The organism is Pseudobdellovibrio exovorus JSS (genome assembly GCF_000348725.1).
GTDB classification, from domain to species: Bacteria; Bdellovibrionota; Bdellovibrionia; order Bdellovibrionales; family Bdellovibrionaceae; genus Pseudobdellovibrio; species Pseudobdellovibrio exovorus.
The window spans coordinates 1897025-2012367 of the sequence record NC_020813.1 but is presented as its reverse complement, the minus strand read 5'-3'; the positions used below and the strand labels follow the sequence as shown (position 1 = coordinate 2012367).

The window sequence follows — 115343 nt, the reverse complement described above, 5'->3', positions numbered from 1 at the left end:
GAGTGAGTAGTTTAAAACACCATCTGTTGCCAGACGCATATCTGTGTCAGTCACACGCAATGATGAAGTGGCCGCAAAGCAACTGCCACCCGCATAGAAAGCCAGCGGAGACGTCGAATCCGGTACTGTATTGCGAGTCCAATCAATGACGGCGTATTCAGCCTGTTCTTTTGTGGTCTCTTGAGGTTTCGGAATCGTGAGAGTGGCCCCGCGTGCATCCGTATTACTCATGCGAATATATTTCACTGGGAATGACATCAGCTCTTCACGGTCTTTTGCACCTTGCCCTGTGTACTTGATAAGGGATTGTTGGTTGCGAACCACAATGCGATTGTCTTCTAACTCAAAGCGCACAATCGCCATATCGCCGGATGTTCCTGTGCGTCCTAGGAACATATTAGATGCCGACTCGAATGTACGGCGGTAGAAAAACTCACCTTGAATGTCCGCTAATTTAATAGTGCTGTTGGGATCTAATGCTCCCGAAATATCAACTTGTGCTGCAGCTATATTTTCTTGAATTTCAACAAGCCCAATAGAGCGTGAGCGGTCGACATTTTCAAACTCGATGGCACTGCCTGAAATACCCGATTCGATTTCAGCAAGACGAGCTGTTTTATAAGAGACAGGGATATTGGCTTTTAAGATCAAAACACAGTCGGCATCAGCAGAGGTCATATGAGCCCGTACAGCAGGATCTTGGCAAGAGAGGATCTCTTGATTCCCTGCGTGATTGCGTAAAAGACGTAGTTGGTTTTCGTTCAATTGAGATGTCTGAGTGACTTCGTAAATACGCATGTATTCAGCATCAAGACGCGTGAAGACCTTTTTATCTGGTTCGATAAAGCGCATGCCTATAGAAAGACGGCTTTGAAGCTCTTCAGCAGTGAGTAACTGGTTGTCAATTTCACTCTCGGAATAAATCTGGCGAAGTTGCTTCGTCTGGTTGATGTTTTGTCCAATCACCTGACGACTATCAGTGCGAGGGGAAATTTGAATATGCGTAGCTTCTTTCCACTCTGTACGTTGAAGTTCAAGACGAGACGTCTCTTCTTTTAAATCATTTTTTGTACGCGTTAAAGTTCCGTAGGTCTCAATTTTATATTTGAAAAGAGGGACTAGAAGTGTACCGGCGATACGTCCTTTTTTAATGCTTTCTTTTTCCTGAACCGCAGAGCGTCTGTCATTGTCAAAGGCTTGTGCTTGCACGCCTGAGTGACGAGAGCTACGCAAAGCCAGTTGGAGTTCCCGCGCCGTGAAAGCGATGGATTTTTCTACAACACTAAGCTCTGCTGGATTTTTCGAGATTTTATAAGCTGTGATGTATTCCTTATCCACCGAGAACGTCACTTCAAATTGAGCTGCGGATTGGCGGCTTAAAGGAAGATCTTGAAACATAAATTTCAAACGAGCTGGTACTAAGACATCCTGTGAGCTTAAAAGGTTTTGATCCTCAAGATCAACAGCATGAATACTGTTGCCGCGAGCTGTATCCGTAGAGCGCGCCGCCACTTTATACTGAGAGCTTTCTAACGTTTCACCAAATTCACTAATAGCAAAGACACTGGCCTGTTGTGATTCCGGCAGTTCTGCTTTACGCGTCTTCGTACAAGAGCTCATGACAGTAGCGGTCACCATCAGACTTGTTATAAAAAGCATTTGTTTTCTCATACATACTCCTTTGCTATGCAGTAGCTTAGTAGGCTACCCCTAGCGTCGCGTAAACTATGGAACTGTTTTCGTTAAAAAGACTAATATTTGTGTCCACACCATTTGGTTTCAAATTCGAACCGCTATTCGTGTGTCCAACCGCTAAAGAAAAATTCTTATTAAATGAATACGTCAGTTCTTCTGACAAGTCGAAAGAACTACGAACATTACCCTGATATGACCAACGGGCCATATTTGTAAAAGATAAGGAAAGGTCCCAATTCCCGTAGGTGTATCCCGCATTGAGGCTTTGATTTGATGAGTACTGATTTAGAACAGAGCCATTAATATTTTCGGAATAAGCATGAAAGTTTCTGCCAAATGAAACGCGGGCACCATAGGAAAAGCCATCATCTACAGGAGAAACACCAAACCCTAAGCTTCCACTAACGGATGTTTGCAATTGATCGCGGATACGAGAATTTTTTGAAACGGGAATGATTGCGCTTAACGAGTACGTTAGACGTGCATTTTGTTCTTTGTTAGACCATTTGAGTTTTGTAGGATTTAGAGCCCACGCAATAGAAGCATCTGACCAATCTGCGGCTCTTTCCGTATCGTCTCGTAAATCCTGCGAGTAACCAATAGAAAGAGAAACTGTTCCAAAAGAAAAACGCCCTGAAGGACGGAAAAGATAATCGACACTATCGCTTTTAGAGCCATCTTGAAAATCCACTAAACTTGTACTGCGAGTGGCTGTCGCTAATAAACCAAAAGTAGTAGGAGTCGCCGCTGCTGGAGCACTGACTTTTGTTTTTGATTGAGTTTTTGCACTAGCTGTTGTTGACGGCGCTTTTGAAGCCGCAGTTGAAACTACGGATGGAACCACGGACGAAGCCATAGCCGTGCTGGCTAACAATAAGACAGTGCAACAAAATAGGGAAATTGTAGCTTTCATCTTCATTTAAAGCGCTTTTCATCCTTCAGTTTTGGGTTCTGAAGTACTGTAAGCGAAGACCATACCAAGTTTTTACTCCGATTGAAGTTTGGGATAATGAGTGCCTCATCTGTATTTCTGTGGCAGGCTAACTTTATGAAAACTAATTCAATTGTGATTTACTGTGACGGCGCTTGTTCAGGAAATCCTGGCCCGGGTGGCTGGGGCAGTATTGTGATTTTAGAACAGTCAGTAGTAAAAGAGTTAGGTGGCGGCCATCCTGCAACGACTAATAACCGCATGGAGATGTCTGCCGTTATTGCCGCTTTGAACTATTCGCGTATTTTGGCGACTCAACAGAAAATTGAAAGCATTCAAGTTTTTACAGACTCGGTCTATGTCATTCGTGGGATCACACAGTGGATTCACGGATGGAAAAAGCGGGGCTGGAAAAATGCTGCGAATGAAGAGGTCTCAAATCGTGATCTGTGGATCGAGCTAGATCAAGCGGTGGCTTCTGTTAAACCCACAATTAGCGGACAGATAGAATGGAACTTTGTAAAAGGACATTCTGGTATTGCCGGTAATGAACGCTGCGATGAAATTGCCGTGGCCTTTTCGAAAAACAACTACATCGAGCTTTATGAAGGTAACGCTGCCGCCTACCTATTTGATGTCACTCAGTTACCTGAAAAAAAACCATTACCAGAAATGAAAAAGAATTCTTCAAGTGGTTCATCTACCTCTGCGTGGTACTTAAGCTATGTCAATGGGGTTTTCAGACGTCACGCCACTTGGGGAGAATGTGAAGCCGTCGTCAAAGGTCGTCCAGCTAAATTTAAAAAAGTGACGAGTGAAGCAGAAGAAGATGCGATCAAAAAATCTTGGGGTCTTTCCTAATCGACCAAAATAAAAAAGGCTAACCCATTTCGGGTTAGCCCACCGGCCTCAGTATTCAATATCTAGGGATCGAAGGAGATCAGAACTACTTAATCGTAATCGTTTTTGCCGGTTGTTTTGCAAGTAGCGGGATTTCAACGTTTAAGATGCCATCTTCAAATGCAGCCTCGACTTTATCAAGATTTACATTCTCAGGAAGATGGTAGCGACCCTCGAATTTACCTTGCGTTAAACCTTTAGTTTTTTCGCCAGAGATTTGCAGGTAGCCATCAAGTGTATCAATTTTTAGATTCTCTTTCGTTACGCCTGCTAACTCGACAGTCAACATCCATGCGGCCTTTTCCTCGTTATAAGTCATCTGAGATGACAAATGAGATGGTAATGAGTTATGAGTTGGAACCGCGTCGAAATCGCGCAGCCAATTGTTGCGAAAAAAAGGATGAGCGAATTCTCGTTCAAAATTATTTAATAGTGTAAGTGCGTTCATAATACCTCCTAAAGCAGCCCGTAAGCTGATGTTTTTGTTTTAAACATTTAATTTTTAGAAGGAAACCGGCTTCCCTTATGTTCTTAAGGTGAGGCCGGTCTAAGATATGTCAAGTTGGTCAGATTATTTTCCGAAATGAAGCTGAGTCGAAGCGTACGCACCTGTAAAGGTTAAAGTGGCAGCTTTGTTTTCAACCAAAGCTGTGGCAATTGGAAATGTGATGATATACGGAGTCGACCAGCGATTGTGGAATGGGTACATCACTTGAATCTCAGACAACGATTGTTTTACACGAACAGCTTTTCCTTCATAGCGTTGTCCATTAACCTCAAGAAAGACTTTCCAAAGGCTTTTTAAACGGGCTAAATCAGAATACTTTTTTTCCGGAGTAAAAAAGCTAACAAAGAAACGTGTACTTTCCGCATTTTCATTGATGCGTTTTTCGCGCTCATCTTTGTAGGTTTGTTCATTCCATTGAGCTAAACGCGCCGTATGTGAAAGAGCTCCATCCGTTACTTGAGAATCTAACCACGTGGCTTGAATCGTCAAAATGTTAGAGATCCCTTCATAAACTTCAGTTCTTTGTGTTTTTTCATTAATTAAAGATTGATAGCCTGCAAGTGATATTTCGGGAATTCCCTGTTGCGGCGTCAGGCGGCTAGCGCATGAAAATAAAGAAAATAGGGTGAGGGCTGTCAGTGTTGTTTTCAGTATAGTCGGCATATGGACCTCTAAGCTTTCTCGAATTGTTTCAGGAAATCGATGACGACTCTATAGACATCGACGCGAATCGTGTCGTTATAAAGTTCATGCTTTCCGCCTTCAAATATTTTAAGAGTTTTGTTTTCACAGGCAATCGCATCAAAAAACTTCAATGCACTTTCGCTGGAAACAACTGGATCATTGTCTGATATGTGCATCAATGTTGGGATACGGATATCAGTTGCACGGCTTAAGATGCGATTAAATTCGCGTTTAAAACCAAGATAGACCCCAGCTGAAATACGATTGTGTCTGTACGTGTCCTGTTCATATTCGCGCATAATATCTATATCGCGGGTCAGCTGTTCAGTTTTGATCTCATTACCTAAGGTGAGTTTAGGAACTAGAGCTTTTACGAAACCAGCGCCTTTGTCTTTCCATTCAGGAACTTCGACGGCTACGCCGAAAAGTGGAGAACTCAAAATCTGCGCGTCGGCGCTATAGCTGGTTTTTTCTGTCAAAGCACAGGTTTGAATCAGGCCACCCATCGAGTGGGCCAAAAGAACTACAGGTTTTCCCTGAACTTCCGGCAGTTTTAAGCCGTGTTCTAGGAAAATATTGAAATCCAGAACATATTCATCGAAGTCTTTTGCGTAACCGCGAATGCCTTCAGATTTACCGTGGCCGCGAAGGTCCCATCCGATGAAATTCCAACCCTGTCCCTCAAGAGCATTGATTAAGCGTTGGTAGCAATCTGAGTGTTCCGCTTGTCCATGTGTAATAAACACAGTGCCTTTTGCGTTGTCGGTGATCCACTTTTGCAAAAAAAGCTTACAGCCATCATAGCCATTAAAAAATGATTCAGAACGTTTATACATACGCCTTATGGTCTGGTTAAATCAAAATGAAGTCAAATAAGCTTACAGAATGGTATCTCGACTCTGGTCTTCGGTCTTTGGATAATCTAAAGAAAAGTGGATGCCTCTTGACTCGTGTCTGCGCAGAGCGCACTCGACTGTCAAATCTGCAACAATAGCGATATTGCGAAGCTCGATAATGTCGGCGTGAACCTTCATGTTGGAGTAATACTCTTTTACTTCAGTTTTGATATTTTTTAAGCGATGTTGGGCGCGTTGCAGACGCTTTGTAGAGCGCACGATACCGACATAGTTCCACATCAAGCGGCGAATTTCTTCCCACATGTGCGAGATCACGATCATTTCATCAGAGTCAGTTTCTTCTGGCCGCTCCCATGGTTGAGGCTCGGGAACCAGTTGCGTGGCCGCTTCTAATTCTGCCCAGTTTTCTTGTAAATGAAGAGCGCAGTTATGGGCCATGGTAAGGCATTCTAGCAGTGAATTCGAGGCAAGACGATTGGCTCCATGAAACCCTGTACACGCGGTTTCACCGATAGCAAAAAGTCCTTGAAGATCAGTTTTTCCATAGATGTCCGTGACAACTCCGCCGCAGAGATAGTGGGCGGCGGGAACTACAGGTATAGGTTGCGTGGCCATATCAATGCCATACTCAAGGCATTTGTTGTAGATATGAGGGAAGTGAGATTTTAAAAACTCTACCGGTTTATGAGTCATATCAAGGTAAACGCAGGCCTCACCTGATTTTTTCATTTCAGCATCTATACCGCGAGCGACAATGTCCCTTGGTGCCAGTGAGCCCATGTGGTGATGCTTTTTCATAAAGGCTTCACCTTGAGAGTTAATCAGCTCGCCGCCTTCGCCGCGCAGAGCTTCACTGATCAAAAAGTTACGTGAGTCCTTATGGTAAAGACATGTGGGATGAAACTGCATGAATTCTAAATTAGAAACGCGGGCTCCCGCGCGATAAGCCATTGCGATTCCGTCCCCAGTGGCGCCGCTCCAATTGGACGTGTAAAGATAGACTTTACCCGCGCCTCCGGTGGCAAGGATTGTGGCCGTGGATTTGATAATTTTAACTTCGCCGCTCGTTTTATCTAGAACGTAGGCTCCCACAATGCCGGTAGGGCCAACTAAGGATTGTTCAATTTTTTTGTTCACAAGCAAATCAATGGCAAAGTGATTTTCTAAAATACTGATATTCGAACGCTGTTTAACCTGCTGCCAAAGTTTAGAGTGGATTTCGGCTCCGGTTTGATCTTCGTGATGTAAAATGCGGCGAACTGAGTGGCCGCCTTCACGTGTAAGTTCCGTGTCGAAGTTAACTCCCCAGTCCAGAAGCTCTTGGATGCGGTCGGGAGCTTGTTCTACGAAATTGCGCACCGCTTCAGCGCGGCAGAGTCCAGCTCCGGCGGTTAAGGTGTCATCAATATGGCTAGAAAAACTATCGCCTTTGTCTACAACGGCAGCGATTCCACCCTGAGCCATAGAGCTATTTGTCGATGGAACTTTGTCTTTTGTTAAAATAAGAACGCGTTTGTCTGAAGAGATCTTCAGAGCCTGAGCCAGCGCCGCGATGCCAGAGCCTATAATGACAACATCAGTTTCTTTTTTCATATTCTATCGCTTGTTCTATGGCCTCTTAAAAAGAACTTCTAAAATAGGGCGAAAAAGTCAGTTTGTCCAAAATTAAATTAGCTGAAAAGGTTGATTCATGGGTAAAAAAAACCCTAGAATATAAGAGTGAATAAAGCACGGACGCAACTATCGAATAAGACAGGACTTGTCTTAAAAATTTCAATTGTTCTTTTTATCTTGTTGGCCACAGTGGTTTACAAGCTCAACGACTATTTTCGGGATGAAAAAGCTTTTTCGATGCAGACCAATTTAAGAAGCTCGGTAGGACTTCTTAAAACAGGTGTGGCCACTCAGCTTTCACAGTTGCGAAACACGCTTTCGTCGTATGAGCTACAGATGGATGAAGCCAATATCAATTGGGTTCAATTAGATCCTTTCTTCGCTATCGCAAGAGTGGACATGGTTTCTGGAAAGCCACATGTGCAGCAAATGATCGCGCGCTCGGGAACGATAGCTGAGCGTTGGAATACATCCTACTTAGATAAAGCTCTGACAATCAATCGCGCTCAGGCTGATCGACCGATATTGGTACAGCTCTTTCAAGATCGTGGTGGTTCTAAGTTTTTGATTTTACGTTTTAAAACCTCAGGCGCTCAGGAACTGGCAGTGGTCGGCGCAGCTGATTACTTCCAAAAGTTTTTCGATTTAGGTAGCGGAATTCGCAGTACCTCTTTACTGGCGACAACTGAGAATATGTTAGCCGCGCATACAGAGCCTGACTATATCGCCACGTTAACAGATGAAACACGTCTATCTTCGGGTCAGCAATACATCGTGGCTAAAGAGGAAGTGGCGGGAACTAACCTCGTTTCCATTTCCTATGCCTTGAAAAGTAAAGTGATCGGTGGCTTTGCGGTTCCGTGGTCGGTTGTCGGAGTTATCGCAGGTTTCGGTTGTATCTTGTTGGCTGTCCTGTTCTACAGCTTAGATCCATTAGAAAGACGTATCGAGCGCTACAAAAAACAAGAGCGCGAACAAATCTACAAAGACACATTGGGGCGGATGACAGGCAAAGCGGCCATGATGAATCCGCTGACTTTAGACAGATCTCCTGTGCAGTTAGCAGAAACTCCCATGCCAGAAAAAGCATCAGTAAAGAAAATTCTGGATGAAGATGCAGCAGCAACTCCCGTGCCTCTAGTAAAAGAAGATTCTGTCACTTACAAAAAACCACCGACAGGTTTTTATTCGATTGAAAGTCAGGCCGACGAGGCAGAAGAAGAGGTCACCATGTCTTCAACAGTGTCTTCATACGAACTAGAAGCCAATCCCGCAGACGTGCAAGATATTTTGGATGAAGAACCTACGATCAAACGCGACTTGGCTGAAGATCAATTTCTAGCTCTTCAGGACGAAAAGATTGATCTATCTGATATTGAAAGAGCTTTGGCCTTGGATGAATTTGATAATGAACCCTTATCCGAACCGGCACAAGAATCAGTTGTGGCTGATCAAGATGATTTTATTGCGAAAAACCTGACTCCACAAAAGATCAGCTTGTCTTCAATGGGTGCCCCTGTGGATAAGCCTAATTTTAAATTAGAAAAAAAGAATTTTCAGGTAGATGAATTTAAAGTGAATGTACGGCGGCCAGAAAAATCATGAATATCCGTGAAGTAGCACCTGAATTTGGCGTTTTCGTTTTTTCTCAAGATGCAGATTTGGGAAGTCGTCTTAAGTTTGCTCTTGGAATGGCGAAATACGATGTGCATTTTTTCTCGGACTTTGAAGAGATGTTTCAACGTGTACAAAGTGCAGCTCCCCATGTGATTGTTTTGGATCAAGCGGCCTTGGTGACTCCTCTTTCTGAGGTTTTCCAAAAAGTACTCGAGTCGTCTTCTGAAATACGAATGCTTTGTTTAGCTGAGTCAGAAGTGCTATCGCAATTGAATGACTATCGCGATTACAACATGGTTCAGTATTTTAACCGCGCCGAAGGTGTCGTCGTAGATCAAGTTTGTATGTCTGTAGATCAGACCTGTGAAACGCTCTATCGTCTTTACCAAAATGAACAACTGTTCAATACCTATAAAGGCACAGCCGGAGAGCTGGCATACCTGCAAGAAGAAAATGAAAAGCAGAAGATGGGTCCACAGGCTCGACCTTTTCAAACACGCATAGCCGAATATCGTGCTGCTGAAAGCAAAGAAGAACTGGTTCAAATGTTCTTTAGGCAGACAGCTAGTCAGTCATGGGCTTTCTTAAAGTACGTCAGCTCTATTCAGACTTACATTTCTGTTTCAAGTCAGAATATGCCAGACGAGTGGGTTGAAGGCCTGTCTTATAAAATTCCATCCTCTCAATCAGATTTTAACGACAAAATTTTATTGGGTGAATATCCTGAAAGCTTTTTGCAATATATAAAAGCCAAATGGGGTGTGGATACACTGAAAGTTATGCCATTACTTTTAAAGAATGAAATTGAAGGCCTGCTGATCACGCCTCAAGATATTTCTGCAGAGGTAGCGGAAGATTTTTCACTTATGAGTTTGGTGTACAATTTGATCACCCTAGAAGCTCAGCCGCAAAATCTAGATGTGGAAGATCCTTTGACTGGATTTTACAATCAGCTTTTTTATAAAAGAATTTTAGATAAAGAAATCGATAGATCGAAAAGAACATTTGCTCCTATTTCTGTAGTTAAAGTCGCGATTGATATCTTTCGCGAAATTGAAGTCAGTCATGGCAAAGCTTTCTGTGACGAGATCATCAAAAAGGTGGCTGATGTCATTAAACAAACCAGCCGTTTACCAGATTACATTTGTCGAACAGCCGAAAATGAATTTTCTTTGGTGCTGATCAACTGTAATAGAAAAGGCGCAGCTTTGCGTGCAGATCGATTACGTCAGCGCCTAAAAGGCGAAAGTTTTTCTAAGGCGGGTTTTGTTGTAACTGTCAGCCAAGGTATTAGCGAATATCCTTCGTTAACTAAGACAGCAGAAAGTCTAAATGATTCAGCTCGCAAAGCTTTAGATTTTATTATAACTAAAGGCGGAGACAAGATTTGCATTTATAAAGCTCCTAAAGATCACCAACCTGACTTTCAGGTCAATACGTGAGCTAGCTATGGAGATGTTCAGACGGACCTATGCCGACATTAATCTTGAGAATCTGATCTTTAATTGGAACCAGATTAAAAAGATTGCGGCAGATGATCGATTTATATGTCCTATGATTAAGGCCAATGCCTATGGCCATGGGGACGTTCAAATCGGTAAAACCCTTGAAAAAGAAGGGGCTAATGTCTTAGGTGTTTGTCTGATTGAAGAAGGCCTTTTATTAAGAGCTTCTGGTATTAAAACAGATATTTTAGTTTTTCGTGGCTTTGATAAGCGTGGTGCTGAAAAAATTATGGAGTATCAACTGACTCCTGTCGTGAGTTCGTGGCAACAAATTCAACATCTAGAAGCGGTAGCCGACGAGCCTATGAAAATTCATCTGAAGTTCAATACGGGGATGAGTCGTTTAGGGTTTGCTCCAAGCGAGGCCGAAAAGCTTCGTCAGTATTTTTCAAATTCTAAAAAGTTGAAACTTAAAGCGGTACTAACTCATTTTACCTCTGGTGAAGATGCGGCGTCCGCTTTAGGACAGTCTGCTCGTCAAACTCAAGTTTTTTCACAGGTGTTTGATTACTTCAAAGATATGGATGTGTACGCACATCTTTTGAATACGGGTGGTATAGTCGGCCTTGCACAGTTGCAAAGTGGTCCTCAGATTGAAAATCCTAATAAGTTATTACTGCAACAGAAGTGGGGATTTCGCCCGGGTCTTATGTTGTATGGCTACACAGGAAATGAATTACAGGGGCCAGCAGAGTTTCGGGCTGTGATGTCTTTGAAAAGCGTTGTGAATAATATGCGACGTCTTGAAGTAGGTGATTCGGTATCCTATGGCTCTACATGGGTAGCTCAGCGGCCATCGTATATAGCTGTTGTTCCCATTGGTTATGCGGATGGGATTCATCGTTTAGTTTCAAATCGGGGATATGCCCTATTGAACGGAGAACGCGTTCCTATCGTGGGACGTGTTTGTATGGATTTTTTAATGTTAGATGCGACGGATGTTGTGGAAAAAACAACTCCGGAACAATGGGTTGAAGAGGAAGTTATTCTTTTTGGTTACGATGATAAGAACAACTTTTTGTCGGCAACGGAACAGGCGCTGCATACAAATACCATTGTGTGGGAAACGCTGACGTCTGTCGGAGAGCGCGTGCCAAGACACTTTAGAGGATTGAAAAAAACATGAGTGAAGAAAACGTTAAAACCACTTGGATACAAAGATGGGCTGCAAAAATTGATACAACTATTTCTGTTGTTGTAGATAGTTTTGTTTCGAGTGTGCGTGAAGTTGGACTGATTACGATTTTTGCATGGCAAAGTCTGCGATTGCTATTTGTAAAACCATATCGCTATGGCGAAGTTTTAAAGCACATGGAATTCATCGGAAATCAATCCGTAGGAATTATCACATTAACAAGTATCTTTACCGGTTTGGCGTTATCATTTCAGGTTTACTTAGGATTTAAACTTGTCAATGCGGTGGATCTTGTTGGTCCGACAGTGGCTTTGGGGATTTCACGCGAGTTAGGTCCGGTATTAACGGGTTTGATCGTAGCCGCCCGTGCGGGTGGAGCTATGGCGGCACGTTTGGGAACGATGCGTGTGAATGAACAAATGGATGCGTTAGATGTGATGGGTGTGAATACGAAACAGTATTTGATTGCTCCACGTTTGATAGCGGCGATTATCTGTATGCCGCTGCTCACTGCATTGTTCGATTTCATGGCGATGTTTGGGTCGTGGATTTTGTGTACTAAATTGGTTGGTTTAGATCACGCGGTTTTCATGTCTAAAATCGCAGCGACAGTTGAAGTTCGTCATATTAATGAAGGTTTGATTAAAGCTGCGATCTTCGGATTGGTTTTCGCCGTTATTTGTACCTACAAAGGATTTAATACCTCAGGCGGAGCAAAAGGTGTGGGTGAAGCCACTAACCGCGGAGTCGTGATCAGTATGGTGAGCATCATTATCCTAGATTACTTCTTGATGAATTTAATTCGTATTTTCTACGTGATGACAGGGATTGGTTAATGAGCACAGCAAAAGAATACGCCGTAGTTCTAGATGATGTAAAAAAGAGTTTCGATGGACATGAGTTCATCCTAAAAGGTATTGATTTAAAAATTCCTAAAGGGAGTTTGACTTCTATTATTGGTTTCTCTGGTACGGGTAAAAGTGTGATGTTGAAGCACATGTTAGGATTGTATCGCCCGACCTCTGGTCATGTGTCGATTCTAGGGACTGATTTGAACTCTTTAGATAATGATGCCTTGACTGCATTTCGTTGTAACTATGGAGTGCTTTTCCAAAGTGCCGCACTTTTCGATGATATGACTGTATTAGAAAACGTATGCTTCCCCTTAGAAGAGCATCGTCGCCATCTTTCAAAAGAGCAGGTTTTAAAGATAGCCCAAGAAAAATTAACGATGGTGGGGTTAGATCCGAAACATAATCATAAACTACCAAGTCAGATCTCGGGTGGTATGCAGAAGCGTACTGGTCTAGCTCGTGCGCTCGCCCTTGATCCAGAAATCCTGATCTATGATGAACCGACGACAGGATTAGATCCCATTCTGACGGAAATGGTAGATAATTTAATCCTAGAAACGCACCAGGCTCGTCCTGGAACTACATCTATAATGGTATCCCACGATTTGAAAGCTGCCTTTCGAATCGCGGACTATATTGTGATGTTGGATGCGGGGAAGGTTCTTTTATCAGGAACGGCAGATGATTTTTATAAATCGGATAACGAGTTGGTTAGAAGATTTGTTGATAAAGGAATAAAACACTGAGAACTGACAACATGATGGAGATTCCCGAGTGAGTTTTTTAAAATCGCCAGAGTTTAAAGTTGGACTATTAGTAGTTCTGATCGGCGGCTTGATCGCCTTTATGTCTATGCAAGTAAGCGATGATCCAAGTTATTTGGGTCGCTCTAAAAAAGCATGGTTTCTTTTACCAAGTGCCCAAGGATTAGTTAAAGGCTCTGCCATTAAATCCGCTGGTATTCCAGTAGGTGTCATTAAAGATATTCGTTTGCAGGATGGTCAGGCTCGTATCGATGTCACTGTTAAATCCGATGTCAGCTTAACTCGTTCTGCTGCGGTGGCGATGAAGGCGAACGGGATCTTGGGTGATAAAAGTGTCGAAATTTTCCCCGGTAATGTGGGTGATCCGGAACTGGAAGATGGCGGTCAAATCCTGAATGTTAAATCAGGCGGTGGCCTTGATGATGTCATGGGGCAAATCACTGAATTGGCCGGATCATTAAAAGAAGTCTCTAAGAATCTACAAGAGGCCGTTTCTGAAAATGGTACGGATAAACATGTCTTAGGCCGTATCGTCTTGAATATTGAAAAGTTAACGGCTGATTTATCTCAGATGACTGGTGAAAATAAAGAACAAATCAGTCAGATCATCGCCGAGGTGGGTAGCATCACCTCTACATTAGATGAATTGATCAATGATGAAAGCGAACAGGGCTTTAAATCTACGTGGAAGCACACGATGTCCCGCTTAGATAATTCGATGAAAAACATCGAAGAAATCACAACTAAAATTAATAATGGTCAAGGTACGATTGGTAAGTTGATTTCAGACGAACAAACAGCTGAAGATGTATCTTCAGCGATTGAAGGTTTAAGTGGTCTGGTGGGAGCGGCTGAGCGTATCGAAACTGGCGTAGACTTTAACGGATACTATTTAAGTGAAGCTAAAGGAACTCGTACAAGCGTAGGTATCACGATTCAACCAGGTCTGGATCGCTACTACTATGTTGGTGTAGTAACGGATCCTGCGGGAGTTGTGGAAACAACAGAGTACAATATCACTCCGGGTGGTGGCGGTGGGAACTCGTACACCGAAACTAAAACATTTAAAAGCAAATCGACATTCACGGTTTATTTTGCCAAAAACTTTTTCGATTGGACTCTTAGAGCAGGTCTTTTTGAAAATACAGGTGGATTTGGTATCGATTATCACATGCTAGGTCGCAACTTAAAAGCGGGCATGGATTTCTATGATTTTGAAAAATTACAAATGCGTGCCACTTTGAACTATCGTCTGTTTTATGGGCTTTATCTGACAGCGGGATACAACGATATCTTGGATAAAAAAGGTGCTCAGTCGAACTTCTTCGGAGCGGGTATTTACTTAACGAATGATGATTTGAAACTCTTGTTAACCCGAGCGCCTTTTTAGATGTTTTATTGATGGGATAGAATATGTATCTTGAAAAAAACTCAGAGAAAAAATGGCTGATTAAATCCGAGAGCAAAATTCTAGGGCCCTATACGTTTGATCAAGTAACTGATCTTATCCGTAAAAAACAATTGTCTTTAATTGACGAAATTCGTGATCCAGAGACACGTTGGCTTTACGTACGCGAAAACCCTGAGTTTAAGGGCATTGTTGAAGAAATGCGTAAAGAGATCGATGCTAGACAAGAAAGTACCAAGACCTATCAAAGTGTTTCTAAAACAATCGATGAATCCTTGTTGGTTCCAGAAAAAGAAGAAAACAAGTTCACCGATATTTCATTCGACAATAAAGATTATTCCAATACACAAGACATCGATATCGTTAAAGAAATCCTAAATAATGCGGCTGAATACCAACCTGTTAGAAGTGAAAAAACACGGGTTTATGGGGTTAAAACAGATGCCGCGGTACAAAAGAAAGTCAGTGTATTTTCGGGCAAAGTGATTGGCTTAACGATTGTGGCCGTCGTCTTAGTACTCGGTGGCTTCTTTGGGTATGGCTTTATTCAAAAACGTAATCTACAAAAGCAAGAAGAAGAGTTAGCCATCAATGTGCGCAAGTTGAAATATCAAGGGCTATATCAAAAAGCAGCAGAGGCCTTTGCGCGTTTACCTGTGGCGGTTCAACGCCGTATTCTTCCTGACTTACTCGAGATGTATCCACTGCTGTCTAAAATGAATTTGGTTACTCGCGAAGATATCAGTTACTTACAAGAGCAGTCCTTATCCCACACACAACGTGCAAGTATGGAGCTGGTTAACTTTCTTAGAGCTTTTGATGAAAAAAATTATTCGTTAGCGCAAGAGGCTCTAGTTAAATCGACCTCTTCAGATGCGACGTCACTAGTAACACGTGAAAATCAAGCTCTACTTTACTTGGTGAGTGGTCGTTTTACAGAGGCTTACAATCAATTTAAAAATCTTTTTAATCAAGAAAAGTCAGGTCGCTATTTAGTCGGGATGACACAGTCTTATCATGCGATGGCACCGATAGACCGCGCGCAATTCAGTGCTGAGTTAGTGAGCTTATTAGAAAAGTACACAACAGTTTATTACGATTATAAAAAAGAACTCCTTTTGTCTCAGATCGTGTTGGCCCATGAAGCTGCTAATGATGTGTTATTTAAAGTTTCTGTACGTCAGTTCTTGAATACACCTTGCCAATTGGCGGCTCAGTTTATTAAGCCGCCTTTAGTGCCGCAGAATTCGTATCTGTGGAAAGATCTTCAGGTCGCGCGTGAAGAAGCTAAAAAGCTTCTTACAGGGGATGAGCTGATCTTGTTCCAATTACATGATTACTTAGAAGTATCTCAAAAAAGCGCTGCTACTGAGTTTGTGGCTAATAACGTGGCTAAAATTTCAAACCCGCAAAATCGTGATCAGTTGAATTTATTGCTATTCGATTCTCAAGAGCGCAGTAAAGAGGCTGTGACGTTAGAAAAATCTTCAAATTTAGATCTGAACTCAGAGCTAAATCATCTACTGATTGGCCAAAATAAACTGAAGGTCAACGCAGATAGCGATATTTCACAACAGATCCAGTTATTAGACTCTAGACAACAGATATTTTATCGTGATTGGTTGAAGCTGGATAAATTGATTCGTCAAAATTCTCAGGCGGATATTCGTGCTTTCCTCAAAGATCACTTTATTACGATTCAGAATTTTAACCCTGTTTTCGAGGCTAAAAGTTTGGTTAATTGATGCTTAACTATCGATTAATATTTTTGATCTGTATTCTATCACTTACGGGCTGTCTTAAAGAAAAAAAGACTGTGGATGTAACTACGATTCAGGTAAAAGATTTAGCTCGTGAGGTTCAGATTCCCAAGCAAGTGATGGTTGAAATCGAAGATAAGCTGATGGCTGAAGTGGCCACCAGTTTTTCACCGCAGTATATTCTTGTTCCTCTGCAAATTCAGTTCACAAGTATTAGTGAAAATGTTTTAGCTGAACCGATCATTCGATATGAATTGCCTAAAGGTGGTGGTGATATCGATTTGAAAAATGTTGTAACGGGTGATGGAAGTTTTTTTATGAACTTTCCGAAAGAGCAGTTTGAATCACTTCCAGAAATACAGCATCTCTACTTTATCAGTAATAGCCCTTTGCGTACTATTGACGATGAGAACTTCGGTATGGGGTGTGGTAAGTTCGTTGATATCAAAAAAAGTTTCACGAGCCTGCAAAAAGAAGATTTCTTAAAGCTGAACACGACAGATCTGCGTTACTTACCTGTCATTGCAGGTCGCTATCTATTGGTGTTCCGTCAGGGGAATCAAATTAACTTAACACAACTGACAATTACAGACTCTAGATACACTCAAGAATTATGCGTAGGTGATTTTTGATGCAACAACACACTTCAATTAAACTTCTAAACGATAAAGAGCCCATTACGGATCGTGTTTTTCTTGTGAAAGACAAAGTCAAAGGCACTGGCAAAAATGGCCGCGCTTTTTTAAGTTTACTGATAGGTGATAAAAGTGGCCATATCGATGCGCGTGTATGGGATCGTGTCGACGAAATTTCGGACTTATTTGATATAGGTGATTTAATTTCTGTAAAAGGTTTGGTGCAAGTATATCAAGGGCGTAAGCAGATTATTGTACACAAACTTGAAAAAGCAGATCAGAACCAATTCAAAAAAGAAGATTTCCTTTTAGAAGATGTTAAAATTGATGTCCACGCGCTATTTGCCGAGATGATGTCGATTGTTTCCACTGTACAATCTCCACCTATACGTCAAATTCTGACGGATAGCTTACAAGATGATGAAATCAAAGAGTTGTTATTAAAGGCTCCCGCTGCGAAATCTATTCACCACGCTAAACGCGGTGGTTTATTAGAGCATATCGTTTCGATCTGTAAGATGATGAAACTAGTCGCCTCGCACTACAACTATCTGAACGAAGATCTATTGATTTTCGGAGCTATTTTTCATGATATTGGTAAAGTTTGGGAGCTCGAAATCAATCGCGAGCAAATTCAGTATTCGCATAAGGGAAGATTACTTGGGCACATGCAACTTGCGTGTGAGTTAATTGATCGTAAATCTCAACGCATTTTGGGCTTTCCAGAAGATCTGCGAGAGATCTTAAAGCACATTGTCTTGTCACATCATGGTAAACTTGAATATGGGTCTCCGGTGCGTCCCTATATTATGGAGGCCTTTGTGGTGGCGTCTATTGATGAGTTGGACTCTAAAATGGACACTATGTTCGGTTTTATTAAGGATGAACGTGAAACGGGTGACTCATGGTCACGTTACAGCGAACACTTTGAGAGGTATTTTTATCTACAAGATCTCAAAGGACGTTGGACGTAATAGATGTTTGAATTATTAAAAGCTTACAAAAAGTATGACCCCGCAGCTAAATCCTACCTCGAAATTTTTTTTCTATATCCCGGCCCTCGCGCTATTTTTTTTCATCAGATAGCTCATGGCCTTTACAATATTGGTTTATACTTCATTGCACGTTTAGTTGCGGATATTTCTAGAACATTAACAGGTATTGAGGTTCATCCAGGGGCGCGGATTGGCAAACGCCTTGTGATCGATCATGGGGTTGGATGTGTTATTGGGGAAACGGCTATCATTGGTGATGACTGCGTAATTTTTCATGGTGTGACTTTAGGGGGAGTGAAATTCGATCCTGTTAAACGTCATCCTACTGTGGGCAATCGAGTTTTAATTGGGGCTGGAGCTAAAGTGCTAGGGCCGATCACAATTGGTGATGATGCCCGCATAGGAGCTAATGCGGTGGTTTTAAAACCTGTGGCTGCAGGGGCTATTATCGTAGCTCCACAAAGTGTTGAGTTACCAGCTAAAAAAAATAGTTAAATACAAATCAAACATCGGAGGCTTATATGATCCGTAATTTGCTTCTTTTTGCCTTTATAGGCAGTGTATTCAGTTCTTCACTCACATTCGCACGTGAGTTTGTACCCGAAAAACAAAAAGTTCGTTATGAAGTTTTGACTGAACGAAAAGATGTTATCTGGGGATTTGATTTTTTAAAAGATGGGCGGATTATCTTTACCGAACGCGGTGGAAAAATTTTTATTTTTGATCCAAAAACAAAAAGATCGACGCAAGTGAAGGGTGCTCCTCAGGTGCATGCTCGCGGGCAAGGTGGTCTGTTAGATATTCGTGTCCATCCTGCTAACGGAAAAATATTTCTGACATATTCAGAACCGGCGAATGGTAAAAGTGCAACTGCACTTGCTGTCGCTTTTCTAGTAGGTGATGAGTTGAAGAGCTTTAAGAAAATTTACACGGCTCACGAAGCTTCCACTAGTGACATTCATTATGGTTCCCGTATCGAATTTGATGGAAAAGGACATGTGTTTTTTACTGTGGGTGACCGCAACGATCGCAAAAGAGTGCAAGACTTAGCTTACAGTAATGGGAAGGTGATTCGTCTGAAAGAGGACGGCTCTATACCTGAAGACAATCCTTTTAAAAAGAAAGGCCAACGTCCCGAGATATTTGCTTATGGTATTCGTAGTCCACAGGGATTGGCATTTCGTCCTCAAACTAACGAGCTGTGGTTAGCTGACATGGGACCAAGAGGTGGAGATGAAATTAATATCATCGAAGCAGGAAAAAATTATGGCTGGCCTGATATCACTCATGGGCGTGAGTACTATGGACCGAAGATAGGTGAAGGCACAGAAAAAGTAGGAGTTGTTCCTTCGGTTGTTTATTGGGTTCCATCGATTTCACCTTCTGCCATTGCTTTTTACGATGCTGATGTATTCCCTGCATGGAAAGGTAACGTCTTTGTGGCGTGTTTGTCAGGTCAACAGCTACGTCGTCTTAAGCTCGATGGTTCACGTGTTGTTTCGCAAGAAGTGTTGCTAGAAAATGTCGATCGTTTTCGCAACGTTCGTTCCGGCCCCGATGGGTATCTGTATTTGTCTACTGACTCTGGAAAACTAGGTCGCTTGCTCAAGTAAATTCACTAGAGCAAACAGTCAGCTGGTTGTTTAAATTTTTCACTCTATGTTTTTAACTCTATCTCTGAATAGAAGTTCTCTATCTCTGTATCTATTTTTCAAAAAGAGTGAGTAAATAAGTTGTACAGCAAATGATAAAAATAACTACACACAAAGTATTTACTGATCCCAGTAACTCTATACTGCAAGTGAGCATAGAAAGTTCGAGTATGTGAATTGCAAACGAAAGTATAAAAAGAAATTTTTGAATTAATAAACAAAAGATTAGTTTTAAAGAATAACAAATTTAAGAAGGAGAATTTTATGAAAACATTTTTAACAGCATTCGTGATGTTAGCTACCACATCTGCAATGGCAGCAACAACGGGCACTTTGCAATTACAAGGTGTTGTTGGTGTAACTAACGAGATCATCATCAACGCTAAAGCTGAAGCTACAGCATTGAATATCATCGGTGGTGAAACTAACAGAAACGTGGCTGAAGTAACTGAAAAATCAAACAGCCCAACAGGTTATAAAATCAATATGAAATCAGCTAATGCTGGTCGTTTGATTCACACTACAGATAACGGTAAACAAACTCCGTACACTGTAAGTTACAATGGTCAGTCTGCGATTTCATTACATCAGACAGATCAAACAGTGAAAACTGTAAGTAACTTGAACAACATGACAACTCAGACATCACAAGTAATCGTAAACGTAACACCATTGAGCAATGCGATGGCCGGTACGTACCAAGATACTGTTACAATTTCAATTGTTGCGAACTAATTTCGATTACCTCGATTGCTATTCTAAAATAGAAATAAAAGGGAGCTAACAAGCTCCCTTTTATTTTTTTGGATTGAATTGAGACAGATTTAAAAAACCTTCTTCGTGTCCTCATTTCTGTGGCTAGACCTTCCGATAGGTATCTAGACTAAAGACGGGAGTAATATGAAGGGTGTAGTGGCGTTAGTTATCTTGTTTGTTGCAGCAGTTTCTTATGCGCAATCAACTTTGAAAATTTCAGGGGTTGTTCGTCACGCTCCTTATCATCTTAAGAAAAACGATGTAGGTCGCACTCTTTTAATTCCTAAACCGGAGTCAGGATACAAAGTCTATGTGGCTAAAGTGTCACAGGTCGGACGTCAGCCAGCCTCTGTTGGAGCACCTGTTGGCAAGAATACATTTACTTTGGACTCTAGACGTTGGGAAGTGGTGACAAGTGCACAGGAACTCGATGACTATCGTCATATTCGCATTGAAGCGCCTTAATAGACACGTGCTATATCTAATTGATTTCCCTATCACGACATAAGAAATTGTTTTAAAATGAGAGTATGTACAAACATATTCTTGCCGTTATTAGTTTAGTATCTGTATTAAGCCCTGTGACCACGTGGGCGTTTAGATTAGATCCAATGGTCGTAGATTTTCAACCGACAGGAACACATGCGGCGAAGACTATCCGTGTAGATAATGAAGCCCAAGAAAAAATTGCAGTTAAAATTCAAATGTATCGTCGTATTGTGGATGATAAAGGAATTGAAACACGCGAACCGACTCAGGACTTTAAAGTCTTTCCAACGCAATTTTCGTTGAATTCAAAAGACTCTCGTGTGATTCGCGTTGTTTATAGTGGCCCCAAAGAAATTGATCGTGAGCAGTCATATAGATTAGTAGCAACGCAATTGCCAGTGGACTTTAAAGAAGAAACACGTCAATCAGGGGTTAAATTTCTATTCGAGTTTGTTGCTTCAGTTTATGTAAATCAGTCTAAATTTTTTCCTCAAATTGAAGTTGAATCCATTACGGCTCCTGCAAATGGTCAAGTACAAATGACGATTGCGAATACAGGTACACGTCACAGACTGTTGCGCGGAGTCTCTATCAAGTTACAAGATACACAGGGGCGTCACATCGTCGTAGATGAAAATCTTGTTAAAGATTGGAACGGAGAGAATCTTTTATCGGGTGGACGTCGTACATATACTTTTAAAAGCGCATCCCAATTTGATCTTAAAGCACGTCCTGCACAGATTGAAATGAAAGATGCAGATTAGACTGCTAACAGTTGTTTCCATTTTAACTTTTTCTATATTTGCGAACGCAGAGTGGATTCCTGTTGAAGTGACTCTTGATGAGGTTGTCATCGGGCAAGCTCCTATGGATGTTGCTTTAGATACAGGCTTAGCCAACTCAGTGCGGGCATCATCTTTAGCTGAAGTATTGGCCCCGTACCTTGAGCGCAATAAAATTCGTCATTTACAGAGCCTAGTGCGTGATGCCAGCGATACCTTAATGGTCTCTGAACTGGAACGGGTTGGTATCCAAGCTAATTTTGATGAAAAAGAACTCCGATTGAAACTGGATATCCCCTTGAATCAGCGTTTGATCAAGGATTTTCCGTTGAATGGGTATCGTGAAAAAACAGGCTTAGCGATTGAAGGAAAACCTTATTCAGGTTACTTGAACTACTCAGTACAAACTTCGTATAGCACACAAAACACGACAGGGGCTGGAAGTCGTGAGCAGTATGGACCGATTCAAGGACAATTAGAACTGATACAGAACCTGAATTTTCTTACTCTAGAAAGTACGGCGACCTATCGTGAACAAGAGCCACAGTCTTTTCAAAGGCAGAATAGCTCTTTAGTTTACAATCAAGAGGCAAGACAAATCCGCTATCGCTTTGGTGATTTTGATACGGGGGCTCAGGGGTTTCAAGCGGCTTTGCCCGCTGCAGGCGTTCAGATACAGAAGCAATTTAATATCCGCCCAGATTTAGGCTCTTTAACAAAGCGCTCGGCACTGATACAGGTCAAACAGAGTTCCATCATGGAAGTCTATGTGAATGGAAGTTTGATCTCTAGAATTCGAGTCAACCCAGGACCGTACAATTTACGAGAGCTACCTGTACTCTATGGGCGTAACCTTGTGCAAGTTGTGATGTTAGACGACTTCGGCGGTCGCGAAGAGTTTATGGTTGATCTGATGTTTGATGATCAAATTTTATCTGAAGGCGTACATGATTTTTCATATCAAGCCGGAATCCCTTCTTATTATAACAATTTCGACAAGCGCTATGATGACCATGTTTTTTCATCAATTTATCATCGCTATGGTGTAACCAATGCTTTTACTTTTCAGGCGGGTTTCCAAAACTATCAAGATGCTCAGCAATATCAAATTGGTGGGGGGCTGATCACAAGTCTTGGTACTCACTTCTTGGATGTAGCGTACTACCGCGATGACTCGGCTGATGCGGGCCGAGCGTGGCGCTGGCGTTATAGCTCTCCTGATATACATAACAATGTTGTCAGCCACATGCGTGTATTTGGTGGAATAGAAAATCGTTCTTCTAATTTCAAAAGTATTCAGTATCCTACGACCATCTTGCCGTATTACTCAGATAAGTATGATTTCGTAGCGCAAAAACAATTGGGCAGTACGAGTTCATTGAGTTTTGCTTTAACGGAGCTTAAAGGACAGAACACAGGGGTCGATGAATCGACCAGACGCTTAGGATTTCAAACTTACTTCTCTCGCGAGTGGATGGGGGATGTGTCGTATGAATGGTCGAATCAAAGACGGGATCAAATTTTACTGACACTGACGTGGAATGAAATTTTAGGATATTCGTCAGCGGCTGTTGCCTATAACTCGGCTGTGCGAGAAAGCTCTTTAAGATACAATCATAACAACTCGCGGCAGTATCAGGATACAAGACTTGGATTGTTGGCGGCACAAAGAAATCCTACAGATGGAGTGTCTAGTGAAAGCTTTGATTTGGATGCAGAGTATTTTGGCCGTGTGGTCGAACCGAATGTTCGCTTGAATCAGACACGTTTAGGTGATGATCGTTCATTTACAGGGCAAGTGGGATTAAGATCAGCGGTGGCATGGACACAGGAAAGTGTAGGGCTATCGCGTCCGATTTCGGATTCTTTCGCTATTGTTGCGGCAAGAGGTTTGGGAAAAAGTCAATTGACGGTACCAGATACACAGGGGGATGAAGGTATTCCTCTGAAAGATGGTCAGAAAATTGTCTACACGAATTTGACGTCTTATATTGAGAGCCAACTTCAAATTGACTCCACAGAGCTGCCAATGGGTTTCTATTTAGAGCGCGAGGCTTACGTTATGAAGCCGAGTTATCGCAGTGGAATCTTTGTCCCTTTACAAGTCGTGCGCTCTGTAGTCGTCAAAGGACGCTTAAAATCGGATAATCCTGAACTTGTTAACTACGCTTACGGAAAAATTTGGACCTCAGATGGACGAGTATTTTCGGATAGTTTCTTTACGGACGAGTCTGGAAATTTTATTTTGGATGGGATATCCTATGGAAGTTATGAAGTCGAGTTATCAGACCCTCGATTAGAGAGAATCCCACTGATAATTCAAATGCCTGACTCCAGTGAAGTTGAATCAGAAATTGAATCCGCAAGTGATTTAGACCTCGGTGATATCAAAGTCGAAAAAAAGGCAGGAACATGATACTGAGCCCACAAAATATCAGAAAGACATCGATACAGCTTCTGTTCTTATCATTTTTATTTGTAACAGAAGTTGCTTCCGCTTGTGCCAACAATTTACAAATGATGACGACGTCTTCTGTGAGCTTAAGCTCTGATAACTTTCCCAGTATTCAAATTCGTATTCGTCGTGATGATAACAACACAAATTGCAATTTTTTTGTTGTCTTTGAAAATGGAGGCGCCTCTTCTTATGTTAATCGCTCCTTAAGTTCGGGAGGGGATGAGTATCCTGTACAGATTTATAAAGATGCCGGACGCACTCAAATTATAAAATCTTTGAATGAGGCTTCATCGCTATCTGATACTTTATCCGGAACTTTCAGTGGATCCAACGACACGACTGAAGTTTACTATCGACCTTATATTGATCCCAACACCTATTTGCGTTTCGGGCAGTACAGTCAAAACTTTGTTATTAAACTCTATCAAGGTGATTTAAGTAGTCCGAATTTACAAAATACAAGCTCGGTGACCTTGAGTTTTAATCAAAGTCGCAAAGTTGATCTGTCTTTAGTGGGCACAGGTGCTGCTTTTAATCCCTTTTCAGTTTCACAGTCATTGAATTTTGGAAACTTAGAGGAAGGTGCCACTCGAAGCGTGGATTTAGTACTGGGCTATAATGCTGGTTATAAAATTTCAGTGAGTTCAACGAATGCAGGACGAATTCACAATGACCAAAAATCCACAACTATTCCTTACACATTAACACTGAATGGTTCATCAGTTTCGTTACAGCCATCGCCGTCGATGGTACTTTCGGCCTCAGGAGTCTCGCCAACGGGCGGACAAAGAATTCCTATCGCTGTGACTATCGGGAATATGACTGGAGCAGCGGCAGGGACCTATACCGATACGATCACGTTTACTGTCTCTTCTGCTGACTAAGACTTCGATAAATATCAAAAAGAAAAAGGCCTATCAGGTATTTCTGATAGGCCTTTTTTATTGAGCGTTGAACTACAGGTGCTTATAGAGGTAAGCAGCTAGAGGCGCCAGTTGTCGGTGCGCAGCCTGCATCACTTAATGAAGAGCAACTAGCTACTTCTGGAGTTTTCCAATTTCCGCTAGCAACACATTGCTGCCACATAGCACTGTTTTGATCACGTTGTTGAAGTTGGTACTCACGTACAAAGTCATTCAAGATTGCTAACGCATTGTCTTCTGTCGTTTGTAATTGGCGTGATACTTTTTCTAGGTTATCTGCGCTCACTTGTTTTTTCTGTAACAAAGTGTTGAGGTCACGTAAGTTTAATCCAATGCCAGAAAATGCTTTTAAGTCTCCACCTTTTGCATTTTCGATTACAAGAGACAACTTAGAAGCAGCCGCTGGCTTTAGTTTCCAACGATCTTCGATTTGTAAGGCTTTTAAATCTGTTATTACAGTGGCTGTATTTGCAGATCCAACTTCCGCACTAAAGTGACGACGTGGGTAGCCTGGGCGTGGTGGCGGTGGACGATGTGGCGGATAGTGAGGAGCTGGGTATGGCGGATTATAAGTATGACGGCGGTGTGTACGGCGCCAGTTACCAGAATACCATTCACAAACCCATTCACGATTGTATCCTTCACAATCAGATAGGAATGTGTAACCAGGACGGCCTGTATCCACTGTTAGATCCGCACCGGCAGCGATACCACCGATGATTCCACCGATAATAATACCATTCACAACATCTTTTTCATCGCAGCCTGTGAAGCTGACAGCCACAACTGCTAATAGAGCTAATTGACTCACTTTTTTCATAACTGGTTTCATAAAATTCATTTCCCCCATTTTTATTGATGAAAATCAGAGTTAGCAAAGTGTAGGCCAAAACAAAACGACACCACTTATTTCTGTCATGATCTTAAATTGCTTAGAATAAAAGCGCTTGCTGTAAGTAACAGACTTATTTTTTGTTTTGTATCGGAGCTATATAACTAGAGGGATCTTCTGGCCATGCATGTTTAGGGTAGCGTGCTTTCAGTTCTTTGCGAATTTCAAGGTAACTTGTTTTCCAAAAGTTTTCGAGCTGGCTTGTAACCTGTGCTGGGCGGTAGTTTGGAGCCAAAAGCTCGATGGTCATACGAAGGCGATCCTTTAATAAGGTAGGATTTTTTTGCAAGCCAAAGAACTCTTGAATACGAGCAGAAACTTTTGGTGCCTGTTCTGATAGGTAATCAATCGGAACTGTTTTGCTATTAGGAAGTTTAAAGTAGTCGGGCAATTGCAGTAGATCTGATTTTATTTTATCTGGTGTCAGAAACAATAAAAGCTCATAGATATTTAATTGATAAAAATCTTCAAGGCTTCCCACTGTATCAATCACGCTGGATTTTAACTGCTCGTTCAGGTCTTCTAAAAAGCTAAAGTCGTTCGAGTTGTATCCTAAATCAGATGATCTTTTCTTCAAGAAATTCATTTTGTTATGATACTTCTGAAAAGATTCATTCTTTTCCAAAAGTTCAAAGAAACGTTGATTTAGAAAATCAGCAAAATGTTCTTTTAACTCCGTAGGTTTAAGGAATGTTTTGACCCCTTCAGAAAGCACGAAGTTACCAGCAGTTTTTCGCTCTATTTTATAAAGCTGCTGTCGTTCCTCATCTAAAAGAATTTCTGTTTGAGTCAGAACATTTTGTTGGCTGTGTCTTGTAAATTCCTCAGGTGTTACTCCTATGGCAAAGTCACACTTGGTGATCGCCTGCGTGTAGTCGCGTCCTGACAATAATAAGAAATAGCGCACTTGCGGTGTCACAAGATAAGACGACAGTTCAATTCCGCGTCCCAAGCTGGATACTGCTTGTACGCCATCTTTAAGCTGTGCAATACGGTGCGGGAAGTATCTGAAGAAGGTATGAATCAACTGCTCTTTAAAGGTCTTAAATTCACTTTCCTTTAACGTAATAAAAAGACGGCTCAGTTGGTTGGCAATTCGTAAACCAGCATCATTAAGGTGCAAGGACGCTAAATCGATGGCTTCAGTTTGTTTATCAAAGTTAGTACTTTCAATAAAGCCCAAGAAAGTCGCGGCTTCGGGCTGAAAGCCGGCTACAGCCAGTTCAACAAAAAGCAAGGCGCGTTCGATGTCTAAAGGGCAACTTTGCACAAGACGCCCTTTAGAGGTGATATCGAGGTTTTGATCTAACAGTTCCCAACTTTGAAGCTGTTCAAGGGCCTTTTTAAAGGGTTTCTTCGGGCGATCAAGCCAGCTAAAGCTATCTGGATCTTTAATGCCGATAGAGGCCAAAGTCAGACTCTCTGTTAAAAGATCACTACTTAGAATTTCCGGTTCAATCTGTTCATCCATGGAACGCTCATCCAGTTCATGCCACAGACGATAACAAACTCCAGCTCCTGTACGTGCGGCTCGCCCTGCGCGCTGTTTGGCTGAAAATAAAGAAATGCGGGTCAGCTCTAGCTTTTTAAAGCCGATTTTACTTTCAGTAACCGCTTTTTTTTCTAAACCCGAGTCAATCACGCCATCTATCGAAGGTAATGTCAGCGACGACTCCGCCACATTCGTCGATAGAATAATCCGGCGTTGAGCGGTAGGAGCCAAAATTCTTTTTTGTTCAGCCAACGGCGTCGACCCATGTAAAATAGCCACTTCAAGAGAACTAAATTTATTTTCTATGGCTCGTGCAATAAAACGTATTTCAGCTAAGCCCGGTAAAAAGATCAGGATATCTTTTTTGCAGGTGTTAACGGCGCTTTGTAGAGTCTCGATAAGCTGATCCGCAAATTGGTAATCGCACATCAATCTTTGGGACTTCTTCGAGTATACAATTTGTAAGGGATAAGGTGAGCTTTCCACTTCGACCAAAGTGCTTTCAGGTAAATAACTTTGAAGTTTTTCGGTATTTAAGGTCGCCGACATCACCAGCATCTTAATCGATTGCTCTAAAATTTGCTTTTCTAAACACACTCCTAAAGCTAAATCCAATTGCGATGAGCGCTCATGAAATTCGTCAAAAATAATCAACTCAAGATCTTGCCATAGCTTCGGATCGTTGAGTTTTTTTACAAACACACCCTCAGTCATAAAGATTAAACGTGTATTAGCTTGTGTCTTGTTTTCAAAACGCACCTGATAGCCAACGTCTTCACCTAGATTCCAATTATTTTCATCACAGATACGGGCCGCAGAAGACAGGGCAGCAATACGGCGAGGCACTAAGACGATAATTTTTTTGAAGTGTTTTAAAAGATAAGCTGGAGTGCGGGACGTTTTTCCAGAGCCGGGAGGCGCTGTTAAAATAACATTCGCACTTTTTATAAAAGCGAGTGCAGCGGTCTCAAGGTACGAATCAATAGGAAGCGCATCAAGTTTTGGCATACACTAAAATCATGAATTCAGCTTTATCGGCTTTTAACTGAGAGCGTACGGCTGTAGGACGTCCCTCTAAAATACACTCTTCTGGCTGAGAAAGATTTAAGGCCAAAAGAATTTTGCGATCATCAAGATGTTGGCAGCACTCGTCTAACATTTTTTTTAGACGATAGGGCGTATCCATCAGCACAATTGGCTCTTTGGTCTTTTTCAGACTTTGCCATTCGCGTTCGCGTGCCACGGTTTCCGCAGGGATAAATCCACGGAAGTGGAATTGATAAATACGCTCAGAACTTAAAGAGAGTAGGCCCATCAGGCTCGACGCACCCAATGATGATTCAACCTTTAAGCCCTCTTTGCGACAAGCGGCTACTAATTGAAATCCAGGATCGCAGAAGCTTGGGGTACCGCAGTCCGAAACCAACACGACATTTTGATCACGGCAAAGGGCGAGTAGTTCTTTTACATCTTCAGGCGTTGAATGTTCATCCAGAATTTCGTAGCGCTTGGCTTTGATTTCATAGGACTTTAATAGTTTTGACGTTTCCTTAGTTGATTCGCACACGACGACATCCGCAGCCTTTAGAAGCTCTAAAGAGCGCAAAGTGATTTCGTCATTTCGTCCAATAGGAGTTGCGATCAGCGTTAACATATTAAGACCTACTGAAGTTTTTAATACGGGGAATGTGCTGACCTACTTCTTGCTTACGTGCATGGGTCGTATCTAAAAAGATAATTTCGACTTCAGGGCAAGAGTCGACAATGGCATTCACATTGATGGGTTCGTTTTCAAAAAAATAAATTTTATGATAATCAGCGTGGTTCAAACGTGCGAACCAGTCATATTTGTACAACTCATCTTCTTGAGTGCGCTCTGGTTTCAGAAAAAGCCCATTTTCTGAAAGTGGGAAGCCCCACTTTTTTAAAACCTCAACAGTGCCTTTATACATACGTTTGTGATCTCGGCCTGTGAGGTAATTGATCTCGCAACCTGTATCGGCAAGCTCTTGCACAAAGCTAATTGCTCCAGCATAAGGCACATCGTAGTGTAAATATTCGTTAGAAAAGAAGCGCTCGCTCCAAAAATCACGCAAAGGCTGTAAAAGTTGCAAGTCGTTTTCTAAACTGTATCCTGCACGCAACAATGCTTCTTTTATGCCCCAATCTTCTGGATAGACGCGGACCGATTTTAGTTTTTCGATCTGGTGCAGCTCTGCATATTCAGAGAGGATTTTCTGTGTGCGTGTGCTGACATTAAACAGGGTCGAATCGAGATCGAAAACAGCCAATGTGCGCAGATTTTGAGCAGCATATTCACGAGAGATTTTAAGGATTTCGTTAAGATTTGTAGGAATTGCACTCATTTTGACCCGAGTATGTAATGAACCATAAAAAAAGAAAAGTGTTTTCTAAAAGAGGCTTGGAATCAGAGCGCTCTTTTGTTAACTTCGGGCAAAATTTTGTAATTTAAGCAAAAGGAAGAATTATGAGCTCTATTCTGAAGAGAACTTTGGTCGCTGTCCTTGTGTCTGTTGCCGTGCTTTTTACCGGTTGTACGCGTAATAAAGCAGAACTAGGAACTGCTGAAAACCCTGTTAAGCTTCACTTTGTCCCTTCAGTTGATGCTAAAGTGATCGAAGACAATTCAAAAATCTTCAAAGATTACCTCGAAAAGAATACTCCCTATAAATACGAAATCACTATTCCTCAGTCGTTTATTGCAGTTGTAGAGGCTTTCGGTACGAAAAGAGCCGATGTCGCAGCCTTCAATACATTCGGTTATATCTTAGCTCACGAAAAATATGGTGCAGAGGCTCGCTTGACGGTTATCCGCCATGGGTTATCAACGTACCAGTCTCAGTTCATCGTTCGCGCCGATAGCGGCATCAAAAAAGTAGAAGACTTAGCTGGAAAGAAAATCGCGTTTGTTGAACCCGCTTCAACATCTGGCTACTTGTTGCCGATCAAAACTCTGAAAGACAAAGGCATTACTGTAAAAGAAACTGTTTTTGCGGGTAAACACGACAACGTGGTTTCAATGGTTTACCAAGGTCAAGTGGATGCCGGCGCTACATTTTACTCTCCGCCAAGCAAAGATGATAAAGGCGTAGAAGTGATTGAAGATGCTCGTCGCCTTGTGATGACTCAGTACCCAGATGTCGAGAAAAAAGTAACAATTCTTTCATTATCTGAACACTTGATGAACGATCCAATCGTATTCAGAAAAGAGATGTCGGAAGAAATGAAAAACCAAATCGTAGATGCGATGTTGGCTTTCGTACAAACTCCAGAAGGAGTTGAGGCTTTTAAAGCTATCTATGGAATTACTGCGATTAAAAAAGCTACTGACGCTGATTATGATTCTGCACGCGCGATGATTAAAGAAGTTGGTGCTAACGCTGAAGATTTAGTTCGTAAAAAATAACTGCAGATAATGAGGGGGAACTTCCGTGTCTGAACCTATTTTACAAATCAAAAACTTGCAAAAGACCTACCCAAATGGAGTTCAGGCCCTTAAAGGCGTGAGCTTCGATGTTAAGAAAGGTGAATTCCTTGTTATCATCGGTCTGAGCGGTTCTGGAAAATCAACCTTATTAAGATGTTTGAATCGTCTACATGATCCGACTGGCGGCGAAGTTATCTTTCACAAGGAAGATACAACAAAGCTTTCAACATCATCAGAAATCCGTGGGTTGCGTAAAAAGATCGGCATGATCTTCCAACACTTCAACTTAATACCTCGTCACACAGTTTTAAATAACGTGTTGATGGGTAAGCTAGCTTACACTTCTACATGGAAAAGCATCCTAGGGTTATTCTCTGACAGTGATAAAGCAGAAGCTTTGAAATACTTAAAGCTGGTGGGTATTGCTGAGAAAGCTCATATCCGTGCTGATCAGCTTTCAGGTGGACAACAGCAACGTGTGGCAATTGCTCGTGCTTTAACTCAAAACCCACAAGTTTTATTGGCCGATGAGCCGGTAGCTTCATTAGATCCAGCTACATGTCATACAGTTATGGATTATCTTAAAAAGGTAAATCAAGAACTAGGCATCACCGTTATTTGTAATCTTCACTTCCTTTCATTAGTACGTATTTACGCAACTCGCGTAATCGCATTAAAAGGTGGTGAGTTGGTTTATGAAGGCGATCCTAAAAATATCGATCAGGCATGGTTCGAAAAAATCTACGGCGAAGGCGCTAAAGAAGTTCACATCAACTAAGGAGCTGCAGAATGAAATCGAAATCACATATTTTTCGTAGATCTATTTTAGATGGCGTCAGCTTCGCATTATTTGTAGCGGTCGTTTTATCCCTTATTTTCAATCCATCAGATGAAGACTTAATGAATTTACCGCTTGTAGCCTCTATCTTTGTAGGTGCTATTTTTGTTGGTGGTATCATCAGTCACTTCTTGAACAAAGCAGGGTATAAGACATTCGGTGAAAACCTATTCGAGCCAGCTTATATCAAAGCACGTGCGGAAGCTAAGCCGTGGTACAAAGCTTTCTGGGGTTGGCATTTATTCCTAACAATCGTCGTTCTATTTGTCGTGAGTATCTTTAAGACGAAGTTCTCGATGTATGAACTTTTAGATCAAGATGGCTTCGAGGGTGCAAAACGTCTTTTCAAAGGTATTTTCTCTCCGAACTGGAATGTATTACCAACAGCTATTCTGAATATCATTGAAACGATTTTCATGGCGTTCCTAGCGACGTTCTTAGCGATTCCTTTCGCATTTGTTCTTAGCTTCATGGCGGCAAAGAATATTATGAAGGGGCCATTTTCTTACTCTGTCTATATCGTATTACGTACAGTGATGAATGTGACTCGTTCAATTGAAGCACTTGTTTGGGCGATTATCTTTTCGGTTTGGGTGGGTATCGGTCCATTCGCAGGTATGTTGGCCTTAATGATTCACTCGATCTCATCACTAACGAAGCAGTACTCCGAAATGGTTGAAACTGTCTATGAAGGCCCGATTGAGGGTGTTCAGTCATGTGGTGCGAATAAACTGCAAACCATCTGGTTTGCGATCGTTCCTCAGGTGATTTTACCTTATATCTCGTTCACTGTATATCGTTGGGATATCAACGTGCGTATGGCCACGATCATCGGTCTTGTCGGCGGTGGTGGTATCGGTACGATGTTAATCAAGTACCAAGGGCAGGCGATGTGGCCAGAAGTGGGCACAATTATCGTGGTGATTGCGGCTGTTGTTTGGTTAATGGATCAGGCATCTGCTTACATTCGTGAGGCGCTTAAATAGATGTCCTTTAAATACGAAGTTGTCATTAAAGAGCACCATCTTGATTCTTACGGCCACGTGAACAACGCGAACTACATGTCTTTGTATGAAGAGGCACGTTGGGAAGCGATCACATCGGGCGGTTATGGCTACAAGAAGGTGCAACAGACAGGCTTCGGACCTGTGGTTTTAGGCGCAGAAATTAAATTCTTGAAAGAACTTAAGCTGCGCGAAACGATCACAATCACGGTCGAAATGCTTTCTGCCGAAGGCAAGATATTTAAGATTAAACAACAGATGTTGAAAGCAGACCAAGAAGTAGCCAGTGAGGCCATTTTCACTGCTGGATTCTTCGATTTGAAAAATCGTAAATTAGTATTACCGACAGAAGAGTGGCTTAAGGCCATTGAGCTCACGAAGTAATTTCACGCCAGCTATCTGAATTCTAAAGTTCATCCCAGTTTCTGGCGCTCTCGATCAATCCTGACATAATCGAATGGAAGAAATTCTTAGATTGAAGTTTCTCTTCTCCGAAAAGACGTCGGAATTCATTCTGTATAAAGGGAACATGGGCGGTACCACCGGTAAGAAAGACCAAATCAATCTGATGGGGTTCGACCTGTGCTTGCTTCAAGCAGCGATCTAAAGCGGAAAAGATGCCCTCTTTAAACTGTTCAGACCATGTGATGAATTCGTCCGAGGAAAACACATCGGACGTTTCAATGTCAGGATAGTCGAATTGAAATTTGGCTGTCGGTTTAGACGATAGGGCTTTCTTTGTTTTTTCAATTTCTTCAAAGAATGAAAATATCTGCTGATCTTCGATCAAAACAAACAGGCGATCGATATTACTTTTGTCGTCATCACGCAAAGCACAGCGCTGAACCTCTTTGATAAATTCGTAGGTCTCTTTTTCTTTGAGATGCACGATATGGGCGGGTTTATTGAGACGCTCTATGACGGCCTGAGGCATTTGCAAAAGATTACTCGACATAGGCATGCGATATTGAACACCTGCACCGAAGCTTCTATTGAGGCGGTTCTGCATGAAAAGACTATCTAAGGCGTCTCCGGCCATAGGGCAGCCTTCTACAGCAAGCACGTCTGACTTTTTAAAATCAGACTGCGTGATCTTCATAATGGTAAAGTCTGAGGTTCCTCCACCGAAATCTCCAATGAGCGCTAACTTTTCCTCTGAAATTTGTCGTTTAAAATCCAGAGCTGCTGCCAGAGGTTCCGGTACAAATTTGACTTCTTTAAAACCAGCATATTCCGCAGCTTTTTGCATGCGGTGTAGGGCAAAGCCATCAGCCACATCGTCCATAGAATAACGAGCAGGACGACCAATGACCGCTTTGGTTACCGAGGTTTTTAAGTGGGCCTCCGCGCGCTTTTTCAACTCCAGAAGGAAAAGACCGATCATGGTTTCGAGTGAAAGGATACGATTGTCGATCACTGTTCCGATGTAATTTTTGTTGGGAAGATGTGATTTGAATGAACGGAATAGGCGTCCTTCCATCTCCATTTCGGTGTACTTGGAAATCGCTTCTGAGCCGTAGAAGCACTGATTGGCCGTTGGAAAGTACAGTAGACTGCGCATCAAGCTGCGATCGTCAGGATGGTGGGGGTCAATAGGGATGGTGTCGATACGTTTTTGTTGATGGAGGGCTCCCACCAAAGAATGACTGGTGCCAAAATCTATGGCGAGAATGCTGTCTGACATCGTCTGAATATAGTCTCAATATGAGATTAATTAAAGTCCAGCTAGATTAAAGCCGAAGTCTTAACTAGAGACAAACGTGTTAGGACATCATATGCATAAATATTTGATTGAAGTTCGTGGTGAGCAAAAAGGGCCGTGGAGTTTGCAAGAGATTTTGCAAAACATCCAAAGTCATACTTTGAGTTGGAATGATCATATTTATGATGAAAAAAAAGAGTCGTGGATCTTCCTATTTGAGTTCCCGTTACTGACAGAGCATTTTAATTCGAGCTTTAAAAAGCCTGTGCAGAAAAATCATAAACTAGAAAACGTAGACCTCTACCATGACCGTATTTGGTATATCCTAAAAGTGAATGACAACTATGGTCCTTTTACAGCTGCAGACATGATTCAAATGTTGCAGAGCAAAGCTCTTTTTGAATTCGATTTTATTTGGAATCAGACGCAGGCTTCATGGAAGCGTTTAGCCGAAGTACCACAGTTTAAGCCAGAGAATGTGAAAGCATTTTGTGAAAGCAAAGGACAAGTGGTCGAAAATATCGCCGACGTATTTTTCCGTCGTAAATACCCGCGCGCTGATTATGCGTGTGAGCTATTTGTTCATAATAATAAAAAAGTATTTTCAGCAACTAGCATCGAAATCAGCAATGGTGGAGCGAGCTTCAAGATAGAAAATGCGGACTTTAAAGTAGGGGATCAATTACATCTTCATTTTAAACCGGGCCCAGAGGTTCCGGCCTTCAATGCCACTTGTAAGATCGTTCGCCGTGCAGGTGGACGTTACGGTGTCAAATTCGAGCAGATCTCAGAATCTGCCCGTGACTTCATTGATAAATTCACAAAAAAAGCAGCTTAATTAATGAAGCAGTTTCTACTGCTTCATTAAATTTTCAACGTTCAGTTTTCCTCCGGTAACCAATTTACCTGCGGCAGCTGGAATAGGAATCGCTGAACTTAAAATAGCTTCCTTAACTTCTTGATATGTTTTGTGCGGGTGACGTGACCAGTAAAGTGCTGCGGCTCCAGCAACATGAGGGCACGCCATTGACGTTCCATCCCAGTTTGCATTCAGTAGCGGAATAACTGTGTCTGAATACTTTTGACCAACAGTTGTTGAAAACACTTTAACACCTGGTGCTCCGATATCTACAGAGACGGATCCCCAGTTAGAAAAACTTCCGAAATTATTGTTCACATCAAGAGCGGCGACCGAGATAATATTATCGTGGCTGTAGCTTGCCGGATAAGCGGGGTGAGGGTCGTTATCGTTGTCGTAACCTTTGCCTTGATGGCCATTTCCTGCGGCAGCAATGAAAAGAACATCCCGTTCAGCCGCATAGGTGATGATGTCACGCAGGGCTTGATTGTTGATCGCGTCGTCGGGATCTTCGCCTTCAGAACCCCAAGAGTTTGAAAGCACTTTCGCGCCATTATCTACAGCGTATTTGATAGACTTGATGGCATCAGCTGTGGTTCCACCTTTGTCACCTAAGAAGCGAATAGACATGATCTTGGCGTTGGGTGCGACTCCTGCAATTCCTAATCCATTGTCTGCACGTGCGGCTACATTTCCTGCACAGTGAGTTCCATGGCCTGGATTTCCGCCGTTAAGTAATTCACCTAAGCTGGAGGCGGCTAGATCATAAGGAAGATTGTCATTCGAGAAAAAATCCCAACCGATGATGTCATCTACGTATCCATTATTATCGTCATCAATTTGGTTGTCTGGAATTTCAAAAGGATTGCGCCATAAGTTTGGTAATAGATCTTCGTGAGTGTAATCAACGCCTGTGTCGATCACAGCTACGATGACTTTATCATCACCTTTGAAAATATCCCATGCTTGAGCCACACCGATATCTTTCATTCCCCATTGACGATTGAAAAGTGGGTCAGCACCAGTTGTTGTTGATGGAGCAGCGGGAATTGCTGGATTATCTTTAGCAGCAGAAAAAGCTGCATTTTTCATTTGTGGATACTTTGCTAAATAATCAGCCAAAGCTTGTTTAAGCGAAGGATTTTCGCGCAATTGAATCTTGTAATTTTTTTGCACATGTAAAACTGCAGAGCTTTCTAGAACTCCACCATTTCTGAAGCTTTGCAAGGCGGAAGAGCTGCCCTGCAGGCGGACCCAGTTTTCAGTCAAAGCTTCAGATTGAAGGCCTTTAGATTGAAAATACTGTGACATGCGGTCAGCAGAGACAGGTTTTGCTAATTTAACCAGCAAATCGTCAGCGTGAACGTTTAAAGAAAAGGCGAAACTCGCTAAAAATAGCGTCAGAATGGTCTTCATGACTCCCCCTCGAGTGAAAACTGTTTAAGCTGCCAAGAAGTCTAGTACACCGGTTCCGAACGCCAAGTGAAAACCCGAAATTGAGCCATCGCGTTGAAAGATTTTTACAGAGGGGGCGCAATGACTTATCTCGTTGTCTTCACAGAGGGTTTTTGTCATTATGTCTAGTTGAAAACATAATGAAAATTATTTGTTTCATTTCGCTATTTATCGAAATGCAGCAAATGCTTGAAGTGAGGTTGTTGAATGTCTGATTCAAAAAACTTAGACGACATGTCGCGGTCTTTTGCCTTGACCACTAAGCTAGACGCAATCGTTGCGTGGGGGCGAAGAAATTCTATGTGGCCACTGCCATACGGTACAGCTTGTTGCGGTATCGAATTGATGTCGGTGATGGGACCTAAATACGACTTAGCCCGTTTTGGTGCTGAGGTTGTACGATTCTCTCCTCGTCAAGCGGACTTACTTATTGTTGCGGGAACGATTACAGAAAAAATGGCGCCGATCTTAGTTCGTATCTATGAACAAATGCTTGAGCCAAAGTACGTTCTTTCGATGGGAGCCTGTGCCAGCTCTGGTGGTTTCTATCGCGCGTATCACGTTTTGCAAGGTTGTGACAAAGTCATTCCAGTTGATGTGTATGTACCAGGTTGCCCTCCGACACCAGAAGCTGTGTTGGATGGAATTATGACTTTACAAAAAATGATCAAAGACGGCACGCCTCGTCCATGGAAAGACAATTGGACTTCTCCGTACACATTGTCGAATCCAACAAGTGAGTTGGGCCAAGTCGAGCAATTGGGAGTAGTGAAGTAATGGCTACAACAGTAAATTTTCCAGAATTGTTAAGAAGTGACTTGATCGCAAAATTCGGCGGAGACCAATTTAAGTTTTTAACTACGCCTGTCGGAGATCAAGTTATTGAAACTCCTAAAGCCGCATCTCATGCCCTTTTACAATACCTAAAAGAGTATGCGGGCTTTGATTTCTTGATGGATGTTTGCGGTGTGGATTTTCCAAATCGCGCTAAACGTTTTGATGTGGTTTATCACTTATTCAACTCAAAAGATTTCAGTCGTGTTCGTGTAAAAACACAAGTGGCTGAAGACGAAACAATCGGTACAGCTACGAATATCTGGGTGGGTGCGGACTGGTTTGAACGTGAAGCTTATGACATGTTCGGAATCGTTTTTGAGGGGCATCCCAACTTAAGAAAAATTTTAACGCATCACCAGTTCGTAGGACATCCACTTCGTAAAGATTACGAAGCTGATGCTCAACAACATTGCGATAGCGTGATGCAAATCCACTTCAACAATACACCAGAACAACGCGGTGATTTGTTAGACAGTCGTTTTGTTCCTATCAACATTGGTCCTTCGCATCCCGCGATGCACGGAACTTTACGTGTGATGGCTGAACTGGATGGTGAAACTGTGGTGCGCGCTAACTGCGAAATCGGTTACTTACATCGCTGCTTTGAAAAAATGGCCGAGACTCATCCGTACAATCAAGTGATCCCTTATACAGATCGTCTGAACTACTGTTCGGCACCGATGAATAACGTGGGTTACTGTAAAGCTGTTGAGCGTCTTTTGGGCGTCGACATTCCACCACGCGCACAAGCTATGCGTGTGTTACTGTGTGAACTTTCTCGTGTGATCGACCATATCATTGCGGTCGGTACTGGTGGAGTTGACTTAGGGGCTTTAACTGCGTTCTTCCATTTATTTACGTATCGTGAAAAAGTTTATAGCTTGTTTGAAAAGCTATGCGGGGCTCGTTTGACAGTGTCGATGACTCGCGTAGGTGGTATGGCTCAAGATGCTCCTGAAGGTTGGTTCGATGATGTTCTAGCTTTCTGTGACGAGATGAGCGAAGGTATCGATCAAATTTCTAAAATGTTGTTAGACAACAAGATCTTTATCAAACGTACACAAGGTGTCTGTCCGATTTCACAAGAGGACGCGATTGCTTGGGGTTACACAGGTCCTCTTTTAAGAGCGACTGGTTTAGCTCAAGATTTACGTAAAACAAATCCTTACTATGGATATGAAAACTACGACTTTGACGTTCCAGTTGGAACAAATGGTGACATTTACGATCGTTACTGTGTTCGTATTGAAGAAATGCGCCAAAGTATTCGTATTATCCGTCAAGTTTGTAAAAACATGCCAGGCGGCGACTATACAATCCGTGATAAGGGCATTGTATTGCCAGAGAAAAAAGATGTTTACGGTAACATTGAAGGTTTGATGAATCACTTCATGTTGATCATCAAAGGCTTAAGACCTCCAGCAGGTGAAGTCTATGATGCGACCGAAGCAGCTAATGGTGAATTGGGTTTTTACTTAATCAGCGATGGTTCTGCGAATCCATATCGTTTGAAAGTTCGTCCACCATGCTTTGCCATTTATCAGTCGTTCCCGACTGTAGTTCGCGGAGCAATGTTAGCCGATGCAATTGCAACTGTAGCCAGCATGAACGTTATTGCTGGAGAACTGGATAGATAATGTTTCAACTATCATCTGAAGGAAAAGAAAAAGTTCTAAGCGAACTAAAGCGATACGAATCAAAGCAGTCAGCAGTATTGCCGGCGCTTTACATTGGACAGAAAGAAAACAATGGTCACATCAATGCCGAAGTGATCAAAGAGCTTTCACGTGTGATGGATATTCCAGAATCACAAATTAATGAAGTGTTCACATTCTATACGATGTACAACAAACAAAAGATCGGCAAACACCACGTTCAAGTTTGTCGTACTTTATCATGTATGTTGAATGGTGCTGAAGAGTTAACGGCTCATCTGTGCAAAGAATTAAATGTGAAATTGAATGAAGTGACTGCTGACGGACGATTTACTGTTTCTGAAGTGGAATGCTTGGGTTCATGTGGTACGGCTCCTATGATGCAAATCGGGGATCAGTACTACGAAAATTTAACTCCTGAATCTGCAATGAATCTTTTAAGAGGTATGAAGTAATGCAAACTACTCAACAAGTTACAGAGACTAAATACTTAACTGAGTTCTATCATCTGCCAGAATTTCAAGGTATTGAAGGCTACAAAAAGCATGGTGGCTATAAAGAGTTAGAAAAAGCTCTTAAGATGCAACCACAAGCTATCATTGATGAAGTGAAAGCTTCAGGTCTTCGTGGCCGTGGTGGTGCTGGTTTCTCGACTGGTATGAAATGGGGTTTCTTACCTAAAAATGACGAACCAAGATATTTACTTTGCAACGCCGATGAGGGCGAGCCAGGTACATTTAAAGATCGTATGATGATGGAGCGCGCTCCACATCAATTGATCGAAGGTATGATCATTTCTGGTTTTGCGATCAATTCAAAAAAATCTTATATCTACGTTCGTGGTGAGTACGATAAATCTATCAACTCGCTATTGAATGCTATCCAAGAGGCATACAAAGCCGGCTATTTAGGTAAAAACATTTTAGGTTCGGGCTTCGATCACGATATGGATGTATATCGTGGTGCTGGTGCTTATATCTGCGGTGAAGAAACAGGAATGATTTCGTCACTTGAAGGTCTTAAAGGACAACCAAAATTAAAGCCTCCGTTCCCAGCTGTTCAAGGCTACTTGAAAAAACCGACTATCGTGAATAACGTCGAAACCTTAGCTGTTGTGAAGTATGTTATCCGTGATGGGGCTGCTCACTATCGTACTTTCGGTACAGAAAAATCTGCAGGAACAAAACTGTTTTCGCTATCAGGAAACGTTGTAAAGCCAGGTAACTACGAAGTTCCTTTAGCATATCCTCTGAAAGATATGATTTTCGGTCTTGGTGGCGGTATGAAAGCTGGTAAAAATCTAAAAGCAGTGATCCCTGGTGGTTCATCAGCTCCGGTTTTGACAGCAGAAGAAGCTGGGCGAGCAACATTAGACTATGAATGCCTAGCTCAGATGGGCACGATGTTAGGTTCTGGTGCGATTATCGTGATCGACGATTCTAACTGCATGGTTCAGTGTTTAGCGAACTTAACACACTTCTATCACCATGAATCTTGTGGTCAGTGTACTCCATGCCGTGAAGGTACAGGATGGTTAGATAAAATCGTACATTCGATCTTGGCTGGTAAAGGCCGTATGCAAGACATCGAGCTGTTATTGAAAGTTGCTGACAATATGAAAGGTAAAACGATCTGTGCATTATCAGATGCAGCCGCGTTACCTGTTCTAAGTTTTGTGACGAAATTCAGAGACGAATTTGAATACTTTGTTCGCGAAGGCAAATCTAAAGTAAAAGGTACTGCTTTTAAAGGAGCTCCGTATGCTGAAATGCACCATTAATGGCGTTGAACTCGAAGTAAAACCGGGAACAACTATCATTCAGGCAATGAATGATAATGCGCAAAGAATTGCACATTACTGCTGGCATCCAGGTTTGAGCGTAGCAGGTGTTTGTCGTTTATGTATGGTGGAAATCGAAGGAAATCCACGTGTACAAATCGCATGTAACACGACGATCACTGAAGGCATGAAAATTAATAACACGTCAGAAAAAGTAAAAGACGCTGTTAAGTGGGGATTAGATTTCCATTTGATCAACCATCCATTGGATTGTCCGATCTGTGACCAAGCCGGTGAGTGCGGTCTGCAAGATCAGTATATGGAATACGGTAAATACAACCCTGAAATGGCCGAGAAAAAACAAAAGAAACACAAAGTGGTGGATTTAGGACCGACTGTAGTTCTAGATTCTGAGCGTTGTATTCTTTGTTCTCGCTGTGTTCGTTTTACTGATGAAGTTTCTAAAACAAATGAATTGGGAATCTTCAATCGTGGTGACCATGCTGAAATTGGGACCCACGATGGAAAACAGTTAGATAATAAATACTCTTTGAATACAGTGGATATCTGTCCGGTGGGAGCTTTGACATCTAAGGATTTCCGTTTCAAACAAAGAGTTTGGTATCTAAAAGATTCTGAAACTGTATGTAACGGCTGTTCAACTGGTTGTAATGTAAAAGTTTACTTCAATAAGGAAGGACTTTTCCGCGTTAAACCAAAATACAATGCAGAAGTGAACGGACACTGGATGTGCGATGAAGGTCGCAACACCTACAAATTCGTGAACAAAGAGCATCGCTTGCAAAAAAGTAAAAAGTTTGTAAATGGTTCATGGCAGGCTGAGGTTCATGCAGGTCAAGCTTCGATGGAAGCGGCTCAAGTGTTGAAAGCCTCTCCGGCTGGTGAAATCGCGTTAGTCTTAACAGGTCAACAGACTGTTGAAGAGTACGAAGCTATTTTGAATACATTTGTTAATACATATCAAACTAAGAACGTATTCCACTGGTGGCCACAAGAGGCGCAAGCAGAAGAGTTTGATGGTCTGTTAATTCGCGGTGATAAAAATCCAAATACTTCAGGTTTAAAACAAGCTTTAGCGAAGTATGGTATTACGGCGAAATGGACTGATTTAGAACAAGGAATTAAATCAGGACAATTGAAACATGTTGTCGTGTTTGGTCCAGAAAATACGGCTGTGTATCCTGACCTAAATCAAAAACTTGACTTGTTTGCTCAGGCGCAAAACTTAACTTATTTCAGTACAGCGAAGGTTCCAGCTTTGGAAAATGCAGCCGCATTGAAATCCGTTACTTTGATTCCATTGAAGTCTTACATCGAAAAAGATGGCACTTTTGTGAATTATCAAGGACGTGCACAACAGTTTAAGAAAGCGACCATCGTAGTTAGCGAAGCTTTAACAGGCGTTGAAGCGGCTCAGTTACTAGCGGGACAAAGCTTACAAATTCAAGTGATAAACGAAAAAAATCTTTTCACGGCTGTATCGAATACACGTAAAGACCAAGTGACATTGGATCATCGTAAGAAGAATGAATTTGTATTTAACCGTGGACGGCTTTAATAGCGAACGACTTTAATAAAAGAGGCGAACATGTCAGTTGTTAGTAAAGAAAATAAAAATGTTTGGTACTTGCCGGGTATTTTGACGGGTTTAAGAATTACATTTAAACATCTTGTGAAAAATATTTTTAACAAGAAGCAGATGTTGACCCTAAATTATCCAGAAGAAAAGTACGAATATTCTCCGCGTTTTAAAGGGAATCATATTCTTACTGTAAAAAAAGATGGCGCTATCCGTTGTACGGCTTGTATGTTGTGTGCAACAAATTGCCCAGCAGAATGCATTAAGATCACAGCGAGCGAGCATGAAGATGCTCAGGTTGAAAAGTTTCCAATCAGCTACGAGATTGATATGTTACGTTGCGTATTCTGTGGCTTTTGTGAAGAGGCGTGTCCTGTGGATGCTATTCGCTTGGGACCTGAGTGGCAAACACCAGGTAAAAATGGTTCAAACTTTATTTATGACATCAATCACTTAGCATACCGCCCACAATTAAAAGGTGGCGTGCAGTCTGCAGTTGATGATCAAGACAGACACAAAGCGGGGATCTAATCCCGCTTTGTCTTTTTAGTAATCCTGACCTTTTTCAAAATAATTTTTTAATATCGTTTTGATTTCTTGGAGCTGTTTTTTCTGCTCCTTGGATTTACTCTTTGAAACTTCGTTGATAGCTTTATCGTACATCTGTTTGTTTTGATTATAGCTGTAAGACAGCAACATCACACCAGAGCGCGAAGGGTCGCGATCATCCATCACTAATAGTAGTTCCACTATGCGTTTGACTGCAGGGTAATCGGTTTTTTTATTAAGAGTCTTGTTTGAAAACTCTTCGATTTCATCCATAGCGCTCGTGTCGAGATGGGCCGCCTCATGTGTAGCTGTTGTTGCAGGCGGCGTTGTTGGAGCCGGAGTAGCAGCAGGAGGCGTTGGTGTGGCTGATTGATTACCATACGAGGTATTCATTAAAAGAAGTGATAAGATAATTAAAAACGATTTTTTCATATCTAACATCCTTAAGGGTTTCTTTTTACCATCACACCAATAAGACGATAAAGTGGTCCGCGACGAGTATAAGATGCAGAGGTTTCACTAATGGCTGTTGCTGAGCGATAGTCACTGATATATCCAGGTCTTCCGGGGCCATCCATTTTGATTTCTATATGACCACAGCTTTTACTACGACGTCTGCAGGCCGCATTGCTAGCGGGGATGTTTTCATAGACAAGGATGGCACCTTTAGGAGCATCACTGGCTTTTTTAATTTCACTTTTGTAGGGCTCGTAATCTAAAAGATTAATAAAGCCACGTCCTTTTAAAGTGTGGACGGCATTTTTAGCGGCCTGATCTGAGTACCAATTTGGAATTAAGTTTCCAGCAACAAGTGAGTCTTTAACACGACGATAACAGCGACCACCACCACGTCTATTATGTCCGAAGTTTCGTTGAGCATAATTGATCATACGGGTCACTTTACTGGAGCTACTGTAGTTGGCGATTTCGGCACGTGTCGGAGCTCCGGCACTTGGGCGTCTGTTTGTATCAGCTGTGGGTGTGGCCTCTTCTGCGCGGCGAGTAGCCTCGCGTGAAACCGCGGCAAAATCATCCTGTGTACGTCGTGGAATCGGCTGCCTTGTGCTGCTGCCACTGCAATCAGAACCTGTACATGTACGGCTTTGATCACGACCCGCAGTCGTTGTTGTATCGGTTCGTCCATCAGCACGAACGTAATCTTGATCGTTAGATTGAAAGATCCAATATTGGCGGGTAGGTGACGAATTCAAATTACCATTGCGTCCTAAGTCTTCCCGCTTCACTTCAATACGTACGGCCCACGAGCCATCTGGCCTTTGTTGACGCTCTAATACCTTGAAACGACTATCTTTTGTTAAGACACCTACGAGGTTGTTGCGGTGAGACCCGAAGTCAGGAGAGCTTCGAATAAAGTAACTTGTTGCGCGCATCACATAGGTCGTGTTGTTGGCCCAAGCTGTAGTCCATGATGCGAATATCGCCAAAAAAGTAATTACTCTAGTGAAGCACATAAAGCGCTATCGGACAGAGTTTCAATTAACTTGATTTAAACCTGCCCGAAACAGACTGAAGTCTAGGTTTGGCCAAAAAGAGCCAACTGAAAAGAACTAACAAGAGAGGTAAGATGGGTCTAAATATCTAAACCGAGGAATACTTTTAAGTAGTAGCCACTTAAATTGATATCTTTTTGTGTTCCATCTACAGAGTTTGTCATTTTACCCCAGTCGTACATCATATAACCAGCCTCGGCGCCGATCTTAATCGGTACAACGATTAAAGGCTTCGCTCCTACTTCTAAACCTAAAGAGTAAGAGGAAACAGAGCCTGAGGAAAGATTGATGCGCTCGGTGCCGCCCTCTTTAAGGTTCATACTGCCGGAATGCGAGATTCCAATTGAGGCAATAGGGCCGATATGTAAGATCGTATCAATAAGGCGATAATTTATAAGTAAAGCCGTACGTTTGTATTTCAAATCGGCTTCGATATTCGCACTAGAAGTCGATAGTTTCATGTCTTCGTAACGAAGACCAATTCCCACTGGAACAAATGGCAGTGTTACGATGGCATCAGCGCCTAATCCAAAAGTAGGAACGATAGAAGGTGCATCCGATGGAGCTGTACAAGATCCTTGGCAGATATCAGTTAAACTTTGCTGTGAAACTAAACTTCCATAAGTCAGGCGAGCCTCAAACAGAGCCCAAGCACTTGCAGGAACTGACGTTAGCGCAGCAAAAAAGACAAACTTAATTAAATGATTTTTCATATAACACCTCTTGCTCTTTATCATTCTATGTTGGCTGATATAAGTCAGGCAAGGTGACCCTTAAGAGCATCAAAATAAGACAATCGTCGTGTATTGTTGGCCACACTTTATTCAGAGTAAGACATTATTAAATTTTTTTAATCTGAGGTCTAAAAAAGAGTTTCAACTGACTGCGTTCACCTTGGCTTTCGGTAATGATTGTGGTTACATTTTTCAGAGGATAAATCTGTGAGTGAAAAGCAAGGCCGCTTTATTATTTTGAAAAAAATTAAATACGGCGAGGCGGACCTCATTATACAGGCCATCAGTGTGGATGGATCTCGACATTCCTTTATTGCTAAAAGTGCCTTAAAAAGTAAAAAGAGATTTGGTGGGGGTATTTTAGAACCGCTACACTATGTGGGTTTTACTTATAAAGAAGGATCAGCAGCTCATCAGATGAAGACTCTGAATGAAGCAACTCTGATAGAAGACTTTAAAGATATTCGTGAAGACTATGATAAATTAGAACTAGGTCTTTTTGTTCTTAACTGTGTTTCCCACGTCAGCCTTGAAGGGGATCAGAGTTCAGACTTTTTATTTAATTTAACAGGTCATACATTGCGTGCGGTCTCACAAAGTAAAAACTACGATGTTCTGAAGCTTCATTTTTGTCTTAAGTTTTTGTACCAGCAAGGTGTGATCTCACTTGAAACATGGATGACTCCATTTTTGAAAACAAATATCAGCGACTCGATTCAGTTGGCTGAAGATGAAAATATCAAAATTATAACAGAAAACTATTTGGGCTCGATTGAGTCTTTGGTCGCCCAATATATTAAAACAGCGGATGCGGGGTTTGCATGAATTTAATTGAAATAGCGTTGAAACGATCTGTCTTCGGATGGGTTTTGATGTCAGGGCTTATTATCTTTGGAGCGATCAGCTTAAATAAAATGGGTATCAGCCAAATGCCGGATGTTAACTTTCCGGTTTTGAATATCACCATTAATTATCCGGGGGCTGCGCCGGAAGTTATTGAAAATGAAATACTAGATGAAACTGAACAGCGTCTGTTGATTGTTGAAGGCATTAAAGAAATGCGTTCATCAGCGACTCAGGGCACGGGACGTATTACACTTGAATTCGATATCAATCGTAATGTCGATGTGGCTTTACAAGAGGTTCAAACGGCGATCAGTCAGATCCGCTATCCATTGAATGTGGATCCACCCATTGTAAGAAAGACCAATCCTGAAGAAGATCCGATTATCATTATCTCGGTCTATGGTGATCGTAAACTCGAAGATATGATGCGCTGGACGGATAATACCTTTATGGATCAGATTCAATTCATTCCAGGGGTGGGTGAAATTGATATCGGGGGATTTCCTGACCGAAACTTACGTGTCTGGTTAGATTTAAATAAACTACGTCGTCTTGAGTTCACTGTAAATGACATCGTTGAAGCGCTTCGTTCGCAGCACTTAGAAAGCGCTGCGGGTCAGTACTCAGATGGGAAGCAAGAGGTTCGCGTTCGTTACTTAGGTGAGGCCAGAACTGTACAAGAGATCGAAAATTTTCCTATCCAGCGTCGTGGTGGGCAGCTTATTCAAGATCGCGTGTTTCATATTAAAGACGTGGCAAAAGTTGAGGATGGACTTGATGATATACGCCGTATTGCACGTGTAGATGGAAAAACAGCGATCTCATTTAGGATTTTCAAACAACGCGGTACGAATGAGGTTGAAGTCGCAGACAGTGTCATTAAAAAATTGAATGAAGTCGAGTTTCCAGAAGGTTTGCAATATCGCGTAAACGTGAACTTTACACAGTCGACTAAAAGTACTGTGGATTTAACTGTTGAAAAGCTATGGGCCGCATCGATTATTACGATTTTGGTGTGTTTCTTATTCTTAGGAAACTTTCAATCATCTTTGAATATTCTATTTTCGATTCCTACCTCTATTCTAGGAACATTTGTAATTTTATATTTCTCGGGATTTACACTTAATATCTTCACTCTTCTGGCTTTAACACTTTCAATTTCTATTGTCGTCGATGATGCGATTATGATTCTAGAAAACATTGTGCGGCACTCGAGGATGGGGAAAACCTCGTTTCAAGCGGCCTATGATGGTGCCGTTGAGGTTTTACCTGCGGCTACGGCGGCTACCTTAGCTGTATTGGCTGTGTTTTTGCCAGTTATTTTTATGGATGGAGTTATCGGGAAATTCCTTTTCCAATTCGGTATCACCATGTCAGCGGCTGTTATCCTGTCGCTATTGGAAGCGGTGACTATCACTCCAATGCGTGCGGCGACGTTCTTGGGTAAGAAACCTAAAATGAGCAAGCTGGAAATTAAATTAGATCACATGTTTGAAAAATGGGGCGAGTACTATGGCTCTATTTTGGCGGTGTGTTTGGATCACAAATGGAAAATTTTATTTGTATCATTCCTGATGTTTGGCGGTTCGATGTTCTTGTTGACGAAAATCAAACAAGAGTTCGTGCCATCACAAGATCAGAACTTAATCATTCTAACGGCGCAAGCTCGTCCAGGTACAGCGCTGGATGAAACGATTAAAATGGCTGAACCATTACAAAAAATCCTCAACGAAACTAAAGAGATTTCGGGTTACATGATCTCTATTGGACCAGGTCAGTTATTTGTACCGATTGCGTTAGTGGATCAAACACAGCGTGATCTTAAGCATACAGAGGTAATGGATCGTATTCGTGCTCGCAGTAAAGAAGCTGAAGGGCTACGTATTTCTATGCGTGATATCTCGGCTCGGAATTTAACGACAGGACGTTTAAATCCTATCGCGTTCAATATCCGTGGACCTGATTTACAAATCTTAAATGATAAAGCGCAAGAGATGATCAAGATCTTGGAAGATGAAAAGCTAGGCGTCGATGTCGACACGGATTATCGTTTGGGACAAAAAGAACTTAGCGTGACTCCACTGCGTGATCAGTTGATTCGTAAAGGTGTAAGTGCCGATGCCCTATCACAGGTTCTACAGGTCAGTATTGCCGGCTTACGTGTAGGTCAGTATATGGCTGATGGTAAACGACATGATATTCGCTTTAAGGTCATTGAAGAGCAAATCAAAGAAAAGCAGGATATCAATAAGCTGTATGTTCGCAATAATTTCGGGAACGTGATTTCACTTTCAGAGCTTGTTGAGACCGAACACAAGCAAGCGCTGCAATCGATCAATCGTATTAATCGTCAAAGAGCTATTTCGGTGTACGGAAACTTAGCTCCAGGGCAATCGCAAAGTACGGTGCTTGCGCAGGCGAATCAAATTGCGGCCAAGGTTTTACCTGAAGGTTATACATTTAATCTAGAAGGTGCGGCGGCAGGCTTTAGCTCGAGTTTCCAAAATATGTACTTAGTCTTATTAATCGGTATCGTTGTGGCTTATATGATTCTAGCGGTACAGTTCAATTCTTTCCGTGATCCGATTGCGGTCTTGATGGCCTTACCATTTTCGGTGACCGGAGCGATTATTATTCTTTGGATGTTTAATTCCTCATTAAACTTATTCAGTTTCATTGGATTAATTGTGTTGATGGGTATTGCGAAGAAGAACTCTATTATGTTGGTAGAGTTCACCACCCAAATTCGTGAACATGACAAGTTAGACTATCGCGAAGCTTTATTAAAAGCGTGTCCAGTGCGTTTACGTCCGATCCTCATGACCTCTGTGGCGACAGTTGCTGCTGCATTCCCACTGGTTGTCGGTGGTGGTATGGGGCATGAAACGCGCCAACCGATGGGTTTGGTGATTATCGGGGGAACGATCGTATCGACGATTTTCACACTGTTTGTTGTTCCGCAGTTTTATCTGGTTCTAAATCACATGAGATTCAAGAAAAGCGAAGATTAAAAAATAAACGACTAGCTGGTGAGCTTAAGCTTCACCAGCGGGTGGGTTTGATCTACTAAACGGGCTAAATGATCGATACTTAAATGCGTGTACTTCTCTGTCGCCTGTAGACTTTCATGTCCTAAGAGCTTTTGCAGTGTTCTTAAATTAGTTCCACTGGATAAGAGGTGTGTGGCAAAACTATGTCTTAAGGCATGGGGATGCAGTGGAGTCAGTAGCCCTGCGGCGACACCGAGTTCCTGTATGAGTTTATAACCAATTCGCGGGTTTAAGGGTTTATCTCCAAAAACATAGCTCGAATTTGTAGAACTGAGTTTCTTGAACTCTGAAAGCTGCGCGATAGCGGATTCAGGTAAAACGGCAAAACGTTCTTTATTACCTTTTCCCCGAATCAAAATTCGTCTTTCCGTTGTGTGTATATCTTTCCACTTTACATTGCAGGCTTCACTGATACGAAGGCCTCCTCCATATAGAAGTAAAAACAATGTCTTTTGTTTCTGTCTGTAATAAAGGGCATTTGTGTCTTGAGGTGTGGGACCATTTAAGTAACCCATCACACTGAGGACCTCATCTACAGATAGAAAGTGGGGGAGCTTGCGTGAAACCTTAGGGCAGACCAGTTGGTGGGAGTGGTTGGATTCGGTGAGGCTTTGATTGAACATCCATGCAAAGAAGCTTTTTAAAGTGGCAATTTTGCGATTTCGACTGCTGAGGCACAGGTGCCCCCAAATCCCGAGGTTTTCTTTGGCTAGGGGATAAATTTGAGCATACTCATAAACATTATTTAGTTTTTTATCAAAGATCTGCTTAAGATCTAACCTGTAGGCCTTCAGGGTTAAAGGTGAGCAAGATTCAATATTTTCTTGATATTTCAAATAGTTATCTATTGTTTCCTGTAGCTTTTGGCCCATCCTCTATATTATGCCTGCGGCTGTGAGCCCTTAAAAGGCCAGAAAAAAATATATCATAATGAAATTTTTTTCTTGCAATTAATACAGGACTTTAGTTATAGTGCCCTTATGACGCGTTGTATCAAAATGAGATTGATGCAAAAAGTCGCAAAATAGGAACATCTGAAAGGTGGATTAAATGTCAGAATCAAACGCAACTTCACTACCGCACTTACCAAGTTCACTTCTACAGTCTCAAACACAATCTAGTTGGGTGGCTCAACAAAAAGTTACTGAAACTAAACAGATTATCTATAAGTCCGATGTGATGATGCAGTTAATGAAAATGATCGAGCGTGTGGCTCCATCTCAAGCCAGTGTATTGGTTATGGGTGAGTCTGGAACGGGTAAAGAGTTAATCGCTCGCGCTATCCACGACAAATCTAACCGCCGCAACAAACCTTTCGTAGCGATCAACTGCGGCGCTTTAAGAGAAACACTATTAGAGTCTGAGTTATTCGGTCACGAAAAAGGTTCTTTCACTGGTGCATACAACAGAAAAATCGGTTTAGCTGAAGCAGCTAACGGCGGAACTTTATTCTTAGATGAAATCGGAGAGTTGCCATTAGCGATCCAAGCGAAGCTTTTAAGATTTATCCAAGAAGGTGAGATCTATCGTGTTGGTGGTAAAGATCCAATCAAAGTAGATATTCGCCTTGTTTGTGCAACAAACCGCGAGTTAGATCAAGAAGTGATGCGTGGAAATTTCCGTGAAGACTTATTCTATCGTATTAATACAATCGTAGTGAGCGCTCCACCATTAAGAAGACGTAAAGAAGATATTCCAGTATTAGTGAACTACTTCTTAAGCTCTGGTAACTCATTTATGAATCGTGGCAAAAGCATCGATGAAGAAGCGATGAAAATCATGGTGAAGTATGAATGGCCAGGAAATATCCGTGAATTACAAAATGCTTGCGAGCGTTTACAGATTCTTTCTGAAGGTCACATGATTATGGTGAACGATTTGCCAGAAGGCATTCGCAATCCAGAGGTTATGGAAGACAGCATGGAATTTGATCCATCAGTACCTTTATATGATTTAGAGAAAAAGTACATCCTAAAAGCTCTTGCTCATTACGGTGGAAATAAAACACAGGCAGCTCAAGGTTTGGGTATCACGATTAAAACGTTGTACAACAAATTACATGAGTATGGTGAGTTTGAAAAATACGCGGTTCATTCAAAACCGATGAAAGATTAATTTATATTCGATTTAAACCATCAATCAGGACACGTTGACGGAAGGTGGACAAGCTATTTTGAATAAGGAAACGTCGACGGATCAAGGTAGCAAATTTTAGAATAAATAAAAAAGGAGTCGTAAGACTCCTTTTTTATTTTGTTTTATCTAAAAACAGAATTCTGAATTAGAAGTAACCTTCGTCATCATCTTCATCGTCTTCTTCATCTGAACGAGTCAACGACATATCATCTTCCATGTCATCTTCCATATCGTCAGAAGAGTCTTCATCTTCTAGGCTTTCGAAGCCCGCTTCTTTTTCTTCATCGTCGTCTTCGTCATCGTCATCTAGATCGTCTTCATCAAGAGGCTCAGCGTCGGCTAGGGCATCTTCACTTTCGATATCGACTAGTGTATCTAGTTCTGCTTCGTCATCAAACTCAGAGGAAATGTCCTCAATCATAGAAGTTTGAGTCATTGTTGCTGTATTAACTTCATCAGCTTCTTTGCGATTTACTTTTTTAGCTTTTGCTGGAGCTTTTTTCGGTTTAGCAGCCTTTTTCGGAGCGGCTTTTTTTACCGGCTTTTTCGTAGCTTTTTTTACTATTTTCTTTGCAACCGCTTTTTTGGGAGCAGCTTTTTTAGCTTTTGTAGCAGTTTTCTTTTTCGGTTTAGAGGCTTTTTTAGGAGCTGCCTTTTTTACCGGTTTTTTCGCAGTTTTTTTAGCTGCGGCTTTTGGTTTTTTAACAGTCTTTTTCTTTGCTGGAGCTTTCTTTTTTTTAGCCATTTTTACCTCTTTAGTTGATAACCTGAACAGAGTAGCGAGCTTTAAAATTGTCGGCAAGTCTAGTCCAAGACTTTACAGATAATTTCAAAAAAGATGAGGACTGTTTTGTTCGATTTCTATTGGCATTATGCGAAAAAAAGCCCCGAACTGAGTTCGGGGCCTATCTTTAACTGAATCTTGACTTGTTATTAGCTATTAGCCGATCAATTTCAGAGCTAACTGAGTTGATTGGTTGGCCTGAGCTAGAGTTGCTGTACCAGCTTGTAACAACACATTGTTGCGGGCCATTTCAGATGAAGCGGCAGCGATATCTGTGTCGCGGATACGTGAGTTAGCAGCAGCTAAGTTCTCTTCAGTTACAGCTAGTGTATCTACTGTAGACGTCAGACGATTTTGCAATGCTCCAAGATTAGCTCTCATTCCGCTTACGTTGTTTTGAGCTGTATCTAGGGCAGTTAAACCATTACGAGCCCCATCTTTAGATGCGAAATCTAAATCTGTTAGACCCAAAGACGCTAAAGTCGCGATATTGTGGCTAGCATCAAACGAAATGACGTCGTTTTCTGTTGATCCTAAACCTACTTGGAAATCAAATACTGGTGATGAACCATCTAAAAGTTTATTGTCATTCCAGTTAGCTGTTTGAGAGATACGTTGGATTTCATTTTTCAACTGTTGAACTTCCAGATTAATGAATCCTCTTTCTCTGTCACCAATAGTATCAGAAGCGGCTTGGATACCTAGTTCACGTAAACGAGTCGTGATGTTAGATAACTCTTGTAATGAACCTTCAGCGGTTTGAACTAAAGAGATACCATCGTTAGCATTACGTCTTGCTTGTACTGCTGATCTAATTTGTGATTTCATGTTTTCAGAGATAGCCAATCCTGCTGCGTCATCAGATGAACGATTGATACGTGATCCACTCGCAAGTTGAGCCATTGAATTTTGTATAGCGCGATTGCTGTTAACTAGTTGTCTTTGTGAATTTAAAGCTGCTACGTTAGTTGTAATTCTCATTCCCATTGTAAAACTCCATTTTATTAAATTATGTAATTAATTGTTTCATTTCATATCCTCCTTGAGTTATCCACGGCATCCTAGCCGATCCTGTTTTTTTAAACCTTAAAAATTCTTCCGTAATAATTTTTAATCTTCCTTAAAATCTTCCTTGAGGTCTCCTTTCAATGAGTTTGGGCACCTTGGCCCATGAGACTTCCTGCCTCGAGTTATTCTTATGCTGACTATTCGGGATTTCCTTGAATAGCTTGACAGGACACAAGGATAGAAAATGGGTGTTTTCAGAGGGAAAATGCAGTTCTAGATCATGCTTCAGTCGTGGTTTTCAAGACGCAGGTCACGTCTTAATTCGTCCGTCGAGTCGGGGTTATCAGAAGAGCTAGTAAGATTTAATCAATCTCTTGCAGACGGCAAAGAGCGACTTTTCCCGAGAGTTCGTAAGATCTTTTTTGATTTCTGCGAAGGTGTTGCTCAGTGGGCATTCCCAGAGTGCAACTTTCATTTTCAGACTTAAAATGCGAACAGTCCTCACAGGCATAAGGAAGCTTGTAGCGGTTGTAGTCCGCTGGATGAATAGCATCTTTTCGTATAGATGAACCTATTCGTTTTGAAGCTTTTGTTCTTTTTTCTGCCCGAGATTGCATTGACAAATCATACACATAACTCATCTTTAGTTGTAGGAGAAACTACCGCATGAGTCAGGATATGCAGAAAATGACCCGTAAAAGCCAAGAGGCGATGCAGGCCGCGGCACAGGCAGCTGAAACAGCTCGCAATAGTGTTGTGGAGCCAGAGCATTTACTGGTGGAGATCGTCGAACAAGACGGTGGGTTAGTGCCTCGCTTATTAGAAGAAATTGAAATCAAACCGAAGGCTGTACTGCCTTTGTTAGAGCGTTATGTAGCGAAGCTGCCTAAGTTAGGGCAGGCTCCGCAACAAGTCTATGCCAGTAATAGACTTCAAAAAATATTTCAAGCGGCCGAGCAAGAAGCCCGTGAAAATCAAGATGAGTTGATTTCCACAGAGCATTTTTTCTTAGCGATGCTGAAGTCGAGTGACTCGGATCTTAAGTCAATTTTTCGTGAAGCTAAGATTGATTTAAAAGGTATCCAAGAAGCTCTTAAAAAAATTAAAGGAAATAAAAAAGTGACAGACGATACACCAGAAAATCAATACGAAGTTCTTAAAAAGTATGCGCGAGATCTAACTGAACTAGCTCAGACAGGAAAGCTGGACCCCGTTGTGGGACGCGATGAAGAGATTCGTCGTGTGGTTCAGGTGTTGTCTCGTCGTACAAAAAATAATCCAGTTCTTATCGGGGAACCGGGTGTTGGTAAGACAGCCATCGCTGAGGGCCTTGCTTTACGTATTATAAAAAAAGACGTGCCAGAAAATCTTTTAGGAAAAAAATTGATGTCGCTAGATATGGGTTCTTTGATCGCAGGCGCAAAATATCGCGGTGAGTTCGAAGATCGTTTGAAAGCGGTTATTAAAGAAGTGGTTGAAAGTTCAGGACAAATTATTTTGTTCATTGATGAATTGCACACACTGGTTGGTGCCGGCAAAGGCGAAGGCGCCATGGATGCTGGGCAGTTACTTAAGCCAGCTTTGGCGCGCGGCGAACTGCGCTGTATCGGTGCGACGACCTTAGATGAGTACCGTCAGCATATCGAAAAAGATGCGGCCTTAGAACGTCGATTCCAAACAGTGTTGGTGGAAGAGCCAAGTGTGGACGAAACGATTACCATTCTACGCGGTCTTAAGGAAAAATATGAAGTGCATCATGGTGTACAGATCACGGACCCCGCGCTGGTGGCCGCTGCGAAGTTATCGCATCGCTATATCACAAACAGATTCTTGCCGGATAAAGCGATCGACTTAATTGACGAAGCAGCAAGTAAGTTAGCGATTGAAAATCGCAGTGTACCAGAAGCTGTAGACGAGATCGAACGTAAGATTCTAAGTTTGAAAATTGAATTGGAAGCTTTGAAAAAAGAAACAGACGCTCAGTCAAATGATCGTCGTTCTAAAATTGAGGCTGAATTGTCTGAACTGACAAAAGAGTTGCAGGTTCAAAAAGAACAGTGGCAGCTCGAACGCTCACAAATCGACAATGTTAAAAAAACAAAGGCAGATATCGAGTCAGTCCGTTCGGCGATTGAAAAAGCAGAGCGCGAGGCGCAATTTGAAAAAGCAGCACAATTAAAATACGGAGAGCTTCCAGAGCTAGAAAAGAAATTGAAATCTCTAGAAGAAAAAATCAAAGGCAATCAATCAGCTATTCTGAAAGAAAAAGTAGATGCCGAAGATATTGCGGAAGTGATTTCTAAATGGACTAAGATTCCGATTTCAAAAATGTTAGAAAGCGAATCGCAAAAGCTTCTGCGCATGGAAGAGGAACTTAAAAAACGTGTCATTGGGCAGGATCGTGCGTTGGAAGTGATTTCTGATGCTATTCGACGCTCACGTGCTGAAATCTCGGACCCTAATCGTCCGATGGGTAGCTTTATATTTGTAGGCCCAACGGGCGTAGGTAAAACAGAAACTGTAAAAGCTTTGGCGGACTTTCTGTTTGATGACCCTCAATCCATTGTGCGTATTGATATGAGTGAGTACATGGAAAAACACTCTGTATCACGTTTGATCGGAGCGCCTCCGGGCTATGTGGGCTTTGAAGATGGTGGACAGTTGACGGAAGCGGTCCGACGTAAGCCATACTCAGTTGTTCTTTTTGATGAAATTGAAAAAGCACACTCAGATGTGTTCAATGTACTGTTGCAGCTTTTAGATGAAGGACGTCTGACGGATAGCCAAGGGCGTACTGTGGATTTTAAAAACTGTATCATCGTGATGACATCTAATTTAGGAGCTGGCCAAGGCCACGATGCGATCCAAGCGGCGCTTAGACAGTTTTTCAGACCTGAGTTTTTAAATCGTGTGGATGACATCATCGAGTTCAACTCGTTAGAAAAAGATAATATGATTCACATCGTGAAAATTCAGTTGGAAGATGTGGTGAAACGTCTGAAAGAAAAACAGATCGAGTTAAGTTTTTCTGATGAGGTTTTAAATTGGTTGGCAGCAAAAGGATTTGATCCACAGTTTGGTGCAAGACCTTTGAAGCGTTTGATTCAATCTGAGATTTTAAATCCACTGGCGAAAAAATTAATCGCTCAAGAATTTAAGGCCCAGTCTAAAATTCTAGTGGACTATAAAAATAATGAGCTAGTTTTCAAATAACTAGACTCTAGTGGGAGTGCAATTCCGCTGACATCGGCTAGAATGGTTTTATGAAAAAAGCCATTCTAGCTTTCTTGTTTATGTCTGCTATCACCACTCAGTTGGTGTATGCTCAAACTTCAAGTACTAAAGTTCCTTTCTTCGATCTGGATATTTCAGGTTCGTCAGGTAATTACAACGGACGCACCTACAGCGAGGTTCATTTAGGTGTGAATATGAATTTCACAGAGTGGTTAACATGGAGAAATGCGGCGTTTAAACGCTTTGGCTCGGGTGGTACGGAAGACGATATCACAGGGTTAGATTCCAGTTTACGCTTGGTGCTCAGTAAACCTTTCTCGGGCGGAGCTTTCCGCTTTTTCCTAGGCCCCGGTTATCGCTGGGCTGATCCTTCAGAAAAAAATGCGGGATTTGCCGAGGGGGGATTGGGACTGTCATTTGGTCGTTTTTCAGTCAGTGCCGGTGCTAAATACCTCAAATATGACAAGATCCAATACAACTCTGCTGGAGCCGAAACGAAGAGGGATGACCTCAGTTATTTCTTAACTCTATCTGGGGGCGCGGGCTTGAGTTTTTAATCTAGCCCAGTCCTCGAGTTACCCTTATAAAGTCGCTTCATCTGCCATAAATAATGCTTCGCAACATTCACCTGTTTGCTGACTGGGACAGATTGGTTCAGTCGGTCGCTTGTGATAAACATGTTGGGATGCAGATCAGTCCAATTGAAGAGATTCTTGTAGATTTTAAAGCCGGTCGTTTCGTCATCCTTGTCGATGATAAAAATCGTGAAAACGAAGGCGACCTGATGTTAGCAGCACAGTTCGCTGAATCTACCCATATCAATTTTTTAATGAAAGAAGCTCGCGGTCTGATTTGTTTAGCTATGAGTTCAGAACAAGTGAAGCGGCTGCAATTGCCGATGTTGAAATCAGAGCTTCATGCCTCTAACTGCAATCACGCTGCGTTTACTTTTTCTATTGAAGCGAGCCAAGGCATTAAAACGGGCATTTCGGCTCGTGAAAGAGCTCACACCATTCAAACAGCTATTAACCCTCAAGCTCAGGTCAGTGATATTGTCTGCCCAGGGCATGTGTTCCCTTTAAGAGCTGTTGATGGTGGTGTGCTTGAGCGCGCAGGGCATACAGAAGCCAGTGTCGACTTAGCACGTCTGTCGGGTTTGAACCCAGCGGCTGTATTATGTGAAGTTTTAGATGATGAGGGATCTGCCGCTCGTACTGATTATCTCAATGCCTTTTCTGAAAAGTACGGCATTCGCATTGGCACGGTTCAGGATTTAATTTCATATCGTAAAGCTACCGAGTCGAAGTTATAAATCGAAATTGTAAAGGGATTGTTCGAATGAAGGATATCAACACAGAAAGAAAGCTCGAGCTGAAGAAGCGTAAGCGGGAAATTCTGTCGATTTTTTCCTTGTCGATTCTTTTAGCTGTATTGATTGGGATTGAAGTCTATATCTTCCGCTCGGGACAAAATCTACCTTCTTCGTATGTGCTCTTCTTTATTGGTTTAGTAAACGTCAATTTGATATTAGTCCTTCTGTTATTGTTTTTGATCTTCCGTAACATAGTTAAAGTTTTTATCGAACGACGAGGGAAGATATTCGGATCGAGTCTGAAGTCCAAACTCATGATATCTTTCGTATCGTTTTCTGTGATCCCAACACTCATGGTTTTCACAATTTCGGTGTTTTATCTAAATAGTAGTTTTGAAAAATGGTTTTCGCAAAGAATGCTATCGGTTCTAAGAAATGCTTCCGAAGTTATCGATACATTCATTATGAATGAGAAGAAGCGTGGGTATGAATACTCGCGTCTTTCAGCAGAGCAGTTGGTTCGAACAGCCGGACGTCCTCGTCAATTTCAGTTAGATCAATTGCGCAAGCAGTACAAGTTAGATGCGATTGAGTACTACAGTGGTATTGTGGACCCACGCCTGATTTCACAAGACGCGGAATTGAACTCGAATTTGATTCCACCGCTGAATTTAGAATTCTTAGAAAAGGGAATCGCGAATCGCGACGAGGCCAGCACAATCCAAATTTTCGGAGACTACAATTTACTGCGTGTCATGGTGCCTGTAGAAAAAGGCAGCCTGCATGGGGTTGTCGTGGTCACTAAGTTTTTGAACTTAGCCCCAGGCTCTCGGTTTGATGATATCGTTGGAGCTTACCAAGAGTTTCATAATAACTCGCTTGTGGAATATCCACTGCGTTCGATTTATTTTATTATGTTGATTGTGATGACACTGGTCATTCTATTCGCCGCAGTTTGGTTTGGGTTCTATCTCGCCCGCCAGTTGTCTATTCCTCTGGTTCAATTAGGTCGGGCTACAAAAAGAGTTGCCGCCGGAGACTACTCACAGCTCGAGATCGAATCTGGCAGTGAGGAAATCAATAGCTTGATTGGCAGTTTTAACCAAATGATCAGTAATCTTTCGACATCGGAATTAGAACTGCAACAGACACTTCGAAACCTAAATCAGTACACACGTTATGTAGAGATTGTTCTGAAAAACGTCAGCGCCGGAGTGATCTCAGTCGATATGACGGGTAATGTGACGACAGTGAATCGCCGTGCCGTAGAGCTATTGCAAATTGATTCAGCCAGCAGCGTTGGTAAACATGTGAAGACTTTGTTGAGCGAAGAAAATTACCGCTTATTTTCTAGCATCATCCGTTCAATGCAAGAAAATGCATTACTGTCTTTGCAAAAAGAAATCCGCATGACTGTGGGGGACGAGGCGATTCCGCTACTCGTGCACATCTCGATCTTAAAAAATGAAGAGGGTCATGAAATCGGGCGCATTATGGTATTTGATGATATGACACCAATAGTGAATGCCCAAAGAGCCGCGGCATGGACAGAGGTCGCCCGTCGTATTGCCCATGAAATTAAAAATCCACTGACACCTATTCGCTTGTCTGCAGAGCGATTGGCGAAAAAGTTTGGTCACCAAATTCAAGATCCAGCCTTTCAGGATTCAATTCGTATGATCGTTTCACAGGTGGATGATATGCGAATTTTAGTGAACGAGTTCAGTCAGTTTGCGCGTCTACCTCAAATCAAAACAATGCAAGGGCAGTTGAATAGTGTGTTACAGAAGTCAGCCCAGATTTATGTGGACGCTCATGCCAGTGTTAACTTTGAAATAGATTTGGATGCCTCACTTCCTGAGTTTAAATTTGATCCAGACCAACTGAAACGTGTTTTTGTGAACTTAATTGATAATGCTGTGGCGGCGGTACAAGGGGAACCTCAACCTTGGATTGGGATTAAAACAGAATATAATCGGGCTCAGCAGATTCTGAAGATTTCTATAGCAGATAATGGTGTGGGGATTGCGCCACGGGACAGAGCCCGAGTTTTCGAGCCTTACTTTTCGACTAAAGAAAAGGGGACCGGCTTAGGACTTCCCATTGTTAAAAGTATCGTAGAGGACCATGGTGGGGTCATTCGAGTTTTAGAGAATGAAAATAAAGGGACGAAGATGTATATTGAAATACCGGTTGTGCCGGTTGAGGGAGTTTAGATGGAACTTCATGCGCAAAAGAATAAATTAAAAATTCTAATTATTGATGACGAATCACCTATTCGTGAAGTTTTGTCTGAAAGCTTACGTGATGATGGTTATGAAGTTATGGCGGCAGCCGATGGACCTTCTGGTTTAGAAGTTCTAAAAAGCTTTCAGCCGGATATCTGTTTCTTAGATATTTGGATGCCGAAAATGGATGGACTTGAGGTTCTGACTCAGGCTGTTCCTCTGCACCCGAATACCTCGTTTGTGATGATATCAGGGCACGGCACTATCGAAACAGCCGTGAAATCGACAAAGATCGGTGCTTGGGACTTTATCGAAAAGCCACTTTCATTAGATAAGATCTCTATTGCGATTGATCACATTGTGCGCCTCAAAGGCGAACGCGAAGAAAAAAATGCACTTCTAAATAAGCTTAGAAAAACTATTGCTCTTGTGGGTGAATCAGCAGGAATGCAAAAGACGCGCGAAAGTGTAACTGTATTTGCGAAAAACAATGTGCCTGTGTTGATCGAAGGCGAAGTGGGCTCTGGACGCGAATTAGCGGCTCAGAATATTCACTTTATGAGCCCTCGCGCCAGTGGTCCATTCGCAGAAATTAACTGTTGCACCTTACCCCAAGACTTAATCGAGATTGAACTTTTCGGTATCGAAAAAGGGACTCTTCCTGGAATTGATAAAACCCGTCGTGGAAAAATCGAATTGATGAATGGTGGGACACTTTTGATTGAAGAAGTGGACGAGATGCCTCTAGTGTTACAAGAAAAATTAGTGGCCTTTATTCGCCAAGGTAAGTTTAAGCGTTTTGGCAGTTCAGATGAGCTGACAAGTGATGTGCGTCTTGTATTGACCACGACGGCGTCAGCAGCAAAGCTCAAAGCTGACGGAAAATTGACCGCTGATTTGGCGCAGATTTTAGGGCAGTCAAGCATGACAGTTCCTCCTCTGCGTGAGCGTCCGGAAGATATTTACTCGTTAGTTGTACACTTCAGCGATATTGCAGCTAAGCAAATGGCTTCCCTTAGAAAGACTATTTCTGAGCAAGGCATGAAGTTGATGTTAAAGCACTCATGGCCGGGAAATGTGCGTGAGTTGAAAAATTTTATTGAGCGCGTTTACATTCTGACACCATCAGATTTTGTTGATGTGCACGATTTACGTTTTGCGGGATTGGTTGATAAAAAATCGACAGCGGTTTCATCTTCTGCTGAAAATAGCGAGTTTTCTACTTTTCGTGAAGCTCGTGCGGAATTTGAAAAAGAGTTTCTAATTAAAAAAATTCAAGAAAATGGTGGGAACATTTCAAAAACGGCTGAGGCTATTGGCCTTGAAAGAAGTTACCTGCATAGAAAAATTAAAGCTTATGGAATTGAGGTTAGTTTATGAAGTGGACAAAAACCCATCTTTACACATTGAAAGAAGCTCCTTCGGATGCAGAGATTCCATCTCATAAATTGTTAGTGAGATCTGGTTTTATGAAGAAGTTAGCTCCGGGTTTGTATACGTATGGAGCCATGGCTTTAAGAGCTATTCGCAAATTTGAAAATATCATCCGTGAAGAACTCGATAAAGATGGTGCTATTGAAATTCTGATGCCAGTGGTGCACCCAAAAGAACTTTGGATGGAAACTAATCGTTGGAATGAAATGGGTGCGGGACTTTTAAAATTTAAAAATCGCAATAATCACGAGTTCTGTTTGGGAGCAACCCATGAAGAGGCCGTTGTCGATTATGTTCGCCACGATTTAAAATCTTATCGTGATTTACCTAAGAATATCTACCAGATCCAAACGAAGTATCGTGATGAAATTAGACCGCGTTTTGGTTTGATGCGTGGTCGCGAATTTTCGATGAAAGATGCCTACAGCTTTGATTTAGATCAAGAGGGAGCTCTTAAAACTTACGATTCTATGTACAAAGCTTACCAACGTATTTTTGATCGCTTAGGCTTACAGTATCGTATTGTTCAAGCGGACGCAGGAAATATCGGGGGAAGTCAAACTCACGAGTTTCAATTGCTAGCAGACGCAGGGGAAGATGCATTACTTGTCAGTGATAAAACGCAATTTGCAGCCAACATAGAAGTTTGCCCTGCAATTGATGTCGAAGTTTATCAGCCAGCCAGTCAGGCTGAGTTGCCAATCGAAAAATTCGCAACTCCTCATCAAAAAACAATCGCAGATCTGGAAAAGTTCACAGGTATACGCGCTTTTGAATTAGTGAAGACACTGTACTTTTCAGCCAATGAAGACGTGTCAGCTAAAGATTCGTCGTTAAAAGCATTTGCGGTGCTTTTACGTGGAAGCGATGAAGTGAACCCAATCAAAGTAAAAAATCTATTGGGTATGACAAATCCTCCGCAGATGTTAACAGATGAAGAGGTTCGTCAAGTGACTGGAGCAAATCCTGGTTCATGCGGACCTGTAGGGTTAAAAATACCGATCTATGCGGATAATGGTATCCAAAATTTCAAAAACTACATTGTGGGAGCCAACGAAGATGGTTTCCATTTGAAAAATGTGAATCATGGACGTGACTATCAAGTGACTCAGTTTGCTGATTTACGTATGGCGAAAGAAGGCGATAAGTGTCCTGAGTCCGATGGTCGACTTAAATCTTATCGCGGTATTGAAGTTGGTCACGTGTTCTATCTGGGACAAAAATATGCACGTAAAATGAATGGTGTATTTCTAGATAAAAATGGAAAATCCCAATTCTATGAAATGGGCTGTTATGGTATTGGCGTGACTCGTACAGTTCAAGCCAGTATTGAGCAGAGCCATGATCAAGATGGGATTATTTGGCCAATGGCTATTGCTCCTTACCATGTTCATATCTGTCATTTAGATCCTAAGGATGCAGCGGTGAATGGCTTTGTGGAGGCGGTTGCAAAAGAGCTAGAGTCTAAAGGTGTAGAAGTCTTTATCGATGATCGTGATGAGCGTCCAGGTGTAAAATTCAAGGATGCGGACTTATTGGGTTTCCCAGTTAGAATCGTTGTTGGTAAAAAAGGCCTAGAGGGAAATCAAATTGAAGTGGTTTTAAGACGCACGAAAGAAGTTTCTAAACTAGCTCAAGACCAAGTTGTGCAAAAGGCATTAGACTTGTTGGAGCAAGCGAAGTGAGATTTTTAAAGAACCCCTTAATTCTAGCTTTAGATGTTGATTCTAAAGGTGATGCGTTCAAGATCATCGATCATGTCGGTGATCTTTTAGGCGGTATTAAGTTGGGGCCGCGTTTGGTTTATCGCTATGGGGCCGAGCTGATTTCTGAAATGTCTGAAGTGGCGCCGGTATTTGTCGATAATAAATATTTTGATATTTCTTCAACCATGATTTCAGCTGTCCGCGCCAGTTTTGAAGCGGGTGCGACTTTAGTTACAGTTCATGCTTTGGCGGGAAGTCCGGCATTAAAAGAGTTGTATAAATTAGAGCTGGAATTAAATCGCATACGTCCATTTAAAATTTTGGCCGTGACGATTTTGACCAGTTGGGATCGTCAAATGATGCCAGCGAATTTTCATTCATGGTCTGTGGAAAACCATGTGCGAAGCTTGACTCAAGAGGTTTACAACTCTGGCTTGCGTGGATTGGTGTGCTCGGGACATGAATTAGAGTATTTGAATTATCCAGATCTTTTTAAGGTTACTCCAGGTATACGTCTTTCGACAGAACAAGCCCTGAATGCTTCTGAAGATCAAAAACGAGTGATGACTCCGAAACAGGCGATTAAGGCAGGGGCTTCTGCTTTAGTTATCGGTCGTCCCATTCTACAAGCCCACAAACCACGCGAGACTATTTTCGATATTTTAGAGAGTTGCACGTAATGAGAAGAAATAATAATACACGATCACAAGGTAAACCATCATCAGGGCGTTCACACAATTCTGGGGGACGAGCGGGTACTCCCGATAGAAAACCAGAAAAATTAGCTTATCCTAAGTCATGGCGTCAGGTAGCAGGAACGCATGCGATCATGGAGTTACTGAGTGTGCGTCCGAAGACCATTCAAACGGTTTTGTTGCAAAATAATTGGCATTCTTCATCCGAGCTGCGCGACTTAGCTGAAAAGCTCGAGGCGAAAAAAATTAAAATTGAAATGAAGTCAGAGCAACAACTTCAGGATATTTGCCGCTCACATCAAGGTGCTGTGGCTTTTTCTGATGAGTATCTTGATTTTGATTATGAAAATTCAGCTTGGGAAAATAACGGATTAATTCTGGCTTTAGATGGAGTGGAAGATACACAAAATCTAGGAGCTATTTTGCGTACAAGCTGGTTGATGGGAGTCAATGGTGTGATTATCCCTGAAGATCGCGCGGTGGGATTAACGGCTACAGTACACAAAGTGGCCTGTGGGGGAGTCGAGCATGTTCCCGTCCATCGTACGAACCAATTTGCAGCACCATTTGAAACTTTGAAGCAATCTGGATTTTGGGTTTTTGGACTTTCCCATAAAGCCAAGAAGACGATTTATGATTTGCAGATTCCTGAAAAAGTCATTTGGGTTTTAGGTGCAGAAGATAAGGGAATGCGAGCTCCCACAGAAAAAGCATGTGACGAGTTAGTCAGTATTCCGCAAATGTCACCACATGCCAGCTACAATGTTTCTGTTTCCGCGGCGCTAGCTTTAGCTGAAACGAAACGTCAGTGGTCTGCTAAAAGATAAATTTTGAAGAAAATTTTGAAGATAAATTTAAAAGGAGTTTCTATGAAATTAAATGTAGGTGTAAAAATGGTGGGAATCGCTCTATTGATGGTTTCAAGCCTTGCGATGGCCCATGAGCATAAAGGTCACGATCACGGCCATGGAGCTAAACGTCGTCAACACGGGGCCCATCAACATGGAGCCGCTAATTTGGCGATTGCATTTGAGGGAGCTAAAGGAAAGATCGAATTTAAGTCTCCAAGTGATGGCGTGATTGGTTTCGAACACGAAGCTAAATCAGATAAAGACAAAGCCACTCAACAAACACAATTGGCGAAATTAGAAACAGCGATGCCCGAGATGGTTGCCTTTGACGCATCATTGGGATGTAAGCTGACAAAAGTTAAAGTAGACGTGGTTGTTGAATCTCACGACGAAGAAAAAACTACGGACAGCAAGAAAAAATCAAAACACAATCATGCAGCTCACAGCGACACTGTGGCGGAATTCGATGTGGCTTGTGATAAAAATCCAGAGGGCACAGAGGTTGTTTTCAATGTTCAACAGCACTTTCCAAAAGTGAAAAACGTAAGTGTTCAAGTGATTACGGACAATTTACAAAAAGCGATTTCGGTTAAGAAAAACGCGACTAAATTGGTATTAAAGTAATTCAGTGAAAATTGCCGTTATTGGTAATTCCTGCTCTGGAAAAACCACTCTGAGTCGTCAGCTAGCAAAGCACTACAAGATGACTCAGAGTTTGATTCATGTCGATAGCATTCAATTTCTATCTGGAATGCAATTAAGAGATCCTAAAGAAACCTGTGAAGTACTGAATAAAATCGCAGAACATGACGAGTGGATAATAGATGGCTTGGGCCCTCTTAGAACTATTGAAAATCGTCTTGAAAGAGCAGATCAAATTATCTGTATTCGTATTCCTCTGTGGCAAAACTATTGGTGGTGTGTGAAAAGACAAATAAAAGGTTTGTTTTTCAGACGTCCCGAATTGCCAAGTGGCTGTTTTGAATCGACGCCTCGTCAGACATTTAGACTGATGAAAACGATATGGAATGTTCACCATGGCCTATGGGTGCAGTTGGATCGGATATTTTTACGAGATATCTATCGTGGCAAAGTGATCTATGTCCGCAGCTCTAAAGAATTTAGTGCTTTGTTGAAACGCTATAAGTGATTGTTTTCTGTGCACATTTCATGGTTTTTAAGTAAAAAAACCTTATTTTTGAGCATAAAGGCCTAGATGAGCAGGCTAAGTTCTGGGTCTTGTAAAATGAGTTTGACCTCGGCCTTTTCATCCAGTAAAAATTCCAAGTTACGGCGTAACTGGATCGATTTCTACTTTGGCCCCGTTGTGTCTTATGTGCTGGTTTAGCTCAATTGGTAGAGCAGCTGATTTGTAATCAGCAGGTTGCGGGTTCGAGTCCCATAACCAGCTCCAAATTTTTGCGAGTACGCATTTTTTTGGATAGGTGCCCGAGTGGCTAAAGGGGGCAGACTGTAAATCTGCTGGCTTCGGTCTACGAAGGTTCGAATCCTTCCCTATCCACCATTTATCTCTAGCCGGATATAAAAAAATGCGTAGTCTCAAGAGTTTGAGGTTGCGGGAGTAGCTCAATTGGCTAGAGTATCTGCCTTCCAAGCAGAGGGTTGCGGGTTCGAGACCCGTCTCCCGCTCCAATTAACTTTTGGCTAATAAGGGTGATTTTATCGCCCGTGTAGCTCAGTGGTAGAGCACACCCTTGGTAAGGGTGAGGTCGTCGGTTCGGCTCCGATCACGGGCTCCATTATTTAGAGTTGATTTTTGCTTATTTAAAAATTAGTTTTGGTAACAAAGTTTATTAACAAATCTCTGCAGGAGGACAAATGTCTAAAGAGAAATTTAACCGCGCGAAACCGCATGTGAACATCGGTACTATCGGTCACGTTGACCATGGTAAAACAACTTTAACTGCTGCTATTACGACAACTCTTGCAGCTCAAGGTAAAGCACAAGCAATGGCTTACGACCAAATCGATAAGTCTCCAGAAGAAAAAGCTCGTGGTATTACTATCTCTACAACTCACGTTGAGTACGAAACTGACAATCGTCACTACGCTCACGTTGATTGCCCAGGCCATGCTGACTACGTTAAAAATATGATCACTGGTGCTGCTCAAATGGACGGCGCGATCCTAGTTGTTTCTGCTGCTGACGGTCCTATGCCACAAACTCGTGAACACATCCTTTTGGCTCGCCAAGTTGGTGTTCCAGCACTTGTTGTTTTCATGAACAAATGTGACATGGTTGACGATAAAGAATTACTTGAGCTTGTTGAAATGGAAGTTCGTGAATTGTTATCAAAATACGAATTCCCTGGTGACGAGATTCCAATAGTAAAAGGTTCTGCTAAACTTGGTTTAGAAGGTGACCAATCTGAATTGGGTCGTCCATCTATCTTGAAATTAATGGAAGCTTGTGATGCTTACATCCCACAACCTGCTCGTGCAGTTGATAAAACTTTCTTGATGCCAGTTGAGGACGTGTTCTCAATCTCTGGTCGTGGTACAGTTGTTACTGGCCGTGTTGAGCGTGGTATCGTTAAAGTGAATGACGAAGTTGAAATCATCGGTATTCGTCCAACTCAAAAAACAACAGTTACTGGTATCGAAATGTTCCGTAAGTTGTTAGATGAAGGTCAAGCTGGCGATAACTGCGGTGTTCTTTTACGTGGTACTAAAAAAGAAGAAGTTGAACGTGGTCAAGTTTTAGCTAAACCAGGTTCTGTTAAACCTCACAAAAAATTCAAAGGTGAAGCTTACATCCTGACTAAAGATGAAGGCGGACGCCACACTCCATTCTTCACTAACTACCGTCCACAGTTCTACTTCCGTACAACTGACGTGACTGGTGTTGTAACTCTTAAAGAGGGTGTTGAAATGGTTATGCCTGGTGATAAAGTTGAGATCAATGTTGAGTTGATCACTCCAATCGCTATGGAACAGTCTCTACGTTTCGCTATCCGTGAGGGTGGTCGTACTGTAGGTGCTGGTGTTGTTGTTGAAATTATCGAGTAGTAATTACACAGCGCATTAAACAGACATTCAAAAAATACGCCAAGGGGCAACTTAGCAGTTGTCCCTTTTGGCTTTTTAGAGTTATATTTTGCATCTTGTGTTTTAACCATAGGGCAATAGCTCCAGCGGTAGAGCGAACGACTCCAAATCGTTAGGTCGTGGGTTCGAATCCCTCTTGCCCTGCCATTTAGCGCGATTTCACGAAGTGATTTTATCAAGTGAAGCGTTGGATGAGCGTTGAAAAACACAAAGAAAAATAATGAGGTTGAGTACGATGGATAATACAAATTCGAAAATTGTAACTCTTAGTTTCCTTACATTTTCTGCGATCGTAGGTTTTACATTAGCTACATTGTTGAAAGTTTTCTCTGGCGCGTTCAGTGTGGTAGCAAGAGCGATGAATTATGATCTTGTTAGACATGGATTACCGATTGCGGTTGCCTTTGGTCTTTTTATTTATCTTCAGTTCAATAAAGGTATTTTGAAGTGGGCGGATGAAGTGATCGCAGAAGTGCGTAAGGTAGTTTGGCCACCAGCAAAAGACACTCGTGGGATGACTATCGTAGTTGTTATCATGGTTTTGATTTCAAGTGTGATCGTTAGCGTATTTGATATGTTCTCGGGTTTTGTTCTGAACCAGTTGATCAAGTAATTAAGGGGTTAGCATGGAAAAAAAATGGTACATCATTAACGTGCAAACTGGTTGTGAATCGACTGCAAAAACTGCAATCGAAGAAAGAATCAAATCTAACAAAATGGAAGCGCAGTTTGGTGATATTCTTATTCCGGCTGAAAGCGTTGTTGAGTTAGTTAAAGGGCAAAAAACAACGAAGTCTCGTAAGTTTTTCCCTGGTTATATTTTTGTAAACATGGTTCTGAGCGATCAGACATGGCACTTAGTTAAGAACTCTTCTAAAGTGAGTGGCTTCGTAGGAGCAGGTACTGGTGGCGCTAAAACTCGTCCTCCAGAGGTTCCAGAAGCTGAAGTTATGCGTGTGACTCAGCAGATGGCTGGTTTAGCTGAAAAACCAAAAGCAAAAGCGAACTTCTCTGTGGGTGAGCAAGTAACTGTAGTTGATGGCCCATTCAGTAACTTCAATGGAACTGTAGAAGACATCAATGAAGAAAAAGCTAAAGTTAAAGTTTTAGTAAGTATCTTTGGACGTCCAACTCCTGTTGAGTTGGATTTCATTCAGGTAGAAAAAAATTAGTTTTCAAACGAACTGAGCATGGGGCTCAGTTTGATAATTAAACCCTTGCTTGCGGCAACGTAAGCAAATGCAAAGTGGGATCACAAAATGGCAAAAAAAGTTACAGGTATGATCAAATTGCAAATACCGGCAGGGAAAGCGAATCCAGCTCCACCCGTTGGACCGGCACTTGGACAGCATGGGGTAAACATTATGGAGTTCTGTAAGCAGTTCAACGCTAAAACACAAGCGTTGGGTGATAGCATCGTGCCTATCATCATCACTGTTTACCAAGACCGTTCGTTTACATTCATCACTAAGACGCCTCCGGTATCTTCTTTGATCAAAAAGGCATTGAAATTAGAGTCTGGTTCAAAACAGCCTCAAAAAGACAAAGTCGGAAAAATCAAACAGGACCAAATCAAAACTATCGCAACTACTAAGTTGCCTGATTTAAACTGCGTTAAAGTAGAATCAGCTATGTCTCAAGTAGCCGGCACGGCGAAGAGCATGGGTATTGACGTAGAGTAGGTGCAAGATGGGTAAAAAATTCGTAGAGGCTTCTAAAAAAGTCGATTCAACAAAAAAATACTCTTTCGAAGATGGTATCAAACTAGCTGTAGACACTGCTCCAGCTAAATTTGACGAGTCTATCGACGTAGCTGTTCGCTTGGGTATTGACCCTAAGCAATCAGATCAACAAGTTCGTGGTGCTATCGCATTACCTCACGGTTTAGGTAAAACTGTACGTGTAGTTGTATTTGCTAAGGGCCCTAAAGAAAATGAAGCAAAAGCTGCTGGTGCTGATTATGTCGGAGCTGAAGACCTAGTTGAGAAAATCAATGGCGGTTGGTTAGATTTCGATAAATGTATCGCATCTCCAGATATGATGGCGACAGTTTCTAAAGTAGCTAAGGTTCTTGGACCTCGTGGTTTGATGCCAAACCCTAAGGTTGGAACTGTAACTATGAACGTTGGCGAAGCTGTTACAGCTGAGAAAAAAGGTAAGTTAGATTTCCGCGTTGATAAAGCAGGTATCGTACATGTTTCTATCGGACGTAAATCAATGGGCGCTGATAAATTGAAAGACAACTTCAATGCTTTCATTCAAGCGATCGTTAAAGCTAAGCCTGCTACATCTAAAGGTACTTACTTAAGATCTTTAAGCGTAGCTTCAACTATGGGTCCTGGTATCAAACTTGATGCAAATCAAGCGATGGCTGGATCTGCAGATTAGTAGATAAAACTAACAGAACGTCGCTGACGATTGGTGTTCGTAAGAACCTAAATTGAGCCGCAAAAATAGGTTTTGCAGCTTGAGCCACCCGAGACGGACGTTCTTAATTCTAACGAAGGGAGGTTCCGGTATGTTAAAAGCTGATAAAGATGCAGACATTAAATTGATCTCTGAAAAATTAGCACAAGCTAAAGGGGCCTTTGTCGTAGACTTTAAGGGCATTAAAGTGGAGCAAGTTACGAACTTACGTAAAAAGCTACACGCTGTAGAGTCTGAGATGAAGGTTGTGCGCAACACATTAGCGAAGCGCGCGTTCAAAGATCATCCGAAAGTAGAAGGTGCTTTTGACTCAACAATGGTTGGAACGAATGCAATCGTATTCGCATTCAACGAAGTTGTTGGCGTTGCAAAAACACTAGCTGATTTCGCGAAAGATGTTGAGGCTCTTAAGATCAAAACAGGTATTATGGACGGAGAAGCTCTTGATCAAAATAAGATCAAGTTCTTGGCTACATTACCAGGTAAAGATCAATTACGCGCTCAATTCCTGTGCTTGTTAAAAGAACCAAGTGCAAGATTGGCACGTGTATTAAACGAATATGCTACAAAGAATGGCGCACCAGCGGCTGAAGCTGCTCCTGCACCAGAAGCATAGTTGATAACTTAGTTTTAAATTAATTTTGGAAGGAAAAATTTTATGTCATTAACAAACGAACAATTAGTTGAAGCGCTTTCGAACAAAACAGTTCTTGAAATCGCTGAATTAGTAAAAACATTAGAAGAAAAATGGGGCGTATCTGCTGCTGCACCTGTAATGGTTGCTGGTGCAGGCGCTGGTGCTGGTGCAGCTGCTGAAGAAAAAACATCTTTCGATGTTATCTTAGCAGACGCTGGTGCTAACAAAATCAACGTGATCAAAGAAGTACGTGCGATCACTGGTTTAGGTTTAGCTGAAGCAAAAGCTTTAGTTGAAGCTGGCGGAAAAGCAGTTAAAGAAGGCGCTACTAAAGAAGAAGCTGAAAAAATCAAAAAGGCTTTGGAAACAGCAGGCGCGAAAGTTACTGTTAAGTAATTTTGTTTCTAATTTAATCTGGATGAGGGGCTCTGTTTTCTCATCCGGATTTTTGTGTTTTTAAGATATATACGAAATTCTATTTAATGTGGGCCTTGAAGATTTCCCCCCGAAGCGAAACTTCGATTTTAAAAGCTAAAAACAGCTTAATATTCTGGGAGACGGAATGAACCAAACTCCGATTACTGCATCTAATCTGAGAATTAGAAAATCGTTCGCAAAAAATAAACAAGTTATTGAAATTCCAAATCTGATCGAATTGCAAAAAAGATCATACGAAGCTTTCTTGCAAAGAGAAACTGATCCAGATCGTCGTGGTGATGAAGGTCTGAATGGTGTTTTTAAATCAGTATTTCCAATCTCTGATTTCAATAACACTTCGTCTTTAGAGTTCGTAAGTTACACTCTTGAGCCAGCTAAGTACGACGTAGACGAGTGCCGTCAACGTGGTATGACTTTCGCTGCTCCGATCAAAGTAACTCTACGTCTTATCGTTTTTGATATTGATGAAGAAACAGAAGCTCGCAGCATCCGCGATGTAAAAGAACAAGAAGTTTATCTGGGTGAAATCCCATTGATGACAGCTAACGGTTCTTTCATCATCAACGGAACTGAGCGTGTTGTTGTTTCTCAATTACACAGATCTCCGGGTGTTTTCTTTGACCACGATGGTGGTAAGAACAACGCTTCTGGTAAATTAATCTACTCTGCACGCGTGATTCCATACCGTGGTTCTTGGTTAGACGTTGAGTTCGACCAAAAAGACGTTATCCACGTTCGTATCGATCGTCGTCGTAAATTCCCTGTAACAATCTTGTTAAAAGCATTGGGTTACAATGTTGAGCAATTACTTGAGTACTTCTACGATCTAGATGAAATCGTAGTTAAAGGTAAATCTTTATATCGTAAGCTAGATATCGAAAGAATGTCTGGTCAAAGAGCGATTGCTGATATCGTGGATCCAAAATCAGGCGAGGTTCTGGTTAAAGCGGGTCGTCGTATCACACGTGCTATCGTTAAAAAAGTAAAAGACTTGAACTTAACTGAAGTTGAAGTTCAACCTCAAGATTTAGAAGGCAAAGTATTAGCTAAGCCTTTAATCGATGAGTCAACAGGTGAAATCATTGCAGATGCAAACAATGAATTAACTGTTTCAATTATTAAAAAAGCAGTTTCTGCTGGTATTGAAAACTTCTACTTAATTTTCTTCGATGGTCTAACTGTTGGTCCATTCTTAAGAAATACTTTGTTAGTTGATAAAGTTAACAACAAAGAAGAAGCTTTAATAGAAATCTACAAACGTCTACGTCCTGGTGAGCCTCCAGTAATGGAAGCGGCTGAAGCTTATTTCAATCGTCTATTCTTCGATGCAGAAGCGTATGACTTATCAGAAGTTGGTCGTATTAAAATCAATCACAAATTCGGTATCTCGATGGAAGAATGTCCTCCGAGCTTCCGCGTTTTAACTCATAAAGATATCTTGTCGACTGTAAGACACTTGATCGATCTGAAAAATGGTCGTGGTGTTGTTGATGATATCGATCACTTAGGTAATCGCCGTGTTCGTTCTGTGGGTGAGCTTTTAGAAAACCAATACCGCGTAGGTTTGGTTCGTATGGAAAGAGCCATCAAAGAGCGTATGTCATTGCAAGACGTAGAAACGATGATGCCACATGACTTAGTTAACGCTAAGCCAGTGAATGCCGTAGTGAAAGAGTTCTTCGGTTCTTCTCAATTATCTCAGTTCATGGATCAAACAAATCCATTATCTGAGATCACTCACAAACGTCGTCTATCTGCACTTGGACCCGGAGGTCTGACTCGTGACCGCGCTGGTTTCGAAGTACGTGACGTACATCCGACGCATTACGGACGTATTTGCCCGATCGAGACTCCAGAGGGACCAAACATCGGTCTTATCGCGTCTTTGTCGACTTATGCTCGTATCAACAGCTATGGTTTCATCGAGACTCCGTACCGCAAAGTTGAAGGTGGACGTGTTTCATCTGAAATTCACTACATGTCAGCTCTTGAAGAGGGTGGACACTTTATCGCTCAAGCTCCGACTGATGAAAAATACAGTAAGGAATTGGGACAAGGTAACTTAACTGTACGCCGTGATGGTGAGTACGAGTTAGTTGACCGTGAAAAAGTATCTTTGATGGACGTTTCTCCGTCACAGTTGGTTTCTATCGCAGCTTCTTTGATCCCATTCTTAGAGCATGATGATGCCAACCGTGCCTTGATGGGATCGAACATGCAACGTCAAGCGGTGCCTCTGTTGAAATCTCGCGCTCCATTGGTTGGTACTGGCGTTGAGCGCTTAGTGGCGCGTGACTCTGGAACTTCAGTTGTTTCTTCTAACGATGGTATCGTGGAAGAAGTGGATGCTTCTCGTATCGTGGTTCGTCGTCTTGCTAAAGGCGGTGAATTGGGAGCGAACGTTGATATCTACAACTTAACGAAGTACCAACGTACAAACCAAAATACATGTTTCAATCAAAAACCAATCGTTAAAAAAGGTGATAAAGTCTTCAAAGGCGACATCATCGCGGATGGTCCATCTACAGAGTTAGGTGAATTGGCACTTGGACAAAACATCCTTGTCGCGTTCACTCCTTGGATGGGTTACAACTTCGAGGATTCTATCTTGATTTCAGAAAGACTTCTGAAAGAAGACACGTACACTTCAGTTCACATTGAAGAGTTCGAATGTATCGCTCGTGACACTAAATTAGGTAAAGAAGAGATCACACGTGATATCGCTAACGTTGGTGAAGAAGCGTTAAAAGATCTTGATACTTCAGGTATCATCCGTATCGGTGCAGAAGTTAAACCGGGTTACATCTTAGTTGGTAAAGTAACTCCTAAAGGTGAAACTCAGTTATCACCTGAGGAGAAATTATTACGCGCGATCTTCGGTGAAAAAGCCGGTGACGTTCGTGATACATCTTTACGTGTTCCATCTGGTGTTTACGGAACTGTTATCGATGCGCAAGTTTACTCTCGTGAAGGTGCTGACCGCGACGAGCGTTTAGCTTCTATCATCGAAGAAAAACGTATCAAATTAGAAAAAGATCTTGTTATCGAACAAAACGTTATCCGCAATAACGCTATCGAAAAATTGCGTGAAATCGTGATCGGTAAGAAAACAACTGGTATTCTTCTAAATGAAGATGGAAGTGTTAAGCTTTTAAATAAAGGCCAAGACATCACATCTGCAGACTTAGAAACAATTCCATTTGAGCTTTTGAGCTACTTACCTCTTGAGCAAGATTTAGAATTCCAAGTTAGCAAAATCATCGATGGCGCTCGTAACCAATTAGATGCTGTTAAGTTAGTATTTAATGAAAAAATCGACCGCTTGAAAAAAGGTGACGAGTTACCTCCAGGCGTAATCAAAATGGTTAAAGTTTACGTTGCTATTAAACGTAAATTGCAAGTCGGTGATAAATTCGCCGGACGTCATGGTAATAAGGGTGTTGTTTCAAAAGTATTACCTCAAGAAGACATGCCTTACTTAGCTGACGGAACTCCGGTTGACATGGTTCTGAACCCGCTGGGCGTACCTTCGCGTATGAATATCGGTCAGATCCTTGAAGTTCACTTGGGTTGGGCCGCTCATAACTTGGGTAAACAAATCCAAGAACAATTAGAAAAATTCGATGCAGACTCTATGAGAGCTAAAATGAAAGAGATCTACCAAGATACTGACATTTCAGCAAAAGTAGATAAAGCAGACGAGACTTCATTGAAGAAGATGGCAGTTGCAATCAAAGATGGTATCCACGTTGGAACACCGGTATTTGATGGTGCGCATGAATCTGATATGCGTGATCTGTTGAAGAAAGCTGAGTTAGCGACAACTCAATCTATCTTGATTGATGGTCGTACGGGCGAGCCGTTCAGCAACGCGGTTACAGTCGGTATCATGTACATGTTGAAACTTCATCACTTGGTTGAAGAGAAGATCCATGCTCGTTCAATTGGACCTTACTCTCTAGTTTCTCAGCAGCCACTTGGCGGTAAAGCGCAATTCGGTGGTCAGCGTTTAGGGGAAATGGAAGTTTGGGCGATCGAAGCTTACGGTGCTGCTTACTCACTACAAGAGTTCCTGACTGTTAAGTCGGATGACGTAGCGGGTAGAACTCGTATGTACGAAAGTATCGTACGCGGCGAGAACATCCTTGAGCCGGGATTGCCAGAGTCATTTAACGTATTAATCAAAGAACTTCAGTCGTTAGCGATGAACGTGGAATTGGTTGAGTCAGACATCTTAACAGATGACGAGCCTTTAACTGATGATCCAGAGTCAAACGCAAATGAACCGGTTCAACACTAACGAGTAGAAGTAGGAGATTACTGTGAGAGATTTATTAAATTTTTTCGACAAACCAAAAGATCCACTTTCGTTTGATGCCGTTAGAATTTCATTGGCTTCGCCTGAAATGATCCGTGAATGGTCATTCGGTGAAGTTAAAAAACCAGAAACAATCAATTACCGTACGTTCAAACCTGAGCGTGACGGTTTGTTCTGTGCTAAAATTTTCGGTCCAATCAAAGATTATGAATGCCTATGCGGTAAATACAAACGTATGAAATACCGCGGTGTTATCTGTGAAAAGTGTGGCGTTGAAGTTACACAAACTAAAGTTCGTCGTGAGCGCTTAGGTCACATCGAGCTTTCGTCTCCGGTAGCGCACATCTGGTTCTTAAGATCATTGCCTTCACGTATCGGTAACTTACTTAACCTTTCATTGAAAGATGTTGAGAAGGTTCTTTACTGTGAATCATACATCGTGATTGATCCGATGGAGACAACACTTGAAGAAGGTGCTGTTCTTTCTGAAGAAGCGTACCAAGCAGCTCTTAATGAGTTCGGTCCAAGCTTCAAAGCGGGTATGGGCGGCGAGTCTGTACGTGAGATGTTGCGTAAAATTGACTGCGAGTACTTGTCTCGTAAGTTAAGAATGGAATTGAAAGAAACAAAATCAGAAGCGGGTATTAAAAAATTATCTAAGCGTCTGAAAGTAGTTGAAGCGTTCAAAGGTTCTTCTAATAAGCCCGAATGGATGATGTTAGAAGCGCTTCCTGTATTGCCACCTGATTTACGTCCATTGGTTCCATTGGATGGCGGTCGTTTCGCGACTTCAGATCTAAATGATCTTTATCGCCGCGTAATCAATCGTAATAATCGTTTGAAACGTCTTCAAGAGCTGAACGCTCCGGATATCATCATCCGCAATGAAAAACGTATGTTACAAGAAGCGGTTGATGCATTATTGGATAATGGTCGTCGTGGTAAAACATTTACTGGTCCGAATAAACGTCCTCTTAAATCTTTAAGTGACATGCTTAAAGGTAAACAAGGTCGTTTCCGTCAAAACTTATTGGGTAAACGTGTGGACTACTCTGGTCGTTCGGTTATTACCGTTGGACCAACACTGAAATTACATCAGTGCGGTTTACCTAAGAAAATGGCGTTAGAACTTTTCAAACCATTTGTTTACAACAAATTGGAAGAAAAAGGTTTGGCGACTACAATCAAGCAAGCAAAACGCTTAGTAGATCAAGAAACTGTAGAAGTATGGGATATCTTGGCTGAAGTGGTAAAAGAGCATCCAGTATTACTGAATCGTGCTCCTACTCTTCACAGACTAGGTATCCAAGCTTTCGAACCTGTATTACATGAAGGTAAAGCAATCCAATTGCATCCGTTAGTGTGTACTGCGTTCAATGCCGACTTCGATGGTGACCAAATGGCCGTTCACGTTCCGTTGTCAGTAGAAGCGCAAGTGGAAGCTCGCGTGTTGATGATGTCGACGAACAACATCTTGTCTCCAGCCAATGGTAAACCAATCATCAATCCATCTCAGGACGTTGTCTTGGGATTGTACTGGATGACTCGTATCCGCCCAGGTGCTAAAGGCACGGGTAAAGTATTCGCATCTGTTCAAGAGGCGACATACGCATACGAAGCAGGTTTGGTTGATATTCAAGCGGCTTGTAAAGTTAAAATTAAAGGTAAAATCGAAGAGACTTCTGTAGGTCGCGCTATTCTTTCTGACGCTGTTCCTAAAGAGGTGCCATTCGCGTCTATCAATACAGTGATGAGTAAAAAAGCGATTGCTGCATTGATCGATACAACTTTCCGTCACGCAGGTGCGAAAGCAACTTGTATCTTAGCTGACCAGATCATGCAGTTGGGTTTCAAATACTCAACATTAGCAGGTCTTTCGATTTCATTGGATGACATGATCATCCCTGAATCAAAAGCGGGTATGATTGCCGATGCTGAAAAGCATGTTGAAGAAATTCAACAGCAATACGATGAAGGTTTGATTACAGATGGTGAGCGCTACAATAAGGTAGTGGATATCTGGGCACAAACTTCAGACAAAGTTGCTAAAGAGATGATGAGTCAGATCGAAAAGCAAAAATTCGTTGTTGATGGCAAAGAAATCGTAGGCCCTTCATTCAATCCTATCTATGTCATGGCTGACTCGGGAGCCCGTGGTTCCTTCAATCAGTTGCGTCAGTTGGGTGGTATGCGTGGTCTAATGGCGAAACCTTCTGGTGAGATCATCGAGACTCCGATCACGGCGAATTTCCGTGAAGGTTTAACGGTTCTTCAGTACTTCATTTCAACTCACGGTGCGCGTAAAGGTTTGGCCGATACCGCTCTTAAAACTGCGAACTCAGGTTACCTGACTCGTCGTTTAGTTGACGTAGCTCAAGACGTAGTTGTTTCTGAAATCGACTGCGGAACGACTGAAGGCTTAGATATCATTCCTGTATACGAAGCTGGTGAAATCATTCAAGGTATCGGCGAGCGTATTTTAGGTCGTACGCCGTTACATGATATCGTTGATCCAACTAACAACACTATCTTGGTTAAAGCGAATAGCGAAATCGATGAAACTGCTGTTAAGAAAATCGATGATTTAGGTATCGAAAAAGTAACCATCCGTTCAGCTTTAACTTGTGAAGCTAAACGTGGTGTTTGTGTGAAATGTTATGGCCGTGATTTAGCTCGTGGTGCGACTGTTAACTTAGGTGAAACAGTTGGTATTATTGCGGCTCAATCTATCGGTGAGCCGGGTACTCAGTTAACGATGAGAACGTTCCACTTAGGTGGTGCGGCATCTCGTTCAGTTGAGCAATCAGTTCATACATCTCGTTACGAAGGTACTTTAAAACTTGTTAACGTTCAGTCTGTTAGAAACCGCAACGGTAAATTGACAGTGATGAATCGTAACGGACAGGCTTTAGTTATCGACGAAACAGGTCGTGAGCGTGAGAACTTTAAATTAGTTTACGGTACTGTATTAAGCTACAACGAAGGCGACAAAGTGGCTAAAGGCGCAACTGTTGCTGAGTGGGATCCATATTCTAATCCGATTATCTCTGAGGTAACGGCTAAGATTCAATTCCAAGATATCGTTGAAGGTGTGACGATGTCAGAGCAGGTTGACCCTGTTACTGGTTTCGCTACTAAAGTTATTACAGAGTCAAAATCTTCTGATAACAAACCGACAGTATTGTTGGTTGATGAGAGTGGAAAAGTATTGAACTTGCCAGGTCGTGAGATCCCAGCTCGTTATATGATTCCAGTTGGAGCTCAGTTGTTAGTGACTGACGCACAAGATGTACATGCCGGTGACGTTATTGCGAAAATGCATCGTGAAACATCTAAAACAAAAGATATCACGGGTGGTCTTCCGCGTGTTGCTGAGTTATTCGAAGCACGTAAACCTAAAGAAGCTGCTATCATCTCTGAAATCGATGGTTATGTAACTTTCGGTAAAGACGTAAAAGGTAAACAACGTGTAATCGTTACTCCTGAAATCGGTGAGCAACGTGAATACTTGATTCCTAAAGGTAAACACGTAGCGGTACGTGAGGGTGAGTTTGTAAGAGCCGGTGAGGCGCTTATGGATGGACCAACGAATCCGCATGACGTATTAGCGGTATTGGGTGCTAACGCATTGTCAGCGTACTTAGTGAACGAAGTTCAAGAAGTTTACCGCTTGCAAGGTGTGGGTATCAATGACAAGCACGTTGAAGTCATCGTTCGTCAAATGTTACGTAAAGTTGAAGTTATTGACGCTGGAGACACTCGCTTCTTATCTGGTGAACAGGTAGAGCGCACAACTTTCAATGCTGAAAATGAACGTGTATTAAGAGAAGGCGGACAAATCGCAACAGCGAAATCGCTACTACTTGGTATCACAAAAGTTTCATTGAGCACTGAAAGCTGGATTTCAGCGGCATCTTTCCAAGAAACGACAAAAGTTTTAACGGAAGCTGCAATCAACTCAAAAACTGACCACTTACGTGGCCTAAAAGAAAACATCATCATGGGTCGCTTAATCCCTGCGGGAACAGGTCTAACGTCTTATAAACGTTGGAAAGTTGTTGTGACTGAGGATGAAGAGATGGAATCAGCAGCATTGCCAATGGGTGGCTAGTTGCTTAAAAATTAAACAACAGTGGCTTTATAACCTGAAGCCACTGAGGTCAAGAAAATGACTTGACGATGACTTCGGTTGTCGTTAATTTGTCGAACTTGGTTAAATATTTAACTAGATAATAAAGGGGATCGAAGTGCCTACAATTAACCAGCTGATCAAGAAAGAGCGTAGCGTTCAAAAGAACCAAACTAAATCGCCAGCTCTAGCGAAATGCCCGCAAAAACGTGGCGTTTGCACTCGTGTTTACACGACAACACCAAAAAAACCGAATTCAGCTTTAAGAAAAGTTGCAAAAGTTCGTTTGTCTAACGGTTTTGAAGTGATTTCATACATTCCGGGTATCGGACATAACCTTCAAGAGCATAGCGTTGTTATGATTCGTGGTGGTCGTGTGAAAGATTTACCAGGTGTTCGTTACCATATCATCCGTGGAACTCTTGACTTACAAGGTGTTAACGGTCGTTTGAGAAGCCGCTCTAAGTATGGCGCTAAGAAACCTAAGAAATAGTTTGAGGTAGAGTATGTCACGTCGTAATCGCAAATTTAAAAGAGAAATCATTCCAGATCCAGTTTACAAAGACATCGTCGTTGCTAAATTTATCAATAAAATTATGGAACGCGGTCAAAAATCAACTGCTCAAAAGCTTTTTTACGGAGCTTTAGAAGAGTTGAAAGGTAAAGTTCCTGGTGAAGAATCAATCGCAGTTATGAAGAAAGCGTTGGAAAACGTTAAGCCTTCTATCGAAGTACGTTCACGCCGTGTTGGTGGTGCAACTTACCAAGTACCTGTTGATGTTCGTCCAACTCGTCGTTTGACTTTAGCTATGCGTTGGTTAGTTGAGTACTCTCGCGCTCGTGGCGAAAAAGACTTCACTAAAAAATTAGCAGGTGAGTTATTAGACGCTTACAACAATCGCGGTAACTCTATTAAGAAAAAAGAAGATGTGCATAAAATGGCTGAATCAAATAAAGCTTTTGCACACTACAACTGGTAATCAAAAATCTAGATGTCAGCGAATTCTGTTAAAACTGAAGCTGATCTTAAGTTCACTCGAAATATCGGCATCATGGCTCACATTGATGCCGGTAAAACTACCACCACCGAACGCATTCTTTTCTACACAGGTAAAAATCATAAAATAGGTGAAGTTCACGACGGTGCAGCCACTATGGACTGGATGCCGCAGGAACAAGAGCGTGGTATTACTATTACCTCTGCGGCCACCACTGCCTTTTGGAAAAACTCTCGATTCAATATCATCGATACTCCGGGCCACGTTGACTTCACAATTGAAGTTGAAAGATCTCTTCGCGTGTTGGATGGAGCTATTGCGGTATTCGATGCAGTTAATGGTGTAGAGCCACAATCTGAAACTGTCTGGAGACAGGCGAACAAATATAAAGTTCCGCGCATTTGTTTCGTCAATAAAATGGATCGCGTTGGTGCTGACTTCGAAATGAGTGTTGGCACTATCAAAGATAAATTAGATGCGTATCCGATTAAATTACAAATTCCAATTGGTGCAGAAGATCAGTTCCAAGGTGTAATCGATCTTCTGACAAAAAAAGCTTACGTTTGGAAAAGTTCAACAGATCATACATTTGAAGAGACTGCGATCCCTGCGGATTTGATGTCACTAGTTGAAACCGAAAATGCCAACACAGTCGAAAAGATATGTGAGTTGGATGATGCCTTAACTGAAAAATTTCTGAATGGCGAGACGCCTTCTTTAGAAGAGCTCAAAGCCGCATTAAGAAAAGCGACTATTGAATTGAAAACATTCCCAGTCTTCTGCGGAGCCGCTTTCAAAAACAAAGGTATTCAGCAATTGCTCGATGCAGTTATTGATTACTTGCCGAGTCCACTTGATATTCCATCTGCAGTTGGTATGAACCCTGTGAAGGAAGAGTTGAGTGTGGAATGTCATACTCGCTTTGATGAGCCAGCTGCTGCGATTGCATTTAAGTTGGCGAACGATGCCTTTGCCGGTTCGTTAACCTACATCCGTGTTTACTCGGGAATTGTAAAAGTGGGTGAACAACTTTTCAATCCACGTACCGAGAAAAAAGAGCGCGTGCAAAAAATCGTGAAGATGCATGCAAACGCGCGCGAAGAAGTGAGCGAGTTAAAAGCTGGTGATATCGGAGCGATCATCGGTTTAAAATTTACGTCTACAGGTGATACGTTGTGTGATTCGCATCGCTTAGTTGTATTTGAATCAATGGTATTCCCAGAGCCAGTTATCTCTGTTGTTGTAGAGGCGAAGTCTTCTGCTGACCAAGATAAAATGTTAGAAGGTTTGCAACGTTTAGAAAAAGAAGATCCATCATGCCGTTTGCGTACAGATGTCGAGACAGGACAAATTCTGTTGTCGGGTATGGGCGAACTTCACTTGGATATTCTAGTTGATCGTCTTCTGCGTGAACATAAAGTACAGGCGAATGTAGGACGTCCTCAAGTGGCTTATCGTGAGTCTATTGCTGCAGCCACATCGACAGAATATACTTTTGAACGTCAGTTGGGATCGGAAGAAAAATTTGCTCAGGTGACTGTTGAGATTGAACCTATAGCGGCAGCAGAAGGTGTAAAAATCACTTCGAGTGTGCAGCCGAGCAAAGAGATCCAGCCAAATTGGATCAGAGCTTGTGAGAATGGCTTAAAAGAAGCTTCTGAAGTGGGGCCGATTGCCAGCTATTCTATGACGGGCTTAAAAATAAACATAAAATCAATTATTGGAAAACCTCAGATTACAGACGAGATCGCCTGTAAGGCGGCAGGCTCTTTGGCTTTCCGTGAAGCTGTCAAAAAAGTAGACGCTTTATTGTTAGAACCTATTTTCCGTTTAGAAGTGACTTGCCCTGATGAATTTGTAGGCAATGTTGTCGGAGATTTGAATTCGCGCCGAGGAAAAGTTCTTAACATGACGGTTAAACCAATGCAGGGACAGGTTATACAGGCCGAGGTGCCACTGGCGCAGCTTTTCGGGTATGCGACCGATGTGCGCAGCTTATCGCAGGGTAGAGCCTTTTTTAGCATGGAATTCCAAGAATACGCTCCTGTTCCGCCGAAAGTCCGTGCCGAAATCCTTCAAAAACTAGGTCGCTAAACTGAGGTCTTTACCTCGGCTTTTACCCTCGTAAATACCAGTTAGATACCCCTAAAAAATATTATTAAATAGCCATTGACTTTAGGTCTGGCTTCTTTCATATTCTCCTTTCTTGTTAACGCTACGGAAACCTCCATATTCAAAGCAGTCATGCTCTGTGGGTAAAAGGTTTTGGCGGGCAGAACTAGGAAAAGAGAGTTATGCAAAGTCAAAAAATACGTATCAGGCTGAAAGCCTTTGATCATAAATTACTTGATCAATCGACAAAAGAAATCGTTGAGACAGCAAAACGCACTGGCGCTAAAATCGCTGGTCCGATTCCGCTTCCAACTCGTATCAACCGTTTCACGGTATTGAGATCTCCTCACGTAGATAAAAAATCTCGTGAGCAATTCGAAGTCCGTACTCACAAAAGAATGCTCGATATTTTAGAGCCGACACAACAGACAATTGATCAATTGATGAAATTAGATCTATCTGCTGGTGTTGATGTTGAAATCAAACTTTCTGCTAACTAAGAAGGGGTAGGAAATGAGCGAAGTACAAAACTCAGAAACTCAAGCTCCTTCTGCTGAAGGTATCAAACTTAATGGTTTGTTTGCTTTCAAAGAAGGTATGGCAACAGTTTATAACGAAAAAGGCGAGTCAATTCCTGTGACTGTTTTACGTTATGAAACTTGGAAAGTTTCTCAAATTAAAACTCAAGAAAAAGATGGATACACTGCTGTTCAGTTAGCTGCTGTTCCTAAAAAATCTAAAAATGCTTCAGGTGCTGAAACAGCTCACTTGAAAGCTGCAGGTTTCGAAGCTGGTGCAAAATACGTTAAAGAATTACGTACAGATGCATTACCAGATGGTTTGAAACTTGGTGACGCTTTATCGATCGACACTTTAGCAAAAGGTGACGTTGTTAAAATCACTTCGACTTCTAAAGGTCGCGGTTTCCAAGGTTCAGTTCGTCGTTGGAACTTTGCGGGCGGTCCTGCAACTCACGGATCTAAATTCCACAGAAAACCGGGTTCTTCTGGTAACAGAACATGGCCAGGTCGTGTAATGCCAGGTAAGAAATTTCCAGGTCACTGGGGTGATGAAACAATCACAGTTAAAAACGTAGTGGTTGTGGATGTTATTGCAAGCGAAGGCGTAGTTTTGGTTAAGGGACCAGTTCCTGGTAGCAAAAATACTCTTGTTAAGCTGGTGAAGGGGTAATCATGGCTACAGTTAATGTTATAAATTGGAAAAAAGAAAAAGTTGGCCAAGTTGATTTAGCTGCTAATGTTTTTGAAGTAGAAGTTAAAAATGAAGTTTTACACTCTGTTGTAAGATGGCAATTGGCTTCTCGTCGTCAAGGTACGCACATGACTAAAACTAAAGGTTTAGTCAGCGGTGGTGGTAAAAAGCCATTCAAACAAAAAGGAACAGGTAATGCCCGTCAAGGTTCTACTCGTTCTCCGTTGATGCCAGGCGGTGGTACTATGTTCGGTCCAGTACCTCGTAACTACGCTTATGTATTACCTAAGAAAATGAGAAAAGTAGGTCTTTCAATGGCTCTTTCTCACTTATTCAAAGAAGGCAAATTGTTCGTAGTGGACAGCATGGCTTCTGAAGGTAAGACAGCGGAATTGAACAAAAGATTAAAAAGCTTTGGTATTAAAAAAGCAGTTTTAGTTGATGAAGTTTCTGATGAGAAATTTCAACTAGCAGCGCGCAACTTACAAAATTTCAAATACGCGCCAGTTGCTGGTATCAACGTATTCGACTTATTGAAGTTCGATGCGGCTGTAATCACTAAAAATTCTATTAACAAAATCGTCGAGCGCTGCTCGTTAGAAAAGTAATTGGAGAAATAAGATGAAACAAATTATCAAATCTCCACTGATCACTGAGAAAAACACGAATCTGTCTGAAGCAGGTGTTTATGTATTCGAAGTACACAGAGAAGCTACGAAGCCTGAAATCAAAAAGGCTATCGAAACTGGTTTTTCTGTAAAAGTACAAGGAATCAGAACTGCAGTTTGCCGCAGTGATATGAAGTACAACAAGTTTGGTCTTTCTAAAATCCGCAGATGGAAGAAGGCTTACGTTAAACTTGCTGCTGGACAAAAAATTTCATTGTTTGAGGGAGCTTAATCATGGGTTTAAAAGTTTACAGCCCGAGATCACATGGTAGCAGAGGCAGAATCGGTTTTGACTTCGCTGAGATCACTAAAACGACTCCAGAGAAATCATTAACAGTTCCTCTTAAAAAGAAATCTGCACGTAACAATCACGGTCAAATTACAATGAGACACGTGGGTGGCGCTCATAAAAGACGTTACCGTTTAGTGGATTTCAAAAGAACTAAGTTAGAAGTTCCAGGTACAGTTGCTGCGATCGAATACGATCCAAATCGTACTTGCCGTATCGCTTTAGTTAACTATAAAGACGGTGAAAAAGCTTACATCTTGGCTCCTGTGGGTCTGAATGTTGGTGACACTGTTGTTTCTAGTAACAAAGCGGATATTAAACCGGGTAACTGCTTAACATTATCTGCAATCCCTGTAGGTACTGTTATTCATAATGTTGAGTTAAGACCTGGTAAAGGTGGTCAAATCTGTCGCGGTGCCGGTGCATCTGCAACTTTGGCTGGTAAAGGTGAAATGTACTGTCAGGTTCGTCTTCCTTCTGGTGAATTGAAGCAAGTTCTTTCTACTTGTAAAGCTTCAATCGGCCAAGTTGGTAACACTGATAACGAAAACATCAAGTTGGGTAAAGCCGGTGCATCTCGTTGGAGAGGTATCCGTCCGGGCGTTCGTGGTATGGCCATGAATCCGGTTGACCATCCACTCGGTGGTGGTGAGGGTGTAGGTAAAGGACACCATCCTGTAACTCCTTGGGGTAAACCATCTAAAGGTTACAAAACTCGCCATAATAAGAGAACTAACTCTTCAATCATTAAACGTCGTAAATAGGAGACACTGTGGCACGTTCGATTAAAAAAGGACCTTTTGTTGATTTGCACCTTGGTAAAAAAATTGAGAATGCAATTCAAAAAAATGACAAAAAAGTAATTAAGACATGGTCACGTCGTTCTACAATCCTTCCTGAATGCATCGGCTTGACTTTTGCGGTGCATAATGGAAGAAAGTTCGTACCTGTTTACATAACTGAAAACATGGTTGGGCATAAGTTGGGCGAATTTGCACCAACTCGTACTTTCCAAGGCCATGCCGAGAAAAAAGCTACGAGCTCAGCTCCTGGCAAGAAGTAGTGGTGGTAGATAATGGAATCTAAAGCATCTTTAAAATATACAATGGTCGGAGCTCAAAAAGCTCGTTTAGTGGCCGATGTTGTTCGCGGTAAGTCTGTAGATGAGGCATTAAAAACCCTTACTTACATGAATAAAAAAACTGCTGTGTTGGTTAAGAAATTAATCGAGTCAGCTGTTGCCAATGCTGAATACAAAAAAACGATGAACATGGACAAGTTGTACGTGAAATCTATCACTGTAGATCAAGGCCCTGTGTTGAAACGTTTCAGACCAAGAGCTCAAGGTCGTGCCTTCGGCGTTCGTAAAAAATTGAGTCATATCAATGTTGTCATTGGGGAGAGTAAATAGTGGGACAAAAGGTTCATCCGATTGGATTACGTGTAGGTGTCATCAGAACTTGGGATTCTCGTTGGTATGCTAAAGGCCAAACCTATTATGACAATTTACATGAAGACATTAAATTAAGAAAATATTTGAAAGCTAAATTGAAACACGCTGGTGTTTCTAAAATCGAGTTAGAGCGTGCAGCTAATAAAGTTAAAGTGATCATTCACACTGCTCGCCCTGGTGTTGTTATCGGTAAAAAAGGTACTGGCATCGATACTCTAAAAGCTGATGTTCAAAAGTTAACGACTAACGAAGTTTTCTTGAGCATCCAAGAAGTTAGAAAACCAGACACTGACGCTCAATTAGTTGCTGAAAGCATTGCGATGCAATTAGAAAAACGTATCTCTTGGAGACGTGCACTTAAGAAAGCTATCGCTGCAGCCACTAAGGGCGGCGTACGCGGGATCAAAGTTCGTGTTTCTGGTCGTTTAGATGGAGCAGAGATTGCTCGTTCTGAATGGTACAATGAGAAATCTGTTCCTTTACATACATTAAGAGCCGACATTGATTACGGAACTGCTGAGGCATTAACTGCTTACGGTATTATCGGAATGAAAGTTTGGATCTACAAAGGTGATATCCTTTCTGCTAGAGAGGTTCAAGTTCAGGAGGCTGGCCGTGCTAAGTCCTAAACGTGTTAAGTGGAGAAAACAATTTGTTGGTCGTGCGTCGGGCTTAGCTCATCGCGGATCTAACTTAGATTTCGGTGATTTCGGATTACAAGCTGCTGAAGAAGGGCGTTTAACTGCTCGTCAATTAGAAGCTGGCCGTGTTGCTATTAACAGAACAATTAAACGTGGTGGTAAAGTTTGGTGCCGCGTTTATCCAGATGTTCCTGTAACTAAAAAACCTGCTGAGACTCGTATGGGTAGCGGTAAAGGTAATCCAGAGTTTTGGGTTGCCCGCGTTCTTCCAGGAAGAATCCTGTTTGAAATGAACGGCGTTACTAAAGAGCAAGCGAAAGAAGCCTTCGAGCGCGCAGCGCACAAGCTTCCTTTTAAAACTAAATTTTTAGAGAGAGTTTAGTCATGAAATTTGCGGATATTGAAAATAAATCAGTAACTGAGTTGATCAAGCAGAAGAACGAACTTTCTGCTAAGTTGTTCGAAATGAAAATGAAAAATTCATTGGGCCAACTTGCAACACCTCATCAAGTAAGAAATGTTCGTCGTGATATCGCACGTATTAATACGGCGATCGTAAGAAAGGCGGCTAGATAGTATGGCTACACAAACTACTACAGCTACTAGAGGACGTCGTGTTGAGTTACAAGGTGAAGTTGTAGCTAACAAAACTCAAAAAACAATTTCAGTTTTGGTTTACAGAACTGTTAAGCACGATAAATACGGTAAGTACGTGAAAAAATCGACTGTATTGAAAGCTCACGATGAAAAGCAAGTTGCTAAAGTCGGAGACACAGTAACTATCGTTGAATCTCGTCCAATCAGCAAAACTAAACGCTGGACTTTGTCTGGTGTTGTAAGCGCAGCGAAGTAAGGTGCATATATGATACAAATGCAATCTAGATTAAATGTTGCAGATAACTCAGGGGCTAAAGAAGTCATGTGCGTAAAAGTACTTGGCGGCTCTAAAAGAAGATTTGCTCACATCGGTGACATTATCGTCGTGTCTATTAAAGATGCGATGCCAAATGCTAAAGTTAAAAAAGGTGACGTAGCGAAAGCAGTTATCGTTCGCACAAAGCACAAATTGCGCCGTCCGGATGGAAGCTACATCCGTTTCGATGACAATTCGGCTGTATTGATCAATGCATCTAAAGAGCCAGTAGGTACTCGTATCTTCGGCCCTGTTGCAAGAGAGTTAAGAGCAAAACAATTCGTTAAGATTGTTTCTCTGGCTCCGGAAGTTTTATAGAGGTTAATGATGAATCGTTTACAAGAAACCTACCAAAAAGAGATCGTACCCGCTTTATCAAAGCAAATGGGTTACAAAAGCTCGATGCAAGTTCCTCGTTTAGAGAAAATCATCATCAGCGTTTGTACAAGCGAAGCTGTTCAAAATCCGAAAATCGTTAACGGTATCGTTGAAGAGATTTCTGCGATTGCTGGACAAAAAGCAGTTGTTACTAAAGCTAAAAAAGCCATCTCTAACTTCAAGTTAAGAGAAGGCATTCCAATAGGTGTTCGCGTGACTTTGCGTCGCGAACGCATGTGGTCATTCTTGGATCGTTTACAAACTTTGGCTTTGCCACGCGTACGTGACTTCCGTGGATTACCTTCAAAAGGTTTTGATGGTCGTGGAAACTACAATATGGGTCTGAAAGAACAGATCGTATTCCCGGAAATCAATTACGATAAAATCGAAAAAGTTCGCGGTATGAATATCACTATTTGTACTACTGCCGGTAACGACAACGAAGGTAGAGCATTGTTAGAGGCCCTTGGAATGCCTTTCAGAAAGTAATAGGATAGAAAATGGCAAGAAAAGCAAGTATTGAGAAAAACAATAAAAGAAAAGAAAAATCAACTCGCTACTATAAATATAGAACTGAGTTGAGAGCTAAAGCTGTAGACTTGAAACTTTCTGATGAGGAAAGAGATGCGGCTCGCGCAAAGTTACAAGCTTTGCCACGCGACACTAATCCGAACAGAGTTATTACTCGTTGCCAATTATCAGGTCGTCCTCGCGGTAACTACCGTAAGTTCGGTCTTTCAAGAATTGCATTCAGACAATTAGCTCTTGATGGTAAATTGCCTGGCGTAACGAAAGCTAGCTGGTAGGAGGAACAATGGACACTATCGCACAAATGTTAACAATCATTAGAAATGCATCGGCAGCGAAACTTGAAAAAGTAGATATGCCGGCTTCAAAAATGCGTGAGAACGTTGCTAAAATCCTAGTTAACGAAGGTTTTGCTCGCAGCTACAAAATTGCTCGTGATAGCAAACAAGGTATCATGCGCGTTTACTTGAAGTACAACGAAACAGGTGAGCCTGGTTTCATCAACTTGGAAAAAGTAAGTACTCCAGGAAGACGTGTATATGTTCAAGCTACAGAAATTCCTGTAGTTCGTTCTGGTACAGGCCAAGCAATCATCAGTACAAGTAAAGGAATCATGACAGGTAAAGATGCGAAAACTAACCACTTAGGTGGCGAGCTTCTTTGCTTAGTTTGGTAGGGTGTTATGTCAAGAATAGGTAAGTATCCAGTTAATTTCGATGAAAAAGTACAAGTGAGCGTTGCTGGTCAATTAGTAACGATCAAAGGTGCTAAGTCTGCTTTGAAGTATGATTTAGACACTCGTATTACTGCTAAAGTTGACGGTAAAACAGTAGTTTTGACTCGCGCTGATGATTCTAAAGAATCTAAATCTTTGCATGGTCTTTACAAAGTTTTAATCCAAAATGCTGTAACTGGTTTAACAACTGGTTTCACAAAATCTTTAGAATTACACGGGGTTGGATACCGCGCGAATGTTCAAGGTAAAAAACTTGAATTGTCGTTAGGTTTCTCTCATCCGATTAATTTCGACATTCCAGAAGGAATCGAAATTAAAGTTGATAAGCAAACAACTGTAGTTGTTACTGGTGCTGATAAGGCGTTGGTAGGACAAGTTGCTGCTAAAATCAGAGGCTACAGACCACCAGAGCCATACTTAGGAAAAGGCGTTCGCTACTCAGGCGAGCACATCCGTCGTAAAGCCGGTAAGTCTGCAGGTAAATAGATTTTAAAATATAGAGGTATTTTATGAAGTTAAGAGTTTCAAAACATACGTCGTCAAAAACGGCTAACAGAATGAAGAAGAAAATCAGAATCAGAAAAACTGTAAAAGGTACTTCTGAAAGACCTCGTCTTTGTGTTTTCCGTAGCGGCAAGCATATCTATGCTCAAGTGATCAATGACGATGCTATGCAAACGATTTTAGCTGTGTCTTCATTAAGCTTAGAAGCGAAAGCTTCTGGTAAAGACTTAGCTAAAACAGTTGGTAAAGCAGTAGCTGAAGCTGCTATCAAAAAAGGTATCAATACTGTTGTTTTTGATAGAAATGGTTTTATCTACCATGGTCGTATTCAATCTTTAGCAGACGGCGCACGCGAAGCTGGCTTACAATTTTAATCGGAGATTAAATGGAAAAAGTGAACGTAAATGAATTCGAAGAAAAAGTAGTTGCGATCAACCGTGTTACTAAAGTTGTTAAAGGTGGTCGTAGATTTTCTTTCGCCGCTTTAGTAGTTGTAGGTGATAAATTAGGTCAAGTTGGATTCGGAACTGGTAAAGCCGGTGAAGTTCCTGAGGCGATCGGTAAAGCAACTCGTTCTGCTAAGAAAACTTGTAAAGAGATGAGCCTTAAAGATGGAACAATTCCTCACGAAGTAATTGGCCGCTTTGGTAGCGCTAAAGTTATCATGAAACCTGCTGCTGCTGGTACTGGCGTAATCGCAGGTGGTGCTGTACGTGCGGTTCTTGAGTCAGTTGGTGTGAAAGATATCTTAACAAAATGTGTTGGTACTCGTAACCCTCACAATGCTGTTCGCGCCACTTTAGATGGTTTGAAACAGTTAAGAAAATCAGGAGCTCAGTAATGGCTAAAACATTCGAAGTAAAACTGAAAAAATCAACTATCGGCTGCAGCCAAGATCAAATCAAAACTGTTCGCGCGCTAGGTTTGAAAAAAGTAAATCAAACAGTAGTTAAAGCTGACAACCCTGCAAACAGAGGTCAGCTTTATAAAATTCAACACTTAGTTGAGATCACTGTTAAGAATTAATTGGAGTTCGTCATGAGTTTATTATCAAATTTAAAACCTAAAGCTGGATCTACTCACTACGGTAAAAGAATCGGTCGTGGTATCGGTTCTGGTATGGGTGGAACATCAACTAAAGGTCACAAAGGTCAATTAGCTCGTACAGGTGGAACTGTAAGACGTGGTTTCGAGGGTGGTCAAACTCCTCTTTCTCGTCGTCTTCCTAAGTTCGGTTTTACTAATGCGGCATTTGCTAATGAATTCCAAATCATCAACTTGTCTGACTTGAATAAATTTCAAGGTGATGTTGATGCGGCGGTTTTACATAAAGCTGGTTTAGTAACTAAATCTGCTCGTGTAAAAGTATTAGCTAAAGGTGAATTGACTAAAGCAGTTACTGTTAAAGCTCACGCATTCAGTGAAAAAGCTAAAGCAGCTATTGAAAAAGCTGGTGGCAAAATTGAGGTAATCAAGTAGTGGCGAGCCAGAATAGCGACAGCAAAGGTTTAGGTAGTCTTAAAAGTAAAATATTTTTCACCTTAATTTGTTTAGCTGTTTACAGAATTGGGGTCCACATTCCGACTCCAGGAGTTAACGGAAATGCTGTATCTGAGTTTTTTAACTCTCAGAGCCGCGGCATTTTCGGTATGTTCAACACCTTCAGTGGTGGTGCTTTAGAGCAATTTTCTGTATTTGCTCTAGGGATCATGCCGTACATTTCGGCGTCGATCATTTTCCAACTTTTAACGTCAGCAGTTCCTCACCTTGAAGCTTTGAAAAAAGAGGGTGAAGCTGGTCGTAAAAAAATCAGTCAATACACTAAATACGCTACTGTGGTGTTAGCTGTTGTCCAAGGTTATGGAATTAGTTCTTGGCTTTCTGGTCAAACAACACAGATGGGGCAGTCATTATTGGCTTCAGGCTCTTTAGGTATTCTTCCTTTTAAATTTGTAACGGTCCTGACATTAGTTGCAGGTACTTGTTTTATTATGTGGTTAGGTGATCAGATCACTGAAAAAGGTATCGGTAATGGTACATCTTTGATCATCTTTACTGGTATTGCGGCTTCAATCCCATCTGGTGCGAGTCACTTATATGACTTGGTTAAAACGGGTGAGTTAAGATTCATTATCGCAGCTGGTTTGTTGTTATTCATGGTATTAGTTATTGCTGCTGTTATCTTTATGGAAGTAGCACAAAGACGTATCGCTATTCAGTATAGCCAACGCCTAGCTAATAATAACATGGGATCTTTGGCTTCTAGCCATTTACCGATCAAGATCAACTTCCCAGGTGTTATTCCGCCGATTTTTGCGAGTTCATTATTGATGTTCCCAAGTACACTTGCTCAATTCGTGAATGTACCTTGGTTAACAGCGATGAATGAATCGTTAAATCCGAATGGAGTTATCTTTAATATTCTATTCGTATTGTTCATCGTATTCTTCTCGTTCTTCTACACAGACATCGTGTTTAATGCTGATGAAGTGTCTGAGAACTTGAAAAAATCTGGAGCTTTTGTTCCAGGTATCCGCGCTGGTAAAAGCACGGCTGAGTTTATTCGCTACGTTTTAGATCGCATCAATGTCCTAGGTTGTTTGTACCTTTGTATCATTTGTATTTTACCTGGATTGATGGTGCAGTTCTTAAATATCCCGTTCCACTTCGGTGGTACGAGCTTACTGATCTTGGTGGGTGTTGCTATTGATACATCTCAACAAATTCAGTCACATTTATTATCTAGCAAATATGACTCTTTCCTTAAGGGCGTTAAGATCCGCAGTAGAAGGGTTCAGTTTTGAACATAATTTTGATAGGAGCTCCGGGGTCGGGTAAAGGTACCCAGTCCCGTAGATTTATTGATAAATTTGGCTTTGTTCAACTGAGTACTGGAGATGTTTTAAGAGCTGCTATTGCGGCCAAAACAGAAACTGGTCTACTGGCTCAGAGTTTTATGGATCAGGGGAAGCTTGTTCCCGATGAAGTTATGATCAGCCTAGTTGATGGCTACATGACTCAACAAGCAGGGAAATCTGTTATTTTTGATGGATTTCCAAGAACAGTCGCTCAGGCGGAAAGCTTGAACGATATGCTTAAAAAAAGAGCATCTAAGATTGAAAAAGTAGTTTATTTTAAGATCAATCCTCAGATCTTAGTTAAACGCTTAACCGGTCGTAGAACATGTTCTCAATGTGGTGAAATCTACCATATCGAGACTAAGCCTTCGAGCAAGGGTGATTTGTGCGAAAAGTGCAATGGACCCCTGGTTCACAGGGCAGACGACAGGGAAGATGTTATTAATGAGCGGCTGGCTCAGTTCGAAAAGAACACAGGTCCCACAATCGAATTCTACAGAAAGCAGGGAAATCTTGCAGAAGTAGACAGCGATCAAGAGCCTGATGTGGTTTTTGAGCAAATTACGAAAATATTAGGATTAGCGAATTAGAGCTAGACTAGGTTTATATAGAGTGTTACTAATTGTAGCCTTTTGGCGGAGTATTGTTATGAAGGTCAGACCATCTGTAAAGAAGATTTGTAATAAATGTAAAGTTATTAAAAGAAAAGGTGTTGTTAGAGTGATCTGTGAAAACTCTAAACACAAGCAAAGGCAGGGTTAAGCTATGGCACGTTTAATGGGTATCGACTTACCTCGTAATAAGAGAGTAGAAGTCGCATTAACATATATTTTCGGTATCGGTCGCTCTAGAGCGCGCAACATCTGTAAAGAAGTTGGTATTGACGAAAGCTTACGTACTGATGCTTTAACAGACGAACATATTGCACAAATGCGTGCGTTGATCGAAGCCAACTTTAAAGTTGAGGGTGATCTACGTCGTGATGTTGGTATGTTTATCAAACGCTTAACTGATATCAACTGCTACCGCGGAACTCGCCACAGAAAAGGTTTACCTGTTCGTGGTCAAAACACGCGTTCAAATGCACGTACTCGTAAAGGTCCTAAGAAAACCGTAGCGAACAAGAAAAAAGCTGTTTAATCGGTAGGGTGATAGAATGAATACAATGGAAAAAAAGCCTACGGCTAAGAAAAAAGTTAAAAAGAATGTTGTTCAAGGTCAGTGTCATATCTCTGCTGGCTTCGGTAACGTTATCATCACATTTACTGATCCAAATGGAAATACAGTTTCATGGTCATCAGCTGGACACTTAGGTTTCAAAGGTAGCCGTAAAGGTACTCCTTACGCTGCTCAAGTGACTTGTGAAGATGCTGCGAAGAAAGCTATGGATAGCGGTATGAAATCAGTGGATGTTTTGCTAACTGGTCCTGGTGCAGGTCGTGAACCGGCAATCAGAGCTTTAGCAGGAACAGGTATGAGAATTCTTTCTTTGAAAGATATCACTCCAATCCCTCACAACGGATGCCGACCTCCTAAGCGTCGTAGAATTTAATCGGAGTATAATATGAGTTGCGTAAATAGTTCAGTTTGCAAATTATGCCGTCGTGAAAACATGAAGCTTTTCTTAAAAGGTGACAGATGTTTCACTGACAAATGTGCTTTTGAAAGAAGACCATATCCTCCAGGACAACACGGACAATCTCGTTTGAAGTTCTCTGAGTTCGCTTTGCAATTGCGTGAAAAACAAAAAGCAAAAAGATACTATGGTCTTTCTGAGAAACAATTCCATAAATATTTTGAAATGGCTGATCAATCAAAAGAGATCACTGGTAATGCTTTATTGAAATTCTTAGAGTTACGTTTAGACAACGTAGTTTACACTCTAGGTTTCGCAAGCTCTCGTCGTGAAGCTCGTCAGTTGATTTCACACAACCACTTCCTTGTTAATGGTAAACGCGTGAATATTCCAAGCTTTATCGTGAACAAAGGTGATGTAGTTGAAGTTAGCCAAAGCAGTAAAGAGATGGGCAAAGTTCAAACGGCTATCCAAGCTGTTGCACGTCGTACAATCCCAAGCTGGCTTGAGGCTAATCACGCTGCGTTTAAAGGAACCGTAAAAGATCTTCCTTCACGTGATGAAGTCACAATTCCAGTAGAAGAAAGTATGATCGTTGAGTACTACTCACGATAATTAAGGGGACGAGAATGCAAGAGCACTATTATAAATTTTGGAGAGAGTTAATTAAACCAAAAGGATTCGAGATCGAGAAAGATACTCAATCTTTAGAGTACGCTAAATTTGTCGTACGCCCTCTTGAAAGAGGTTTTGGTGTTACTCTTGGAAATTCATTAAGAAGAATTCTATTAAGCTCTATGATGGGATCTGCAGTAACTGCAGTGAAATTCGAAGGTGTTTTACATGAGTTCTCGACTATTCCAGATGTGCTTGAAGATGTTTCTGATATTATCCTTAACTTGAAACAAGTTCGTTTCAGACAGTATAACTCAGAAGCTTTGACATTGAAAATTTCAAAAAAAGGTCCTGGTGTAGTTACGGCTGCAGATATCTCTACATCTGACAAAATTGAAATTTTGAATCCTCACCAGCACATTGCTACATTGGGCAATAATGCAACTTTCAACGCTGAGTTGATCGTTTCTTATGGTCGCGGTTATGCTCCTGTTGAGAACAGTGCTGAAGATCTACCAGTTGGATTTATCGGTGTTGATGCTCTTCACAGCCCGATCAGAAAAGTTAACTATTCAGTTTCTAATGCTCGCGTAGGACAAAGAACAGATTACGATTCTTTGGCTTTAGAAGTATGGACTGATGGTTCTTTGAAGCCTGAAGAAGCAGTGTCTTTGGCGTCAAAAATCTTAAAAGAACAATTACAGATCTTCTTAACTTTTGATGAATCACTTGAGCCAACTGACGAAGTTAGAGGCGCAGGTACATCATCATTGAATGAAAATCTGTTCCGCTCAGTTGATGATTTAGAGTTGAGTGTTAGATCTGCTAACTGCTTGAAGAATGCGAATATTCGCTTCATCGGTGAGTTAGTTGTGAGATCTGAAGCTGAAATGTTGAAGACTAAAAACTTCGGCCGTAAATCATTAAATGAAATTAAAGAAATCTTAACGACTATGGGCTTGGGTCTTGGAATGAAGATCGAAGGATGGCCACCTCCGGGATGGGATCCTAACCAAATGCCAGTGTCAGTTAAAAAAGAAGTGCAGTAAGCGTAAGAATATAGGAGTTCGAGATGGCATCTCATCGTCGTTTAGTAAAACATTTTAGTCGTAAAAGTGGTCCTCGTAAGGCTCTTTTGCGTGGTTTGATGAATTCTTTAGTAGAGCATGGTCGTATTAAAACGACTGTAGCACGTGCTAAAGAAGTTAGACGTCACATTGAAAAAGCAGTTACTTTGGGTAAAAAAGGTGACTTAAACTCAATCCGTCTTTTAGTGGCTCGTTTGGCTAATAAAGACGCGGCGTTAGATATCGTTAAAAACGTATCTCCGCGCTTTAAGGACCGTAATGGCGGCTACACTCGCGTGATCAAAATTGGTCGTAGACCAGGTGACACGGCAGAGATGGCTTTCTTAGAGTTCGTTGATTACGATTTCAAAGCAAAAGCTGCTAAACCTGCATTTAAAGCAACAAAAGAAGACAAAGTTGCGAAAAAAGCAGTGAGCAAAGCTAAAAAGAAAACAGCAGTTGCAGCTACTAAAGCTAAGAAAACTGTTAGAAAAATCCAGAGCAAATCTCGTGCAGCAATGCACGCTAGCAGATAATCTGATTTTCAATTTGATGTTGGAAACCCAAGGTGAAAACCTTGGGTTTTTTTTTGCGTAAAGGGTTCAATAATTGAATAAATGGCGCTAGTGTCGACGCCATGAAGCTTAACATGAAACTCAAAATCACGCTTGTATTTGTCGTTTTAGCCATCGCCTTTACCTATGCCGTTTTTAAAGGGAACTACTTTAGTTTTAGCTTTGCTCCTAAGCGTCCCGTGGCGGTGACGGAAGAGCTAAGTCCCGAGCAGTTATTTGACGGCCTTAAAGCGGCTGTGGTGCGCGATTATAAAGGGGCACCTCTACTGCTAGCTGACGATCTATTCATGCCTCAGAAGCCTGTTGTCGTGCATCTGTGGGCTTCTTGGTGTGGTCCTTGTGTGAACGAAGTGCCAGAACTGATTGAGTTTGCCCATAAGAATCCAGAAGTGACATTTATCGTGGTCTCTTTAGATGAAGAATCTGAAGATATTGCGAAGTTTATGAAGAGTTTCCCAGAATTTGATAGCAATCGCTTTATCCGTGTGTGGGATAAAGACAATGCTTTGGCTAAATTTATCAATGCGGACCGCTTGCCCATGAGTGCGGTGGTGCGTTCGGATCGAGCGCGAGTTCAAATGATCAAATCTGTCGTGGATTGGAATAACTTTGAGCTTTAGGCATTGCTGCTAAAGGCTTTTAATCTAGAAATAAAAATAACTAGAAATAAAAAAGAGGAGCTATGGGCTCCTCTTTTTATTTGAGACGTTTCTTTAATGGGTTCCTTGGACTTTATAGTCCGAATTTCTTTTTTAGTCCGTCGAGCTGTTTTTGACCTTCTTTTTGAAGTTCGCTTTTGGCTTTATCTTCAGCTTCCTTCTTGGCTTTATTGACCTGATCTTCGAAGTCTTTTTTAGCCTGAGCGATTTTGTCCTCTGTTTGTTTCTTTTGAGCATCTAGCTGTGTTTGTACTTTTTTGATTTCACCTTCGGCCTGCTGTTTTAAAGCATCCACTTCGGCATTGAACTGAGCTTTTAGCTTGTCAATTTCAGCGTTAACTGTTTTTTGCAGTTGTTCGTTAGCCTCTTTGATTTTATTTTGCAGAAGGTTCTGAAATGCACGTTCAAGGTCACCACCAAGGCTTGAGCGGATGTCGATATCGAGGTTTTTTAGTTCGCCCTTTGCAGAAGCCTGAAGATCAAACTGGCTGATTGTTCCCAGTGTGCTTTTCAGAACCTCATCGACGATTTTATTTTCTGCCGAGATATCAAATTTGACCTGACGGAACGCATTTGAAAGTCGAAGGTCGTATGTTTTGAAGCCCAGAACTTCACCCGATGTGAAGAACTTTGAGTCACTCAAAGGAATAGCGATATCGGCCTCTTTACTTTGAATCAGGCGAATATCTTTAATTGGGTAAGAATCGACTCCAAGATCGAATTTAACTAAGACCTCTGGGTTGATGTTATTGAAAAGTGCATTGATATGAATGCCTTTTAGACTTAGTGATTTGTAGTCCCCATCCACTTTAAGTGTTGTCGGTTTGCCAATCTGTCTTTGATTTGAGGTGATGTGGCTAATAAGCCCTTTAAAGTCACCATAGTCGGCCTGTGCATTAGATTGTGAGCTAATACGAATAGCTTGAATCCAAAACAGTGGGTAACCATTTTGAATCGGGAATTCGTATGTAACCCCAACTGTGCGAGGGTGCGGTTGAATCGTGTCATCAACGGCCTCTGTCTTTTCCCCATCGATCATTTTTGCATACTTCGGCGGAAGGTACTTTTGTAACATCGCTTTGTAGTCATCGAGTTTACGCATGTACGGAGTCAGATAACTCATGAAAAGAGCTTTAGCGAAGCTGCTGGCATCGATTTTCGGAATTTTAAAATGACTCTTAAGTGTATCGATATCGGTTTTAATCTGTAGTTCAATTGCTTTTCTGTCTTGATCTAAAGATTTTAAATCCGTTTCGAAGTTATTTTTTAGCTCTTGGACTTGTTTTGTGCGGGCATCAATTTCTTTAATTAAAGAGTCGGCTTCTTTGATGGAAGCGTCTAACTCTTGAAGATTTTGAAAGTCTTTGTATTTGATGCTGTTAAAGCGCGTATTCAGATTTTTTAGATCTTCTGACGTGGGAAGTGTTTTGATCTGAGCGTCCCAATCAGTGCGCTTAGCTGTCCACTTCTGATTCATTTGCTCGATCAGACGTTTAGATGCCAGTTGGCCTTCTAGATTTTGGATTTGAGCATCGAAGTTACCTGATTGTAGGAACTGAGCTACATCTCCCAAAATGTTATTGGGGTTGTCTTTGTCGAGTTTATTGAGGGCTTTACTTTGTAGTTGGTCCACAAAGCCGGGTTCGTTTGATGGTGGTTTAGGTGGAGCCACTTTCCCGCGATACGCACGTTTAGACATCAACTGAATGCCTTCAACTGCGATTTCTTCGATGACAAATTTTACACGCAATAAAGCATCCCAGTTCAGGTCAAAACGAATGTCGGCAAATTCAATTGAGTTGTAATCTGGCTTTTCTTTATTCGTCAGCTCTAATTTAGAAATTTGAACATGGCCCTTGAAGAAAGAGCTTTTGAACTGACCGACATTTACTTCAGCTCCGAGAGCTTGGTAACCAGTCCATTCAATGGCTTTCTTCATATGAAGATCAAAGAACAAAGTGAAGTAGAGGTAAGTTAATACCATTAGGATGGCAAAAGGTATAATGGCATTCCAACGGATTGGGCCCTGTTTTTTGACTTTTTTTACAGGAGGAGTTGTAGTTGTTTTGCTCATGATTAGGCTCCGTACAGGTCGTTATATTTTTTGTACCAGATATAAAAGCGAGTGGCGCTGAAGAACTTCCACGCTTTTGTCTTTTCGAGTCTGTGTACCAATGTGACCTGATACTTGATCACCAGTTGTTTGAAGACAAAAAATAGGATCGGGCAAAGAATAATCGAGATAATAAAAGAGCCCATCACAATCGAGTTGTTAAAACGAGTCATTGGGAGCAGAGGTACATTGTACATCCATGTCCATAGGGGACGTAGGGCTTCATGCTCAAGCAGAGCTCTTCCAATGGGATCCGCCACAGGATCTAATAAGTAGGCTATGAATTTGAAGAAGAAAGCTGAAATGAAGACAGCTCCTAGTTGCACGCGGAAAACAAAAGTGATGAATAAGACTAAAAAGGTTTGCAGTGAAATAAACGGAGCAAACCCAAGAAATATTCCGAAAGCCAAACCAGCGGCAATCTGATTTTGTCCAGTGTCAGAGTGTAATAGTCTGATCAGATTAATCAGTTGTTTCGTTAACAATGTCATGAAAGGACCCTTTCAATTTCTAAATGACTTTAAAAGCTTTCTCTAAATCTTGAATGATATCTTCTGTATCTTCAATGCCAATACTCATACGAATGAGTTTTGCTGGAATCCCTGACTTCTCTTGCTGCTCTTTTGGGACGGCGGCGTGAGTCATAAGGCCGGGTACTTCAATGAGCGTTTTAATAAGCCCAAGACTGACGGCCAATGTGATCGAGTAGCTTTTAGTCGCGATATGATTGATGAACTTTTCTGTGGTTTTATTTGAGCCCTTCAGTGTAAAGGTCAGCATTTGTCCTGGGGCAAAGTCTCCAGCTGGGGATCTTAAAAGTGATTTCGCCAGTTTGTACTGAGGAAATGAAGAAAGGCCTGGATAGAAGACTTTTTCGACGCGCGGATGCTTTTCAAGATACTGGGCTACTTTTAAAGCATTCTTTTGTTGGGCTTCAAAGCGCAGTACTTGCGAGGGGATACCATAGACCATGATATTCCATGCCGAGTGAGGATGCATGATCGCACCAATATCTTTGCGAATTAAAAGCAACTGGCTAAGGTGCTTTTGATAAGTAACGATGGCACCGCCCATTTCTGTTCCAAAGCCGGCGATATTTTTTGTTAAACTTTGAATAACAAGGTCAGCGCCATGTTCTAGTGGGCGCATTCCCCATGGTGTTGCAAAAGTATTATCGACTACGATTTTAATGCGATCTTGTTCTTTGCGGTTTTTGTTTTCGGCTTTAACTAATTTGCTGATTTTTTTGATGTCGACAATTTCGAGCGAAGGGTTCGAGACAGACTCGAAATATAAAATTTTTAATTTAGGATTACGTAAATCAGAGGCTGTTAGATCATTGATATTAATTAACTGATGTTCAATTCCAAAGCGTGGAAGCCACGATGTGATTAAACTATAAGTACAGCCATAAAGTGTTTTGTGAGAGATAACATGATCACCACTTTTCAAGAAAGCTAAAAGAGCTGCCGAGATAGCACCCATGCCACTAGAAAAACTAATAGCAGCTTCGCCATTTTCCATATTAGCCAATTGTTCTTCGAGCATTTTCGATGAAGGCTCTTCAAGGCGATCGTAAATCCAAATAGGATCAGTTTTATTTTTCTTCAGTTGCTTAGGGTTGGCAAAGAGTTGGAAACCGTCTGCCCCACGTTTAAGAGACTTGAGTCGGAAGGTGGTAGAAGCGGTCATTGGGGGGACAAGGTGATGCGAAAATTCCCATGCTTGGGTGGAGTCGGAACCGTGAACGTTGAAGGTTTTGATCGTACTACGTTTTTTCATAAGCGTGATTTTTTATCTCCTCTTTCATCTTTGGTCTGAAAGAAAAAATGGCCCCTCCTATAAGGGCGTAAAATAAATTAAAAATCTGTAAGGTCGTAATAGCAGTGATTGCGGCTTGTGCGATTTCGTCGCTGATATTTTGAAACATAATATAGATCGCAGCTTGGCCGACGCCGATCCCCGCTGGAAAAATCGGTATAGCTGAAGCCACAAAACAAAAGCAGCAAAGAGCGAAGAACACAAGGAATGAGGGTGGCGTTACACCTAAGGCTTCGACCACCTTATACATGAAGAAGATTCCAATTAGCTGTCCTACAAAACTCAGAACGAAGCTTTTCGCTTGTAGTTTAGTTTTGCGGAACGTGACAAATGTGAAGTGTAGGCTAGAAACTAGTTTTTCTAATTTTACTAAAATGGCAGAGTCTTTGGTTGAAAGAAAACGCGAAACCTGCGTGAGCACCATGGGTAAAAACAAAAGAGCAGAGATAATTCCAGCTAATAGTGCAATGCTAAGAAGTAAGAATTTTACTAGATAAGCTTCACGTTGTAGATAGTAGTCCCATGAAAGAAACAGGAATGTGAAAGTGATCATGGCAAAAAGTCCGAACACGCGGTCCGAGAGGACTGTCGATAATGCCTCAGAGCGAGTCATGGCCTTTGTTTTTGAAAGCTCAAGAGCTTTCACGATATCGCCGCCGACACCACCCGGTATGAAGTAATTAAAAAAGCTTCCGATTAAGTTTAATTGCAAAGCTTTAAAGGCCGTTAAAGGAGCAATCAGATTAACAAATAGATTCCAACGGGCAGCAAATAGTAATTGTTGCCCTAAAAAGATAATAAGCCCCAACGCTAAAATAAACGGATTGGTTAAAACAAAAGTCAGCTGTTCAAGACTGAATGGTCCCTTTTTTATAAGAACGAAAATAAGAGAAAAAGCCAAAAGCGGACGCCAGATTTTTTTTAGGAAGTTCATGCGTCTTTAATAATGACCTTGGGCTCTAAAGAGTCAAGTCTACGAGCCCAAAGGAAACAAAAGGGGAATAAACGGAACGGATTGAGGATAGTTTTTAAGCTTGATGCGTCTTAAAAATAAGCTGCAAATTCTTTAAAAAACCCTCTAGGTTTTTTAAAGGTAATGAAGTGGGTCCATCGCATAAAGCTTCAGCAGGATTTGGATGAGTTTCAACAAAGATTCCATCGACGCCCACAGCCACGGCTGCGCGTGCTAATGGCCACACCATATCACTACGTCCGCCGCTGGATTCCCCAGTAGCACCCGGCAATTGGGTCGAGTGGGTACAGTCCATCACAACAGGGAAACCTAAACGACGCATTTCAACCAAGCCGGTCATATCATTAACTAAGCGGTTGTAGCCGAAGGTTGTTCCGCGGTCGCAAAGTAAAAGTTTGCTGTTACCGGCTTGTACGGCTTTCTGCGCGATAGCTTTCATATCCCAAGGTGCTAAGAACTGTCCTTTTTTGATGTGGATCACGCGACCAGTTTTTGCCGCGGCCACAAGCAGATCTGTCTGTCGTGATAGAAACGCAGGGATTTGAATCACTTCAGCATATTGAGCTGTTTCTTCTACTTGGATTGTTTCATGTACATCTGTGATAAGAGCGCAGCCCAATTTAGATTTAATTTTGTCCAAAGAGTGCAGCGCTGACTTCATACCCGGTCCGCGGAAGCTGCTGGCGCTTTGGCGATTGGCTTTATCAAATGAGCATTTTAAGATCCATGGGATTCCTAGCGCATCTGTGACACGTTTAATTTCTAAACCTGTTTCGATGACCATGCCTTCATCTTCGATGATGTCGGGACCCGCAAATAGAACGAAGTTCTTTGCGTCTCCCCATGTGATTTGTCCATTTGGAGCATCTAGTGTAACTACATTTTTAAGCGGCGTGAATTCTGTTTTCATAAGACTCAGACTACGCCTGTTTTGCCGAAAATTCGACAGATTTTTTTACAGCATCAATTACGATGTCCTGAGTCTTTTGGTCCATATCAGGGAACATCGGTAAGCTGACAACATGGTCTGCGGCCCAACGAGAGATGCTGATATCGTGGGTAGCCGGAGTATTCTTCTTATACCAAGGTTGGTCTGGCATTGTCATAGGGTAGTGAACTGCGGTTGGGACTTGAAGCTCTGACATTTTCTTTTGGAAAAGATCGCGATTAGTCACCGTTACAGTGTATTGAGCCCAAACACTTTTATTTTCGGCTTTTACATGAGGTGTAGAAAATTGTGCATCTAGCGATTCAAGGCCTTTAAATGCATCGGTGTAGCGTTTAGCTAGGCGATCGCGTTGTTCTACTTCCCAATCATAACGCTCCATTTTTGATAAAAGAATGGCACATTGAATGGTGTCTAATCTTGCATTAAGTCCAAGGCGCGTGTGGTAGTAGCGTTTTTCCGAACCATGCTCGCGAATTTCTTTCATCGCAATATGAAGTTGATCGTCATTTGTGAAAATAGCTCCGCCTTCGCCGTAGCAACCAAGTGGTTTTGCTGGATAGAAAGAGGTGCCGGCAGCAGTTGTACAAGCTCCACTTTTTTTATCTTTGTAAATGGCTCCGTAAGACTGTGCCGTATCTTCGATGACGAAGAGATTATGTTTTTTTGCAATCGCGTTGATCTCTTCTAAGTCTGCGGCTTGTCCGTAAAGAGAAACGGGCATGATCGCTTTTGTGCGTGGTGTGATTGCGGCTTCGATCTTTTTCGGATCAATGTTAAATGTTTGGCGATCGATATCGACAAATACAGGAGTGGCACCAGCAAGGACGATTGTTTCGGCTGTGGCGATAAATGAAAAAGCAGTGGTGATCACTTCATCGCCTCGACCAATGCCCAGAGCCATAAGTGGCATTAGCAGAGCATCCGTACCGCTACCAACAGCTAAGCAGTGTTTCACGCCGGTATGTTGAGCAAGGGTCTTTTCAAGTTCAGCGACTTCTGGACCGCCGATGTAGGCCCCGCTTTCTAAAACTTTTTGAATACGAGAATCAATTGAGTTTTTTAAAGCAAGGTATTGTGATTTCAGATCGATAAATGGGACAGACATGAAGACTCCTTAAAGTTTAAACAAAGTTTAAAACACAAAATTTAATACAAAAGAATTAAGCCATATTAAGTTAAATATGGCCTTATTATCACTTGAAGTTCAGATGATGTCTATTGTGTAAAAAAAGCTTCACGCCTGAAGACGGGATATGTCAGAATTGAGTTCTTATAGACACTATGCAAGCTGGGAGTTGTATGAATAAATCGAGATGTGTTGTTTTTTTAATTTCTTTAGTGATGGGAGCTATCGCAACGGCACAAGTCGAACCATCTTCTGTCATTCCAGATGTGCGTAAATTTGAACTGAATGACAAAGTAAATCCATGCGACGATTTTCATCAATATGTTTGCTCGAAAGTAGAGTCTGAATTCAAGTTGCGCGATGATCGTAGCGCACACGTATTTGCATTTTCAGACTCGAGTGAAAGAATTTTAGAAAAAAAGAAGGATTTCTTTAAGAATATCCAGCAAGAGAAAAAACTTTCAGATCGTTCATTGCAATTTAAAAATTACTATCTTGCCTGTATGAATGAATCTGAGTCTATTAAAGAAGAAAAGCAGCTAGTGGCTGAGCTGACAGACGAAGTGAAGCGTATTCAAAAGTTGGAGCAATTCGTAGACTTGAATAGAAAAAATATGACACGTGAAAAGTGGTCTTTGGCGGGGTATGGAATTATTCCCAATATCGACAACCCACTGATTTATGATGTGATGTTTGATATTTCGCTGATGGGGCTTCCTGAACACAGTTATTATGACAATGAAGAATTGTTGAAAGATTATCAGCAGTTGATCGTCGACACATTTAGTGAACTCTACCCGAAGGAAGACCCGAGCACATTTGTACCGCGAGCTGCGGCCATGATTAAGTTCGAGAAACAGTTCCGTGACATCTATCCGTATCCGGCAGAGTTTCGCCAGCGCTATACTCAGCCTAGACGGATTGAACGAGCTGAATTTCTGAAACGGGCGGCTCCGCTGAAGTTGGAACAGTTCTTTATGGCCAATATTCCCATTAAAACCTTAATTCGCGATTTTGTGCCTGAGGGGTTTGAGTTTTTACAAAAAGAATTAAAACCTGAAAACTTGCAGGTCTTTAAGGATATTTATACCTATCGTAATGCTCGTGGAATTATGGATGATGCCTATCCTGAACTATTCAAAAAAAGAATGGCGTTCAGTCATAAATATCTTGGGGGGCCATTGGTGCGTCCAGATCGCCAAGAGCGGTGTACTGGAGCCGTGATGGGAGCTTTCGGTCGCGAATTAGATTTGGAATTGTTACCTAGATTGTTTCCTAAGTTCCCTGCAGAAAAAGTTCAAGAGGTCGCTGAAAAAATCAGAGCTTCTATCTTAGATGGTATTAATCAAAATGATTGGCTTTCAGAGCAGAGTAAAAAAGGGGCTGTTGAAAAAATCAAAACAGCACAATTGCAGCTTGTGAAACCAAACAATGCAAGAGAGTGGGACTTTAAAGACATTCTGAAAATGGACCCGAAGAAATCTAACGAAAATGTTAAGCGTCTGGTAGCAGCGGGGCACAAACGTGCATTTAAGAAATTACGTGAAGGTGTAAATCAACAGGCGTGGGGGATGGCTCCATTGACAGTGAACGCTTATTATTCTCCAGATAAGAATAAATTTGTTTTGCCTATTGGGATTTTACAATATCCGTTCTTTATGAAGGACGGGGACATGATTGAAAATCTTGGTGCTGTTGGAACCGTGGTTGGGCACGAACTTGGTCACAGTATTGATGACGAAGGCTCGAAATTTGATGCCAGCGGCAAGTTGAATCAGTGGATGACAGAAGAGGATGTGAAGACGTTCCAAGAAAGAGGGCGTCGTATGATCGAGCAATTTAATAAAGTCGGTCACAATGGACAGTTAACTCAAGGTGAAAATATTGCGGACTTAGTAGGACTGACTTTTTCTTACAATGCCGCCTTCCCACAAAACAAAGGGAATGTAGAAGATAAAAAACGCTTTTTTGTATCGTATGCGCGCCTATGGTGTAATGTGATGCGTGAAAAAACGAAAGAGATGCAGCTAAAAACAGATCCACATGCATTGGGTTTTGCACGCGTGAACGAACAGGTTAAACATCAAAGTGGTTTTCACGAAGCCTATCAGTGTACAAAAAAGAACAAGTTGTATTTAGAGCCTTCTGACAGAGTTAAAATTTGGTGATGAGATGAGGTCTTCATTTTCAAAAGTCGAATTAGAATTAGATCCTTTTGTGCCCTATTTGCCATTTGCAACAGGGCATACTCAGACAGTTTTGGGACACATTGTTCCCTCTGAAAAAACACACTTTGGCTTTGATTCTCAAGTATTAACGTTACCTGACGGAGATGAGTTATTACTGGAGTATGTAGATAATCAATCGGCTTATACCGTGAGTTTATATCATGGTCTTGCGGGTGATGCTCAATCGGATTACATCAGAAGATCAGCGATACTGGCACAGCGCCTAGGTTGGAACATTGTGCAGGTCAACCATCGGGGAATACGCACGCACGCTCGTCAGACGTATCACTCGGGACGAGGAGAAGATGCTTCTGAGGTGATCAAGTGGTGTCGGCAGCGTTTTCCCGATACACAGCAAATAGCTGTGGGCTTTTCTATGAGCGGCAGTATTTTACTAAATCTATTAAGTTTGCGCTATGGGGAAGAGCAGCCTGATTATGCTGTGGTGGTGAATGCTCCCTTGGATCTGGCTAAGAGTGCTCGTCTATTGTCGGCAGGTTTTTCTCGTGTTTACGATATGAGGTTTTGTCTTCTGTTAAAGAAAATGATCGAAGAACGAAAAGGTGAAAAAGTTCACGTTCCTCTATGGGCTAGAACAACTGATATCGATGACTGGTATACATCTAAGCTCAATGGCTTTGCAGATGCTTTAGATTACTACACGCAATGTTCGTCAATGAACTATGTGGATCGTATTCAGACAAAAACATTTGTGCTGTCATCCTACGATGACCCTTTTATTGATGTTCAGGATTATCTTACGGCTCCGTGGAGCTCTTCCGTTCACTTGAGTTTACAGCGCTATGGCGGGCACATGGGTTATTTTTCAAAACAAAAAAACACGTCCTATGGACGTCGCTGGTTAGATCACTACTTAGAATCTGTTTTTTGTAAAATTTTGAAGAGTTCTTTTGAATAGTTCAGAGAGTATAAAGTGAGTGAGCATGAGTAAAAATAGCAAGTCAGATAAGATGACGATTGTCTACTGTCTATATCCTGATAGCACTGAAGCCAAAAAGACAGCGAGCCTTTTGCTAAAGAAGGGTAAAGTGATCTGTGCTAACATCGTAAAAGATGTGGAGTCCTTGTATATGTGGCAGGGAAAACTGCAAAGAAGTAAAGAAGTGGCTGTGTATTTTAAGACACTGACTTCGTTTTCTAAGGAAGTTCAAAAAGAAATTGTTAAGCTGCACTCTTACGATGTCCCATTTGTGGCAGAGCTAAAGGTAGAGGCTGTAAATATGGAATATCAACAGTACGCAAAAAAAATATTGCGCTCAACATAGGGCGGCAAGTCCTAATTGAAATTGAATTTATAGGTAGAGGTCTTCTAGACTTATTCATAAACAGTCATTTTATGAACTCAAGAAGGAGATCAATATGAAAATCGTTTCTGCTATTTTAGCTATGGTTTTAGGTTTATCCGCTCAGGCAGCTCAATTGGAAATCACGGCTGAGGCCAACTCTGTTGTAAATACGGCAGATTATTATCGTTTGGATTTTGGAACGACATTTGTGCATTCTCGTTTGAGCCAAAGTTATGTTCTAAGAAATACAGGCGCTACTCCTTTGACATTCCGTGATGCTCGTATTTGGGGTTCAGACTTTGCTGCTTTCCATGGTTGCTCACGTGGTCTTGAACCAAATGAAACATGCCGTTTTACAATTGAATTCCGTCCTTTCTTTGAGGGCTTTTCTTCAGGTCGTTTCGAGTTAAATTTTGCTGAAGACTTCGTGGTATTCGATCTATTTGGTCGCGCCCATAGAAGAATGTAATTTAAAGTTACTTTAAAGAGATATCACTATGAAAGTTCTTACTTTTGCGGGTTCGTTGCGACAGAAGTCTTTAAACAAAAAACTCTGTCATTTTGTTGAAAATTTTGTTGGGACGGAAAAACTCGCAGAAGTGGAGTTTGTAGATTTACAATCGCTATCAATTCCAATCTATGATGGCGATGTTGAAGCCTCTTCTGGAATTCCTCAAGGGATTTTATCATTGATCGAAAAAATTCAAGGCTGTGATGCTTTGATTATCAGTTCCCCAGAATATAATGGATCGATCTCTTCTGCTTTGAAAACGACTTTGGATTGGGTTTCTCGTCATCCATCTAATGCTTTATCTGGTAAGCATGTTCTGTTATTGGCGGCTTCACCGGGAGCTTTAGGCGGGGTACGAGGCCTATGGCACGGACGCGTGCCATTAGAAGTTTTGGGATGTCATGTATACCCAGAGATGTTTGGTCTTTCAAAAGCACACGAAAATTTAACAGATACAAATGACATTCAAGATGCTAAGATGAAGGAAAGACTTCAGAGCTTAGTTAAAAAATATCTGGAGTTCTGCAAAAAAAGTTAAGTTCGTAAGAAGGTGACAAGTGTTGTTCGGTAACGAGAGTATTTCTGAGTACACGCCGACTAACGTGAGTATTTGGATGAGCATGGCCTTTCAGGCTGGATTGCTTAATATGGGTGGCTTTATGGCCTGTCATAGATTCGTATCCCACGTAACGGGGTTTGCTACATTTTTTGGTTACGAAGTGAATCGCGCTGATTATAAAGATGCCTATGGGATGTTAGTGGTTCCTTTGTTCTTTCTAATCGGATGTATGTTAAGTGCACAATTAGTCGATATTCGTCTGAAACAACATAAGCGTCCTAAATATTACCTGTCGTTTGGTTTGATTTTTCTATTAGTGTTGGGTGTTTTAATTGCAGGGTTGCTGGGGTACTTCGGAACATTCGGAGAGCCCTTTTTTCTTTTAAGAGATCACGTTTTACTAGCGCTACTGTGTCTTATCTGTGGTCTGCAAAATGCGACGGTAACCACTGTGTCGAAATCAGTTGTGCGAACGACGCATTTAACCGGTATCACCACAGATTTAGGAATAGGCCTTGTTCGTTTAATCAATCGAAAAAAACTACAAGAAGATATGTTTAAAGAAACTCGTGCCATTATGATGAGAACAGGGATCATATTATTTTTCTTCTTGGGCTCTTTGGCTGGTGGTTATGCATTTACTCACTGGCATTATGGCGGATTTATAATCCCAGCTTTAACATCAGGAAGTTTATTTTTCTTAATGTACTATTTTCAAGTTTATCGAGTACGTCAGCAAGCGCTGAAAGCTTAAACATATTTACCCAGTGCGACTTGATAAAATTTTTTTAGAAAAATACAGTTCATGCAATGTCGGAATTTTACTCAGCTAATGTGAAAGTATTTGAAACCCTAAGTGGGTTTCTGGTGTTACTGGCCCTTATCTTCGTTGTGCATTTTTGCATTAAGATCTTTGTACAAAAATTTGTCGTACACTGGTTTCGTGATAGCAAATTTTATACAATAGCACTTTTAAAAGATCAGAAGTTACTTTTTTGGGTTTCTTGTCTTGTCTATATTACAATTATTTATCAGGGGCTATCATGGATGCCCCATTTGCCAACGACTATGGTGGTTGTGCTTGAGCGATTTGGGCTGGCATCGTTTATTTTAGCCAGTCTGCTGGTACTGACAAACTTGTCACGGGTCGTGAATGAAGTTTATACTCAGAAGCCCATCTCTAGAACTCGCCCTATCAAGAGCTATCTGCAAGGTATTCAAATCGTCGCCTACTGCTTTGGCTTCATCAGTATTATCGCTGTTTTCATGAATAAATCGCCATTGTTAATCCTTAGCGGTTTAGGGGCCTTGACGGCGATTATTATGTTGGTCTTCCGCGACTCCATTTTATCGTTGGTGGCGGGTGTACAATTGACAACAAATGATCTGATCCGTGTTGGCGATTGGATCGAAATGCCACAGTTCAATGCGGATGGTGATGTCCGTGAAATCACTTTGCATACAGTGAAAGTACAGAACTGGGATAAAACATTAACGATTATTCCAGCGCATAAATTTCTTGAGAATTCTTTTAAAAATTGGCGTGGTATGCAAGAGTCGGGTGGTCGCCGAATAAAAAGATCGCTCTACATCGATGTACAGTCGATTCGCTTTTTAACTTCTGAAGATATTGAAAAGTTTTCTTCGTATCGACTTTTGCGGCCTTATCTTGAGCAAAAGAACAAAGAGCTACAAGATTATAACGAGCAATTGCCGCCAGATGTTCAGAAGGGCAGTTTAAACAGACGCCGTCTGACGAACGTAGGAACATTTCGAGCTTATCTGGATGCCTATTTAAAAAACCATCCTCAGATTCATCAGGATATGACTTTTTTAGTTAGACAATTACAGCCAGGGCCTGAGGGTTTGCCCATTGAACTGTATGTTTTCACACGCGACACACGTTGGGCGATTTACGAGGGGATTCAGGCTGATATTTTTGATCATATCCTGAGTATCTTGCCTGAGTTTGGTTTGAGATTTTTCCAGAACCCTACGGGCTATGATTTTATGTCGATGGGGCCACGCTCGAAAGAACTCAATTAGCAATTTAGCTTATTTATAATAGCACCAGTCGCTTAATTCGCTTTGCGTTTTTTGCGGCTGGAACTGGGAGTTTTTGCTGCTTTGGCGGTAGAGGTTTTAGTGTTATTGGCTTTCAGTGAGCCGCGCAGAATTGTTTTAATATGATAGGCAATACGTTCTGTTAAACCACTTTGCTTGTGTTTAGGTAGATCAAGAGCTTCCGCTCCGAGTGTGAAGCTGACAGCAACAATCGACTCTGCAGCGAGGACTGGATTGTTTAAGGGTCTATTGATGGCACTTTGAAGACGCTCCAGATCGATGGCCAGTTCGGCGACGAAGCGATCCATTTCTGTGTGGATGGCCATACGAAAAGCTGAAGTCGCCCCTTGGCGTTCACCTAGTAAAAGTCGGAAAAGATTTTTGTTGTCATGAACAAAGCTAAGGAATGTTTCTACAGAGGCACGTATCGGGTCTAAGTCCGTGTCGACGCGTCGGCGTGCATCCCGTAACATTTGGCGTAGGCTGAGTCCCACTTCATCGAGCATAGCAAGCCCCAGCTCTTCCATGTCGTGAAAATGTTTATAGAAAGCGGCAGGAGTGATCCCAGCGCTGGTTGTCACCTCGCGTATACTGAGGCTGCTAAAGCCCTTTTCTGAGCTCAGTCTTAGTCCAGCTAGTAGCAGTTGGCGGCGAGTCTGGGACTTCTGTTCTTTTTTTGTTATAGCCATAAGTTATGTTATTTCGCCCCTTTATCGTCGTCAATATGACTTGAGTAAAAGCTCCATCGATTTTGACTTTTTATTTTTGGTAAACACATGTATACTGTTTTTAAAGAAGGTAATTGCAATGACAATTCCCTTTAATAAAAAACAAGGAGGTACAAATGCAATCACATGTATACCAAAAATCAAATCGTGTAAAAGGTGGGTTAGCTCGTCGAGTAAAACGTTTGGTGGGGCCTCGTAATAAAATTCTAAGAGGTTATCTGAGTATAAAAGATCGCTCGACGTTGCTTTTGACTGAAGCACGCTCAGCCATTGAGTTATGCCAAGATGACTGGGATATTGATTTTACCTACACTCAGAAAGATATCTAATTTATGTCCATCAGCAGCTCTGAAGTTTTAAAACCCTTTTTACGTGGTCGATTTCATGAGGCTGCTGGATTTGTCAGTTTAGGTGCCTGTTTGATGTTAATTGCAAAGTGTTCAGATGCCCGAACCACTTTGGCTGCTATCGTCTACTCTATCAGTTTAGTTTTGATGTTTGCCATCAGTGGCCTTTATCATCGTATTCAGTGGAAACCGCAAGCCCGACAGATCATGCGCCGCTTAGATCACGCCGCAATATTTGGATTAATCGCGGGAACGTCGACGGCTGTTTTTATGTTAGCGTTGCCTCCAGAGAAAAGTGTGACTCCATTACTGCTTATTTGGGGTATCACATTGGTGGGTATCGTTCAGGTGCTATTTTGGATTAAAGCTCCGAAGTGGTTAGCGGCTTTAATTTATATTGCTGCGGGGTGGATGGCTTTACCTTATATTAAAGATATCAGTCGTGGCGTTGGGGTTTTAGGTTCGTGGCTCCTCGTGATTGGTGGGGTGATATACACGGCTGGGGCGCTGATTTACGCTTTTAAAAAACCGAACCCATTTCCGAAAGTCTTTGGTTATCACGAGATTTTTCATCTGTGCGTAGTCGCAGCCGCAGTCGTTCACTTTATTGTGGTCTATCAATTGATCGCGAATATGGCATAGACTAACTAATAACTAACATAGACCGAATAAATAGCCCACTGCTAGATCACTGATCTATTTCGTCAGTCATTTAGTCATTGTCTTCAATCGACTCATACGTGTCTTCATCAATCTTACAATAGCGTATATTATTAATGACGACGATTTCTCCGTCACAGGTAGTGACGGATGGTTGTGGCCTTGTCGTCGTCGTACCAGATGACATAAGCCGATAAAGTAATGGAGTATCTGTTGCAGATACAAGCGGAGTGTTCGAGCGTCTATTGGTACGAGTCGATATTGCAGATCGAGTGGAAGAAGGCTCAGAATTACGGACTGGTTCCACAGAGGCCGGTTCTTCACGAGTCACGACTTCTTCGGGTGTAGTTTCCACTGCAGGCTCAGGCTCTGTTAAAGGCTCTGCTGAAATCTCTGTGACAATACGACCTTCTGGATCACACTCCGTCAGATTGTGTTCACGAGCGTAGGCGTGATTGATCGCGATCTGATCAACCGCTTCTGCTGTGCGGGTTGAGAGTAATTGTGTTAACACCTGATCGGCTTGCTGACAGTAGCTTTGGAAAGCGGATCTGTTTTGTGTGCTGAGCTGTGCGCTTTGCAAAGAGTACAAATTAAGATTGCGCGTTTCACTTCGATCCCATTCTTTGTTTTGTCCAAAGTCTTCGGAACTCTGACCGCGGGCTTTACGAGTCGTAGAACCATCGCGGTCAATACGATCATAGTAGGCATTGGCCAGACGGATTTGTTCTGTGTAGTAAGGACGATAGGTCGTTGTGAGTTTTTCACGTACTTGGTCATAACGGCTTTGCATATCGTCTTTATGATAACGACACGTAGTTGCGGCAACGAAAAGTTTATTGAAGAAGGCTCGAGTTTTTAGGGCATGCCATTCTGTCGATGAGGGACAGCGGTCGTTAGCAAATGCAGATGGTGCATACGTCATACTGCCGATAATAAGAATGGTATAAAGCCAAAGCATAAGGAGCTTATCGGGTCTTAAATGGGTAGACTGTAACTTGTTTCTGGGATGTTTCAAAATGGTAAAAAGTGCCCCGTGCCAGTAGCAAAAATGGAACAAAAGAATCATAAGCGTCCAGAATATCGTGAATAAAAAATAGGGATAGAAATTGCATCACAAAATTCTAAGAAGAACTTTAAAGGAGAGTTCTTAAGGAAGTTATATGGAAATAATATCAATAAATCGTACATTGCCAGTTAAAAAAGAACATAAGGGTGGACTTCACGCTAAAGTTCGAGAGTTACAGAATCAAGGGTACACCGAAAAATTTAGTGCTGGTTCAGATCATCTGACGTGTCGTGCGGGAAACATCAAGGTTTATCCACATGATATCATCTTTGAGGATGTATTCAGGTTTGAAGATCAATCGAGTGCTCATGTGAGCACTGTCTACGCGATTTCGTATCCAGATTTAAATCTCAAAGGTCTATACATTGAGTCTGCTACTGATGTCTTGAACTTTAAGTAATCGCATTGAATTGGCAATCACTAAAAGAGAAGCTCCCATATCGGCAGCTACGGCTAGCCAAAGATTCGATATTCCCGCTGCTCCTAACACGAGGAACACAGCTTTTACAGCTAAGGCAAATCCGATATTAAAACGGATAACGGAAAGCGTAAAGCGACCATGTTGAATGGCGGCAGGGAGCTGATTCAAATCGTCTGTCATTAGGGCTATATCAGCTGTTTCGATAGCGGCATCTGTTCCGGCGGCACCCATAGCAATTCCCACTGATGCTTTTGCTAATGCTGGCGCATCATTAATGCCATCACCGATCATGGCCACGTGATCAAATCGCTGTAGTAACGAAGTGACTTCAGCCACTTTATCTGCGGGCAGAAGATCGCCAGCCACTTCATCAATACCGACAGATTTTGCAATGGCTTCAGCGGTGCGTTGGTTATCACCACTGAGCATTGAGATTTTTTCGATTCCCACCGCATGCAGATTCTGAATAGCTTTATGAACTTGTGGTCGTGGGGAATCGGCTAAGGCTAAGACCCCCATAACTTCACCATCACACTGAGCGTGGGGACGATGCCCGAAAATCACAACTGATTGGGCATTGTGTTCAAGCTCTTGTAAGTAGTTTTCTAACTCTGGTGTGCAGACGCCAAGAGCATGGGCCATATTGTGATTACCAGCAAAGTAATTGTGATTATTAATTGTGGCCTCAACACCTTTGCCTGCAATGACCTGATATTGATCTGCAGTCAGTGATGTCGCTTGTTTCTCTAAAGCGAATTCAACGGCGGCTTTTGCTAAAGGATGGCTAGATTGAGACTCAAGAGATAAAACCACATTGTAAAATTCAGAGTCAGAAAGGTGTCCAAATCGTTTCACCGAAACCACGCGAGGTTTTCCTTCGGTAATGGTTCCAGTTTTATCTACGGCTAAAGCTTTTAATCGACCCAGTTCTTCTAAGAAGCGGCCTCCTTTAACCAGTACTCCTTTGCGGGCCAGTGCTGTTAAAGAAGAGACAATCGAAACAGGAGTGGCAATAACCAGCGCACATGGGCAGGCGATCACTAAGAAAACTAAAGAGCGATAAGCCCATGTTGCCCAATCACTGGAAAATAGCAGTGGTGGGACT

120 protein-coding genes and 5 tRNA genes (2 of these 125 running past the window's edge) are annotated in these 115343 nt (G+C 41.8%); 97 read left to right on the top strand and 28 right to left on the bottom strand.

The features are described from left to right. Together A11Q_RS10000 and A11Q_RS09995 are read right to left on the bottom strand one after the other, a co-directional pair. On the bottom strand, positions 1-1671 hold the 5' end (the start) of the coding sequence (locus A11Q_RS10000; RefSeq protein ID WP_015470690.1) for a zinc-dependent metalloprotease. Its footprint begins 3450 nt before the window's first position; 1671 of the gene's 5121 nt are visible here — the first part of the coding sequence; the start codon lies at positions 1669-1671; its stop codon lies off the left edge, out of view. A gap of 25 nt (positions 1672-1696) precedes the next feature. Beyond that, positions 1697-2614, bottom strand: a complete 918-nt coding sequence (locus tag A11Q_RS09995) for a hypothetical protein (RefSeq protein WP_015470689.1) — start codon at positions 2612-2614, stop codon at positions 1697-1699. A gap of 129 nt (positions 2615-2743) precedes the next feature. Between A11Q_RS09995 and rnhA the strand changes: the two genes are divergently transcribed. Next, positions 2744-3487 (top strand): ribonuclease HI, encoded by a 744-nt coding sequence (gene rnhA / locus A11Q_RS09990; RefSeq protein ID WP_015470688.1) that lies wholly within the window; start codon positions 2744-2746, stop codon positions 3485-3487. An 85-nt stretch (positions 3488-3572) separates the two neighbouring features. Here rnhA and A11Q_RS09985 read toward each other — a convergent pair whose 3' ends face one another. The 4 genes from A11Q_RS09985 to nadB form a co-directional block, all read right to left on the bottom strand. Continuing rightward, a complete protein-coding gene (locus A11Q_RS09985; RefSeq protein ID WP_015470687.1) occupies positions 3573-3974 on the bottom strand; it encodes an Hsp20/alpha crystallin family protein in 402 nt (133 codons plus the stop codon). A 123-nt stretch (positions 3975-4097) separates the two neighbouring features. Then, complete coding sequence (locus tag A11Q_RS09980) at positions 4098-4697, bottom strand: hypothetical protein (RefSeq protein WP_015470686.1); 600 nt, start codon at positions 4695-4697, stop codon at positions 4098-4100. An 8-nt stretch (positions 4698-4705) separates the two neighbouring features. Further along, on the bottom strand, positions 4706-5554 hold the full coding sequence (locus tag A11Q_RS09975) for an alpha/beta hydrolase (protein WP_015470685.1): 849 nt from the start codon (positions 5552-5554) through the stop codon (positions 4706-4708). A 42-nt stretch (positions 5555-5596) separates the two neighbouring features. Next, the gene (gene nadB / locus A11Q_RS09970; RefSeq protein ID WP_015470684.1) at positions 5597-7168 is read right to left on the bottom strand and encodes an L-aspartate oxidase; all 1572 of its coding nucleotides are present in this window, start codon (positions 7166-7168) and stop codon (positions 5597-5599) included. Between the two features lie 126 nt (positions 7169-7294). Here nadB and A11Q_RS09965 point away from each other — a divergent pair, with 126 nt between their 5' ends. The 16 genes from A11Q_RS09965 to A11Q_RS09890 all read left to right on the top strand — a co-directional run bounded on the left by A11Q_RS09965 (position 7295) and on the right by A11Q_RS09890 (position 24883). Then, a complete protein-coding gene (locus tag A11Q_RS09965) occupies positions 7295-8794 on the top strand; it encodes a hypothetical protein (RefSeq protein WP_015470683.1) in 1500 nt (499 codons plus the stop codon). After that, positions 8791-10248 carry a GGDEF domain-containing response regulator gene (locus A11Q_RS09960; protein WP_015470682.1) on the top strand — a complete coding sequence of 486 codons (1458 nt, stop codon included), beginning with the start codon at positions 8791-8793 and terminating at the stop codon, positions 10246-10248. Before A11Q_RS09965 ends, A11Q_RS09960 begins: the two co-directional genes overlap by 4 nt. A gap of 7 nt (positions 10249-10255) precedes the next feature. Beyond that, positions 10256-11437 (top strand): alanine racemase, encoded by a 1182-nt coding sequence (alr, locus tag A11Q_RS09955; protein WP_015470681.1) that lies wholly within the window; start codon positions 10256-10258, stop codon positions 11435-11437. Beyond that, a complete protein-coding gene (locus A11Q_RS09950; protein ID WP_015470680.1) occupies positions 11434-12282 on the top strand; it encodes an MlaE family ABC transporter permease in 849 nt (282 codons plus the stop codon). Before alr ends, A11Q_RS09950 begins: the two co-directional genes overlap by 4 nt. After that, positions 12282-13046, top strand: coding sequence for an ABC transporter ATP-binding protein (locus tag A11Q_RS09945; RefSeq protein WP_015470679.1), 765 nt, complete (start codon positions 12282-12284; stop codon positions 13044-13046). The genes A11Q_RS09950 and A11Q_RS09945 overlap by 1 nt, the downstream gene beginning before the upstream one ends. 28 nt (positions 13047-13074) lie before the next feature. Continuing rightward, positions 13075-14454, top strand: coding sequence for an MlaD family protein (locus A11Q_RS09940; protein WP_015470678.1), 1380 nt, complete (start codon positions 13075-13077; stop codon positions 14452-14454). A gap of 23 nt (positions 14455-14477) precedes the next feature. Continuing rightward, positions 14478-16217 carry a YfgM family protein gene (locus A11Q_RS09935; protein WP_015470677.1) on the top strand — a complete coding sequence of 580 codons (1740 nt, stop codon included), beginning with the start codon at positions 14478-14480 and terminating at the stop codon, positions 16215-16217. Beyond that, positions 16217-16864 carry a hypothetical protein gene (locus A11Q_RS09930; RefSeq protein WP_015470676.1) on the top strand — a complete coding sequence of 216 codons (648 nt, stop codon included), beginning with the start codon at positions 16217-16219 and terminating at the stop codon, positions 16862-16864. Before A11Q_RS09935 ends, A11Q_RS09930 begins: the two co-directional genes overlap by 1 nt. Then, positions 16864-17841: a 3'-5' exoribonuclease YhaM family protein gene (locus A11Q_RS09925; protein ID WP_015470675.1), complete on the top strand. Its 978-nt coding sequence runs from the start codon at positions 16864-16866 to the stop codon at positions 17839-17841. Before A11Q_RS09930 ends, A11Q_RS09925 begins: the two co-directional genes overlap by 1 nt. 3 nt (positions 17842-17844) lie before the next feature. Further along, positions 17845-18357, top strand: a complete 513-nt coding sequence (epsC, locus tag A11Q_RS09920; RefSeq protein ID WP_015470674.1) for a serine O-acetyltransferase EpsC — start codon at positions 17845-17847, stop codon at positions 18355-18357. A 26-nt stretch (positions 18358-18383) separates the two neighbouring features. Beyond that, a complete protein-coding gene (locus A11Q_RS09915) occupies positions 18384-19475 on the top strand; it encodes a PQQ-dependent sugar dehydrogenase (protein ID WP_015470673.1) in 1092 nt (363 codons plus the stop codon). Positions 19476-19778: 303 nt separating this feature from the next. Next, positions 19779-20249, top strand: a complete 471-nt coding sequence (locus A11Q_RS09910) for a hypothetical protein (protein ID WP_015470672.1) — start codon at positions 19779-19781, stop codon at positions 20247-20249. A gap of 165 nt (positions 20250-20414) precedes the next feature. Then, complete coding sequence (locus tag A11Q_RS09905) at positions 20415-20735, top strand: hypothetical protein (RefSeq protein ID WP_015470671.1); 321 nt, start codon at positions 20415-20417, stop codon at positions 20733-20735. Between the two features lie 65 nt (positions 20736-20800). Then, positions 20801-21523: a fimbria/pilus periplasmic chaperone gene (locus A11Q_RS09900; RefSeq protein WP_015470670.1), complete on the top strand. Its 723-nt coding sequence runs from the start codon at positions 20801-20803 to the stop codon at positions 21521-21523. Next, on the top strand, positions 21513-23957 hold the full coding sequence (locus tag A11Q_RS09895; RefSeq protein ID WP_015470669.1) for a fimbria/pilus outer membrane usher protein: 2445 nt from the start codon (positions 21513-21515) through the stop codon (positions 23955-23957). Before A11Q_RS09900 ends, A11Q_RS09895 begins: the two co-directional genes overlap by 11 nt. Continuing rightward, positions 23954-24883 (top strand): spore coat protein U domain-containing protein, encoded by a 930-nt coding sequence (locus A11Q_RS09890; RefSeq protein WP_015470668.1) that lies wholly within the window; start codon positions 23954-23956, stop codon positions 24881-24883. Before A11Q_RS09895 ends, A11Q_RS09890 begins: the two co-directional genes overlap by 4 nt. Before the next feature lie 82 nt (positions 24884-24965). On the opposite strand, the gene A11Q_RS09885 is transcribed toward A11Q_RS09890, so the two are convergent. From A11Q_RS09885 to A11Q_RS09870, 4 genes are all read right to left on the bottom strand, one after another. Continuing rightward, positions 24966-25754 carry a hypothetical protein gene (locus A11Q_RS09885; protein WP_015470667.1) on the bottom strand — a complete coding sequence of 263 codons (789 nt, stop codon included), beginning with the start codon at positions 25752-25754 and terminating at the stop codon, positions 24966-24968. A 133-nt stretch (positions 25755-25887) separates the two neighbouring features. Further along, positions 25888-28314, bottom strand: a complete 2427-nt coding sequence (locus A11Q_RS09880; RefSeq protein ID WP_015470666.1) for an ATP-dependent helicase C-terminal domain-containing protein — start codon at positions 28312-28314, stop codon at positions 25888-25890. After that, entirely contained in the window at positions 28301-28960 is a 660-nt protein-coding gene (locus A11Q_RS09875; RefSeq protein WP_015470665.1) for an SAM-dependent methyltransferase, read from the bottom strand. Before A11Q_RS09875 ends, A11Q_RS09880 begins: the two co-directional genes overlap by 14 nt. Position 28961: 1 nt before the next feature. Next, positions 28962-29672: an HAD family hydrolase gene (locus tag A11Q_RS09870; RefSeq protein WP_015470664.1), complete on the bottom strand. Its 711-nt coding sequence runs from the start codon at positions 29670-29672 to the stop codon at positions 28962-28964. Positions 29673-29794: 122 nt separating this feature from the next. On the opposite strand from A11Q_RS09870, the gene A11Q_RS09865 reads away from it, so the two are divergent. From A11Q_RS09865 to A11Q_RS13945, 4 genes are read left to right on the top strand one after another with little or no spacing between them, the layout of a single operon-like run. Further along, complete coding sequence (locus tag A11Q_RS09865) at positions 29795-30733, top strand: phosphate/phosphite/phosphonate ABC transporter substrate-binding protein (protein WP_015470663.1); 939 nt, start codon at positions 29795-29797, stop codon at positions 30731-30733. Positions 30734-30758: 25 nt separating this feature from the next. Beyond that, positions 30759-31532 (top strand): phosphonate ABC transporter ATP-binding protein, encoded by a 774-nt coding sequence (gene phnC, locus A11Q_RS09860; protein ID WP_015470662.1) that lies wholly within the window; start codon positions 30759-30761, stop codon positions 31530-31532. 11 nt (positions 31533-31543) lie between these two features. Then, positions 31544-32578, top strand: coding sequence for a phosphonate ABC transporter, permease protein PhnE (gene phnE / locus A11Q_RS09855; RefSeq protein WP_015470661.1), 1035 nt, complete (start codon positions 31544-31546; stop codon positions 32576-32578). Beyond that, positions 32579-32980, top strand: coding sequence for an acyl-CoA thioesterase (locus tag A11Q_RS13945; RefSeq protein WP_015470660.1), 402 nt, complete (start codon positions 32579-32581; stop codon positions 32978-32980). Between the two features lie 22 nt (positions 32981-33002). Here A11Q_RS13945 and A11Q_RS09845 read toward each other — a convergent pair whose 3' ends face one another. Further along, on the bottom strand, positions 33003-34280 hold the full coding sequence (locus A11Q_RS09845; protein WP_015470659.1) for an Hsp70 family protein: 1278 nt from the start codon (positions 34278-34280) through the stop codon (positions 33003-33005). A gap of 91 nt (positions 34281-34371) precedes the next feature. On the opposite strand from A11Q_RS09845, the gene A11Q_RS09840 reads away from it, so the two are divergent. Further along, positions 34372-35136 carry a GYF domain-containing protein gene (locus tag A11Q_RS09840; protein WP_015470658.1) on the top strand — a complete coding sequence of 255 codons (765 nt, stop codon included), beginning with the start codon at positions 34372-34374 and terminating at the stop codon, positions 35134-35136. A 15-nt stretch (positions 35137-35151) separates the two neighbouring features. Here A11Q_RS09840 and A11Q_RS09835 read toward each other — a convergent pair whose 3' ends face one another. Further along, on the bottom strand, positions 35152-36573 hold the full coding sequence (locus tag A11Q_RS09835; protein ID WP_015470657.1) for a S8 family peptidase: 1422 nt from the start codon (positions 36571-36573) through the stop codon (positions 35152-35154). 246 nt (positions 36574-36819) lie between these two features. On the opposite strand from A11Q_RS09835, the gene A11Q_RS09830 reads away from it, so the two are divergent. The 6 genes from A11Q_RS09830 to A11Q_RS09805 are packed head-to-tail and all read left to right on the top strand — an operon-like array spanning position 36820 to position 43015. Then, positions 36820-37389: an NADH-quinone oxidoreductase subunit B gene (locus A11Q_RS09830; RefSeq protein ID WP_015470656.1), complete on the top strand. Its 570-nt coding sequence runs from the start codon at positions 36820-36822 to the stop codon at positions 37387-37389. Then, positions 37389-39086: an NADH dehydrogenase (quinone) subunit D gene (gene nuoD / locus A11Q_RS09825; RefSeq protein ID WP_015470655.1), complete on the top strand. Its 1698-nt coding sequence runs from the start codon at positions 37389-37391 to the stop codon at positions 39084-39086. Before A11Q_RS09830 ends, nuoD begins: the two co-directional genes overlap by 1 nt. Next, on the top strand, positions 39086-39559 hold the full coding sequence (locus A11Q_RS09820) for a complex I 24 kDa subunit family protein (protein WP_015470654.1): 474 nt from the start codon (positions 39086-39088) through the stop codon (positions 39557-39559). The genes nuoD and A11Q_RS09820 overlap by 1 nt, the downstream gene beginning before the upstream one ends. After that, on the top strand, positions 39559-40884 hold the full coding sequence (gene nuoF / locus A11Q_RS09815; protein WP_015470653.1) for an NADH-quinone oxidoreductase subunit NuoF: 1326 nt from the start codon (positions 39559-39561) through the stop codon (positions 40882-40884). Before A11Q_RS09820 ends, nuoF begins: the two co-directional genes overlap by 1 nt. After that, positions 40865-42463, top strand: coding sequence for an NADH-quinone oxidoreductase subunit G (locus tag A11Q_RS09810; protein ID WP_015470652.1), 1599 nt, complete (start codon positions 40865-40867; stop codon positions 42461-42463). The genes nuoF and A11Q_RS09810 overlap by 20 nt, the downstream gene beginning before the upstream one ends. 30 nt (positions 42464-42493) lie before the next feature. Beyond that, positions 42494-43015 (top strand): NuoI/complex I 23 kDa subunit family protein, encoded by a 522-nt coding sequence (locus tag A11Q_RS09805; RefSeq protein WP_015470651.1) that lies wholly within the window; start codon positions 42494-42496, stop codon positions 43013-43015. 15 nt (positions 43016-43030) lie between these two features. Here A11Q_RS09805 and A11Q_RS09800 read toward each other — a convergent pair whose 3' ends face one another. The 3 genes from A11Q_RS09800 to A11Q_RS09790 form a co-directional block, all read right to left on the bottom strand. Next, a complete protein-coding gene (locus tag A11Q_RS09800; RefSeq protein WP_015470650.1) occupies positions 43031-43465 on the bottom strand; it encodes a hypothetical protein in 435 nt (144 codons plus the stop codon). An 11-nt stretch (positions 43466-43476) separates the two neighbouring features. After that, positions 43477-44478 (bottom strand): hypothetical protein, encoded by a 1002-nt coding sequence (locus A11Q_RS09795; protein ID WP_148284981.1) that lies wholly within the window; start codon positions 44476-44478, stop codon positions 43477-43479. Positions 44479-44624: 146 nt separating this feature from the next. Next, positions 44625-45257, bottom strand: coding sequence for a hypothetical protein (locus A11Q_RS09790; RefSeq protein WP_015470648.1), 633 nt, complete (start codon positions 45255-45257; stop codon positions 44625-44627). A 228-nt stretch (positions 45258-45485) separates the two neighbouring features. On the opposite strand from A11Q_RS09790, the gene recO reads away from it, so the two are divergent. Continuing rightward, positions 45486-46103 (top strand): DNA repair protein RecO, encoded by a 618-nt coding sequence (gene recO / locus A11Q_RS09785; RefSeq protein WP_015470647.1) that lies wholly within the window; start codon positions 45486-45488, stop codon positions 46101-46103. Next, positions 46100-49135 carry an efflux RND transporter permease subunit gene (locus tag A11Q_RS09780; protein WP_015470646.1) on the top strand — a complete coding sequence of 1012 codons (3036 nt, stop codon included), beginning with the start codon at positions 46100-46102 and terminating at the stop codon, positions 49133-49135. Before recO ends, A11Q_RS09780 begins: the two co-directional genes overlap by 4 nt. 11 nt (positions 49136-49146) lie before the next feature. Here A11Q_RS09780 and A11Q_RS09775 read toward each other — a convergent pair whose 3' ends face one another. After that, positions 49147-50046: a tyrosine-type recombinase/integrase gene (locus tag A11Q_RS09775; protein ID WP_015470645.1), complete on the bottom strand. Its 900-nt coding sequence runs from the start codon at positions 50044-50046 to the stop codon at positions 49147-49149. A gap of 178 nt (positions 50047-50224) precedes the next feature. Between A11Q_RS09775 and A11Q_RS09770 the strand changes: the two genes are divergently transcribed. Further along, positions 50225-51289, top strand: coding sequence for a sigma-54 interaction domain-containing protein (locus A11Q_RS09770; protein WP_015470644.1), 1065 nt, complete (start codon positions 50225-50227; stop codon positions 51287-51289). A 166-nt stretch (positions 51290-51455) separates the two neighbouring features. Here the strand turns inward: A11Q_RS09770 and A11Q_RS13895 are convergent, their stop codons facing one another. The 3 genes from A11Q_RS13895 to A11Q_RS09755 all read right to left on the bottom strand — a co-directional run bounded on the left by A11Q_RS13895 (position 51456) and on the right by A11Q_RS09755 (position 53719). Then, a complete protein-coding gene (locus A11Q_RS13895) occupies positions 51456-52055 on the bottom strand; it encodes a hypothetical protein (protein WP_015470643.1) in 600 nt (199 codons plus the stop codon). A 195-nt stretch (positions 52056-52250) separates the two neighbouring features. Next, positions 52251-53081, bottom strand: a complete 831-nt coding sequence (locus A11Q_RS09760; protein ID WP_015470642.1) for a flagellin N-terminal helical domain-containing protein — start codon at positions 53079-53081, stop codon at positions 52251-52253. Between the two features lie 383 nt (positions 53082-53464). Continuing rightward, entirely contained in the window at positions 53465-53719 is a 255-nt protein-coding gene (locus A11Q_RS09755) for a hypothetical protein (protein WP_041575224.1), read from the bottom strand. Positions 53720-53768: 49 nt separating this feature from the next. Here A11Q_RS09755 and clpB point away from each other — a divergent pair, with 49 nt between their 5' ends. The 56 genes from clpB to A11Q_RS13940 all read left to right on the top strand — a co-directional run bounded on the left by clpB (position 53769) and on the right by A11Q_RS13940 (position 97323). Then, a complete protein-coding gene (clpB, locus tag A11Q_RS09750; RefSeq protein WP_015470640.1) occupies positions 53769-56315 on the top strand; it encodes an ATP-dependent chaperone ClpB in 2547 nt (848 codons plus the stop codon). 50 nt (positions 56316-56365) lie between these two features. Then, positions 56366-56893 carry a hypothetical protein gene (locus A11Q_RS09745; RefSeq protein WP_015470639.1) on the top strand — a complete coding sequence of 176 codons (528 nt, stop codon included), beginning with the start codon at positions 56366-56368 and terminating at the stop codon, positions 56891-56893. 53 nt (positions 56894-56946) lie between these two features. After that, positions 56947-57648, top strand: a complete 702-nt coding sequence (ribB, locus tag A11Q_RS09740; protein WP_015470638.1) for a 3,4-dihydroxy-2-butanone-4-phosphate synthase — start codon at positions 56947-56949, stop codon at positions 57646-57648. A 26-nt stretch (positions 57649-57674) separates the two neighbouring features. Further along, complete coding sequence (locus A11Q_RS09735) at positions 57675-59864, top strand: sensor histidine kinase (RefSeq protein ID WP_015470637.1); 2190 nt, start codon at positions 57675-57677, stop codon at positions 59862-59864. Continuing rightward, a complete protein-coding gene (locus tag A11Q_RS09730) occupies positions 59865-61256 on the top strand; it encodes a sigma-54-dependent transcriptional regulator (protein ID WP_015470636.1) in 1392 nt (463 codons plus the stop codon). Beyond that, on the top strand, positions 61253-62995 hold the full coding sequence (locus A11Q_RS09725) for a proline--tRNA ligase (RefSeq protein WP_015470635.1): 1743 nt from the start codon (positions 61253-61255) through the stop codon (positions 62993-62995). The genes A11Q_RS09730 and A11Q_RS09725 overlap by 4 nt, the downstream gene beginning before the upstream one ends. Further along, a complete protein-coding gene (gene pyrF / locus A11Q_RS09720; RefSeq protein WP_015470634.1) occupies positions 62992-63696 on the top strand; it encodes an orotidine-5'-phosphate decarboxylase in 705 nt (234 codons plus the stop codon). The genes A11Q_RS09725 and pyrF overlap by 4 nt, the downstream gene beginning before the upstream one ends. After that, positions 63696-64538, top strand: a complete 843-nt coding sequence (gene rlmB, locus A11Q_RS09715; RefSeq protein ID WP_015470633.1) for a 23S rRNA (guanosine(2251)-2'-O)-methyltransferase RlmB — start codon at positions 63696-63698, stop codon at positions 64536-64538. The genes pyrF and rlmB overlap by 1 nt, the downstream gene beginning before the upstream one ends. Positions 64539-64580: 42 nt before the next feature. Continuing rightward, positions 64581-65186: a ZrgA family zinc uptake protein gene (locus tag A11Q_RS09710; protein ID WP_015470632.1), complete on the top strand. Its 606-nt coding sequence runs from the start codon at positions 64581-64583 to the stop codon at positions 65184-65186. Positions 65187-65190: 4 nt separating this feature from the next. Then, positions 65191-65712: a P-loop NTPase family protein gene (locus A11Q_RS09705; RefSeq protein ID WP_015470631.1), complete on the top strand. Its 522-nt coding sequence runs from the start codon at positions 65191-65193 to the stop codon at positions 65710-65712. A 188-nt stretch (positions 65713-65900) separates the two neighbouring features. After that, positions 65901-65976 (top strand) — tRNA-Thr (locus tag A11Q_RS09700). Between the two features lie 25 nt (positions 65977-66001). Further along, positions 66002-66087: transfer RNA gene (locus A11Q_RS09695), tRNA-Tyr, on the top strand. A gap of 51 nt (positions 66088-66138) precedes the next feature. Continuing rightward, positions 66139-66215, top strand: a tRNA-Gly gene (locus A11Q_RS09690). 32 nt (positions 66216-66247) lie between these two features. Beyond that, positions 66248-66322 (top strand) — tRNA-Thr (locus A11Q_RS09685). 79 nt (positions 66323-66401) lie between these two features. Next, entirely contained in the window at positions 66402-67592 is a 1191-nt protein-coding gene (gene tuf / locus A11Q_RS09680) for an elongation factor Tu (protein WP_015470630.1), read from the top strand. A gap of 110 nt (positions 67593-67702) precedes the next feature. Beyond that, positions 67703-67778, top strand: a tRNA-Trp gene (locus A11Q_RS09675). A gap of 88 nt (positions 67779-67866) precedes the next feature. Next, positions 67867-68244 (top strand): preprotein translocase subunit SecE, encoded by a 378-nt coding sequence (secE, locus tag A11Q_RS09670; protein WP_015470629.1) that lies wholly within the window; start codon positions 67867-67869, stop codon positions 68242-68244. 13 nt (positions 68245-68257) lie between these two features. Beyond that, positions 68258-68803: a transcription termination/antitermination protein NusG gene (nusG, locus tag A11Q_RS09665; protein ID WP_015470628.1), complete on the top strand. Its 546-nt coding sequence runs from the start codon at positions 68258-68260 to the stop codon at positions 68801-68803. 87 nt (positions 68804-68890) lie between these two features. Further along, the gene (rplK, locus tag A11Q_RS09660) at positions 68891-69313 is read left to right on the top strand and encodes a 50S ribosomal protein L11 (RefSeq protein ID WP_015470627.1); all 423 of its coding nucleotides are present in this window, start codon (positions 68891-68893) and stop codon (positions 69311-69313) included. Between the two features lie 7 nt (positions 69314-69320). Beyond that, entirely contained in the window at positions 69321-70019 is a 699-nt protein-coding gene (gene rplA, locus A11Q_RS09655; protein WP_015470626.1) for a 50S ribosomal protein L1, read from the top strand. A 130-nt stretch (positions 70020-70149) separates the two neighbouring features. Further along, positions 70150-70674, top strand: coding sequence for a 50S ribosomal protein L10 (gene rplJ / locus A11Q_RS09650; protein WP_015470625.1), 525 nt, complete (start codon positions 70150-70152; stop codon positions 70672-70674). A 42-nt stretch (positions 70675-70716) separates the two neighbouring features. Further along, on the top strand, positions 70717-71091 hold the full coding sequence (gene rplL, locus A11Q_RS09645; RefSeq protein ID WP_015470624.1) for a 50S ribosomal protein L7/L12: 375 nt from the start codon (positions 70717-70719) through the stop codon (positions 71089-71091). A 166-nt stretch (positions 71092-71257) separates the two neighbouring features. Next, a complete protein-coding gene (gene rpoB / locus A11Q_RS09640; protein ID WP_015470623.1) occupies positions 71258-75433 on the top strand; it encodes a DNA-directed RNA polymerase subunit beta in 4176 nt (1391 codons plus the stop codon). A gap of 22 nt (positions 75434-75455) precedes the next feature. Continuing rightward, a complete protein-coding gene (gene rpoC / locus A11Q_RS09635) occupies positions 75456-79562 on the top strand; it encodes a DNA-directed RNA polymerase subunit beta' (protein ID WP_015470622.1) in 4107 nt (1368 codons plus the stop codon). A 136-nt stretch (positions 79563-79698) separates the two neighbouring features. Next, positions 79699-80073: a 30S ribosomal protein S12 gene (gene rpsL / locus A11Q_RS09630; protein ID WP_015470621.1), complete on the top strand. Its 375-nt coding sequence runs from the start codon at positions 79699-79701 to the stop codon at positions 80071-80073. 13 nt (positions 80074-80086) lie between these two features. Further along, on the top strand, positions 80087-80560 hold the full coding sequence (gene rpsG, locus A11Q_RS09625) for a 30S ribosomal protein S7 (RefSeq protein WP_015470620.1): 474 nt from the start codon (positions 80087-80089) through the stop codon (positions 80558-80560). A 12-nt stretch (positions 80561-80572) separates the two neighbouring features. Continuing rightward, positions 80573-82672, top strand: coding sequence for an elongation factor G (fusA, locus tag A11Q_RS09620; protein WP_015470619.1), 2100 nt, complete (start codon positions 80573-80575; stop codon positions 82670-82672). A 200-nt stretch (positions 82673-82872) separates the two neighbouring features. Continuing rightward, positions 82873-83190 (top strand): 30S ribosomal protein S10, encoded by a 318-nt coding sequence (gene rpsJ / locus A11Q_RS09615; protein ID WP_015470618.1) that lies wholly within the window; start codon positions 82873-82875, stop codon positions 83188-83190. A 13-nt stretch (positions 83191-83203) separates the two neighbouring features. Next, entirely contained in the window at positions 83204-83881 is a 678-nt protein-coding gene (gene rplC, locus A11Q_RS09610; RefSeq protein ID WP_015470617.1) for a 50S ribosomal protein L3, read from the top strand. 2 nt (positions 83882-83883) lie between these two features. After that, positions 83884-84510 carry a 50S ribosomal protein L4 gene (rplD, locus tag A11Q_RS09605; RefSeq protein ID WP_015470616.1) on the top strand — a complete coding sequence of 209 codons (627 nt, stop codon included), beginning with the start codon at positions 83884-83886 and terminating at the stop codon, positions 84508-84510. A gap of 13 nt (positions 84511-84523) precedes the next feature. Beyond that, positions 84524-84802, top strand: coding sequence for a 50S ribosomal protein L23 (rplW, locus tag A11Q_RS09600; RefSeq protein WP_015470615.1), 279 nt, complete (start codon positions 84524-84526; stop codon positions 84800-84802). 2 nt (positions 84803-84804) lie between these two features. Next, positions 84805-85623, top strand: a complete 819-nt coding sequence (gene rplB, locus A11Q_RS09595; protein WP_015470614.1) for a 50S ribosomal protein L2 — start codon at positions 84805-84807, stop codon at positions 85621-85623. An 8-nt stretch (positions 85624-85631) separates the two neighbouring features. Next, on the top strand, positions 85632-85922 hold the full coding sequence (gene rpsS, locus A11Q_RS09590; RefSeq protein ID WP_015470613.1) for a 30S ribosomal protein S19: 291 nt from the start codon (positions 85632-85634) through the stop codon (positions 85920-85922). 12 nt (positions 85923-85934) lie between these two features. Further along, on the top strand, positions 85935-86270 hold the full coding sequence (gene rplV / locus A11Q_RS09585) for a 50S ribosomal protein L22 (RefSeq protein ID WP_015470612.1): 336 nt from the start codon (positions 85935-85937) through the stop codon (positions 86268-86270). Then, positions 86270-86941, top strand: a complete 672-nt coding sequence (gene rpsC / locus A11Q_RS09580) for a 30S ribosomal protein S3 (RefSeq protein ID WP_015470611.1) — start codon at positions 86270-86272, stop codon at positions 86939-86941. The genes rplV and rpsC overlap by 1 nt, the downstream gene beginning before the upstream one ends. Continuing rightward, positions 86928-87335, top strand: a complete 408-nt coding sequence (gene rplP, locus A11Q_RS09575) for a 50S ribosomal protein L16 (RefSeq protein WP_015470610.1) — start codon at positions 86928-86930, stop codon at positions 87333-87335. Before rpsC ends, rplP begins: the two co-directional genes overlap by 14 nt. Before the next feature lie 2 nt (positions 87336-87337). Beyond that, positions 87338-87529, top strand: a complete 192-nt coding sequence (gene rpmC, locus A11Q_RS09570; protein ID WP_015470609.1) for a 50S ribosomal protein L29 — start codon at positions 87338-87340, stop codon at positions 87527-87529. 1 nt (position 87530) lies between these two features. Further along, the gene (rpsQ, locus tag A11Q_RS09565) at positions 87531-87806 is read left to right on the top strand and encodes a 30S ribosomal protein S17 (RefSeq protein WP_015470608.1); all 276 of its coding nucleotides are present in this window, start codon (positions 87531-87533) and stop codon (positions 87804-87806) included. 9 nt (positions 87807-87815) lie between these two features. Continuing rightward, positions 87816-88184, top strand: coding sequence for a 50S ribosomal protein L14 (gene rplN, locus A11Q_RS09560; RefSeq protein WP_015470607.1), 369 nt, complete (start codon positions 87816-87818; stop codon positions 88182-88184). 9 nt (positions 88185-88193) lie between these two features. After that, a complete protein-coding gene (rplE, locus tag A11Q_RS09555) occupies positions 88194-88733 on the top strand; it encodes a 50S ribosomal protein L5 (RefSeq protein WP_015470606.1) in 540 nt (179 codons plus the stop codon). Between the two features lie 11 nt (positions 88734-88744). Then, entirely contained in the window at positions 88745-89050 is a 306-nt protein-coding gene (gene rpsN / locus A11Q_RS09550) for a 30S ribosomal protein S14 (RefSeq protein WP_015470605.1), read from the top strand. 8 nt (positions 89051-89058) lie between these two features. After that, on the top strand, positions 89059-89448 hold the full coding sequence (rpsH, locus tag A11Q_RS09545; protein ID WP_015470604.1) for a 30S ribosomal protein S8: 390 nt from the start codon (positions 89059-89061) through the stop codon (positions 89446-89448). 6 nt (positions 89449-89454) lie between these two features. Then, positions 89455-89994, top strand: a complete 540-nt coding sequence (gene rplF / locus A11Q_RS09540) for a 50S ribosomal protein L6 (protein WP_015470603.1) — start codon at positions 89455-89457, stop codon at positions 89992-89994. Positions 89995-90017: 23 nt separating this feature from the next. Next, complete coding sequence (gene rplR, locus A11Q_RS09535; RefSeq protein WP_015470602.1) at positions 90018-90386, top strand: 50S ribosomal protein L18; 369 nt, start codon at positions 90018-90020, stop codon at positions 90384-90386. Between the two features lie 11 nt (positions 90387-90397). Then, entirely contained in the window at positions 90398-90853 is a 456-nt protein-coding gene (rpsE, locus tag A11Q_RS09530) for a 30S ribosomal protein S5 (protein ID WP_015470601.1), read from the top strand. Further along, positions 90853-91038, top strand: a complete 186-nt coding sequence (gene rpmD / locus A11Q_RS09525) for a 50S ribosomal protein L30 (RefSeq protein ID WP_015470600.1) — start codon at positions 90853-90855, stop codon at positions 91036-91038. Before rpsE ends, rpmD begins: the two co-directional genes overlap by 1 nt. A 12-nt stretch (positions 91039-91050) precedes the next feature. Continuing rightward, positions 91051-91491 (top strand): 50S ribosomal protein L15, encoded by a 441-nt coding sequence (gene rplO, locus A11Q_RS09520; RefSeq protein WP_015470599.1) that lies wholly within the window; start codon positions 91051-91053, stop codon positions 91489-91491. After that, entirely contained in the window at positions 91491-92816 is a 1326-nt protein-coding gene (gene secY / locus A11Q_RS09515) for a preprotein translocase subunit SecY (RefSeq protein WP_015470598.1), read from the top strand. The genes rplO and secY overlap by 1 nt, the downstream gene beginning before the upstream one ends. Beyond that, positions 92813-93460, top strand: coding sequence for an adenylate kinase (locus tag A11Q_RS09510; protein WP_015470597.1), 648 nt, complete (start codon positions 92813-92815; stop codon positions 93458-93460). The genes secY and A11Q_RS09510 overlap by 4 nt, the downstream gene beginning before the upstream one ends. A gap of 58 nt (positions 93461-93518) precedes the next feature. Then, positions 93519-93632, top strand: a complete 114-nt coding sequence (gene rpmJ, locus A11Q_RS13710) for a 50S ribosomal protein L36 (RefSeq protein WP_083860512.1) — start codon at positions 93519-93521, stop codon at positions 93630-93632. Between the two features lie 3 nt (positions 93633-93635). Then, positions 93636-94010, top strand: a complete 375-nt coding sequence (gene rpsM / locus A11Q_RS09505) for a 30S ribosomal protein S13 (RefSeq protein ID WP_015470596.1) — start codon at positions 93636-93638, stop codon at positions 94008-94010. Positions 94011-94026: 16 nt separating this feature from the next. After that, on the top strand, positions 94027-94422 hold the full coding sequence (gene rpsK / locus A11Q_RS09500) for a 30S ribosomal protein S11 (protein ID WP_015470595.1): 396 nt from the start codon (positions 94027-94029) through the stop codon (positions 94420-94422). A 12-nt stretch (positions 94423-94434) separates the two neighbouring features. Continuing rightward, a complete protein-coding gene (gene rpsD / locus A11Q_RS09495) occupies positions 94435-95061 on the top strand; it encodes a 30S ribosomal protein S4 (protein ID WP_015470594.1) in 627 nt (208 codons plus the stop codon). 14 nt (positions 95062-95075) lie between these two features. Continuing rightward, entirely contained in the window at positions 95076-96110 is a 1035-nt protein-coding gene (locus A11Q_RS09490; RefSeq protein WP_015470593.1) for a DNA-directed RNA polymerase subunit alpha, read from the top strand. Between the two features lie 23 nt (positions 96111-96133). Further along, entirely contained in the window at positions 96134-96664 is a 531-nt protein-coding gene (rplQ, locus tag A11Q_RS09485; protein WP_015470592.1) for a 50S ribosomal protein L17, read from the top strand. Between the two features lie 113 nt (positions 96665-96777). After that, entirely contained in the window at positions 96778-97323 is a 546-nt protein-coding gene (locus A11Q_RS13940; protein WP_051056765.1) for a TlpA family protein disulfide reductase, read from the top strand. A gap of 112 nt (positions 97324-97435) precedes the next feature. Here the strand turns inward: A11Q_RS13940 and A11Q_RS09475 are convergent, their stop codons facing one another. The 6 genes from A11Q_RS09475 to A11Q_RS09450 form a co-directional block, all read right to left on the bottom strand. After that, positions 97436-99436, bottom strand: coding sequence for a TIGR03545 family protein (locus A11Q_RS09475; RefSeq protein WP_015470590.1), 2001 nt, complete (start codon positions 99434-99436; stop codon positions 97436-97438). Between the two features lie 2 nt (positions 99437-99438). Then, on the bottom strand, positions 99439-99966 hold the full coding sequence (locus A11Q_RS09470; protein WP_015470589.1) for a TIGR03546 family protein: 528 nt from the start codon (positions 99964-99966) through the stop codon (positions 99439-99441). Between the two features lie 19 nt (positions 99967-99985). Further along, positions 99986-101257 (bottom strand): trans-sulfuration enzyme family protein, encoded by a 1272-nt coding sequence (locus tag A11Q_RS09465; RefSeq protein WP_015470588.1) that lies wholly within the window; start codon positions 101255-101257, stop codon positions 99986-99988. Beyond that, complete coding sequence (locus A11Q_RS09460; protein WP_015470587.1) at positions 101244-102230, bottom strand: lysylphosphatidylglycerol synthase transmembrane domain-containing protein; 987 nt, start codon at positions 102228-102230, stop codon at positions 101244-101246. Before A11Q_RS09460 ends, A11Q_RS09465 begins: the two co-directional genes overlap by 14 nt. A gap of 94 nt (positions 102231-102324) precedes the next feature. Further along, a complete protein-coding gene (gene kdsA, locus A11Q_RS09455) occupies positions 102325-103179 on the bottom strand; it encodes a 3-deoxy-8-phosphooctulonate synthase (protein ID WP_015470586.1) in 855 nt (284 codons plus the stop codon). 10 nt (positions 103180-103189) lie between these two features. Continuing rightward, positions 103190-104323, bottom strand: a complete 1134-nt coding sequence (locus tag A11Q_RS09450; protein WP_015470585.1) for a DegT/DnrJ/EryC1/StrS family aminotransferase — start codon at positions 104321-104323, stop codon at positions 103190-103192. A 194-nt stretch (positions 104324-104517) separates the two neighbouring features. Here A11Q_RS09450 and A11Q_RS09445 point away from each other — a divergent pair, with 194 nt between their 5' ends. The 7 genes from A11Q_RS09445 to A11Q_RS09415 all read left to right on the top strand — a co-directional run bounded on the left by A11Q_RS09445 (position 104518) and on the right by A11Q_RS09415 (position 110995). Beyond that, positions 104518-106512, top strand: coding sequence for a M13 family metallopeptidase (locus A11Q_RS09445; protein WP_015470584.1), 1995 nt, complete (start codon positions 104518-104520; stop codon positions 106510-106512). A gap of 4 nt (positions 106513-106516) precedes the next feature. Further along, on the top strand, positions 106517-107491 hold the full coding sequence (locus tag A11Q_RS09440; RefSeq protein ID WP_015470583.1) for a YheT family hydrolase: 975 nt from the start codon (positions 106517-106519) through the stop codon (positions 107489-107491). 25 nt (positions 107492-107516) lie between these two features. Then, a complete protein-coding gene (cutA, locus tag A11Q_RS09435) occupies positions 107517-107858 on the top strand; it encodes a divalent-cation tolerance protein CutA (RefSeq protein WP_015470582.1) in 342 nt (113 codons plus the stop codon). Between the two features lie 94 nt (positions 107859-107952). Further along, a complete protein-coding gene (locus A11Q_RS09430; protein ID WP_015470581.1) occupies positions 107953-108348 on the top strand; it encodes an Ig-like domain-containing protein in 396 nt (131 codons plus the stop codon). 28 nt (positions 108349-108376) lie between these two features. Then, positions 108377-108928, top strand: coding sequence for an NADPH-dependent FMN reductase (locus A11Q_RS09425; RefSeq protein WP_015470580.1), 552 nt, complete (start codon positions 108377-108379; stop codon positions 108926-108928). A gap of 19 nt (positions 108929-108947) precedes the next feature. After that, positions 108948-109703 (top strand): YoaK family protein, encoded by a 756-nt coding sequence (locus A11Q_RS09420; RefSeq protein WP_015470579.1) that lies wholly within the window; start codon positions 108948-108950, stop codon positions 109701-109703. Positions 109704-109759: 56 nt separating this feature from the next. Beyond that, positions 109760-110995 (top strand): mechanosensitive ion channel family protein, encoded by a 1236-nt coding sequence (locus A11Q_RS09415; protein ID WP_015470578.1) that lies wholly within the window; start codon positions 109760-109762, stop codon positions 110993-110995. 32 nt (positions 110996-111027) lie between these two features. Here the strand turns inward: A11Q_RS09415 and fabR are convergent, their stop codons facing one another. Then, the gene (fabR, locus tag A11Q_RS09410; RefSeq protein ID WP_015470577.1) at positions 111028-111702 is read right to left on the bottom strand and encodes an HTH-type transcriptional repressor FabR; all 675 of its coding nucleotides are present in this window, start codon (positions 111700-111702) and stop codon (positions 111028-111030) included. 155 nt (positions 111703-111857) lie between these two features. Here fabR and A11Q_RS09405 point away from each other — a divergent pair, with 155 nt between their 5' ends. Both A11Q_RS09405 and trhA read left to right on the top strand, forming a co-directional pair. Beyond that, the gene (locus A11Q_RS09405) at positions 111858-112070 is read left to right on the top strand and encodes a hypothetical protein (protein ID WP_015470576.1); all 213 of its coding nucleotides are present in this window, start codon (positions 111858-111860) and stop codon (positions 112068-112070) included. 3 nt (positions 112071-112073) lie between these two features. Further along, complete coding sequence (trhA, locus tag A11Q_RS09400; RefSeq protein ID WP_015470575.1) at positions 112074-112730, top strand: PAQR family membrane homeostasis protein TrhA; 657 nt, start codon at positions 112074-112076, stop codon at positions 112728-112730. A gap of 70 nt (positions 112731-112800) precedes the next feature. Here the strand turns inward: trhA and A11Q_RS09395 are convergent, their stop codons facing one another. Next, a complete protein-coding gene (locus A11Q_RS09395; RefSeq protein WP_041575218.1) occupies positions 112801-113709 on the bottom strand; it encodes a hypothetical protein in 909 nt (302 codons plus the stop codon). 202 nt (positions 113710-113911) lie between these two features. Between A11Q_RS09395 and A11Q_RS09390 the strand changes: the two genes are divergently transcribed. Further along, positions 113912-114217: a hypothetical protein gene (locus A11Q_RS09390; protein WP_015470573.1), complete on the top strand. Its 306-nt coding sequence runs from the start codon at positions 113912-113914 to the stop codon at positions 114215-114217. Here A11Q_RS09390 and A11Q_RS09385 read toward each other — a convergent pair. Next, on the bottom strand, positions 114176-115343 hold the 3' portion of the coding sequence (locus A11Q_RS09385; RefSeq protein ID WP_015470572.1) for a heavy metal translocating P-type ATPase. It continues 1151 nt past the right edge of the window; the window shows 1168 of its 2319 coding nt (coding positions 1152-2319); the start codon falls outside the window, past its right edge — the gene reads right to left on this strand; its stop codon occupies positions 114176-114178. The genes A11Q_RS09390 and A11Q_RS09385 overlap by 42 nt on opposite strands.

What these genes read in the sequence shown, in the direction of transcription:
- rplC (WP_015470617.1), top strand. Translation starts at nt 83,204, where the DNA reads ATGAGCGAAGTACAAAACTCAGAAACTCAAGCTCCTTCTGCTGAAGGT.
- rpsQ (WP_015470608.1), top strand. Translation starts at nt 87,531, where the DNA reads ATGGCTACACAAACTACTACAGCTACTAGAGGACGTCGTGTTGAGTTA.
- rplD (WP_015470616.1), top strand. Translation starts at nt 83,884, where the DNA reads ATGGCTACAGTTAATGTTATAAATTGGAAAAAAGAAAAAGTTGGCCAA.
- rplE (WP_015470606.1), top strand. Translation starts at nt 88,194, where the DNA reads ATGAATCGTTTACAAGAAACCTACCAAAAAGAGATCGTACCCGCTTTA.
- fabR (WP_015470577.1), bottom strand. Translation starts at nt 111,702, where the DNA reads ATGGCTATAACAAAAAAAGAACAGAAGTCCCAGACTCGCCGCCAACTG.
- A11Q_RS09730 (WP_015470636.1), top strand. Translation starts at nt 59,865, where the DNA reads ATGGAACTTCATGCGCAAAAGAATAAATTAAAAATTCTAATTATTGAT.
- rplN (WP_015470607.1), top strand. Translation starts at nt 87,816, where the DNA reads ATGATACAAATGCAATCTAGATTAAATGTTGCAGATAACTCAGGGGCT.
- rlmB (WP_015470633.1), top strand. Translation starts at nt 63,696, where the DNA reads ATGAGAAGAAATAATAATACACGATCACAAGGTAAACCATCATCAGGG.
- A11Q_RS09830 (WP_015470656.1), top strand. Translation starts at nt 36,820, where the DNA reads ATGTCTGATTCAAAAAACTTAGACGACATGTCGCGGTCTTTTGCCTTG.
- rpsK (WP_015470595.1), top strand. Translation starts at nt 94,027, where the DNA reads ATGAATACAATGGAAAAAAAGCCTACGGCTAAGAAAAAAGTTAAAAAG.
- A11Q_RS09395 (WP_041575218.1), bottom strand. Translation starts at nt 113,709, where the DNA reads ATGCTTTGGCTTTATACCATTCTTATTATCGGCAGTATGACGTATGCA.
- A11Q_RS09475 (WP_015470590.1), bottom strand. Translation starts at nt 99,436, where the DNA reads ATGAGCAAAACAACTACAACTCCTCCTGTAAAAAAAGTCAAAAAACAG.
- nusG (WP_015470628.1), top strand. Translation starts at nt 68,258, where the DNA reads ATGGAAAAAAAATGGTACATCATTAACGTGCAAACTGGTTGTGAATCG.
- A11Q_RS09820 (WP_015470654.1), top strand. Translation starts at nt 39,086, where the DNA reads ATGTTTCAACTATCATCTGAAGGAAAAGAAAAAGTTCTAAGCGAACTA.
- A11Q_RS09755 (WP_041575224.1), bottom strand. Translation starts at nt 53,719, where the DNA reads ATGCAATCTCGGGCAGAAAAAAGAACAAAAGCTTCAAAACGAATAGGT.
- rplK (WP_015470627.1), top strand. Translation starts at nt 68,891, where the DNA reads ATGGCAAAAAAAGTTACAGGTATGATCAAATTGCAAATACCGGCAGGG.
- rpsM (WP_015470596.1), top strand. Translation starts at nt 93,636, where the DNA reads ATGGCACGTTTAATGGGTATCGACTTACCTCGTAATAAGAGAGTAGAA.
- A11Q_RS09805 (WP_015470651.1), top strand. Translation starts at nt 42,494, where the DNA reads ATGTCAGTTGTTAGTAAAGAAAATAAAAATGTTTGGTACTTGCCGGGT.
- fusA (WP_015470619.1), top strand. Translation starts at nt 80,573, where the DNA reads ATGTCAGCGAATTCTGTTAAAACTGAAGCTGATCTTAAGTTCACTCGA.
- rpmJ (WP_083860512.1), top strand. Translation starts at nt 93,519, where the DNA reads ATGAAGGTCAGACCATCTGTAAAGAAGATTTGTAATAAATGTAAAGTT.
- A11Q_RS13940 (WP_051056765.1), top strand. Translation starts at nt 96,778, where the DNA reads ATGAAACTCAAAATCACGCTTGTATTTGTCGTTTTAGCCATCGCCTTT.
- nuoD (WP_015470655.1), top strand. Translation starts at nt 37,389, where the DNA reads ATGGCTACAACAGTAAATTTTCCAGAATTGTTAAGAAGTGACTTGATC.
- rplQ (WP_015470592.1), top strand. Translation starts at nt 96,134, where the DNA reads ATGGCATCTCATCGTCGTTTAGTAAAACATTTTAGTCGTAAAAGTGGT.
- A11Q_RS09840 (WP_015470658.1), top strand. Translation starts at nt 34,372, where the DNA reads ATGCATAAATATTTGATTGAAGTTCGTGGTGAGCAAAAAGGGCCGTGG.
- A11Q_RS09870 (WP_015470664.1), bottom strand. Translation starts at nt 29,672, where the DNA reads ATGAGTGCAATTCCTACAAATCTTAACGAAATCCTTAAAATCTCTCGT.
- rplL (WP_015470624.1), top strand. Translation starts at nt 70,717, where the DNA reads ATGTCATTAACAAACGAACAATTAGTTGAAGCGCTTTCGAACAAAACA.
- A11Q_RS09460 (WP_015470587.1), bottom strand. Translation starts at nt 102,230, where the DNA reads ATGAACTTCCTAAAAAAAATCTGGCGTCCGCTTTTGGCTTTTTCTCTT.
- cutA (WP_015470582.1), top strand. Translation starts at nt 107,517, where the DNA reads ATGAGTAAAAATAGCAAGTCAGATAAGATGACGATTGTCTACTGTCTA.
- A11Q_RS09770 (WP_015470644.1), top strand. Translation starts at nt 50,225, where the DNA reads ATGTCAGAATCAAACGCAACTTCACTACCGCACTTACCAAGTTCACTT.
- A11Q_RS09875 (WP_015470665.1), bottom strand. Translation starts at nt 28,960, where the DNA reads ATGTTAACGCTGATCGCAACTCCTATTGGACGAAATGACGAAATCACT.
- rplA (WP_015470626.1), top strand. Translation starts at nt 69,321, where the DNA reads ATGGGTAAAAAATTCGTAGAGGCTTCTAAAAAAGTCGATTCAACAAAA.
- A11Q_RS09890 (WP_015470668.1), top strand. Translation starts at nt 23,954, where the DNA reads ATGATACTGAGCCCACAAAATATCAGAAAGACATCGATACAGCTTCTG.
- nuoF (WP_015470653.1), top strand. Translation starts at nt 39,559, where the DNA reads ATGCAAACTACTCAACAAGTTACAGAGACTAAATACTTAACTGAGTTC.
- A11Q_RS09980 (WP_015470686.1), bottom strand. Translation starts at nt 4,697, where the DNA reads ATGCCGACTATACTGAAAACAACACTGACAGCCCTCACCCTATTTTCT.
- A11Q_RS09930 (WP_015470676.1), top strand. Translation starts at nt 16,217, where the DNA reads ATGCTTAACTATCGATTAATATTTTTGATCTGTATTCTATCACTTACG.
- A11Q_RS09725 (WP_015470635.1), top strand. Translation starts at nt 61,253, where the DNA reads ATGAAGTGGACAAAAACCCATCTTTACACATTGAAAGAAGCTCCTTCG.
- A11Q_RS09735 (WP_015470637.1), top strand. Translation starts at nt 57,675, where the DNA reads ATGAAGGATATCAACACAGAAAGAAAGCTCGAGCTGAAGAAGCGTAAG.
- A11Q_RS09430 (WP_015470581.1), top strand. Translation starts at nt 107,953, where the DNA reads ATGAAAATCGTTTCTGCTATTTTAGCTATGGTTTTAGGTTTATCCGCT.
- rplJ (WP_015470625.1), top strand. Translation starts at nt 70,150, where the DNA reads ATGTTAAAAGCTGATAAAGATGCAGACATTAAATTGATCTCTGAAAAA.
- A11Q_RS09960 (WP_015470682.1), top strand. Translation starts at nt 8,791, where the DNA reads ATGAATATCCGTGAAGTAGCACCTGAATTTGGCGTTTTCGTTTTTTCT.
- A11Q_RS09450 (WP_015470585.1), bottom strand. Translation starts at nt 104,323, where the DNA reads ATGTCTGTCCCATTTATCGATCTGAAATCACAATACCTTGCTTTAAAA.
- A11Q_RS09760 (WP_015470642.1), bottom strand. Translation starts at nt 53,081, where the DNA reads ATGGGAATGAGAATTACAACTAACGTAGCAGCTTTAAATTCACAAAGA.
- A11Q_RS09895 (WP_015470669.1), top strand. Translation starts at nt 21,513, where the DNA reads ATGCAGATTAGACTGCTAACAGTTGTTTCCATTTTAACTTTTTCTATA.
- nadB (WP_015470684.1), bottom strand. Translation starts at nt 7,168, where the DNA reads ATGAAAAAAGAAACTGATGTTGTCATTATAGGCTCTGGCATCGCGGCG.
- rplR (WP_015470602.1), top strand. Translation starts at nt 90,018, where the DNA reads ATGAAGTTAAGAGTTTCAAAACATACGTCGTCAAAAACGGCTAACAGA.
- epsC (WP_015470674.1), top strand. Translation starts at nt 17,845, where the DNA reads ATGTTTGAATTATTAAAAGCTTACAAAAAGTATGACCCCGCAGCTAAA.
- A11Q_RS09490 (WP_015470593.1), top strand. Translation starts at nt 95,076, where the DNA reads ATGCAAGAGCACTATTATAAATTTTGGAGAGAGTTAATTAAACCAAAA.
- A11Q_RS09835 (WP_015470657.1), bottom strand. Translation starts at nt 36,573, where the DNA reads ATGAAGACCATTCTGACGCTATTTTTAGCGAGTTTCGCCTTTTCTTTA.
- A11Q_RS09470 (WP_015470589.1), bottom strand. Translation starts at nt 99,966, where the DNA reads ATGACATTGTTAACGAAACAACTGATTAATCTGATCAGACTATTACAC.
- A11Q_RS09975 (WP_015470685.1), bottom strand. Translation starts at nt 5,554, where the DNA reads ATGTATAAACGTTCTGAATCATTTTTTAATGGCTATGATGGCTGTAAG.
- rnhA (WP_015470688.1), top strand. Translation starts at nt 2,744, where the DNA reads ATGAAAACTAATTCAATTGTGATTTACTGTGACGGCGCTTGTTCAGGA.
- A11Q_RS09845 (WP_015470659.1), bottom strand. Translation starts at nt 34,280, where the DNA reads ATGTCAGACAGCATTCTCGCCATAGATTTTGGCACCAGTCATTCTTTG.
- A11Q_RS09915 (WP_015470673.1), top strand. Translation starts at nt 18,384, where the DNA reads ATGATCCGTAATTTGCTTCTTTTTGCCTTTATAGGCAGTGTATTCAGT.
- A11Q_RS09900 (WP_015470670.1), top strand. Translation starts at nt 20,801, where the DNA reads ATGTACAAACATATTCTTGCCGTTATTAGTTTAGTATCTGTATTAAGC.
- rpsG (WP_015470620.1), top strand. Translation starts at nt 80,087, where the DNA reads ATGTCACGTCGTAATCGCAAATTTAAAAGAGAAATCATTCCAGATCCA.
- A11Q_RS09945 (WP_015470679.1), top strand. Translation starts at nt 12,282, where the DNA reads ATGAGCACAGCAAAAGAATACGCCGTAGTTCTAGATGATGTAAAAAAG.
- secE (WP_015470629.1), top strand. Translation starts at nt 67,867, where the DNA reads ATGGATAATACAAATTCGAAAATTGTAACTCTTAGTTTCCTTACATTT.
- rpsE (WP_015470601.1), top strand. Translation starts at nt 90,398, where the DNA reads ATGGAAAAAGTGAACGTAAATGAATTCGAAGAAAAAGTAGTTGCGATC.
- A11Q_RS09800 (WP_015470650.1), bottom strand. Translation starts at nt 43,465, where the DNA reads ATGAAAAAATCGTTTTTAATTATCTTATCACTTCTTTTAATGAATACC.
- A11Q_RS09710 (WP_015470632.1), top strand. Translation starts at nt 64,581, where the DNA reads ATGAAATTAAATGTAGGTGTAAAAATGGTGGGAATCGCTCTATTGATG.
- rpmC (WP_015470609.1), top strand. Translation starts at nt 87,338, where the DNA reads ATGAAATTTGCGGATATTGAAAATAAATCAGTAACTGAGTTGATCAAG.
- A11Q_RS09440 (WP_015470583.1), top strand. Translation starts at nt 106,517, where the DNA reads ATGAGGTCTTCATTTTCAAAAGTCGAATTAGAATTAGATCCTTTTGTG.
- A11Q_RS09810 (WP_015470652.1), top strand. Translation starts at nt 40,865, where the DNA reads ATGCTGAAATGCACCATTAATGGCGTTGAACTCGAAGTAAAACCGGGA.
- rpmD (WP_015470600.1), top strand. Translation starts at nt 90,853, where the DNA reads ATGGCTAAAACATTCGAAGTAAAACTGAAAAAATCAACTATCGGCTGC.
- A11Q_RS09910 (WP_015470672.1), top strand. Translation starts at nt 19,779, where the DNA reads ATGAAAACATTTTTAACAGCATTCGTGATGTTAGCTACCACATCTGCA.
- trhA (WP_015470575.1), top strand. Translation starts at nt 112,074, where the DNA reads ATGTCCATCAGCAGCTCTGAAGTTTTAAAACCCTTTTTACGTGGTCGA.
- A11Q_RS09995 (WP_015470689.1), bottom strand. Translation starts at nt 2,614, where the DNA reads ATGAAGATGAAAGCTACAATTTCCCTATTTTGTTGCACTGTCTTATTG.
- A11Q_RS09415 (WP_015470578.1), top strand. Translation starts at nt 109,760, where the DNA reads ATGTCGGAATTTTACTCAGCTAATGTGAAAGTATTTGAAACCCTAAGT.
- rpsH (WP_015470604.1), top strand. Translation starts at nt 89,059, where the DNA reads ATGGACACTATCGCACAAATGTTAACAATCATTAGAAATGCATCGGCA.
- kdsA (WP_015470586.1), bottom strand. Translation starts at nt 103,179, where the DNA reads ATGAAAACAGAATTCACGCCGCTTAAAAATGTAGTTACACTAGATGCT.
- A11Q_RS09445 (WP_015470584.1), top strand. Translation starts at nt 104,518, where the DNA reads ATGAATAAATCGAGATGTGTTGTTTTTTTAATTTCTTTAGTGATGGGA.
- rpsJ (WP_015470618.1), top strand. Translation starts at nt 82,873, where the DNA reads ATGCAAAGTCAAAAAATACGTATCAGGCTGAAAGCCTTTGATCATAAA.
- clpB (WP_015470640.1), top strand. Translation starts at nt 53,769, where the DNA reads ATGAGTCAGGATATGCAGAAAATGACCCGTAAAAGCCAAGAGGCGATG.
- phnE (WP_015470661.1), top strand. Translation starts at nt 31,544, where the DNA reads ATGAAATCGAAATCACATATTTTTCGTAGATCTATTTTAGATGGCGTC.
- A11Q_RS09950 (WP_015470680.1), top strand. Translation starts at nt 11,434, where the DNA reads ATGAGTGAAGAAAACGTTAAAACCACTTGGATACAAAGATGGGCTGCA.
- A11Q_RS09880 (WP_015470666.1), bottom strand. Translation starts at nt 28,314, where the DNA reads ATGCCAAAACTTGATGCGCTTCCTATTGATTCGTACCTTGAGACCGCT.
- A11Q_RS09885 (WP_015470667.1), bottom strand. Translation starts at nt 25,754, where the DNA reads ATGAAACCAGTTATGAAAAAAGTGAGTCAATTAGCTCTATTAGCAGTT.
- A11Q_RS09925 (WP_015470675.1), top strand. Translation starts at nt 16,864, where the DNA reads ATGCAACAACACACTTCAATTAAACTTCTAAACGATAAAGAGCCCATT.
- rpsN (WP_015470605.1), top strand. Translation starts at nt 88,745, where the DNA reads ATGGCAAGAAAAGCAAGTATTGAGAAAAACAATAAAAGAAAAGAAAAA.
- A11Q_RS09425 (WP_015470580.1), top strand. Translation starts at nt 108,377, where the DNA reads ATGAAAGTTCTTACTTTTGCGGGTTCGTTGCGACAGAAGTCTTTAAAC.
- rplB (WP_015470614.1), top strand. Translation starts at nt 84,805, where the DNA reads ATGGGTTTAAAAGTTTACAGCCCGAGATCACATGGTAGCAGAGGCAGA.
- rpoB (WP_015470623.1), top strand. Translation starts at nt 71,258, where the DNA reads ATGAACCAAACTCCGATTACTGCATCTAATCTGAGAATTAGAAAATCG.
- alr (WP_015470681.1), top strand. Translation starts at nt 10,256, where the DNA reads ATGGAGATGTTCAGACGGACCTATGCCGACATTAATCTTGAGAATCTG.
- tuf (WP_015470630.1), top strand. Translation starts at nt 66,402, where the DNA reads ATGTCTAAAGAGAAATTTAACCGCGCGAAACCGCATGTGAACATCGGT.
- A11Q_RS09775 (WP_015470645.1), bottom strand. Translation starts at nt 50,046, where the DNA reads ATGGGCCAAAAGCTACAGGAAACAATAGATAACTATTTGAAATATCAA.
- A11Q_RS09865 (WP_015470663.1), top strand. Translation starts at nt 29,795, where the DNA reads ATGAGCTCTATTCTGAAGAGAACTTTGGTCGCTGTCCTTGTGTCTGTT.
- A11Q_RS09985 (WP_015470687.1), bottom strand. Translation starts at nt 3,974, where the DNA reads ATGAACGCACTTACACTATTAAATAATTTTGAACGAGAATTCGCTCAT.
- rpsD (WP_015470594.1), top strand. Translation starts at nt 94,435, where the DNA reads ATGAGTTGCGTAAATAGTTCAGTTTGCAAATTATGCCGTCGTGAAAAC.
- rplV (WP_015470612.1), top strand. Translation starts at nt 85,935, where the DNA reads ATGGAATCTAAAGCATCTTTAAAATATACAATGGTCGGAGCTCAAAAA.
- A11Q_RS09390 (WP_015470573.1), top strand. Translation starts at nt 113,912, where the DNA reads ATGGAAATAATATCAATAAATCGTACATTGCCAGTTAAAAAAGAACAT.
- rplW (WP_015470615.1), top strand. Translation starts at nt 84,524, where the DNA reads ATGAAACAAATTATCAAATCTCCACTGATCACTGAGAAAAACACGAAT.
- A11Q_RS09405 (WP_015470576.1), top strand. Translation starts at nt 111,858, where the DNA reads ATGCAATCACATGTATACCAAAAATCAAATCGTGTAAAAGGTGGGTTA.
- A11Q_RS13895 (WP_015470643.1), bottom strand. Translation starts at nt 52,055, where the DNA reads ATGGCTAAAAAAAAGAAAGCTCCAGCAAAGAAAAAGACTGTTAAAAAA.
- rplF (WP_015470603.1), top strand. Translation starts at nt 89,455, where the DNA reads ATGTCAAGAATAGGTAAGTATCCAGTTAATTTCGATGAAAAAGTACAA.
- ribB (WP_015470638.1), top strand. Translation starts at nt 56,947, where the DNA reads ATGCTTCGCAACATTCACCTGTTTGCTGACTGGGACAGATTGGTTCAG.
- A11Q_RS09790 (WP_015470648.1), bottom strand. Translation starts at nt 45,257, where the DNA reads ATGAAAAATCATTTAATTAAGTTTGTCTTTTTTGCTGCGCTAACGTCA.
- A11Q_RS09905 (WP_015470671.1), top strand. Translation starts at nt 20,415, where the DNA reads ATGAAGGGTGTAGTGGCGTTAGTTATCTTGTTTGTTGCAGCAGTTTCT.
- A11Q_RS09465 (WP_015470588.1), bottom strand. Translation starts at nt 101,257, where the DNA reads ATGAAAAAACGTAGTACGATCAAAACCTTCAACGTTCACGGTTCCGAC.
- A11Q_RS09745 (WP_015470639.1), top strand. Translation starts at nt 56,366, where the DNA reads ATGAAAAAAGCCATTCTAGCTTTCTTGTTTATGTCTGCTATCACCACT.
- rplO (WP_015470599.1), top strand. Translation starts at nt 91,051, where the DNA reads ATGAGTTTATTATCAAATTTAAAACCTAAAGCTGGATCTACTCACTAC.
- A11Q_RS09780 (WP_015470646.1), top strand. Translation starts at nt 46,100, where the DNA reads ATGAATTTAATTGAAATAGCGTTGAAACGATCTGTCTTCGGATGGGTT.
- A11Q_RS09935 (WP_015470677.1), top strand. Translation starts at nt 14,478, where the DNA reads ATGTATCTTGAAAAAAACTCAGAGAAAAAATGGCTGATTAAATCCGAG.
- A11Q_RS13945 (WP_015470660.1), top strand. Translation starts at nt 32,579, where the DNA reads ATGTCCTTTAAATACGAAGTTGTCATTAAAGAGCACCATCTTGATTCT.